We start from the raw sequence: 113627 nt of genomic DNA, 5'->3' as shown, positions 1-113627 counted from the left end.
GGCTGACCGGGTCATGGCCGTAGAAGAAGAAGATGCGCGCCACTTTCTGATGCGGATGCGCCTTGAGATGGGCGGCGTCGTAGACACGGCCGAAGCAGGCGTCGGCGCCGGTCGGGCTGAGTTCGGGAAGCTTGGGCGGTTGTTCGGCGCGCGCTACGCCGGCAAAAGCGACAAGGGCGGCGCAAAGCACCGCGCCCGCCATGGCCCTCCCCACAACGATCCTCGATGCCATATGATCCTCCTCCCGCCACAGGACTGGCTTCATGCTAGAGCAATTCCAGGAAAAGTGTGAGCAGTTTTCCGTTCGGAATTGCGTAAAAACAAGGAGATAGGGCGTTTCGCCGTTTCCGTGAAACGCAGTAATCTAGGAGCGCCCGGACCATGCAAAATTGAGCGAACGGGCAAGGCAAGGGAGGACAGGATGCTGCGCCGTGACATTTTTCGTGCCGGTCTCGCGGGCGCCGCGGGCCTGTTCGGCCTGAGCCGTGCAAATGCGGCAACGCCTGAGGGAAGGCTGAAAGTCGCCTATCACCTCAGCGACGCTGACAAGGTCAACTTCGTCCTCGGCAACATCAAGAACCACTATGAAGGCACCGGCGGCAATGTCGACATCGTGCTCGTGGTGCACGGTCCTGCTCTGGCCGCCTTCAAAGTCAAGGGCGCTTCCGGCGCTGTTTCCAGCCGCTTTGCCGGCCTTGTCCAGCAGGGACTTGTGCCGCAAGCCTGCGGCAACACCTTGCACGGCATGGATATCACGCTGACCGACTTGCTGGCGGGCTTCGAGCTTGCCGAGAAGGGCGGCGTCGTGAAGCTCGCCGAACTGCAGCACCAGGGCTATCTCTATCTCAGGCCCTGAATGCGCCCGCACTGAACGCCAACACTTGAAGGCCGGGCCGGCAATGGCCTACGAAGGATGGCAACTCGGAGACCAGCCGACATGACGACACTTGCCATCCCCGATCTTGCCGGCAAGGCGGTGCTGGTCACCGGCGCTTCGACCGGGATCGGCGCGGCACTTGCCCGTGCCTATGCGGCGCAGAAATGCCGCGTCACGCTGCATTTCAATGCAAGCCGCGCTCCCGCCGAAACCGTGGCCGGATCCATTCGCGACGGTGGCGGCGAGGTGTTCCTGGTCCAGGGCGACTTCTCGAAACCTGCCGACGTCGAGCGTGTGGTCGAAGAGAGCGCAAACCATTTCGGCCGGCTCGACGGCCTGGTCAACAATGCCGGCGGCATGCTTGGCCGCGTCGCCTATGCCGACCAGGACGAGGCGCATTACGACGCCGTGATGGACCTCAATGCGCGCTCTGTTCTGACCGCTTCGCGCAAGGCGATCCCCTGGCTGAAGCGCCAGGGTGGCTTCATCATCAACACCACCTCGATCGCCGCTCGCAACGGCGCCGGCGGCGGCGCCGGCCTCTACGGATCGTCCAAGGCCTTCGTTTCCAACGTGACGCGCGGCATGGCCAAGGAGCTGATCGGCTTCGGCATCCGCGTCAACGCCGTGGCGCCCGGTACGATCTTGACGCCCTTCCACGAACGCTATTCGAATGCCGAGCAGATCAAGGCCATGGTCGCCACCATTCCGCAAGGGCGCGCCGGAACGCCGGAGGATTGCGTCGGAGCTTACCTGTTCCTGTCGTCCGATCTGTTGAGCGGCTACATCATCGGCCAGGTGATCGACGTCAATGGTGGCCAGTTGATGCCGTGAGCGGTCGACTGCATACTCGATGCAGCGCACAACCTGGAGGAGATCAAGGGCATGTACGGACTGATCGGCAAGATGCGGGCGGCACGCGGCCAGCGCGATGCGGTCATGGACGTGCTGCGCGAAAGCACCGGCGCTCTCCCCGGCTGCCTGAGCTACATCATCGCCACCGATCCAGCCGACGCCGACGCCATCTGGGTCACCGAAGTGTGGACCGACCAGGCGAGCCATAAGGCATCGCTGCAGCTGCCGGAAGTCCAGGCGGCGATCGCCAGGGCGCGTCCCTTCATCGCCGGCTTCGAATTCCAGATCGAGACCCATCCCGTTGGCGGCTTCGGCCTTCCTATGCCCGAAAAGGCCGGGTGACATCGTCGCCGCGGCGCAGAACGTCGACATCTCTTTCGTCATGGCCTTGCAGACGGCGCGCTTCCTGGTCGTGCTGCTGATTGTGCCAAGCGTAGCCAGGCTGGTGGCGCGAAACGTCGGGGCTTGATCCGGGGTATCCAATGCCAAAGGAATTCCAGGAAAAGTGCTCGGCGGTTTTCCGTTCGGAATTGCGTAAAATCAGAAAGTTGGAGCAAGTCAGCAATCCATCAGGATGCTGAATTGCTCGACGCGAGCAAGGGAATTGCCAATGAACCGCCGTTTAAACGCCGTCGATCTTTCCGGCCGCGTCGCCGTAGTGACCGGCGGCGCGCAAGGCATCGGCCTTGCGGTCGCCCGGCGCCTGTTGTCGTCGGGCGCCGGCGTTGCCATCTGGGACGTCGACCAGGCCGCAATGACCCGGGCTGTCGCCGAGCTCGCTTCGCTCGGCCGCGTTGAAGCCATTCTCTGCGACCAGTCCCAGATCGAGGCCGTCGATCGCGCGGCCGCCGCGACTGAGCGCACGCTTGGCCCCGTCGATCTCCTGGTCAACAATGCCGGCATTGCCGGGCCGGCGGCGACCGTGGCGGACTACGACCCCGCCGCCTGGCGTCAGATCGTCGATATCGACCTCAACGGCGTCTTCTACTGCTGCCGGCGCCTGGTGCCCGGCATGGTCGCGCGCAATTACGGCCGCATCGTCAACATCTCCTCGGTGGCCGGCAAGGAAGGCAATCCGAATGCCGCCGCCTATTCGGCCGCCAAGGCCGGCGTGCTGGCGCTGACCAAGTCGCTCGGCAAGGAGCTCGCGGGACACGACATCGCCGTCAACGCGCTGACCCCCTCGCCCGCCCGTACCAGAATTCTCGAGCAGCTCACGGAAGCGCAGGTCGCTTATATGCTCGGCAAAGTGCCGCGCGGCCGCTTCGTCGAGGTGGAAGAGGCCGCCGCGATGATCGTCTTCATGCTGTCGGACGAGAACTCTTTCACCACCGGCGCGACCTTCGATCTCTCCGGCGGCCGCGCGACCTACTGACCATCCCCGCGGAGCTTCGTTTGGATTGCCGGGCCTATCGCCCCGCCGCAAGCCTCTGGGGAAGAAAATCGACGAAGACCCGGACCTTCGGCGAAAGATGGCGATTGGACGGCCACAGCATGCGGAACTGGCCGCGGCCGTCGACATGGTCGTCGAGCACGGCGCGCAGCCTGCCGTCATGCAGCGCCTCCCGCACCAGGAAGTCGGGCATGCAGGCGATGCCGAGACCGGCAATCGTCGCGCCCTTCAATGCCTCCATGTTGTTGCAGGTCAGCATCGAACGGATCTGCGGCTCGGCGCTCCCGGTGATGAACGGCCAGTTGAGCAGCCTGCCGCTGTTGAGAAAGCGGAAGTGTATCCCGAAATGTGCCGCTAGATCCGCCGGCGTGCCGGCATGCCATGGCGATCGAGATAGGAGGCGGCCGCGCACAATATCATGCGAAAGGGCGCGACCGGCCTCGACACCAATCGCGAATCGGGCAGCTCACCGCTGCGGATCGCGACGTCGATACCCTCGTCGATGACGTCGACGATGCGATCGTTGAAATCGATGTCGAGCTCGATTTCCGGGTATCGCGCCATGAATTCCGACAGCACCGGCAAAAGCAGATGATAGGTGACGATCGGCGTTGAGATGCGCAGCCGGCCATGCGGCGTTTCGCGTGTACGCGACAGCATCGCCTCCGCGTCTTCTATGTCGTCGAGGATGCGGCGCACCCGCTCGTTGAAAAGCTTGCCCTCCTCGGTCAGACCTATGCGCCGCGTGCTGCGCTGCAGGAGACGCACGCCGAGTTCCTGCTCGAGCCGGGCGACGCTCTTGCCGACGGCGGAGGCGGAAATGCCGAGCGCTTGTCCGGCGGCGACGAAACTGCCGAGCTCGGCGGTGCGGGCGAAAGCCAGAAGGCCGTTGAGACGATCCATGATGAACCTATTCGAGCGTTTTGCTCCGAGATGAACGGAGATTTAATACTATTTTGCCGGAAACGTCGCCGCCCTATCTTGTCGTTGCGATCGGCTGTGCCAGTCAGGACATGCCGGCAAATCCCGCCTCGGATAGGAAAATCCATGACTTTGATGACCAGAACCGGCCCGGCCGGCAGATGGCTCGTGCTGCTGTCAGTTTGCCTCGCAGCCATGACGATGCCGTTGAGTTTCACCGGTCCCGCCGTAGCGTTGTCCCGCATTGCCGCCGAGCTCGGCGGCAGTCCGATCGAGCTCAATTGGGTGACCAATGCCTTCATGCTGACCTTCGGCGCCGGCCTGATGGCGGCCGGGGCGCTGGCTGACACCCATGGCCGCAAGCGGATTTTCCTCGCCGGCCTCGCCGCCTATGTGCTTGCCGCGCTGGGCTGCATGCTGGCGCCAGACATCGTCTGGTTCGACCTGTTCAGGGCCCTGCAAGGCATAGGCGGCGCTGCCGCCTTCGCCGGCGGCGCCTCCGCGCTTGCCCAGGAATTCGACGGGCAATCGCGTTTGCGCGCATTCAGCTTCCTCGGCACCAGCTTCGGCATCGGCCTTGCCTTCGGCCCTGTTGCCTCCGGCCTGCTCATCGACGCGTTCGGCTGGCGCGCGATCTTTCTTCTGGTGGCGGTGCTTGGCGTTGCCGCCGCCGCGCTCGGCCTGCGCACCGTCGCCGAATCGCGCGACCCGGACGCAACCGGGCTCGACTGGGCGGGAGCCGCCACCTTCACCATCGCGCTTGCCGCGCTGACCTGCGGCGTGCTGCAGGCGCCCCAGAGCGGTTGGGCCAATCCCCTCGTTATCGCCCTTCTCGGCGTGGCAGCCATCTTCTTTGCCGCCTTCGTCATCGTCGAGCGGCGCGTGCGCCGGCCGATGCTGGACCTGACGCTGTTTCGCTTCCCGCATTTCGTCGGCGTGCAGTTCCTGGCCGCCGCACCTGCCTATGCCTTCGTCGTCCTGCTCGTGCTCCTGCCGATCCGCTTCATCGGCATTGAGGGGATGAGCGAGATCAAGGCGGGGCAATTGATGATCTGCCTCTCCGGGCCGCTGCTGATCTTGCCGCTGCTGGCCGGCCAGGCGGCACGCCGGATCGCCCCGGCCACCATCTGCGGTGTGGGCCTCCTCGTCGCCGCGGCCGGCCTGGTCTGGCTCAGTTGCGTGCCCGTGGCGGACAACGCGCTGCTGCTCCCGCTGGTCTTGGTCGGCATCGGCATCGCCTTGCCCTGGGGGCTGATGGACGGACTTGCCGTCAGTGTCGTGCCAAAGGAACGCGCCGGCATGGCGGTCGGCATATTCAACACCACCCGCGTCGCCAGCGAGGGCGTGGCCCTGGCGATCGTCATGGCGGCCTTGTCCGGTTTCACGGCCACGCAGCTTGGCGCTCAAGGATTGGCCTCGCCTGCCGAAGCGGCCGCGGCGGCACCGCTACTGGCAACCGGCAATATCAGCGAAACGGTGCAACATCTGCACTTGGCCGACGCCAGTGCCCTGGTCCAAGCCTATGAGACGGCTTTCGACCTGCTGCTCATCGTGCTGGCGACGATCACCGTGCTCACCGCCCTCGTCGTCTTCCTCGGCCTGCGTCGCGGATCGGCGTCGGAACAAGACGTCGCGCCTGTCCCGGCCTGCCAGGAAGGCTGACGCCATGTGACGCCGTCAAGTCCGCCGAGGTATCAAAAAATACTTGACTCTCTTACTCATATTTGAGAGCGCGGAAGCGCAACCAAAACATGAGAATTGGAGACAAGTTAATGCCGAAGCGGTCGAGGACGTGGCGCCGGGGATTATCATTGCTGGCGGGCAGCGCCATCCTCGGCCATGCCTGGCCGACAATTGCCCAGGAAGGCGGCGACGCCACCGTTCTCGACAGGATCGAGGTGACCGCCGAGAGCAACGAGATCCTGAAGCAGGACGGCTACGTCGCGAAGAAGGACCGCATCGGCACCAAGACCGACACGCCGATCGCCAGGATCCCGCAGGCGGTCTCGGTCGTCACGCAGAAGCAGATCGAGGACCAGAAGCCGCGTACACTGAACGACGCGCTGGGCTACACGGCCAGCGCCAATCCAAACAGCTTCGGTTTCGACACGCGCTACGACGCCTTCTTCCTGCGAGGCTTCCAGGCCTTCTACAACGGCATGTTCCGCGACGGGCTGCGCCAGTACAACGGCCCTTCCGCCTGGTTCAAGACAGAACCTTACGGCATCGAGGGCGTCACCATCCTGAAGGGACCGGCCTCCTCGCTTTATGGCGTCAGCGGTCCGGGCGGCATCGTCAATGTCGTCACCAAACGCCCCAAGGACGAGCCGTTCCATGAGATCGAGTTGCTGGCCGGCGAGCACAACCGCTTCCAGGCGGCGCTCGATACTTCCGGGCCGGTCAATCACGACGGCAGCATCCTCTATCGCTTCACCAGTCTCGGCCGTCTAAGCGGGACCGGCCTGCCCGACTATCCCGACGATAAACTCTATCTGGCGCCGGCCGTCACTTTCAAGCCGGACGAGGACACCAAGCTCACCATCCTCGGCGAATATTCGAAGTCCCTCACCGGCGGCACCGCGGCCTTCTACAACTCCGCCTATGGCGTGCTGTCGAACGTCTATGAAGGCGATCCGTCCTGGAATGATTTCACTCAGGATCAGGGGCGCATCGGCTACGAGTTCGAGCACCGCTTCAACGACTGGCTGACCGTGCGCCAGAACCTGCGCTACAACGCCGTTGACTCGGATATCGAATATAGCGGCCATTACTCGATCGGCGCCGATCAGCCGCTTGAGCGCTACTGGGGCCACTACACCGAGACGATGAAGAACTTCGTCGTCGACAACATGGCGCAGCTCGAATTCGACACGGGTCCGGCGCGGCACACCGTGATTGCCGGCATCGACTATGCCTGGTCGGACTATGACGCCGGCAGCGGGCTCTCCTATGTCTCGGTCGAGGATATCAAGGCTGCCCCCGTCCCCCATTCCGGCGGGCAGGAGATGAACCAGCTCGGCGTCTACCTGCACGACCAGATGGAGTGGAACGATTTCACCCTGTTCACCAGCGGCCGCTACGACTGGGTCGACACCACCTCCACCGCAGCGGATTTCAGTCAGTCGAAGCAGAAGGACAGCGCCTTCTCCGGCCGCGTTGGCCTGTCCTACCGGACCGAATGGAGCATCATCCCCTACGTCAACTATTCGACCTCGTTCTCTCCCAACATCGGCTTCGTCTATGACGACGTCTCGAGTTCCGTCAGCCGCGTCGCCCGCCCGACCATCGCCACGCAGAAGGAGATCGGCGTCAAATACGAGATCCCCGATCACAACGCGACCGTCAGCGCCGCGCTGTTCGACATCGACCAGAAGGACGGTGTCGTCTTCGACGCGTCCACCGGCATCAACAAGCAGCGCCAGCTCGACCTCAACTCGCGCGGCGTCGAGCTGGAAGCCAATGCCTCGCTCGATGATGGCTTCAGCCTCATCGCCTCCTACACCTATCTGCGCGTGAAGATCGAACGCGGCGCCGAAGGCACCGACGGCAAGGAACTGTCGGCGACGCCGAACCACATCCTGTCGCTCTGGGGCCATTACCAGTTCGAGAACGGCACGCTGGAAGGGCTTGGGCTCGGCGCTGGCGTGCGTTTCGCCGGCGCGAGCTACGGCGACGACACCAATACTTTCAAGAACGACGCGCGCGCCTTCGTCGATGCCTCGCTGTCCTACGATTTCGGCTATCGCAACCCGAAGCTCGAAGGCGTGAAGCTGCAGATCAACGCCAAGAACCTGTTCGACAACCAGAAGACAATTTGCTCGGCCGGTTATTGCTACCGCGACGAGGGCCGCTCGCTGTTCGGCAGCCTGCGCTATCGCTTCTGATGTCGGTCTCCGTCTCGAACCGGGCCGCCTCGTCGCCGGCCGCCATCGTCGCTGCGATCGGCGGCCTCTATGTGGCGCAGAGCGTGATCGGCGGCATCACCTGGACGGGTCTCCCGGCCGTGATGCGCGACCAGGGCCTGCCGCTCGACCGCATCGGCCTGCTCACCCTGATCGCCCTGCCATGGGCGCTGAAGTTCCTGTGGTCGCCGGCGGTGGAGCGCTACCGGCTTCCGCCAGCGGGCAGGAACCGCACCGGCGCGATCGTCCTCATCGGCGGCCTCATCTCCATCGCCGGACTGGTGGCCATCGCCCAGCTTGGTCCCGCCGCCTTCTGGCCGGTCGTCGCCTGCCTGACGGTGGTCGCCTTTGCCGCCTCGACGGTCGACATCGCCTGCGATGGCTTTGCGGTGCAGAACCTTGCCGGCAAAAATCTCGGCTGGGGCAATGCCGCCCAGGTCGGCGGCGCCTATCTCGGCTCGGCGATCGGCGCCGGTCTTTTCCTCTATCTGGCCGAAATCCACGGCTGGCGCGCGGCGGTGTCGGCGATGGCCTCGCTGCTGGTGCTGCTCGGTCTGCCCTTCCTGCTCGGCATCGCCGGCCGATCGCGCGAGGAAGTGCGCGAACACGTGCCCGCGCTCGGCACGGCGCTGCGGCGCCCGCAGATACGCCGCGGTCTGGCGGCGTCGGCGATCTACGTTCTGGCGCAGAAGGCGGCGCTGACCATGCTCGGCCCGTTTCTGATCGACGCCGGGCTCAGCCTTTCCACGATCGGCCTGGTCAACGGCGTCGGCAGCATGGTTCTCGGCGGCGCGGCCGCCCTTGCCGGCGGCGCTCTTGTCCGATGGCTGGGCACGCGCAGCGTGCTTGTGCTCGCGCTTATGCTGCAGGCCGGATCGCTGTTCATCCTCGCGGCCTTCGCGCTTTCCGGCGTTTTCCCGGCAGGCCCGCTGGCGGCCGTCGCGACGCTGAGTTCCTCGGGCATCATGGCGCTCGGCTTCGTGGCGCTCTATGCGCAGTTCATGCGCTGGTCGGATCCGAGGCAGGCAGGCGTCGATTTCACGCTTTTCCAGTGCATGGATGCCTTGGTCAGCATGGCGGGCGGCATCCTGGCCGGCTATGCGGCGCAGCATCTGGGCTATGGCGCATTGTTCGGCGGCGCGGGCGTCGTCGCGCTGCTGGCGATGCCGGCCATCGCCATGGTCAGCGATCGCAACTAAAAGATTGAACTATTCCTCGCCGGCACCGTCTCCGCCCGACGCGCCGCGGCGCCAATAGGCGGTGACAAGATGCCGGTTGCGCGACAGGGCCCATTCCTTGCGCACGATCCGGCGGATGTCGCGGAAGTCGGCGAACTCGCATCCGGCCCAGACAAAGAGATCGTCGGCCCCACGGCCGCGCTCACGCAGCGCTTCCGGCAGCAGGCCGGCCCGGCCTGCTTCGCGGCCATGCCGATAAAGCCAATGGACAGCGATGTTCTCGCCCGCCGCCAGCGTCACCCGGTCTTGCGGACCATCTACCTCGATGAAGGTCTCGGCACGGGCGGACGGCGCAAGCTCTTCCAGCATCCGGCCGATCGCCGGAAGCGCGGTATCGTCGCCCAGAAGAAGCAGGTTTGATGCCTCGGGCACATCGCCGCCGCCGGGGCCGATCATGCCGATGATGTCGCCGGCCCTCGCATTCTGCGCGAAACTCGCAGCCGGCGTCTCGGCGCCGGGATGCAGCACGAAGTCGATGTCGAGCCAACCCTCGGCCACGTCCAGCGCGCGGATCGTGTAGACGCGGATGGTGAGCGCATCCTCGCCCGACGGCCAGACGATCAGGCCGTCCGCGCCCATGGTCGGCCAAACCGCCTGCCGTCCGGCCGGCGGCAGCAGAAGCCGAACATGAAATCCGCCATGGGCGAAGCGTCCGAGGTCGCGGCCGGAGAAGCGCACGCGTTGCATATGCGGCGACAACCGCCTCGAGGACAGGACCGATATCTCGCGGAAGAATATCGGCGTGCCGGCATCCTTGCCATCTCCTTGCCAGCGCAGGCCTTCGGTGGTGCTGAGATGCGCGGCGATGTGGCCGGCGAAGATCATCTTCATGTAGGAGAGGCAGGTCTCGTCCTCCGCCGCGACACGGACCAGCACGCCGCGGTCGTCGAATGAGGCATTCAACGTGCCGTAATGCATACGGAATTCCCATTGGCCGGCAACGCCGGTGTCGTTTTCATAATCGCCGTGCTCGGCGCGCAGCCTGTCCATCACCGCGCGGATGTCGTCGTTTTGGATACGGGTTTGCGCGCTCAAGAGCTTCATCGCCGGGCCTTCCGATATCGACGAGATCGGCCGAAGCCCGATGTCGCCAAGCGCCGGCATGCCACAGCGCCGGCGGCATTGCCACAAAAACATGATTACGATGGTCATATTTTTGGACGATGCCGCACGAAGGTCGGCGACGCATCCGTTCTTCAGCTGATGACCAGGCTCGCGATCCGGTCGCCGTTGAGCGTGAAGGCCATGTCGCCCTCGCCGTTGAAGCCGTTGCCGGTCACGGCGACGCGGGCATGGTAGACGCCGTCGCGCTCCGCGATGCGAACGATGCGAAGGTTGGACTGCACGCCGATATTGTCCGACTGGTTCCACCGCGCGACGCTATCGCGGCCACGGAAATCGCGACCCCAGTCGCTGAGGAAAGCATCGTCTGTGAATGTGGCCAGAAAGGCTTCGGTATCGGCGGCGTTGGTTGCTTCGACAAAGCGACGGATCGGATCGGGTGTGGTCATTGGTCTGTACATTTTGAGGTGTGTTGAGATTCAGGTCAGGCCGAGACGAAAATGGTGGCTTCCGAGAACCGGCCTTCGCCGGCCGTAGCCTTCATCGGGCGGAAACACTTAAGAGGGCTTCGGCCGGCGAAGGCCGGAGCGGAGCGTACTTCATGTACGTGAGCACCGGAAGCGCAGGAAACCGCCATTTGCAGGCCGGCCTCACCTGAATATCAACGCACCTCAGTCCAACCTGTGCATGAGGTCGTCATCCAGCCAACGGCCGAAGAAATAGACGAGCTGCTTATGCCACCACGGCCAGTCATGGCTGACGTCGCCACCCCAATAGTCGACCCAGGCCGGGATCGATTTGTCGCGCAGCACCTGTTCCAGCTCGCGCGTTTCGACCAGCATGCGCTCTTCCCAGGCGCCCTGGCCGCAACAGAAGATCAGCCTGAGCGCCCTGAGCCGCCCGAGCAGCTTCTGGTCGACGATGCCGGGCAGATAATCGAGCGGCGAGTTGAAATAGATATTGCCTTCCAGAGCCCGGCCGAAAAAGTCGCGCGCCGAATAGACGCCGGACAGCGAGATCACCCCGCTCGCCAGCTCCGGGAAGCGGAACACGAAATTGGATGAGTGATAGCCGCCCATCGAGCAGCCGCAAAACAGCGGCTTCAAAACGCGGCCACCGTTGGACTTGGCGGCAACCGCCTGCAATTCCGGCAGCGCTTCTTCGCGCACATAGCGGAAATAGGCTTCGTGGCGGGCGATACGCTGCGCCGTGTCGGCATGCTTGTCGAAGAAGGATTCCGAATCTACGCCGTCGAGCGTGAAGAGCTGGATGCGGCCGGTGTCGATGAACTCGGCAAGCGCGCCGACCCCACCCGAATCCTCGAGCTGGTAGAACCGCCCTTGCGAGGTCGGGAACACCACCACCGGCCGCCCGGCATGGCCGTAGCGCTTGTATTCCATGTCCCGGCCGAGATTGCGGGCATGGCCCTTGTGATAGGAGACGTCCATCGGCTCAGGCCTTTTCCGCGTGGATGTAGTCGACCGCCTGGCGCAGCGCCTTCGGATCCTTCGAACGCATCTGGTAGGCGTAATTGCCCATGGCGCGGCTGAAGACCTCTTCGATGGCCTGATGATGGACGATCTTGTCGCCGTGGGCGGCTAGCACGTCCGCATGGCTGTGCAAATAGTCGATGTGGCGTTTGCGGCTGGCATAGGCGGTGAAATATTTGCCCTTGTAAGGGCCGCCGGCGGCATCCTTGACCACCATGTCGGCCCAGGCGGCATAGACGTCGATGTCGAATGTGTAGTTGATGGCGTCCGTCATCCAGGCGCCGGGCGGCCGCATGTTGACCTCGAGCGCGATGACGCGCTTGTCGCTGGTTTCGAACAGCTCGATATGGAAGAAGCGCTCGCGCACGTCGAACGCCTTGAGGATCTTGCGGCCCGCCTCCTCGACTTCCGGGCTGATCTCGGGAAAGCAGGTGTAGCTCATATGGCGATCCTTGTTGACCGCCTCCATGATGCTCTGATCGTAACGGTGGCTGGCCGCCAGCACCACCTCGCCGTCGCGGTTGACTAGCCCGTCGAAGGTCACCACCAGCCCCTCGATGAACTGCTCCATGACGAAGGTGACACCCTCCGGCTTGTCCTTGAAGAACTGGTCGAGTTCCTTGGCGTTGGAGATCTTGAAAGTGTTCGAGGCGCCGGAGCCCGAATCCGGCTTGACCACCACCGGAAAGCCGACGCGGCGGATGAAGGTCATGGCGCCGGCGCGGTCGGAGCATTTGCGCTGCGGGATGGTCTCCACGCCGCTCTTGCGGAAGAAAGCGCGCATACGGCTTTTCCGCTTCAAATTCTTCACGAAGTCGAGCTTGGTGCCGAAGATGTTGAAATCGGTGCGGATGTTGGCTTCGAGTTCGAGCCAATGCTCGTTGAGCGACTCGAAGCGATCGATGCGGCCCCATTTGTGGATGAAGTGCCCCATCGCCCGCAAAACGGCGTCGTAATCTTCCATGTCGGCGATGCGGTAATATTCCGAAAGCGCCGCCTTGAGCTTGGCGTTCAAGGTTTCATAAGGCGCATCGCCGATGCCGAGCACGGTGGCGCCCGCCTTTTTCAGCCGGTCGCAAAAATCGGTGCCGTTGGCCGGGAAATGCGGCGAGAAGAACACGAAATTCATGGACGAACTCCTCCCCGGAGCTTCGCTCGGTGCCAAGCCTTCGAAACCAAGTCTGGCGCATTTGCGAGGCGCGGGGAAGACTGTCCGCACCGGCGGCGCTATTAGGCAAGGGCGTTCATTCATGCGTCCCGCTTGCCTCCGACGGGCCGCTCCTGTAAGAGAGCCGGCATGACCACGCGCGTCCGCTCCGTCGCCTCCTCTCGCACCGGCTTTGCCGGCGAGACCGCGCGCGCGCTCGCCTCGACCCTGCTTCTTCTCGGCCTTATCGGCGATCGCCGGGTTCGCTGAAGGAGCGCCCGGCGGTCGAAACCGCCGCTCAAGGCGCATGCTCCTTGGCCAGACTTTGGCAAAGTCACATCAAGCGAACGAATTTTTGGTAGAGGCGACGCTCGCCACCCATCCGCCTGAAGCGGGCATGCGGGCCGCCGGGAGAAACGACGATGAACGCACGAGAAGAAATCCGCGCCAGCGAGGCTGAAGCCGGGAAGCGCGCGGCCGGCCACATGCCGGATGCGGCACGCAAATACCAATCCTACCCGACGGTCGGCCTGACCGACCGCACCTGGCCGAACAAGACCATCGACAAGGCGCCGATCTGGTGCTCGGTCGACCTGCGCGACGGCAACCAGGCGCTGATCGACCCGATGGGTCATGAGCGCAAGGCGCGCATGTTCGCGCTGCTCCTCGACATGGGCTTCAAGGAAATCGAAATCGGCTTCCCCTCGGCTTCGCAGACGGATTTCGACTTTGCCCGCTGGTGCATCGAGGAAGGCGGCGTCCCCCCCGACGTCTCACTCCAGGTGCTGGTGCAGTGCCGGCCCGAGCTGATCACGCGGACCTTCGAGGCGCTGAAGGGCGCGCACCGCCCGATCGTGCATTTCTACAATTCGACCAGCGAGCTGCAGCGCCGCGTCGTGTTCGAGAAGGATGTCGCCGGCATCAAGCGCATCGCCACCGACGCCGCCAAGATGATCACCGACATGGCCGCCAAGGCCGGCGGCGGCTACCGCTTCGAGTATTCACCGGAGAGCTTCACCGGCACCGAGCTCGAAGTCGCGCTGGAGATCTGCAACGCGGTCACCGAGATCGTGAAGCCGACGGCCGACAACAAGCTGATCATCAACCTGCCGTCGACGGTCGAGATGTCGACGCCCAACGTCTATGCAGATCGCATCGAATGGATGTGCCGCAACCTCGATGCCAGAGAGAACCTGATCGTCTCGCTGCATCCGCACAACGACCGCGGCACCGGCATCGCCACCACCGAGCTCGGCCTGATGGCTGGCGCCGACCGCGTCGAAGGCACGCTGTTCGGCAATGGCGAACGCACCGGCAATGTCGATATCGTCACGCTGGCGCTCAACATGTTCACCCAGGGCGTCGATCCGGAACTCGACTGCTCCGACATCAACCGGATGAAGGACGTCTACGAATATTCGAACCAGCTGAAGATCCCGGAACGTCACCCTTATGTCGGCGAGCTGGTCTACACGGCTTTCTCCGGCTCGCACCAGGACGCCATCAACAAGGGCATGAAAGCTCTGAAGAAGGCCAACACCCCAATCTGGGAAGTGCCCTATCTGCCGATTGATCCGGCCGATGTCGGCCGCACCTACGAGGCGATCATCCGCATCAACTCGCAGTCCGGCAAAGGCGGCATCGCATACGTGCTGCAGGCAGATTACGGCCTCAACTTGCCGCGCAATCTGCAGATCGAGTTCAGCCAGGCGATCCAGGCGATCACCGATGCGGAAGGCAAGGAAGTGCCAGCCAGGCGCATCCACGAACGCTTCCTCGAATCCTATGTCGACCAGCCCGGCGCGCGGCTGAAGTTCCTCGACCATCGCACCTATCCGGACACCGAGGTGAAGGGCCGGCGCATGGTCGAAGCGGATATTCTCGACAATGGCAAGGAAGTGACCATCACCGGCTCGGGCACCGGCCCGATCGACGGCTTTGTCGATGCGCTCTCGCGCCATGTCGGCGTCGACATGTCGGTGCTCGACTATTCCGAGCATTCCCTGCAGCGCGGCTCCAACGCCTCGGCGATCTCCTATGTCGAGATGGAGTATCCGGGCGGCAAGCTGTTCGGCGCCGGCATCAACACCAACATCGTCGCCGCCTCGCTGGAGGCTGTCGTTTCGGCCGCCAACCGGATCATCGGCGGCTAGAGCAAATTCCAGGAAAATTGTGAGGCGGTTAGGCTCGGCGGTTTCGCCGTAGCCTTCCGTCCGGAATTCCGGTCAAACAAAAAATTGAGCGGTTCACCGTTCCGTGAACGGTGAACGCTCTAGCCGGATGATCTGATTCAGCGGTTGAGCTGGCGCATTCCAGCTTGCGCCACGCTGCAGAAGCGGATGCGAACCTGCCATTCGTTAACCGCCGGAGGAATTTCCGGTGGCTTACGCGATCACATAATAGAAGCATCCTTGTGCGCCGGCGCGAGCGCTATATTATCGCTCCCTAACCTGTGCCGACTTCGAAAGGTTCGACACTTGGAGCATGCCCCGCCTGCCGCCCCCGCAGTGCGCGAGACATTGGAGCGACTGCTTGCCAGCGAAACGTTCGGACGATCCGAGCGTGCCCGCAGGCTATTACGCTATCTGGTCGAACGCGAGCAGGCCGGCGAGGCGGACAGGCTGAAAGGCGTTTCAATCGCCATGGACGTCTTCGGCAAGGACGGCGATTTCGACGCCTCCACCGATGCCGTGGTCAGGGTTCAGGCCGGTCGTCTGCGCGAACTTCTGGAGCAGTATTTCGCCAATGAAGGTGTCGCCGAGCCGGTGCGCATCGCGATCCCGCGCGGCGGTTATGTCCCGTCCTACGAGCCGAATGCGATCCGCCTGCCTGGCGACGCCAGGTCCGCCTCCAAAACCGTCGCGCAGCGGCCCGACGCTTCGGCCGAAGCCGCTCCAGCCGAACATCTCGACGCCTCTGCACCCGGCGAACCCGTAGCGCTGATGGCGCCCGCAGCACCCGCCCAGTCGCTCACGCGGCAATTGCGGTTCTTCTGGGCTGCCATGGCTTTGGTCATTGTCATGCTCGGCGTGCTCATCGTGCGTCAAGGCAATGCCTTCCTCAACGGCGGCGACACTGCCGCGACAGTCGAGACGGCGCGCCTGGCCGGCACCGCCCAGTCCGGATTCGAATCCCTGCCGCTGATCTACATCGCCGTCAAAGCCGATGGAGCGGAGGCGGCTCGCGTCGCGTCGTCGCTGCGCGCCGGGCTTGCGGGTTTTGACACCATCGATTTCATCGGGCGCGATGCGGATTCGACGCGTGATCGGTCCGCCGATCCGATCAGTTTCGTTTTCGAAATTGTTCCCGGGCCCGCTGCCGGCGACGTCACGGTGGAGTTGCAGAGCGTCGGGACCGGGCGGGTTCTCCTGTCGCGCAACCTTACATCAGCCGAGAGCGCCCCTGGCGCGGTTGAAGGCAACGTCGCCAGCCTTCTCACCTCGACGGTTCCCGCTTCGGGCGCGATCTACAGCTACATCGACCAGAGCGACATCCGGACCAGCCAGATCGGATGCCTGGTGCTCGACGACCGCTATTATCTCGACATGAGCGCCCAGACGCACGAAATTGCGTATCGCTGCCTGGAGAAGCTGGTCGGCGAGGGCACCAAATCGTCGCTTGTCTACGCGGAGCTGGCCGCGCTTCATGTGGAAGCCGTCACCGCGCACTATGCCTATCCGCCGGAAGCGACGCTCGAAAAGGCCATGTCGCTTGCCCACCGGGCCGTCCAGATGGGGCCGATGAGCCCGCACGCGCATCGCGCCTTTGGCTACGTCAACTCGCGTCTCGGCAACACGGACGAAGCGATCCGATTGATGCGAAAGGCTTACGAACTCAACCCGTACGACCTCGGCATGGCCGCCGCCTATGGCTACGGGCTGATCTTCGCCGGCAAATATGATGAGGGGACGCCGATCCTGGACCACGCGGTCGAAGCCTTCAGCGGCCATCCAACCTGGTGGGATTATGGCCTTTTCGTCGGAGCCTTCATGCAGGGCGATATGAAAAAGGCCGCGCTCGCCAGCGAGTCGCTGCGCACGACGGCATCAAAGTCGCATTATCTGGCCGCGCGCCTGATCGGCGCCAGGATTTCGGGACGCGACAAGCTGGCGGGTGAGCTTGCCAACGAGCTCACCGCGCAATTCCCGAAGTTCGCCGCCGACCCGCGCGCGACATTCGTCGATCGCAAATACCCCCCGGATCTCACCGATCGGCTGGTTCAATCCTTGCGGGCCGCTGGGATCGGCAACCCGAGCTAATCCAACTCTCCATACTCATTTGGGCCACGAATGCCGGAGCACCAAAGTATGACGCTGTGATCCGGCATATATTAGGACATTCTTGCGCATCGAGCGCCTGACGGGGCGCTGCGGTCGCGAAAATTTTACTGGCCATCAATCCGGTTCGGGAGCAATTCAGCCACAATTTGAAGCTCCTGCCTTGTTCACCGCCCCATTTTTTCATGCGTCCATTCCCTTATGCGGTCGAAAGCGGCGCCCGTCCGAGGACGATCGTGCTTCTGCACGGCTTCGGAGCATGTGGTGAGATCTGGCGTGACGTCGCGGCCTCGCTGGCGGCGCGGGCGAGAGTGTTGGCCTATGATCTGCCGGGCCATGGACAGTCCCTGGAAAGCGAAGGCCTGGGCGGCGCCAAGCCAGCCGCGCGAGCCATCCTCGCCGATCTGGCCGCCCGCCGGTTGGGCAAGGTCCATCTCGTCGGTCACTCAATGGGCGGCGCGGTCGCGACATCGATGGCGCTTGCCGACCCCGACAGGGTGGCCTCGCTTACGCTGTTGGCGCCCGGCGGTTTTGGCCCGGAAATCAACGCCGACTTGCTGCGCCGCTACGCCGCCGCGGCCGGCAGCAACCAGGTCCGCGCCAGCCTTGCCGCCATGTCGGGTCCGCGAAGCGTGCCGCCCGATCACGTGGTGGATGCACTCTGTCGGATGCGCACCCGACCGGGCCAGTTGCAGACCCTGATCGATATGGCGGCCGCGATGACGAAGGATGACCGGCAAGGCGTCATCCCCCGCGCGCAGTTGGATACGCTCGACATGCCGGTCTTGGTCGTTTGGGGAGCGGAGGATCCGCTGCTGCCGGTCGAGCAGGCCGAGGCGCTGCCGTCGCATTTCCATCTGCATCATGTCCTTGACGCTGGTCACATGCTGGTCGAGGAAGTTCCTGACCTGATCGCCGAAATCGTGCGTCGCAACGTGCGGCGGCGCGGCAGACGGCTGCGTCCACCGCTGGACGCTTCGGCAGGTTGATCTCTCCGGTACCGATCTCGAAACACCGTAACCCGCTTCCGCCGGACCGCGGCAGTCGCGCGGGTCGTCGTCGGCAGTGCATTTTGCCGGCGACTGTGGTAACTCGCTGTTAACCAACAGTGAGGCAGCCGCCATGACGGATGCAGGCGACAAAATCACCCCGATCGAACCGTCGCGAAAGCTCGCCGATGCCGTACGCGACGTCAAGAACGCCTTTGCCGACCGCGATGACGTGGTCGTCGACATGCGCGAGGCGCACCGCATGCGGCTCGATCTTCTGGCGAGCGAGCTTGCCCCGGTCTTTGCCGATGTCCCGGCCGACATGGACAGCTTCGACTTCGCCGTCTCGTCCGGCCTGCAGCCGCGGCTATGGATCGATGCGGTGAGCCATGTCGCCATGGGACGCGACCGCCGCACCTATCGCTTCCTCAGGGATACGCGCGTCGGCCGCGTGGTGCTGGCCGAATCGACCGAGATGAAAGCCGTTGCCGATGCGGTGATGCGCTACGTGGCCGAGCGTGTCGTCGAGCGGCAGCGCATGATGGAAGGGAGCGTGGAGAGCGCCGTTCGCGGCCTGCATCGCCCCGTGGTCCAGGAAGCGGAGCCGCCCATCCGATCCGAAAGCGGCCGCAATGGCTGGACGACCTTCTTCGCCGGCCTCGGCCTGATCGCCGCAGGCGCCCTTGTCGGCCTGGCGGTTTCGCTGGCGTTGTTTTGGGACCGCATCATGCAGATGAAGATCAGCTTCTGACGAGCTGGCGCGCCGTGCCGGCGGGCACATCGAGGTCGATGGCCTGCAGGTCGGCAGGCGGCAGGGCTGGTCCCGTCAGGCCGCGCCGGATCAGGCGAAGACGCCAGTCGCCCTTTTCACCGTCGATTTCGAAGATGTTGTATTGCGCCGGCGGGTGTTTGCCGCCGGGCGCCTGGCCCGCGGCGGCAACCCCGACCACGGGCACCTTGGCGCCCCGTGCGCCGATGGTGAACAGTGACGGCAGATGCGAATGCCCGTGCAGGACGAGTTCAGCGCCATGACGGCGAATGACCTTGTGAAAGCGAGTGATGCCGAACAGCCGCTTATGCTGCGGGACGGCACCGCGCACCGGAGGATGGTGGATCATGATGGCGCGGAACAGCCCTTGCTCCGCGGCATCGTCGAGGATCTTGGCGAGCCGCTCGGCCTGCCCTTCCATGAAGAAGCCGTTGGCCATGAAGGGCGCGGTGGCGCGCGCCGTGGTGACGCCGATCAGCGCTACATTGCCGCGCACACGCAGATACGGAAAGGAATTGCGGTCGACCGGGCTATTGACGCCGTCGCCCGTCATCCAGGGAGCCCACGACCGGCAGACCTTGTCGAAGGCGCCCGGCACATAGGCGTCGTGATTGCCGGGGACCACGGAAACGTCATTTGGCGATCCAAGCGTCTCCAGCCAGTGCTTGGCCATCTCGATCTCGCCATCGAGCGCCAGGTTGACGAGGTCGCCCGTGACGGCCAGGTGATCGGGCGCGCCGGCCTTGATGTCGGCGACGATGGTGTCGATCACCGAGTCATGCATATGGCGGCGGCGATTGCGCTGCCAGTTGACGTAGCCCAGCACGCGCTTGGAAGCGAGGTCGCGATAGGTTACATCGGGCAGCGGTCCCAGATGAGCATCGGAAATATGCGCGAGCCTGAACATGGCCCCTTCTTAAGCGACGCCGACGAGGCTTTCCACTCACCGTTTGCTGTTCGCCCAAGCAAGTTCCGCAAAAGTGTCCCACGGTTTTGCGGCCAGAACCTGCGAAAAACAAGGAAAGCCAGGCAGATGTTCGTGGGGCAACCCATCTGCTTGGGGATCGTTGAATGAACCGCCCGGCCGATCCTGACGCGGCATTCCGCCAGACCGGCTGGCCGGGGTTGCGGGCAAGGCTGTTCCATTTCTACTTCCTGCTGCGCCGCCCGATGACGCTTGGCGTGCGCGGGCTGGTCTATGACCGTGCCTCCAACTCAGTCTTCCTGATCCGCCACACCTATGTTCCCGGTTGGCAATTGCCGGGCGGCGGCGTCGAGGTGGGCGAGACCCTTGAGGAAGCGCTGGCGCGCGAACTGGCCGAGGAAGGCAACATCGCTCTGACTGCGCCGCCGGTGCTGAAGTCGATGCATTTCAACCATCGCCCCAGCAAGCGCGACCATGTCGGCCTTTATCTGATCGAAGCCTTCTACCAGACGGCGCCGAAACTGCCTGACCACGAGATCGCCGAAGCGGGTTTCTTTCCGCTCGACCGCCTGCCGGAGGGCACGACGCCGGCGACGCTGCAGCGGATAGCGGAGATTTTTGGCGGCGAGCGTAACTCGGCTTACTGGTAATCAAGCCGCCTTCCTGAACCTGTTCCGGTCATGCGGCGCGGCATAATCAAGCTCCGGCCCTGCCGGAATGATCCCCGTCGGGTTGATCGATCTGTGGCTGCCGTAATAATGCGCCTTGATGTGATGCAGGCTGACCGTGCCCGCGACGCCGGGCACCTGATAGAGATCGCGCAAATAGTTCGACAGGTTCGGATAGTCGGCGATGCGGCGCAAATTGCATTTGAAGTGGCCGACATAGACCGGATCGAAACGAACCAGCGTCGTGAACAGCCGCCAGTCGGCCTCGGTGATGCGTTCGCCGGTCAGAAAGCGCTGCTGCGAAAGCCGCTCTTCGATCGTATCAAGCGCTAAGAACAATTCGCCGAACGCTTCCTCATAGGCTTTCTGCGTGGTGGCGAAGCCGGCGCGATAGACGCCGTTGTTGATTGCCGGATAGACCAGCGCATTGATCCTGTCGATCTCCGCGCGTAGCGCCGCCGGATAGAAGTCGAGACCGGCGTCGCCCCATTCGTCGAAGGCGGAATTGAGCATGCGGATGATCTCGGAGGACTCATTGTTGACGATGGTCTCTTGCCTTTTGTCCCACAGCACCGGCACCGTCACGCGGCCTGAATATGCCGGATCGGCCTTGGCATAGACCTGGTGCAGAAAATCGAGGCCGTAGAGCGTGTCGCCCGTGGCGCCGTCCTCAGCTTTGAAGGTCCAGCCGTTCTCCCCCATGAAATGGTGCACCACGGAGACGGAGATGATGCCCTCCAGCTTCTTCAGGACGCGAAAGATCAGTGTGCGATGCGCCCATGGGCAGGCGAGCGACACATAGAGGTGATAACGGCCGGGTTCCGCCTTGAAGCCGCGCGTGCGCCCTTGCGCCGGCACGCCGTCGCGCGTGATCCAGTCGCGCCATTGCGATTCCGTTCGCACGAACCGGCCGCCGCTGTCGGTGTTGGGCGCGCGATCCTGCCATCTGCCTTCAATCAGCAATCCCATGCGAAAAATCTCCCTGCGGCTCGATATTATCTAGGTTGATGACCGGGCTGGCGAAGCCCTCAGCGGATGAACAGTTCGTCAAACGACGAACCAGTTCGTCAAATGACCAACCGCTCCGGGGACGGATAAGTTCGTCATGGACGCAAAGAAAGCCTGAAAGCACCGATTGCAGCGGCCCAAAATTGATGCTAGCGGAGGCGCCCATGTTCGACTTTGCCTCGATCCGGTTCGACCGACGACGAAAGGGCGCCCGCGCTTAAGAAGCGTTGACTGGCGAACGCTGCCGCTTTGCAGCAGACCTTCCTCGATACCGGAACGCAAAGACCATGAGCCTTGCCGACGTGAAATACCTGCCGGAGACTCCGGCGCATGACCCTGAAATCGAAGCCATCAACGACGAGGCCTTCGGTCCGGGTCGTTTCGTGCTTGCCGCCTACAAGATCCGCGAGTCGGGAGGACATGACCGCTCGATGTCCTTCGTCGCCGTCAAGGACGGCACGGTCATCGCTTCGGTGCGCATGACGCGCGTGGCAGCGGGCGCCGGACGCGCTATGATGCTCGGCCCGCTTGCGGTGCGCCCTGCCTACAAGAATCTCGGCATCGGCCGCAAGCTGGTCGCGATCGCGCTGGAGGCGGCCAGGACGGCCGGCGCGCCCGCCGTTATCCTGGTTGGCGACGAGCCATACTACGGACCGCTTGGCTTCAAGCGCTTTCCGCGCGGGCAGATCACCATGCCGCGCCCGGTCGATCTCGACCGGTTGCTGCATCACGAGATCAAGCCGGGCGCCGTCGCCCGCTTTACCGGCGAGGTCTGCCACGCCAACATGACAAGGGTTGCGGAACTTGTCCCGGCCCTGGCGCGGTCGGCCGCTACCGGGCAGGCATCTGTCGACCCGCCTGTTGCTGTTGCGCCTCCTTTGCGCGCTTCGTAGCATAATCCGGTCGCTGGGAGGCCTGCATGAACCCGAACGGCCAGATCGCGATCGTCACCGGCGGCGGGTCGGGCCTTGGCGAGGCGACGGCGCGCGCCTTGGCGGCCAGGGGCGCCCGCGTCGCCATCCTCGACGTGGGCATCGAGCGCGCGGCGAAAGTCGCGGCCGACATCGGCGGCGTTGCCGTCCAATGCGATGTCGGCAGTGGCGACAGCGCCACGGCCGCGATCGCCGAAGTGGCTGAAAAGCTTGGGCAGCCGCGCATCCTGGTCAATTGCGCCGGCATTGCCATCGGCATGAAGACGATCGGCAAGGAGGGACCGCATCCGCTCGACCAGTACCGCAAGGTGATCGAGATCAACCTCATCGGCACCTTCAACATGATCCGCCTCGTTGCCGACCGGGCGGCGAAACTCGACCCGCTCGCCGGCGGCGAGCGCGGCGTCATCGTCAATACCGCCTCCGTCGCCGCCTATGACGGCCAGATCGGGCAGGCCGCCTATGCGGCCTCCAAGGGCGGCGTCGTCGGCATGACGCTGCCTGTGGCCCGCGACCTGGCGCGATCCGGCATTCGCGTCTGCACCATCGCGCCCGGCATCTTCAAGACGCCGATGATGGCCGGCATGCCGCAGGAAGTGCAGGATTCGCTCGGCGCTTCCGTGCCCTTCCCGCCGCGGCTCGGCGAGCCGTCCGAATATGCGTCGCTTGCGCTCCACATCGTCGAGAACCAGATGCTGAACGGCGAGACCATCCGCCTCGACGGCGCTATCCGCATGGCGCCGAAATAAGCGGGGATGTCTGGCTCGCCGACAGGCGCCGGTGCTTCCACCGGAAAGACCGGGCCGCTCGCCGGCCTGAAAGTGATCGAAATGGCCGGGCTTGGTCCGGTGCCGCTTGCCGCCCTGATGCTGTCCGAAATGGGCGCCGAGGTGCTGCGCGTCGAACGTGCCGATGCCGGTCAGCCGCTTCTGAGCCTGCCCGAACAATACGATCTCGACCGCCACGGCCGTTCCATTCTCAAGCTCGACCTGAAGAGCCAGGCGGGCGCCGACCTGCTGCTGTGCCTTGTGGCAGGGGCCGACGTGCTTGTCGAAGGCTTTCGCCCCGGCGTGATGGAACGGCTCGGCCTCGGGCCGGATGCCGTTCTGCAGCGCAATCCGGCGCTGATCTATGGCCGCTTGACCGGATTCGGACAGGACGGGCCGCTGTCCGGGCGAGCCGGGCACGACATCACCTATCTCGCCTATGCGGGCCTCTTGCATGCGATCGGCAGGCAGGACGCGCCGCCGGTGCCACCGCTCAACCTCGTCGCGGATCAAGGCGGCGGCGCCATGATGCTGATCGCCGGCGTGCTCGCCGCTCTTTTCCAGCGCTCGCGCAGCGGAAAGGGCCAGGTGGTCGATGCCTCGATGATCGAGGGAGCCTCGATGCTCGCCGCACCCATCCACGCCTACATGGCGGCGGGTCTCTGGAGCGACAGGCGCGGCGACAACCTGCTCGATTCCGGCGCGCCTTTCTACGATACGTATGAGACGGCTGACGCAAGGCACATTGCCGTCGGCTGCCTCGAGCCGCGCTTCTTCGCCGAATTCGCCAGGCTGCTGTCTCTCGACGAGCATTTTGTCGGCAGCCAGTTCGACAAGTCGTCGTGGCCCGCAATGCGCGCCGCCATTGCCGGCCGGATCAAGCAGAAGACGCGCGACGAATGGGCCACGCTTTTCGCCGTGACCGACGCTTGCGTGGCGCCCGTGCTGTCCCTGGTCGAAGCCAGGAACCATCCGCACAACCGCGCCAGGAAAAGCTTTGTGAAGTCCGGCGAGCTCGACCGCCCGGCGCCGGCGCCGCGTTTCTCGCAAAACCCGCAGACGCTTGCCGCGGCGCCGGACGTCGCCGATCGCGACCCTGCGGACATATTGAGCCGTTTTGGGTTGAACGAAGACGAAATCGCAGCCCTTGCAAAGGCGGGTGTACTCGGCCGATAACCGGAGAACAGAAATCAACTTATCTCGGGTGAACCTGTGACCGAACCGAAAAAGGACGTCATTCGCGAGACCGACGCCGAGGCGATCAGGCTCGCGAAAACCCTGATCCGCGCAGCACGTTTCGGCGCGCTCGCGGTGATCGAGCCTGGCACCGGCGCGCCGCTGGCAAGCAGGGTTGGCGTCGCCACCGACATCGACGGCACGCCCCTGATCCTGATCTCGATGCTGTCCGCGCATACCGGTGCGTTGCTCGCGGATCCGCGCTGCTCGCTGCTGCTTGGCGAACCCGGCAAGGGCGATCCGCTGGCGCATCCGCGCATCAGCCTGGCATGCCGGGCCCTGCGGCTGGAACGGGGATCTGCCGATCAGATCCGAGCCGAACGCCGCTATCTCAACCGCAATCCGAAGGCGAAGCTCTATGCCGGGCTCGGCGACTTCTCGTTCTTCCGGCTCGAGCCCGAGCGCACCAGCCTGAATGGCGGCTTCGGCAAGGCCTTTCTTCTCGACCGTGATGATTTCATCACCGATCCCGCCCTTATCGAGGAGTTCGCCGGCAGCGAGCAGGCCGCACTCGATCACATGAATACCGACCATCGCGACGCGCTTGCCCTTTACGCCCGTCATTTCGGCCGCGCCGAAGGCGACGGCTGGATCGTCACCGGTTTCGACCCTGATGGCATGGATCTCGCCGCCCCCGATGCGACCTGCAGGATTTTCTTTCCCCAGCCTTTGCAAAGCGCGCGCGAATTGCGTTCGGTGCTTGTCGAGATGGCCAGGGCGGGACGCGCGGCCGAGCAAGAGCGATAGTTGATCGCGCGCCGGCAAAAGCAACGCTTGAGATTTAGATGAAATGATCTACCTTTGTAGTGGCGCTGATTCAGCAGCGCCTAGCGACATCTGAACATCGTGGAATCAGGCGCCATTGCCCCCTGGCGTCTGGATGAGCCAGGACCCTTGGGGGATCTATGATCTCAAATAAGCTAATCGCCAATGCGGAATCGGCGGCCGCCTTTCTCACGCTCATGGGCAACGAAAAGCGCTTGCTGATCATGGCTCACCTGATCGACGATGAAATGTCGGTCGGCGCCATCGCCGAGAAGGTGCAACTCAGCCAGTCCGCGCTGTCGCAGCATCTCGCTAAGCTGAGGGCGCTCGATCTCGTCGAGACCCGGCGCGACCGCCAGATGATTTACTATTCCTGCAAATCCGAGGCGGTGCGCGAATTGCTGCGCATGCTGGAAGGCATTTTCGGCGACGGCGACCTTTCACAGATGGCCTATCGGTTGCGCCGCGCCGGGGCTTGACCCGCGCCATCCAAAGCCCCTTATCTCGCTGGCAATTTTTGCCGGCGAGATTTGGATGAATCTCATCCCCATCGACGATCCTCGGGACCCGCGCGTCGCCGCCTATCTCGACATCCGCGAGCGCGACCTTGTCGGCCGGCATGGCCGCTTCGTCGCCGAAGGCAAGGTCGTGCTGGACCTTCTTCTGTCGAGCGGACGCTTCGCCGCCGAGTCTGCCCTCATCCTCGAAAACAGGCTGGCTGGCGTGCAGGACATCTTGCGCAAGGCGCCCGCGGGTTTTCCGGTCCATGTTGCCGCCGGCGAGGTCATGGACCGGATCGCCGGCTTCCACATGCACCGCGGCATCCTGGCGATCGGCTTGCGCGGCGATCCGGCGCCCGCCGAGATCCTGGTGGAAACCTTGCCCCGGCGCGCCTTGGTCGTCGTCCTGGTCGGCATATCCAATCACGATAATATGGGCGCGATCTTCCGCAATGCGGCGGCCTTCGGCGCCGACGCGGTGCTGCTCGACCAGACGTGCTGCGATCCGCTCTACCGCAAGGCAATCCGTGTTTCCGTCGGTGCGGCGCTGAAGGTTCCCTTTGCGTTATTCGGCGACACCGGAACATTCACCGCGACACTCGATCGGCTTGGCTTCGCCCAGTTCGCGCTATCGCCAAGCGGCATTACCGACATCCGGGCCGCGCCACATTCGGCCAGGCTGGCACTCTATCTCGGCACCGAAGGCGAAGGCCTGCCGCAAGACCTGCTTGCCCGGTTGCACACGGTGCGGATCGGCATGGCGGAAGGTTTCGACAGCCTGAACGTCGCCGCCGCGTCGGCAATAGCCCTGCATCACTTTTCAAACCGCTAGCGGTCCCGACCTGGGAGCCCGAACAGCTGCAACGCTTTGAGGTGTGTTGAGATTCAGGTCAGGCCGAGTCGAAAATGGTGGCTTCCGAGAACCGGAGCGGAGCGTACTTAAAGTACGTGAGCACCGGAAGCGCAGGAAGCCGGCATTTGCAGGCCGGCCTCACCTGAATACCAACACACCTCAGTTGGACGGGCCGGCCTTCTGCAACGCCCTCACGCGATCGGCAAGGCTGACGCCGCGCCCATTCTGCTGCCCCTCGCCCGCCAGGGCTTTGGCGATAGGCGAGTCCGGCCCATCGAGCTTCATCGTCAGATTGACCACCTCGGCTGCCAGCTCGTTCATTTGTTCGCGGAGGCCGGCACCGGAGCGTGCGTCGCCCGCCGATTCGGGCATTGCCGCCCCCGACGCGGCGGCAAGATCGGTCTTCAGCCGCTTGTTCTCACGCGCCAGCGCTGTCAGCCTCGCCTCCAGCCGTTCCCGATCGCCCTCGAGCCTGGCGATTGCCTTATCGACATCGTCGCCTTTCGCGTCCGTTCCGGCAGCCAGCCGCGCAACGCCGTTTGCAGCGCTCTCCTTCGAACGTTCGCGCATTCGGGCGAGGTCCTTCTCGCGCCGGTCGAGCTTTTCCTCGCGGTCGGCAAGCGTCGCGAGCAGCCGCCCGACCTTCTTGTCGAGCTCGGCCGTTTTCTTCTTCTCCGCCTTCAGCGCTTCTCGGGCGGCCTTGCTTTCCGACGCGACCTCCTGATTGCGTCGGTCCGCCTCCCTGCGCTGACCTTTGAGCAACGCGATGTCACTGGCCAGCTTTTCCAGCTCCGATTCGCGGGCAACCAGCTCGATCTGCCGGTTCGAGGACGAGAAGCTGGCGTCGTCATACATCTGCTCGAGCTTCTGCAGCTCCAGCGCGCGCTTCTCCAACGCCCGCTCCGTCTGCGCGTGCTTCTCCGCCAGGCGGTGCAACTCTTCCTCGCGCTGCCTGAGCTCCGCATTCTTGGCCTGCAGGTCGGAAAGCGCCTGATTCTTGTCCTTTCTTTCAACCGCGAGCCCCTTCAAAGCCTCGTTCGCGCGGCCGATCTCCACCAGTTGCTCAGCGACCTTTTCCTGAAGGTTCTTGACGGTTATCTCCAGCCGGCGCGTCGTCATGGCATATTCCGCCCGCACCCGGTCCTTGTCCGCCTGAATTTCGGCCGGCGTCAGCGGCAGCGAAGCCTCGAGGCGCCTGCGCGTCAGGACAACGGCCCGCCGCCAGACCGCCGGCGCGACCAGCGACGCCAGAAAAACGGCGCAAAGGAAACCGAGTACGAAGAACAGAACCGACTGGACCAAGGCGTGCTATCCACTTTACGGCGCGGCAATCGCTGGATCGTGCCAGCTTGGCATGGCGGAAATTCAACGCGGCGGCAAGAGCTTGCCGCGGCGCGATCAGCACTGTCCGAGCGATCGTAGCGAGCGCAATCCGATCAGAACGGGTTCCAGGTCGGCCTTTCGGTGAGCTTCAGATAGCCGAGATTGACTCCCAGACGCGCGCCGACGCCGGTGCGGATCGGCACGAGCAGCACCCGGTTGCTCTGCAGCACGTTGAAGCCGACGCCGGCGATGACATAGGCTGAGCCGGCAACGCCGCCGAAGCGGTTATAAAGGCTGCTGATATCGTCGAGGTTATAGACCAGCATCATCACCCGGGACCCCTCGCCACCGAAATCCCAGCCGAGCGAAGGGCCTTGCCAGAACACCTTATGGTCGCCGGCGTTCTTGGTGTAGAGCGTCCCCTCGCCATAGGTCAGGCCGCCGATCAGGGCGCCGGATCCTTCCTCGCCGAGCAGGTAGCCATTGGGCAGACCGTAGGAGGCGAAGATCTTCTCGACGACGGTGGCCAGACCGCCGGATGTCTCGCCGAAGAATTTATGACCGGAATCGACGATTTCCTGAGCGGTGTACTGCTGAGCCCGCGACGCCGAGGTCGAAAGGACCAAAGCCGCCAGGAGTGTGATGGTCATGGTGAGGACGCGGACGAACGTCCGGTCGTAGTATCGGGAAAACATGCTTCCAATCTCCGTCAGGGAGCACTTTCGCCGACGCCTCGCACCCCTGCGGCTCTTGCCGGCCGTTCGGGGTGGCTATCACGGGCAAATTATGCCGTAATCCTTTTTCAACCATTAAGCTCCCACACGAAGATGGCGGTTCGAAGGCTGCGCTTTTGCCGCTGCGGCGGGTTTCCCCCGCGAAACACACCATTTTCGCCGTCGATGATTTTGGATTTGTTGATGCGCGCTCGGGCCCTGTGTATTCAGAAAGCCTTGGAAAAGAGCGTGATTCGTGTGGGCAGGCGCGAAACCGTCGCTCGGCCATGAACAAATGACTTAAGCAGGGATTTCGCCGATGGCCGAGCTTTTCACCCTTTCCGCGCCAGATCTCGCCGCGCTGCTTTGCAGCCGTGTCTGCCACGACATCATTTCGCCGGTCGGCGCAATCAACAACGGCCTCGAGCTGCTCGACGAAGGCGGCGCCGACGAAGACGCCATGAAACTTATTCGCCAGAGCGCCAAGAACGCTTCGGCGCGATTGCAGTTTGCCCGCATCGCCTTCGGCGCCGCGGGTTCCGCCGGCATGATGATCGACACGGGCGATGCCGAGGCCGTGGCCATCGCCTTCTTGAAGAACGAAAAGCCGGAACTGCTGTGGAACGGCCCCCGTGCGCTGCTTCCTAAGAACAAGGTCAAGCTGCTGCTCAACCTCATTCTCGTCGCCAACGCAGCCATACCGCGGGGCGGCAAGTTGGTGGTCACGCTGGAAAGTCTCGAAACCGAGCCGCGTTTTTCGCTGTCGGCCAGTGGCCCGATGCTGCGCGTGCCGCCGAAATTCCTCGAGCTGCATTCCGGCCACAAGCCGGAGGAGCCGATCGACGCCCATTCGGTCCAGCCCTATTATACGCTGCTTCTGGCGCGCGAGGCCAATATGACGATCTCGATCCACGCGACCGCCGAGGAGATCGTGCTGACGGCAGCCTAAGAAAAACCGAAGTATCTTTTGTTGCTGATATTTTTGCTGGCGGCGCAGATTGAGCAATGCCAGCCGCGATCTATGTAATCGCGCTGCGGGGCCAAGGCCGCCCGATACCGTGTTTGGAAAAACTTTACCTAACGGCTTTTCGGCTTCTTTACCAGATTGGCCTATGGTGGTTTGCGGCCACCCCGAGATTGCGTTCGGCAGATGGCAAAGAGGACCCGGACATGAAGCGCTGCCTGTTCGTCGATGATTCGAGCGTCATCAGGAAGGTCGCAAAACGCATTCTTGGCGGCTCGGATATGATTGTCGTCGAGGCCTCGACCGGAGTCGAGGCGACCGACATTTGCGCCGGCGACATGCCCGATATCATCGTCATCGACGGTGGTCTTGCCGACGTCCCGGCCGTGGACCTTATTCGCCGCATCCGTGCTATCGAAGCGCCCATCAAGCCGCAGATTCTGGTCTCGCTGGTCGAGGTCGACGTCGCGGCGATCATGCGCGCCAAGCGCGCCGGCGCCCAAGGCTATCTGCTGAAGCCCTTCAACCGTGCGCAACTGCTCGAAAGCTTTCGCGTCCTGAAGATAGCCGCCTGATTCGCCGGAACCGTTTTCAAGCAAAAACCCGGCCTGAGCCGGGTTTTCGTTCGAATCACCTGGATCGCTTATGCGCTCAAGCAAAAACCCGGCCTGAGCCGGGTTTTTCGTTCGAATCGCTGAGATCGCTTATGCGCTGACGCGAATATCTTCCGGCTCGCGCAGCACATAGCCGCGGCCCCACACCGTTTCGATGTAGTTCTGACCGCCGGACGCCGCGTCGAGTTTCTTGCGCAGCTTACAGATGAAGACGTCGATGATCTTCAGCTCCGGCTCGTCCATACCGCCATAGAGATGGTTGAGGAACATTTCCTTGGTGAGCGTCGTGCCCTTGCGCAGCGAGAGCAGCTCCAGCATCTGATATTCCTTGCCGGTCAGGTGCACGCGCTGACCGCCGACCTCGACCGTCTTGGCGTCGAGATTGACCACAAGGTCGCCGGTGGTGATGACCGACTGGGCATGCCCCTTGGAGCGGCGCACGATCGCGTGGATGCGCGCCACCAGCTCGTCCTTATGGAAGGGCTTGGTCATATAGTCGTCGGCGCCGAAGCCCAGGCCGCGCACCTTGTCCTCGATGCCGGCCATGCCGGAGAGGATCAGGATCGGCGTCTTGACCTTGGAAAGGCGCAACGTGCGCAGGACTTCATAGCCCGACATATCGGGGAGATTGAGGTCCAGAAGGATGATGTCGTAGTCGTAGAGCTTGCCGAGATCGACGCCTTCTTCGCCGAGATCGGTCGTATAGACGTTGAAGCTCTCCGATTTCAGCATCAGTTCGATGCTCTGTGCGGTTGCACTGTCATCTTCAATCAGCAGAACACGCATTTCATTCCCCTTTTCTGCTGCCGGACCGTGTCACGACCCGTCCGGGACCCGGAGCAGTGATTGCCTGAACAGAAGGTGCCACCGACTGGTTAACAAATCCTAATTTCGTGCCATCCACGATACCAGATTTTTTAACCCCTTTCTACACCCACTTGAATCTAATAACGAATCACAGACCAAAACCGCTAATGCACCACATTAAAAAGTCAGCCTAAGTGACTCCAGGGACTCGCTGGCCCGGGCTTCCCGCCGCCGCCGGAATTTTTACCCGGCCTTAAGTCCTCGCCCGTATGATTAACAATGCCCGTAAACGAATGGTTACCGCCGGCGAAAATCTTTAGGGCTTTGTTTCCTATAGCCCAGGGAAAGCCGGGGGAAACGGGCAGCGCTTAGGTCTTTCCGGGCGGACTGGACGGTATTGCAGGTGTGCGTTTGCGGAGTATCGAGTCATGAAGTCACGTGAAAACCTCGTTCGACTGAAGCAGTTTCAGGTGAATGAGAAGCGGCGGCAGCTCTTGCAGCTGGACATGATGATCGCCGAGTTCGAGCGCATGGCCGTCGAGCTGGAGGCGCAGATCATCGCCGAAGAGAAAAAGGCCGGCATCACCGACATCAACCATTTCGCCTATCCGACCTTCGCCAAGGCGGCTCGCCTGCGCCGCGACAACCTCAGGAATTCACAAAGCGACCTCGCCCAGCAGCGAAGCACTGCCGAATCATTACTCGGCGAAGCTGAAGCGGAGCTGTCCAAGGCGGAGATGCTGGAATCGCGCGACACCAAGATCCGCGAGGCCGAAACGGGCGGCCGCAGCGCCATGATCGGCTGATCGCCGGGCATAGTCGAGTCATGCCGGAGACCTGCCGGCATCCTCAGAGCTGGCAATCGCCAAAAATCGGCCTCGCCGTCTTCACGGCATAGCGGCCTTCTCGCCGTGATCGGCCGATGCCCGGGTTCGGGCATCCTTGATTTCGGATGCATGCTCTTCCGCCCAGGAGCGTATCTGGCTGAGCAATCCCGCAAGGTTCCGCCCAAGCTCCGTCAGTTCGTACTCCACGCGCGGCGGGATCACCGCGAACACCTCGCGCCGCACGAGGCCGTCGCGCTCCAGCACGCGCAGCGTCTGCGTCAGCATTTTGGGAGTGATGCCCTCCAGCTTGCGCGCCAGCTCGCCATTGCGCAGCCGGCCGCTCCGCAGCGCGCAGACGGTGAGATAAACCCATTTGCTCGCGAGCATCTCGAGCACGGTATGCGATGGGCAGGAGCGCCGGAACGCGTCGTAGCCGAAGGGAGATCTGTCTTCGCTATCCATGAGGTGCCTATATATACAAAAGGTACATACTCGACAATCGAATACTACTATCCAAATGATAGCGGGCACATTCACTCGAACAGGAGACGTTCATGCGTGCCGTTATCCAGACTTCCGTCGGCGGACCCGAGGTCCTTTTCGTGGCCGAGCAGCCCGACCCCAAGCCCGGCCCCGGTGAAGTGCTCGTCCGCGTCAAGGCGGCGGGCCTCAACCCGGTCGACGGCGCCGTGCGCGGCGGGTTCTACCCGCTGCTCGGCGAACCGCCTTTCATCCTTGGCTGGGACATTTCCGGGACCGTCGCGGCGCTCGGAGGCGGCGTGACCGCCTTCAAGGTCGGCGACGAGGTGTTCGGCATGCCGCGCTTTCCCAAGCAGGCCGGCGCCTATGCCGAGCTCGCCGCGGCGCCGGTGGACGAGATCGTCGCGAAACCTGCCGCCATCGACCATGCCCATGCGGCTGCATTGCCGCTGGCCGGGCTGACGGCCTGGCAAGGCCTCGTCCGCCATGGCGGCCTGCAGGCAGCACAACGCGTGCTGGTTCACGCCGGCGCCGGCGGCGTCGGCCATCTGGCGGTGCAGATCGCCAAGCCGCGCGGCGCCTGGGTGGCATCGACCGCCAGTCCGGACAAAACCGACTATGTCCGCTCGATCGGCGCCGACGAGGTGATCGACTACACCAGGGACGATTTCACCGGGAAGGTCGGCAATGTCGATCTGGTGCTGGACCCGATCGGCGGCGACCACGCCGATAAGTCGCTGGAAGTGCTGCGTGACGGCGGCGTTCTGGTGTCGCTGCTCGACGTACACGACTCCACCAGGGCGAAGGCCAAGGAGCGGAACATCCGCGTTGAACGCATGTCTGTGGTGCCTGATCGCGAGGGCCTCGCCGAACTCGCCAGGCTGGTCGAGGCCAAAAAGCTGATGCCGCATGTGGCCAAAGCTTTCCCGCTCGACCAGGCGGCGGCCGCCCATGCCTTCCTCGCGACCCGACCCATCGGAAAGGTCGTGCTGACAGTTTGAATAGAAGGCCGCTGCAAAAGCGAAGGGCGCGGAGTCCCGCGCCCTTGCTCGTTTTCGGCCGGCAGCTTAATGCCGGTATTGCTGGATTCGCGTGGTGCGCAGCCCGGCAAGGCCGTATTCGTCGATCGATGCCTGCCAGGAGAGAAATTCTTCGGTGGTGAGCTTGTAGCGCTGGCAGGCTTCCTCAAGGCTGAGCAGGCCGCCGCGTACAGCGGCGACCACTTCCGCCTTGCGCCGGATAACCCAGCGCCGCGTGTTTGTCGGCGGCAGATCGGCGATGGTAAGAGGGCTGCCGTCGGGCCCAATAACATACTTGACTCTAGGTCTAACCAGATCGGTCATCGTACTCTCTACTAAAAACTCAAAGACCCAATCCCCGCCACAGTACCGTCACAGCTTTAAAAATTGCCTAAGCGAACCCTAATGACTAAGTAAGGATCGTGAACGCCCGGTTAGGATTTCGTTTAGAATTTGAAACACCGGCCTCCGGGCCTTGATTTTGCCGGTGAATTCGTCTTGGCCGCAAGCTGGCGCATGCGTGGCGCTTGACCTATATTCCGGCCATTGGCATTGAGCGCCGCACAGTGAAAGCATCATGAACAGCCTCGATCTCCCTCGCCGCCCCGAAGAAACCCGCGTCGTCGTCGCGATGTCGGGTGGTGTCGATTCCTCGGTGGTTGCCGGCATCCTCAAGCGCGAAGGCTATGATGTCGTCGGTGTGACGCTGCAGCTTTACGACCACGGCGCGGCCACCCATCGTGCCGGCTCCTGCTGTGCCGGACAGGATATCGATGACGCGCGTCGCGTCTCGGAGACGCTCGGCATCCCGCATTACGTGCTCGACTACGAGGAACGTTTCCGCAAGGCGGTCATCGATCCCTTTGCCGAAAGCTATGTCGCCGGCGAGACCCCCATCCCTTGCGTGTCCTGCAACCAGACTGTGAAGTTTGCCGATCTTTTGGCGACCGCCCAGGATCTCGGCGCCGACGCCTTGGCCACCGGCCATTACATTCGTTCGCGCGCCAATGGAGCGCATCGTGCGCTTTACCGGCCGGTCGACGCCGATCGCGACCAGAGCTATTTCCTGTTTGCCACCACGCAGGCGCAGATCGATTATCTGCGCTTTCCGCTCGGCGGCCTGTCGAAGCCGCAGGTCCGCGTCATTGCCGAGGAAATGGGCCTGACCGTCGCCGCCAAGCAGGACAGCCAGGACATCTGCTTCGTGCCGCAGGGCAAGTATTCCGACATCATCGCCAGGCTGAGGCCGGCCGCCGCCAATCCCGGCGACATCGTCCATATCGACGGCCGCGTGCTCGGCCGCCATGAAGGCATCCTGCGCTACACGATCGGCCAGCGCCGCGGCATCGGCATCGCCTCTGGCGAGCCGCTCTATGTTGTCCATCTTGACGCCGACCGCGCGCGCGTCATCGTCGGCCCGCGCGAAGCGCTGGAGACGCACAAGATCTATCTGCGCAACATGAACTGGCTGGGCGACGGACTGTTGTCGGATGTTCCGGCCGGCGGGATCGAGCTCTTCGCCAAGGTCCGCTCGACCAGGCCGCCGCGTCCGGCCGTGCTGCATCACCGCGACGGCGTGACCTCTGTCGAGCTGGCCGACGGCGAGTCGGGCATCGCGCCGGGGCAGGCCTGCGTGCTCTATTCCGACGACGGTAACGAGGCGCGTGTCTTCGGCGGCGGCTTCATCGAGCGCTCCGAGCGCGGCGCCGAGGCCGAGGCCATGCTGTCCCGGCTTGCCGCCAGGCCGGCGCAGATTCCCGCTGAGTAAATTCTCGATCTGATTGCTTTATGCAGACGAGCCGGTATGGATCACCGTGCCGGCGGTCAGGATGCGCAGCACCCTTATCGCTTCCTCGCCGTCGGTGCGCGGTTCGGCGCGCGTCTCGATGCATTGCATGAAATGAGCAAGCTCGCGCGTCAGCGGCATGCCCTCGCCGACGGCCACATAGGCAGGCTCGTTGGCGGTGAAGGCCCACTGGCCGCTGTCCTGCCACACCGCGTGGCGGTAGACGGCAAGCTTGCGCTCCCAGGGCTCGACGTCGTCGAACACCGCCATCGCCTTGGTGCCGACGACCGTCAGCCGCCGCTCGCGATAGGGATTGAGTCGCGAGGCGAAGAGATGGCTGCGCAATCCGTTCGGGAAGCGCATATGCAGATGCGCGAAGTCGCTGAGATTGTCGAGGAGTGCTGCCCCCTCGCCCCTCACTTCGATTGGCTCGGTGCCGGTGATGGCGAGGATCATCGACAAATCATGCGGCGCAAGGTCCCAGAGAGCGTCGTTCTCGGTATGAAACTTGCCGAGGCCGAGCCGGTGCGAATGGATGTAGCGCACCTCGCCGAGCTCGCCATTGTCGATCAGCGCCTTGAGCGTCTCGAATGCGGGATGAAAGCGCAACACATGGCCGACCATGAAGATGCGGCCATTGTCCTTTGCCGCCTTCACCGCGCGCTCGGCATCGGCGACCGTCAGCGCGATCGGCTTTTCCACCAGCACGTCCTTGCCGCTTTCGACGGCCCGCACCGCGGTGTCGGCATGGAATTGCGGCGGCAGCGCCATGACGATGGCGTCGATGTCGTTGCGCTCGAACAGCCTGTCCGGCTCGATTGCCAGGCAATCCTGCTCGCTGGCGAAACCTTCGGCGCGGGCGCGGTTGGCGTCGGAAACGGCATGGAGCGCGCCAAGCGCCTTGAGGGTGCGGATATGGTTGCTGCCCCAGTATCCGCAACCGAGGACGGCGATGCGCGGCTTCATTCGCTCAACTCTAGAATTTCTTGGCCGAGACATAACGACGTGCCCCGCCGAACTCAACCCCGGGGCAGGCCCTGAGTGTCTGTCCGGCAAAGCTTTTCTGGGATGAGATCATGACGGCCGGATTATGCCCACATGTCGGCCGCTTCGAAGCTTGACAGGCCCACCCTCCCAACCTTATATCCGCGCGACCTTGGCGAACGCCTTGAAACAACCCGTCCGTCCGGGACGGTTTTTCGGGCCATTTGCCACCCTGGCGGGGTAGCTCAGTTGGTTAGAGCACGGGAATCATAATCCTGGGGTCGGGGGTTCAAGTCCCTCTCCCGCTACCACCATTCCCCCCACTCCTTTGACGCCGTGGGGGTAGGCACGCTCGCCCAAGAGTGCCGTCAGCCGACCGGCGATTTCGACTTCAACCCCGCCAGTTCTCGACGGATCTCGAAACACCGTGACGGTTTCGACCAGGTCACGCATTGCCTCTGCGCATTCGAAATCGCCAGAAGCAATGCCCTTGGCAAGCCCGGACTGAAGTTGATTCAGTTGTTCCTCGTAGCGGGCGAGCACCGCAGGGTGCAGCGCGATCACTCCGGTCGCAGCGGGTACCTGATCCAACTCTCCCAAGATGCACTTGCGCTCTTCATTCAGTGTTGTCGATTGCGGTCCAAGTACAGCTGGGTCGGCGTGGCCTTTGGCGATGGCGTTGACCAGCCGCTCGATCTCCCGAGTTAGCCCTTCAAGCCGACGCTCCAAACGGGTGCGCCTGGCATCGGTATCGGCTGCCAAGCGCTTCCGTTCTTCGTGGTAGGTTTGGACGTATTGCGCAATCACTTCGGGATGGCGCAACTCGGCGGTAAGCCCGTTCAGAACTGCAGTTTCGACCGTATCCAAATAGAAGGTCTTCGGATCAGCGCATATTCCGCTTTCTGTCGCGGCCGAACAGCGGATGCGAATGCGCTTGGACTTGTCCATGCCTTTTGACGACATTCCCGCACCACAGGCACCGCACCTCAGGAGCCCAGTCAGCATATGCCGTGGTCGGCGTTGATGGCTTGGATGGGTGGTTGCACGCGCCTTCTTGCGTACTTGTGCTGCGTCGAACAGGTCGGACGAAACAATGGCGAGCTCCGGTACTGCGACTACTCGCCATTCACCCTTGGGATTTGGACGCGAGACACGTTTCCCTGTATCAGGATCCTTGATCATTCTGACCCTGTTCCAGATCAGGCGGCCAGCATAAAGTTCATTGTGAAGCAGCCCCGTCCCTCTCTGCACATTTCCGTTGATGGTAGATGCATTCCAGGTTCGGCCGCGGGGCGGTGGTATGCGGTCGCTATTGAGTTTGTGGGCGATGTCGCGCGGGGTCTGACCACCGACATATTCCCTGAAGATACGACGCACGATCTCCGCTTCGTCCTCGGCGATTAGCCGCTTTCCGGGGTCGCCGAGCACATAAGAGTAGCCATAGGTCAATCCACCGGCATGGAGTCCCTTGTTGACTCGGCCGGCCTGGCCCCGACGGACTTTGTGAGCGATGTCCTCCCGGTAGAGTTGGCCAACAAGACCGCGTAGGCCGACCAAGACCGTGTTCACTACGCCTTCGTGGACTGCACGAATCTCGATGCCGAGAAATGAAAGGCGCTTGTGAATGCCCGCGAGGTCTTCCATGTCGCGCGAAAGCCGATCAAGTGCCTCTACGACGAGCACGTCGAATTCATGCTCACGCGCTCTATCCATGAGCTGAAGCAAACCGTCACGGCCCAGGACGGAGCCGCCGGAGCGTGCTCGGTCGTCAAACGTTGCGACAACGTTCAATCCCTCGCGTTCTGCATAAGCTCGGCATAGCGCGAGTTGATCGTCTATCGATCGCTCATTCTGGAGGTCGGTTGAGAAGCGTGCGTAGATCGCGGTCCGATTCATGGTGAGTTTTCTCGGCCTGTTCTCGCGCATGGTCTTCGCGGGCCGCTTGGCGAGCGAGAGCGCATGCAAGGCGCAGAATCGCGCGGTCGGGTGCCTTACGCAAGACCCGCTTAAGGGACTTCACCACCATTGCAGGAACAGCTTGCGACGGGGCAAAAATAGCGGGGGGCGTCGTACCTCGGATGATAGCAGTCGGCAGGATGGTTGCCGGCTATCAAGCATCCCTAGAAAACGTAGCTCGTCCATGTCTCGCAAGATGCGCTCATGCGCGAGACAAGGTAATTCGCCGCAATAGGCGCTCGCAGAAATGGATAGGAAAACGCGCTATTGGGACATACTTCGCCCTGATCCCCTACCCTGGCTCAAGCCTATCGTAACGAAAAACTCCGGTTAGGACGGGGACAGAAGGACTCCTATCCTGAGCTGACGCCAACGACAGGCGCCTCCCCCAAGCACAGATTAGAGGCCCGCTTTTCCAGACCGACCAGATCGGTCGCCATCTCCTGATAGCGTCTACAGTCCGCGTGAACAACTGATCGATCAGGTCGTTCGAACGGCAGGCACCCAGCGATTTTCTTCAAGTCATCAAGCACCGAAGCAATATGCGGCCACGGAAAGTCTGTTGGATCGTCGATGTCGCGATCTGCGCCAGCGATGATTTCGAGCTTGGCGACGACGCCAAGGAGCGACCGCGCCTGCACGCGGGGTATTTTGTCTTGAAGCTTCAAGGCAGCAGTCGTGGCCTCGACTTCCGCCTGGCAGGCGATCGAATAGCCGACCTTCTTATCCATCGCGTCCTGGGCCGCGGCGTCGAGAACGCGGCTCTCTAGACGCTGTTGAAGTCGGCAAAGCACGTGCGAGACATGCTGCGCCCGCGCCCAATCTCGCAACAGTAGAATTGCGGGGTCTGCATCAGGCAACCGGTTCAACGTATTGGCAGCCTTGCCATTCGTGACGGGAGGCATAGTCGTGCTATGGTCGGAATCAGCCATGATCCGAGCTCCGCAAAGCTTAGGCGTGGTCAGACCTGCCGGACGTGGGTGCACCACTTCCAACGGTCGTTTCCTAAAACAAGCATATTTGCGCTTTTTGCGCAACAGGGCATTTGAACAATGAAGGTAAGTGCGGCCCAAGTTCGCGCGGCGCGTGGGCTTCTCGACATTTCTCAGCAGGGACTGGCGGATTTGTCCAAGGTAAGTTTGAGGACTATCGTGCAGTTCGAACGTGGTTCGAAGCCCGCATCGGAATCAATCCTGCAAGCACTGAAGCTATCGCTCGAAACTGCTGGGATAGAGTTTATTCCAGAGAATGGCGGCGGCCCTGGTGTTCGTCTGTCTCGCAGTCAGACCTGACGCTCCGTTCGCCATGCAGCCGGATTGCCCACCCATCTATTGATTTCCGATTCCCGCCAACCCGCCCCGTTTATGCTGATCTTGATCTGTGCCGGGAACGTGCCTTCGGCGATCTTGCGATAGATGGTCGAGCGGGACAGGCCGGTTCGGGCAAGGACGGTTCTGAGACGTACAATACGATCTGGCTCGGGCATAGCTTGCCTGCTCCTTGGTGGCATCTGCTGGAACCAGACAGGACGGCTAGCGAGGGAACGCAACAAGGTTCGTCGTCTCGTCCGTGGGTGGCGTATAAACGGCGGCGGATTGGCCAGGTGTCACAGCCCGATGCCCCGTCCCATGCTGATGCCGTGGTTGAACATCAGTTCCACACCCAGGCGCCGGCCGGATTCAACCTGAATGCCGAGCGCCTTCTTATGATTGGCGAGCAGGGATTCCAGTTGCGGATCGCGTTCGAGGCTCTTGGCCATGTCCGACATGGCCGTTCGCGTTGACTTGTAACCTGACATGTCGCCGGCCTGGTACTGGCTGCGGCTCGTGCGATCGAGCTGTTGCCAACGCTCCACGAAACGATCTGCGCGGCGGCTCGGATCGTTGTCCAGTCCGGTGCGGATCTCGGTTTCAACCTCAAGAGCAAGCACGATGCGATTGACCCTACCGGCCGCCGCCTCACGAGCCAGCTCGGGATTTTTGACGTAGGCCGCTTCGGCATCGCGCCAACCATACGGCCGCACCTTCTCGAACGCGCTGCGGGCATCTCTCAGTTCGCGCATCTGCCCGGGACTGCCCTGCCCCTCCGCATTTCCGCTGCGCGAGATCGCATCAATTGCACGCGCATGGCGCACAAGCGCCTTCGTGCGAGCGCTGCGCAACGCCGCTTCCGCGTCCACCGGCGCATCCGTCTCGCGCTGCGCTCCCCTGACGGAAGTATCTGTCCGTGGCGCAGCGCCGGCATCGGCGCTCAGCGCTCCAACATTCTCCCTTCCCGGCCTCCGCCCACTGTCGTGCTCGGGCTCGGCGTCTCCGGGCGAGCGCAATCCGTCCAACAGTCCGCCGATCCTGTCGCGCAGCTTCTCCGGAATGATCCGTCGCACGATCTCGACCACACGCTGCCGGAAGGTGATACCGCGCCGCTCGGCATAGCTTTGCGCCGGATCGGCTTGCTCATAATCCGACGCCATGTCCTTGGCACGGTCGCGCGACAGCGTGCGGAAGAGCCCGTCGCGTGTGGCAAAGTCGTCGCCGCCGTAATGCAAATCCATCCCGTCTCGATGTCGCGACAGGCCGACATAACTGCTATGCGCATCCATGCCTGGCGTCGCCAGCACATGGGTGCGGTCAACGGTCATGCCCTGAGCCTTGTGGAGGGTCGCGGCATAGCCGTGGTCGATGTGGGCATAGTCTTTCAGGTCGAACCGCACTGACCTGCCGTCGTCGGTGCGGGCCGTCATGCTCTGTGCGCTGACCTCCTCTACAATGCCGAGCGTTCCGTTCTTGACGCCGAGTCCGCGCTCGTTGCGCAGGAACATGACCCGGTCACCGGTGGCGAAGTTTCTCGGGCCGCGTTCCACATTCACCTGAACGTCGTCGTCGAGATCTCCGGCAGCGCGCATGCGCTCGCGCGCTGCCTGGTTGAGCGCGCGCACCTCGTCGTTTGTGTGGGTGAGGATGATCCGGCTTGCGTTTGGTTCTGCGTGCCGGTCGCGGTCCCAGCGCTCGACGAGCTCGCTGCGCGCCTCATCGCGCGACGCTGCCTGGTGCACCATCCCTCTGTCTTCGTAGGCGCTGATCGCAGCGCCGATCCTGCCGGTTGCAAGATCGCGTGTGGCGTCACGCTGCCAGTCCTCGCGCTGCCGGCGCACCTGGCCGATCTCGACGCCGCCGTGACGCTCATGCAGGGAGCGGAACGCAGCGCCGGCTTCGATCGCCTGCAGCTGCTGCGGATCACCAACCAACACAACTTTTGCGCCGACGTCCGCAGCATGGGAGAGCACGCGCTCCAACTGGCGCGTGCCGACCATGCCGGCTTCGTCGATTACCAGGACATCGCGCGCGGTGAGCAGATCGCGGCCCTGTCCCCAACCATGTTCCATGCTGGCGAGGGTGCGAGACGAAATCCCCGACCCGCTTTCGAGATTCTCGGCCGCGATGCCGGAGAGTGCCGCACCTCGAACCTCGTAGCCCGCTGCTGCCCATGCCTGGCGCGCAACGCTAAGCATGGCGCTCTTGCCGGTTCCGGCGAAGCCGACAACGACACCGAGACCGCGGCGATCGGTGATGTGATCCAGCGCATCGGTCTGCTCGCCTGACAGGACGAGCCCGCGTTGTTGTGCCCGGGCCAAAGCTGCCTCTCGATCCAGATCACTCACCGCATGGCGCTCCGCCCCTGCCATGCGTTCCGCCGCGCGATGCAGACGCTGTTCGGTCTCGATCATCTGCCGGGTGGTGAAGCGATCTTCGCCGCGTCCGTCCTTGCCCAGTTCGACCAGGTCGGGCGCGCTGCCGATGGCTGCCACGACCGCGTTGAACTGCTCCGCTCCGTCGCTGTGCCGATGCGAAAACTTCGCAATGTCTTTTCGGGTGAAGGTCGACTGCTGATGCGTGATGGCATCCAGCGCCAGGTTAGGATCCTCAATGATCCGCGCGCCGTTGTTGCGCGCGATCTCGCGGTGCAACTCGGCGCGATCTGCTTCAATACCGGCAGTGTCGAGGCCACTGTCCTCAATGCGTTGAGCCGGCCCACCGATCTGGGTTTGCGGCTCCAGGGAAATGCCCTGGGCTTCCAGACTGCGATGATCGATGCGGATGTCTATATCGAGTTCGGCAAGGCGCTTATTGGCCAGCTCCGCCCATCGCTCGCGCCAGCGCTCGACCATATGGGTCGCATTCCAGTCGCGCACCTTTGCGCCAAAACCCTTCTCATCGACCGACCGCATGGTGAGCATGACATGGGCATGCGGCTTTGGACTGCCATCCTCTCCCCTGTCCCAATGCACGTTGAGATCGGCGACCATGCCCTGGCTGACAAACTCGGCTTGCACAAAGTCGCGCGCCAGCTCGATGCCCTGTACCTGGCTCAGTTCGCGCGGCAGAGCAAACTCGACCTCGCGGGCAAGCTGGGCATCCTTCCTGACCTCGAACGCCTCGACATCGTTCCACAGCCGTTCGCGGTCGCGCCAGGCCTGCGGTGCATTCTCCGGCAACATCACTTCGGAATGGACGACACCTCGTTTGGCTGAAAAGTCATGGCTGCGTTCGATCCGCTCGTCGCGTAGCCGCGAGGCCGACCGGTAGGCGGCCGAGGCCACAGCACTGCTCCCAGCCTTGCGGCCAATGACTTTGACGTGAAGATGATAGATCGCCATCGCGACCAGATCATTTGCACGTCAAAGCGCACGTCGGCACGACGTATAAGCGCGCCCTCCCTCGGAAAAATCTCGGGATGGACCAGCCCGTCCCCGGCTGTCTCGGCAACCCTGAAGCCTTCCGGCGGACGCTCCCCTATCATCGTCGCATTGACAATCAATGGAGACAGCCATGCGTAAACCACGGGATTTTGACGCGGAACTGAAGGCACTGGACGACAAGACGCGGGAACTCAAAACGCGCAAGGTGCAGCAACTTGGCGAGCTGGTGATCGTCACCGGCGCCGATCAACTCAGCACCGACGAACTGGCCGGGGCGCTGGTCGCAATCGCCGAAACGAAAGAGACTGCAAAGCGTGAGGCATGGGCCGAGCGTGGGGTGATGTTTTTCGAGAGCCGGTCCCGGCGAACTGCTCCGGCATCTGGAAGCAACCGGCGCAGCGCTCCAGGGCACCAAGGCAGCCCGCAATCGCCGGCGGGCGGCACGGGCTCGGCATGACATGCGGACTTGGCAAGTCGAGCGCCGCAAGCGCACCCGACATCTGATTGAGCTCGGCGGTCTCGTCGTGAAGGCAGGCATCGTTGAGCTAACCAATGACGATCGTGCCGTCATCTATGGCGCGATGCTTTGGATCGCCGCCGAGCTAAATGGCCATCAACGTGAGCATGCGCAGGACGTCTGGTCCGCGAAGGGAAAGGACGCCTTCAATGCGGAACTGCGTGAAGACCAGAAGAGCCAGCGAACATGGCGGTAGTCGGCGAGCGGCGGCGATGCAAAATCGTACATTTGGTGACAACAAGCCGGCGGGGCTTTGCCAAGCCGAACAAGCCGTCGACTGGCTCTGCTTTGAGCATCAGACGGAGGGTGCGGCGCTTCTGTAGGCGGTCTGCTGAAGGAACCGGAGCAGTGGGACGGCTGTTCCTGTCGGTCGTCAACAGCAGCGACTATAGAAGCGACGAGGCCACCAAATGGACGCTAAATTGCCTTCATCCTCCGATGGCATTCTCCGAGGTTTTCACCGCGATGGTATGTGGCTGATCGTTTCGCTCTTCGGGGCTGGCAGTCTTCTCCTGAGCTTCGGTCTTCTCGCGGAGGAAGTCATTGAGGGCGACACAAGGGGCTTTGATCGGGCGGTGCTGCTGGCGTTCCGCAACGCCGGTGATCCCAGCAATCCGGTTGGGCCTCCGTGGCTCGAAGAAATGGGACGCGATGTCACCTCCCTCGGCAGCTTCGCGTTCCTGGCCTTCGTGTCGGTCGCTGCAGTGGGTTACCTGCTGATAACAAGGGAACGCTGGTACGCCGCGCTCGTGGCCCTCGCCGTGGTCGGAGGGGAAATCATCAGCACTCTCCTCAAGATCGCGTTTGACCGGCCAAGGCCGGATGTCATTCATTCCGTAAGGGTCTTCACGGCGAGCTTTCCAAGTGGCCACGCTATGCTTTCAGCAGTGACCTTCCTCACGCTCGGAACCCTACTCGCCAAAGCAAACCCCGATCGTCGGGTCAAAGCCTACTTTATCTCACTCGCCCTATTCCTGACGGTCATGGTTGGATTGAGCCGGGTGTATCTTGGCGTACACTACCCCACCGATGTCCTCGCCGGCTGGTGCGTTGGTTCCGCATGGGCAATTTTATGCTGGTGCTTCATCAGATGGGCTGAGGTGAGGCGAAGCAGATAGCTCGCTGATCATGCTGGCCTGTGCCGTCTCATCACGCTCCACTCGTGCCAGATCAGCACCACAACAACTGCGTCAAACACTGTCAGGATCAAGAGGCCGGCAGAGTGGGTGTAGGACCAGCGGTAGACTTGGTAGATCATAAATGCCCCGAGCGCCACGAGTGAAGCCGGGTACGACCATAACTTCCCCCTCAGAAGGCCGGCAACCAACAACAGCTTAATCAGGCCGTGGCTGAGGAGGTAGAAGGCATAGAACTCCTTGCTGGCGACCGAGAACTGACCCGCCATGTGCGACAGATGGCCCGCTATGAAATCGTTCGGGTCTTCGATCAACTCCTCCTGGGTGACGGCATTGACCCATGACGCAATCGCGCTCGTGGTGACGAAATAGAGTAGGACACCACCAAGGCATTCGATCAGGGCGTGAGCGCCCTTGAGCCAGACGCTGACTTCAAAAATCTGATGGATGCGGCGCTCGTCGACTTCTCTCACAATCACCTCGCGGTCCACAACAACGGAAGCAAGAACGAATGGATGCAACCCTCACTCACTGGATCAACGCGGCGGCCGGGCTTCACCCACTGCTCGACAGGGCAATGATCGGCATCTCGCAGATTGGCGTTTCCTTGATGGTGCTGGCCGTGGTGCTGCAATGGTGGGCGAAGGTCGACCGCTACCACGTCAGACACGCGGCGCTGTCTTCGGGACTGGCGTTCCTGCTCGGGCTTGCTATCAACCAGTTCATCCTCGTTTTCGTGCATCGGATGAGGCCATATGATGCTGGCGTGACACATTTGCTGATCGCCCCCAGCGCCGACTGGTCGTTCCCCTCGGATCACGCGACTGCGACCGTCGCTATTGTTGCGGCGTTTGCGATGCAAGCTCTGCCGCGCCGGACGCTTGCCTTCGCTGCTCTGGGGTTTGTGGTCTGCTGGTCGAGAATTTACATCGGAACCCACTACCTCACTGACGTAATCGGTGGTGCCGCCACGGGCATCATCAGCGCAGTCGCGGTGCGGTTGGCATACCGCGAGAACTCTCGGCTGGACAGGCTGGTGACCAATATCCTTTAGAGCCGACCTTACGGAACGGTATTATTGTCCGGTGGACCTTTCTCGAAAATGCGAGCGAATGAACCACTAAGCCAAGATTTTTCCTTGACGTTTCCGATGCTGAAGGACGTCTATCACGATCCACGCGGAACAAGCCTTCCTGGCCAATAGGCGGCCCAAATAAAGGGCTTCGCAATCGTCAGCACTCATGGCTCAAAATGGACGCACCGAGGGCGAGACGTAATCTGTACGAGCCGCGACATAACCGGTCACCAGATTCTGCGGATTGTTCTGGTATCTGAAATGCCAGTTGTCCGCGCCTAACTGAGGCGATTTCCCTCACTGGGTGGCTGGTTGCGATGCGGGCTAGGTCACCGGCGATCCGACGCTCATCAGCCCCCTTGAGGAGGGGCGGGGGATCGCGCTGCATCAACTGTCGAGTTCGACCCCTCGGATTTTTGGGCGAGTTTGAAACCGCTTGGAACCATCATGTACCCACCGCGTTGGCGCTTGGGGAACTCCAAGAAAGCGCGATCCAAATGCAGGGACAATCCGAAGCGGTGATCGCACGTGCCCTGCGCAAGCTCATCAGGACCGAGGCAAACCGGCGGGATATTAGAAAACTGCTGGGCTTAGAGGTGGACCCATCCCTTACCAAACAAGAGGTCTCCTTGCTTGACCAGTTAGAGCGGGCGGAGCAGGCCAAGTTCCCAGAATTAGGGCGGATAGCCTAGGCCTGGGCCATTTCCAGCTTGGACCGTATAGTCTCGATGGCCGTGAATATTGCCTCGGCGGCTTGCCGGTCCAACGCTATGTCCAGTAAGCCTTCCCTCGTCAGGATTGAGAGGATGCCAATGTGTCCCTCATCATCCTTAACGGTCCCGACATGGATTTCGGTAGGCACGAAGGCCGAGCCTTTTCCCTGCGGTTCATCGTTCACCTGTGTTAACGGGGGCGGATGACAATCGCGCAAACCGCCCATGTGTTCAAGCGGGATTAGGTTGTTGAGGTCGCGAGGCCCTCCGCCTCACGCTTGTCGCACTGCTAATGCAGACTGGTCGAAACTGGGAGTATCAGAGATGGATACAGCGGAGATGCAGGCAATCGCAGACACTCTTATGCGTGTCGTGACGCCGGACATGACACCCAAGCAGTTGATAAAGGCCGTCAAGGCTCAGCATCCGAAGGTCTCGAAAAAGGATGTAGTGAGAGCGGCCTTTTTCTCCATCATCGCAAACGCCGAAGGGGAACACGGCAAGGTGAAGAACCTACAAGCGTTCGCTATAGCCGAGCGCACCGCCGACGAGGCCGCCTGAGAACTAGCCAGATGAACGCCGCATCCTTGCCAGTGACCTGCCGCAGGGCCTTCAAGAGCGCCTCATGCAAATCCTGTAGGGACCTGTAGTGGTCGCACTGGGGCGAGATGCGCGGCCCCACGATGCTATGATGCTGCGCCTCGGCCGCCATCATGAATTGCTCCAGCTCCGCCTCGGATAGCTGCTTAGGCTTGTTGCGTCGAACCATTGCGACCTCCTGTTGAGCGTCGCCCATCTAGGACCGAAGCGCCCGCCGATCGCACAAGCCAATGCGCTTGCCGGACGGGAGCCTTGGTGACGGCACGAACGACCAGCCGCAGGAGGAGGATGCAGAATACCGTCACGCCGATGGAAATGTGTGTGGGAAGCCAGGTCATCGCGATCACGCCCGCCCCCTTCATAGGGCCGAGGACGACGACAGCCTGCCAGGCCAGAGCAGCCGCCATGAGCCAATGCAGCAACCTGATGGCGGGGTGCCAGCGCGCAGTCAGGTGCTTCTCTGTCATCGCGGTGCGCAGGCTCCTCCTGCCCGGACTGGAAGTAGGCGCCTGATGTCCTTCATCGCCCCCAAGCTCATAGAGATCTTTCTCCTTCCGTCCAACCTTATCGCTATCTTCGGATTGATCGGGCTGGCCGCGGCTCTGTTCGGCAGGCGCAAGCTCAGCCGGACGTGTCTCATCGGCTCGGCGCTGCTGCTGGCTATTTGCGGCTGGAGCCCTTTAGGTATGGCCACATTGATGGAATTGGAAAATCGTTTTCCAAACGCGTTATCGACGGGCCCGTGACTTGCATTGTCGTGCTCGGTGGGGCCGTCGACACCCATGTCAGCGTCGATCGCCAAACTCTGGCGATGAATGAGGCGGGAGAACGGCTAACCGAAGCCGTGGATCTCAGCCGGCGATATCCGGGTGCTCGCATGTTCCTGTCGGGCGGTGCCAATCGTCGGAATCCGGCCACTGGCCATTTTTCCATGCGCGAGTTGGCGCAGTATCTCACGCAGATCAACTCGTGACCGGCACTTCGTGCCTCAGACCACATACCGATCCCATGAGCCATAGTGTTCTTCGCTCTCTGTCCGCGCGGCAGGCCGAAGGCGATCACGAGGAGCCCGGCAACAACATCGTTCCAGGATGAGCCCGCGGTTGCGCCGGCGAGTAGCCATGACGCTCCGATCAGCCATAGTCCAAACGGCAGGTTGAGGAACCGGAGCGGCCGTGCCACTTCTGCCATGGCGCAGACTGCTATCGTGATGATCATGGCGCCGGCGAGGTGATCGCTGTTTGCGATGGCTCCTTCGGTGCCGAAAGCCAACCGCGACAGCATGAGCCAGGCACCGACAATGCAGCTCGCTAACAATGTCCAGGAAACCGTCACAACCGCGGACGGCGGCTGCAGATTGCGCGGCAAACGCGGCGGAGAAGCCCGGATCCTTCTTGTCCGCACCGCCGTTCGGCTCCGGTCCCCCTTGGAAGAAGGTGCGCCAGAACGGACGAGCCTCACGGGTGCTGCGCACGATATACTGGCCCATCGCCACCACTTCATCGAGCGTCAGCGGGATCATGATCAGCATCGCGAGCGCCGCGATCAGGCACAGTGTGGAGTATGTGCCGATCACGATCGGCTGAATGATGATGAAGAAGATCGAGACGCCGCCGAGCGGCACCACCAGGATGAAAAAGAATGTTACCATCCACGGCATGGTCGGCCAGCGGGTAGCCGTGCCCATGGCGCCCATCAGGGCTTCGATCGTGTAGGCGGCGGCGCCTAGTCCAGCATCCGGGATCGGCCAGGCGCGGAAGACATCGGAGGTGATGATGAATTCCGTGCCGTTCCTGCCATTCCCGCCGGAGAAGAACGGCTCCCAGACCGATCCGACTTGCCCGAGTTGGTAGGCGGTAAGATAGCGGGCGATAAGGAAACCAAAGAAGCTGAGTGCGATGATCGGCAGGCGCTGCAACCACGAAGACGGCGAGTAGCTCCAGCCGGGCGGCACCGTGCTCTCGTCCATCATGCCTTCATGACTTATGCCCGGCATCATCGGGACGAGCACCGAAAAGACGATCGCCAAAGCGCCGACGACCGTATCGTTGATCGTGGCGGCCGCGCTCGGCGTCCAGAAGAACAGGGGCGCGAACAGGAGCCAGAGACCGACGACAGTCGTTCCCCATTGCGCCCAGGCAAATCGCGGCGACAGGGCAAGGGAGCCGAAGAGCATCAGCAGCAAGCCGCAAGCGACGTCGCTCCAGCCAGTGAGCATATCGCGTAACGCTGGCTCCCATAGTCCACGCTCCTGTGTGACGTCATGGACGGCGCCGGCTCCGGCGGGATCGAAGAGCGCAAGCGGCAAGGGGCTTGTCAGAAGCCAGGCGCCGAGGACTATGACCAGGAAATGTGCCCAGAGCACTTGCTGGCCCATTCCGGCCATATCCATCATGTGCCCGGTCTTCATCTCTTCATGTTTCGAGTGGGCCGCATTGGCCCGCTCCCTCCGCCATCGCTGTTGCTAGCGCGTTGAATCGCCAGCAAGTTTTACAATTCAAATCATCTAAGCCCCCATTACGCCCCACATTTTGAAGTGGATGTAGCGGCTCGTCCCTGGATGTTATTGGACCGTTGAGCGCGCTATTCATGGGCTAAACCGCGTCGCCAAAACCGGGATTGAAGGTCGGTGAGGCATCGCGGGCGGCATCCTCTGCTCAATGTCCGTCTGCAGGCCCCGCATAGACATAGTTGCGATCATACCATCCTCGAATTGTGCGATCTGCCACCATAGCAACCAGTGCAATTGCCAAGCCTGATGTGAGACCGAGGCCAGCGCTGGCATTGCCCAGCGCAATATAAACTTGTTGGCCGAGATCTTTGGTACCGACCAGCGCCGCGACCACCAGCATGGACAAAGCGGCCATGATGGTCTGATTGAGACCAAGCATTACGTTAGGCATGGCCAGTGGAAGCTTCACCTGGAAAAGCAGTTGGGTGGGGGTGCAGCCACATTGTCGGCCCGCCTCGACGCAGTCGGCGCGTACGCCGCGAATCCCGTGCTCGGTGTATCGGATCGGGGGCACGATCGCGTAGAGCATGATCGCTACCAGCGCCGTGAGTTCGCCCACCTTGAAGAACATCAATACCGGAATCAGGAAGACGAACTGGGGCATCGTCTGCAGCGCGTCTTGGACAGGCCTCAGAACTCTAGAGACCGTGTCGCTGTGCGCCGCCCAAACGCCAACCATCCCGCCGATCGCGAAGCAAAACAGCACCGCGAGCCCGCAGAGATACGCCGATCGGATAAAGGGTTCCCAAAGACCCGTCGAGAGTATGAAGATGCAGACCGCGAGGGCAAACAGGCCGACTGAGCGGCCTGCACATCGCCAGGCCAACGTAACGATGAACGCGACCGTGGCTGGCCACGGGAACGTGGAAAATCCGAAGAAGAAGTAGAGCGCGGCAACCATAAGGGCAAAGGCCGGCCGCCAGCCAAAACGCAGTTCAAGTACAGCGGCTACAACCGCGACCGACACCGCGTATATGGCAACGATGGTCGGAGTAAGCGCAAACCCCCAGGACATTGGCGTGACAGCGCCCACCATCCCAACTCGAAGCGGCAGGATGAAATAGTAGAGGAGCCCGTTCTTGAACGCCTCGATCGGCCCGTCAAATCGACCTACCAGCTGCAGGACCCAACGATTGAGCACTTGGGGGTCAAAAAGGCCCCGGGGCGGCCAGACGGACGGCGTGACGCTTGCTCCGATGATGTGGGCTAGCAACGCGCCCATCAATGCAATGGCGATAACTGTCGACAAACAGCGCGCGGTTAGCCAGGTCGGGCGAGAGACTGCAGTACGAGTAGCGAGACCCAGGGTGATCCGGTCCATGAGCATGGCGAGCAGCGCGATCGCCAGGCCGGACAGCAAACTCTGGCCGAATGCAGCCGACCGCATCGAGGAAAGCACTTCCCAGCCGATGTCCGCAAAGCCGCCAATGATCGAGGCGATGATCATTATGCTGAATGCCGCCATTGTAGTCTGGTTGACACCGACGAGAAGTTGAGGCGCCGCCGTCGGAACCTCCACGAGCCAGAAGCGCTGTCGTTGGGTGCATCCGCTCATCAGACCAGCCTCAGATATCTCGGTTGGGACGCGTTCGAGGCCCAGTATCGTGTTCCGCACCATGAAAGGAATTGCGTACACGACGCTCGCAATTAGCCCGACCACCGGACCGAAACCAAACAGCAGCAGCAACGGAATAAGATAGGCGAAAGCAGGCATCGTCTGCATGACGTCGAGGGCAACGTTGATGGCGGCCTGCGCCCCCTTTACCCGATGCCCAAGTATGCCAACGGCGAATCCGACTATAACCGAGAAGGGGACGGCCAAGAGCACGAGCGCCAGCGTGTTCATACTCTGAGGCCAGTAGTTCGTCGCCAGAAGATATCCGAACGTGGCGGTCGAGAAGATGGCCAGGCGATAACCACCAGCGCGCAGCGACACCGCGCCCACGATGACGATCGTAGCTGGCCACGGCAGCCACTGGAGGGCGACCTGGAAAACCACCATCGGCCATTGGAGCAGTGCGGAGATGGCGCGAAAGGCCGGCTGAACCGCGTTTGTGATGACTGCGCTCCAGGCATCCACCCATTGGGCGATCGGAGCGACCCAGTTGACAGGATAGACGGCTAACCACGGCAGAGTTCCGCGCAACGCCAGGCAAGCAGCCGCAAAAAGGCCTGCGGCCACCCAAACAGGAAGGCCCGCATCCCAGTGCCGGAGCGACAGGACTGGCGAGAATTCTTTCAATGTCGCCGTTCCCTGTCTCGTTGAAGGATCTGCAGAACTGCCTGGGAAACGATTGCCCCCTGCGGCTTTCCTTCAGCACTGACTACTTGGAAGCCGGTGACGCCTTGGGCAACTCTCGCAATGAGCTCTTCCAGGCAAGCGGTGCCCAGCACGTTCTCCACACACGGTCCGCCATCGAGATCATTCTGAACCGCGATGTCGGCCGCGCGAAGCTCTCGTACTAGCGATATGTCCTCGACAAATTGCGCCACATAATTATCCGCGGGCGCTCGGAGAATATCCGCCGGCCGACCGATCTGTATGATCTCTCCATGCCGCATGATGGCAATCCGGTCCGCTAGGCGGAAGGCCTCCTGGATATCATGCGTGATAAAGACGATCGTTTTGCCAAGCTTCCTCTGGAGCCTGAGGAATTCGTCCTGCATCTGCTTTCGGATCAGCGGGTCAAGCGCCGAGAACGGTTCGTCGAGAAACCACAGACCCGGCCCGACCGCCAGCGATCGCGCGATCCCCACGCGCTGTTGCTGACCACCCGAGAGCTGATGCGGAAAAGACAGCTCGCGACCTTCGAGGCCTACCAGGGCTATCATCTCCTTGGCCTTCGCGTACCGCTCTCTCGCCGGCAAGCCTTGAACGCGGAGCGGAAAGGCAACGTTGTCGAGAACGCTCAGGTGGGGGAGCAATCCGAAATGCTGGAACACCATGCCCATTGCGCTCCGGCGCAGCTCGGTAAGCCGGCGCGGACTAGCGGCTAGCAGGTCCTCCCCGTCCAGGAGCACCTGGCCGTGGGTAGACTCGACGAGGCGCGAGAGGCAGCGAACCAGGGTGGATTTCCCCGAGCCGGACAGCCCCATGATGACGAAGATCTCGCCGACATGAACGTCAAAGCTGGCGGATACGACTGCAGGAACCTGTCCCTCCCGCCTGAGCCGACCGCTAACCGCAGCCTTGTCCCCCGAAAACAGTCCGGCTGCCTCATAGGAACGCTCAGCGCCCAGGCCGTATATCTTCCACAGGTTCCGGCAAGACAGCTTTACGGGATGCTGCGGTTCCGCCTCCATGGTAGCCGCAAAGCCATTAATGCCAGCGGCAAGTTCATTCCCTGTTCGTCGGTCGCCAGAGACCGACTGCTGTCCGGGCGGCTCCGCAGCCGCCCGCTGGCCTTGCAATTGTCGCATCAACGAGTGGCTTCCCGCACCCAAGGCTGCCAGACGTCCTTATTATGGTCGATCCAGCTGTCGACGACGGCGTCAATGCTCTGACCCTTCTTGTCGATCGCCAAGATCATTTGCTGCTGGACCTCGGCCTTCTCGCGGAAGGCTTTGAGGAATTCATAAGCGGCTGGCCATTTGTTCTTGAACCCGGACCAAACGACCTTGTGTACCTCTGGAGGATTGATGCAGTGGTCGTTGTCTTGAGACTTGCAAGGCGGAAGCTTCACCCAACCCATGTCGGCCTCCGCGAAGACGTAGTGCGGCGCCCAGAACATCATCAACAGGGGTTTCTTTGCCGCCAGGGCGGCTTCGAGCTCGGCGACCATCGCCCCCTCCGAGCCGCCCGGAACGGTGGTTAGGGGCAGATTGTTGTCCTTGATTATTTGACCGGAGCGCGAGCCCCAGTCGGCCGGGTAGTCCAGCACGCGCCCGTTCGGAAAAGTGTCTGGCGTGGTCAGTGCCTGTACACAGCCGGGCTTGGTAAGAGCGGTCCAATCCGGCAAGCCCGGGCAGACGTCTGTCATGTACTTGGGATAGACCCAGCCTTCTTTCGTCTCGAGGCCGAGCTGGCCGATATCCTCGACCTTTCCTTCCTTCAGTACTATTGGGAAGATGTCGCCAACGTTGTTCATCCATATTTCGAGCGTCACGTCGAGTGTGCCGTCCGCCAGGCCAGTGAACTGCGGATAGCCCCCTGCCGTCACATACTCGACTTTGTAGCCCATATGCTCGAGCAGCTTTCCTGCGATGCGGGTGGTCACGTGCTGTCCGGTCCACTCGGCCATGACGATCTTGATAGGTTCGTCTTTGGCGCCCATCTCGGCGGCTCGGGCCGAGTTTGCCCCCAGGGCGACGAGGATCACCGTAAGTGAGGCTGACGCGAACTGCAAAAACGCTGACTTAAACATGCTCTTTTTCCTTTTTATTGCTGTTCCCATCCATCGTTCGGCCCGAACGGACGTCAGTGCGACGTCAGCCCGCCGTCGATGTTTATTGATTGTCCAGTCACGCTAGGGGCCAAGGCCAGGTAGATAGCCAGTCCTCCAACCTCCTCAGGGGTCTGGGGACGCCCCTGAGGCACGAACTCCAGTATGTGCCGCAGCCAGGACTCTTCGGGAGTTTCTCCCTGCTCCTTTAATTCTTCCGAGAGCGTGTCCCACATCTGGGTTTTGACCACCCCCGGGCAGATCGCGTTCACGGTGATGCCGTCGCGAGCGAGCTCTTTTGCAAGAGAATTGGTGAATCCAAGCACGGCGTATTTCGAGGCGCTGTAAGCAGCCAGTTTCGGATAGCCGTCTTTGCCGGAGACGGAGGAGATGTTGATGATCCGGCCGAAGGCATTGCGTCTCATGGCAGGGATCGCGGCTTTGCATGACAGGAAGACGCCCTTGACGTTGACGTCCATCACCCGGTCCCACTCGGCTTCCTCCACGTCTTCCACCGAGGCGACGCTGATGACGCCGGCGCAATTGACCGCAATGTCCAGCTGGCCGTACTGGCGCTCGACTTGCTCGACCATGCCGACGAGATCGCCGTAGTTTCTGACATCGATGACACAGGGCTCGGCTCGACCGCCCGCCTCGCGGATTTCCGCGGCAACGGCCTCGGCACTGGCCGCCTCGGTATCGGCCACGACCACTGCGGCGCCCTCGCCTGCGAGCGCCAGAGCGATCCCGCGACCAATGCCCCGGCTACCGCCGGTTACGTAGGCGGCGCGTCCTGCTAGCCGACCTGTCATGATTCGTCTCCAATGTGAGCGCTGATTATTGCGTTGAACTCCTTCGTGGCTTCCAAATGCGGCATGTGGCCGATCCCCGGCAGGAGATGTACGGCAACCGAGTTAGGGAGTTGGGTCGCCGGGTCGGCGGCAACAACGGCGTCCGCGTGTCCCCAGATCACGGCGACGGGAATCGTCGGGTTGTTCGCTGTCCAGGCCTCGAAATCATGCAGGAAATTCCGCGCTTGGCGCCCATTCGGAAAGCAAGCCGCGACAATCTTTGAAAGGGCAGGTTCGGCTCCGTCCATCCGCTTGTTGCGCGCGACCAGCTCTGCGAACTCGCGGCTGACCAGCGACTGATCGGCGAACAGCTTTCCAAGGCAATTCTGCAAGTCGCGCGCCTTCTTGGCGGCAACAAATTCCCGAGGGAATGCAGGATCGATATCTTCGGCAAGGCCTACAGGCGCTATGAGTGCGAGCGAGGCTATCCGCGCTGGATTCGCTAACGCGAGCTGAAGTGCGATGCCTCCGCCGAGCGAATGCCCGATAAGATGGGCGCGGCCGATCCCGAGAGCCTCAATGCCTTGTTCGAGGATCTGTGCGAGTTCAGGTAGATCCCCGGTCTGAATCTCTTTCGTCGACTCGCCATGCCCTGGCAGGTCGAAAGCATAGACTGCACGATCCGCAGCCAGCGTCGCCTGTGTCGTCTGCCAGGAGTCCAGGTCGCCACCAAAGCCGTGGATCAGCACGGCTGGAGTTCCGCCTTCACCAATTCGGAGGTATCGAAGACGCCGCCCGTCGGGCAGGTCTATTTGTCGAGGTCCCGGCAGCTGCTTGGAAGTGGTCGTACTCCCCTCGCTCTCTTGATGGCGAGCGACGAATGCGTCGACTTCGGCATCTTCCACGGTTTCGTCTGCAAGGACAGCGATCAGGGCACCGCATTCACGGGTTTCCCCGGGCGCGACTACGTGCCGACGGAGAATGCCGCTCTCCTGCGCCTCTAACACGTTGGTCACCTTTGCCGTTTCGATCTCGGCAATCTCCATCCCTGCCTCGACCCGCGCGCCCTCCGGCACAAGCCACTCAACCAGCGTCCCTTCCTCCATGGTGAGGCCCCAGGTCGGCATCGAAATGCCGGTGATTTGCATCTTCGTTGCTTCCCGTCGTTCAATTGTTCAGAAGTTGCCGGACGGCGGCTTCAACTTGGCCAGCGCTCGGGATGTAAGCTTCTTCCAGCACCGGGGCGAAGGGCACCGGCGTGTGAGGAGCAGTGACGCGGCGAATGGGAGACCTCAGCGCGGAAAAGGCCTTGTCCGCTACGATTGCTGAAATCTCGCTGGCAACGCTGCAGCGGGGATTGGATTCGTCCACGACTACGAGGCGGCCGGTTTCGTCGACGCTCTCCAAAATGGTCTCTTCATCGATTGGCGACGTGGTTCGCGGATCGATGACGGTCGCCTGTATGCCCGACGACGCAAGTCGGTCAGCCGCCTCGAGTGCGACATTCACCATCCGAGCGAGCGCGACGATCGTGACGTCCCGCCCCCGGCGCAGCACGGATGCCTCGCCAAACGGAACCGTGTAAGGATCGTCGGGTACCGACCCCTCGAGGTCGTAGAGCTTCGTATGCTCCAGGAAGATGACCGGATCGTCGTCGCGGATGGCTTCGATCAGAAGTCCCTTCGCGTCGTAAGGCGACGAAGGGATGACGACCTTCAAGCCCGGAATGTGGGTGAAGAAGGAATAGAGACATTGCGAATGCTGGGCTCCGGCACTGAACCCGGCGCCGAACATAGCCCGTATGACTAGCGGCGTCTTCGCCTTCCCACCAAACATGTACCGAAACTTGGCGGCCTGGTTGTATATCTGATCGAAACAGACCCCGATGAAATCAACGAACATCAGCTCTGCAACGGGTCGCAAGCCGGTGAGGGCGGCGCCTGCGGCCATGCCCATGATGGCGCTTTCGGTAATGGGCGTATCGATCACGCGCCCGCGGCCGAAGGCACCCACCAGCCCGCGGGTGACTCCCATGACACCGCCATAGGCATCGTCTACCCCCGTGCCGCCCGCGCCGCCTGCTACATCTTCCCCGATCACGACCACGCGCGGATCGCGGCGCATCTCGGCATGAAGGGCTTCGTTTATCGCTTGCCTGAAAGACTTTCTTGACATGCAGCGGTCCGATCAATAGCTGACGTAGACATCGGTCAGCAGGGCTGAAGGCGATGGATCGGCAGCCGCCCCCGCCTTCAATACGGCGGTCGCAATTTTCTCCTCGACCTCCACATCGATCGCATCGAGCTCCGTTTCCTCCAGGAGCGCCGAGGCGCTGACGCGAGCACGGAAGCGCAGCAAGGGGTCACCCTCCGAACGCGCCGCGTCCAATTCTTCCTTCGATCGATAGCTTTGCGGATCGCCGCAATAGTGGCCGTGGTGGCGTACGCAGCGCGCTTCGATGAAACTAGGTCCTTCACTGCGCGCGCGCTCTATGGCCTCTCCCATCGCCTCATGCACGGCAAAGAAATCAAGTCCATCAACGCAGGCAGCCGGCATGCCAAACGCAGCTGCGCGGGATGCGATGCTGCGGGAGCCCACGGCATACTCGACGCCGGTTCCCTCCGCATAGCCGTTGTTCTCGACAACGAAGATCACCGGGAGGCCAAGGACGACAGCCATGTTCATGGCCTCGAACATCGTCCCCTGGTTGGAGCCTCCATCTCCAGAGAAGGCTACGGCCACCTGCCCGGTTCCGAGCGTCTTGGCGGTCAGCGCCGCGCCAATCGCAAGGGGTGGGCTACCCCCTACGATCGCATTGGCACCGAGCATACCACGCTCGATGTCAGCGATGTGCATGGAGCCCCCTTTGCCACCGCAAAGACCTCCTGCTTTGCCGAAAATCTCCAGCATCATGCCGTCGACATCGCAGCCCTTGGCGATGCAATGGCCATGTCCGCGATGAGTCGAGCCGATGTAGTCTTTGTCATCGAGATGCATGCAGACACCGACGGCGCAAGCCTCTTGGCCGCTGTACAGGTGGACGAAGCCAGGAATCTCCCCGCTCGAGAAAGCGCGGTTCACCGCATCTTCGAAAGCCCGGATGGTTCGCATCTGGCGGTATGCGAACCGCAAAGCGTCTCGGCTCATCTGCATGGGCGGCAACCAATGGCTTGAACTACCTGGCGACCGGCGAAGTCGCTCAACTGGCCGAAAGGGCTGACGCTTGCGGCATTGCCGCGACCACGCCAACGCGTACCTATCCAGACACATTCAGTCGCCGCGGGTGACCCGCCTGCTCTCTCGTCGACCGGATGTGTGAACGTTCGCATCAAGCCCTCCCGTGCCTTTAGGTTCGGGCACGCTAGAGGCGACGGAGCGGGCGGTCAATGAAAAATTGGCATGAGTGCCAATTTTTTGGCACAGGTGCCAAGATGATCGTATCCGACGCGCTTCAATCGCGCCTATCGGGCATATTGGGCCGCACCACCGACACTCCGATTGCAGCGCGATCAGCTTCTTCTGATTTGGCTACATGAGCCGTTCGGGCCGCTATCGCACTGGAATCACGGAGCATTTCAGAATGACGATTTGCCGGACGACGCCGTTTCGTGCTACGAACAAACCGTTTCAACGTGCCGCGTGGTTGCGGGCAGCTCGAAATTCGACACGCCCCCCGGGGATCTGATGAAGACTCGAATTCGCGACATACGGCGCAAGGATTTGCAACGAGTCGCATTTGATATTTTGGCAGAGGAAGGCTTTCACGGCTTAACCCTCGGTAAAGTCGCTGAACGCCTCGGAATGTCCCGTGGCTTGGTCCATCATTATTTCAGGGACAAGGACGAGCTGCTGGAGGCGGCCGTTCGTTACGGAAACCGACTTATTTCAGAACAGATTGGCGCGAGTCTGCGCCGCTGCAAAACACCGAGGGAGCGGCTCGCAGTTATCTGCGAAGGCAACTTCGACCAGCGTATGTATATCGCAAGCCGTGCCCAATATTGGATTTCCTATTGTGCCCAAGCCACGTTTTCCGCGCGGTTTGCAAGGCTTCTGAATATCCAGAACTCACGCATGCAAAGCAACCTGTTGCACGAACTCAGGATCCTCTTAGCTCCTGCAGAAGCCGAGCGCGCCGCCGAGGTCATCAGCATGTTAATGGACGGCATCTGGCTGCGTCTTGCCGTAACCAAAGCGGAACCCACGCGTGAGGCAGCGATCGACATGCTTGCGAACTTGCTGGGTCAGTTGCTCGGCTCGGACCGCGACCCACCGACGCAGACCATCAGCGATTGAAACCGCAAAGCCGAACTCGGCCATATGCAAAACCAGCGGCTAACTGAGTTCAGGCTGGCAGCTTTATCGAGCCAACCGGGATCAATCTGTGCTTCGAGACGGTGAGGCGCGCCGGCTCGGTTCGCATGTCGGTTTCTGGCCTCGCCACAATGGCTTCGCGCCTTCAGGATAACCCGATGTTCGGTTATCGATCGCAGATGTTCTGATCGTGTCGGCGGTTGGGAACAGTCGCTCGTCTGGGTATCCTTTTCAGAGCGCATCATGCTGTCCTCGCGCTGTCCCAAAAATTGCAGGCCATCGAGTCTGATTAGGCCTACTCTCCCCGGCTGGCCCGGGGTCATGCTTCAGGGATGTTGCCCGTCTTTGAGACAGTCGCGCGCATGATACGATCGGAAATCATGGCGACGAACGCGATTGACAGACCTGCAACCATACCCTGCCCCGCGTCTGCCTTGCTGAGCGCGATGTACACCTGCTGTCCAAGATCCTTGGTGCCGACCAGCGCGGCGACGGGCAGCATCGACAAGGCGGCCATGATCGTCTGATTGACACCCAGAACGACGACGGGCTTGGCAACAGGAAGCTCGACGTGGATCAGACGTTGCCAGGCTGTGCAACCGATCTGCCGGGACGTCTCCACCAAGTCCCTCGGGACGCCCCTAATTCCATGCTCCACATAGCGGATCGGCGGCACTATTGCATAAAGCACGATCGCGATCAGGCCCGTCAGTTCACCCACTTGGAAAAACATCAAAGCTGGGATGAGGAAAATGAATTGCGGCATCGTCTGGAGCGTGTCGCAGATGGGTTTCATCAAGGCCGAAACCCGGTCGCTCTTGGCCGCCGCTATCCCCAGAAGCCCGCCAATCAACATGCAGATCAGCACGGCCAGGAGGCAAAGGTATAGGGACTGGCCGAGAGGGATGTAGAGGCCGGTGGCGACTACGAAATAGGTGCCAACGACGGACAGAAGCGCCAATCGCCAACCACCAATCGACCAACCAAGAGCCGTCACCACCAGAATGAAGGCAAGCCAGGGAAGCCCGTTGAAGCCGAAGAGAAGCAGGGCCGACGTGACCAGCAGTCCGATGGCGAGCTGCCATCGCCCACTGAGCCAAAGCCAAGCTGAACCCGCCAGCGCCAACACGCAGTAGGCCGCATTGATCTGAGGCGTCCACGCAAAGCCCCAGGTGAAAGGCGTCACGGCGCTGATCAGGCCGATCCGAAGCGGCAACATGAAGTGATATAGGACGAACACCTTGAAGTTATCCAGCGGCACCGAAAAATCATGCACAAGCCCCAGGACTACGCGATTCAGAATGTCTGGATTTATGATGCCCTGCACCTTGTCGATACATGCCATCGCCGAAGGCGAGGCGTGCAACAGCGCGCCGAACAGGAAGGGCACAATTGTAAGCATCAAGGTTCGCACCATGGCTTGTAACCGAGTGGAACGCACCTCGCTACGCCCCTGAGCCAAGCCGAAGGTGATCCGGTCGACGACCATCGCCAGCACCGCGATCACGAGGCCGGACAGGAGGCTTTGGCCGAACTCCGCCTTGCGCATAGCATTGAGCACTTCCCAGCCCACGTCGTTGAAGCCGCCGATGACGGCCGCCATGATCACCATGCTGAAGCTGGCCATCGTGGTCTGGTTGATCCCCGTCAGAATCTCGCGCTTGGCGGTCGGCAGCACGACATGCCAGAAGCGCTGACTCCTCGAGCAACCTGCCATGCTGCCCACTTCCAGGAGTGCGGTCGGAACGTGGCCAAGACCGAGCATCGTGCAGTGGACCATCGGCGCGACTGCGTAGACGACGCATGCGATCAACCCTACGATCGGACCAAAGCCGAAAAGCAGCAAAAGCGGGATCAGAAACGCGAAGGCCGGGACAGTCTGCAACAGGTCGAGCATGACCATCGTAACGCTGCGCACGAACTTTGACGAATGGGCTGCCACTCCAAGTAGGAAGCCGAGGGTGACGGCGATCGGCACGGCCAGAACGACCATGGACAGGGTATTCATTCCCTGCTGCCAGTAGCCAGCAGCGACAATGTAGCCGAGCGCGGCCGCGGTAAACAGCGCAAGCCGCCACCCTCGCGCCAGCCAACCGAACAATGCGAAGAGCGCGAGCATGGCCGGCCATGGCATCCACCGCAAAGCAGAGCTGCAGACATTCAGGGCTGCCCCGAGAACTGCGGCCAACGATCTGCAGATCGGTGTCAAAATCGGAACGACCACATCAAACAGGCCGTTCACCAGGGATGCGACTGGCAACAACCAGCCAGTTGGATAATTCAAGACCCAAGGGAAAGCCTCCCTCGAGGCAAGGCTAAGCGCCGCCAAGCCGAGAACGCAAAGCCACACCCACTGCCTGAACTTCATGGGCAGGCTTTCGAAAGGCGCAAGCACGACCTCCTGAACGCTCACGTTGCTCCTCGCTCGACCGTGTCGTTTGCCAGAACTTTTGCGATGACCTCGGATGTAAGCAGGCCTACAGGCCCCTTGCCCTCACGGGTAACTACGAACGATCGAATACCCGCAATGCTCCGCGGTAACAGAGCTTCGATCGGCATCCATTCGTCCACCTCGTGCGTCCCCTCATTGGAACTCCAGTTGCCCGGAATTGCCTCCATGACGGAGCCCGCGGTCACGACCTTTGCAAGGGAAACCTCTCCGGTAAAGCTCGCGACGTAGGAATCGACCGGGTGCAGCATGATCTGAGCCGGCGTTCCGATTTGTATTATCCGCCCTTCTCGCATGATGGCGATCCTGTCAGCTAGGCGGAAAGCCTCCTGGATGTCGTGCGTGATGAACACAATGGTCTTCTGGAGCAGGCGCTGCAACCGTAGGAACTCGTCCTGCATCTGGCGTCGGATCAGGGGATCCAGCGCGGAGAACGGTTCGTCCAGGAACCAGAGTTCTGGACCGACGGCCAGCGAACGGGCAATGCCGACGCGTTGCTGTTGCCCTCCGGAAAGCTCGTGCGGCATGCTGCGCTCGCGGCCTTGAAGGCCAACCAGCGCCATCATTTCCTGGCCCTTCTTGAACCTTTCGGCCAGGGACATTCCCTGCATGCGCAGCGGAAAGGTAACATTGTCGAGCGCGTTGAGATGCGGCAGCAGCCCGAAACTTTGGAAGACCATGCCCATCACTTTGCGGCGGACCTCAACCATCCGGCGCTCGCTGGCGGCCAAAAGATTTTCCTCGCCGAGCCAGACCTCTCCGTTCGTTGGCTCCACGAGACGCGACAGACATCGTACGAGCGTCGACTTGCCCGAACCGGACAAACCCATGACGACGAAAATCTCGCCTTGCTGGACCTCGAAGCTCACATCGGCCAAAGCAAGGAAGTGCCCGCTTGCCTCCAGCCTGCGCTTCAATACGGGAGCTGGTTCGGCCGACGAGAGGGCCGTGCCAAGCGCTTTCGCCGGGCGAGGGCCGTAGATCTTCCACAGGTTGCGGCATCGAAGCTTGGCGCTTGCCTTGGCGGCGGTGCCTGCTCGATCAACAGAATTGGTCATCTCGAACTTGTCTTTAGACTAGCTGGTTTTGGGAAGCGGTGAACCGAGGGTCCATTCCCAGGCTCACCGCGAGATTGCGTCGGCTCAGTCCTGCGCCGCCTTCAACCAAGCTTGCCAATCGCCTTGATGCTGGTCCAGCCAGTCATCGACAGCCTGGTCGAGGTTCTTGCCCTGCTTGTCGACGGCGTAGATCATCTTCTGCTGGTCATCCGCATGGAGCTGGAGCGATTTCATCATCTCGTATCCTGCAGGCCATTTCTGAGCGAACCCGGCCCACACTACCTTGATCACGGGTGGCGCGACAATGCATTCGGCGAGGTCCTTCGCGTCGCAAGGTGGCATTTTCAGCCATTCGACAGGCGTCTCGGCCAGCACCCAATGCGGAGACCAGAAGCGCATCAGAAGCGGCTTGTGAGCTGCGACAGCAGCCTGCAATTCCGCGACGAGCGCCCCCTCGGATCCGGCGGGAACAGGCGTGAAGGGGATATCGAACTTCTTCAGTTCCGCGCCGCTAACAGATCCCCAATCGGCGGGGTAGTCCAGCAGTCTGCCGTTTGGGAACGTCTCCGGCGTAGCGAGCGCCTGCACGCATGCTGGATCTTTTAACGCTGACCAGTCCGGCAATTCAGGACAAGCGGCCTTCGTGTCGGCCGTATATACCCAACCGTCCCGGCTTTGCAGGCCGAGCTCGCCGATTTCCTCGAGCTTGCCCTCGGCCTTTGCCTTGGGATAGACATCCCCCAGATTGCTTGGCCAAACCTCCGGAGATACGGCCAACGTGCCGTTTGCGATGCCGGTGAATTGCGGCAGCGTGCCCGCCGTGACGTATTCGACCTTGTAGCCCAGTTTCTCCAGCAGCTTTCCAGCAATGTGCGCCGTCAGGTTCTGGCCGGTCCACTCGTTGATCGCGATCTTAATCGCAGTGTCTTTGTCGCCCAACGGCTTCGCTACCGCCAGAGGGGAGCTCATGAGGGTGAGCGCCACGGGAATCGTCCAAAGAGTGAGCTTGCGACTGTTCATTTTATTCTCCCATTGTAATCGTTCTTATTGAGATCGTCCTTCCAGGCGGGACGCGTTAGCCGTTCAGATGGGGCGGGGCGCGCTCATCGGAGCGAAGATTCCTGCCAGCATGCCGCCGTCGACCGGCAGTTCCGCTCCGGTGACCAAACGCGCCGCATCCGAAGCCAGGAACAAAATCGCCTCGGCGATATCCAAGGGCACTGGCAACTTGCGCATCGGCACCGCGCCGCTCAACCCTGCGACCGCCGCCTCACGCCCGCCAACTTCCCGGGCGAAGCTGTCCAGCATCTCCGAGTCGACATAGGTCGGATGAACCGAATTGCAGCGGATAGGTAGGGAGTTCGCCGCGCAATACAGCGCTACGCCTTTGGTGAGCATCCGCACCGCCCCCTTGCTGGCGGCATAGGCAACCGCGTCGTCAGCGGCGATGTTGCCGTAGATCGAGGAAATGTTGACGATCGAGCCCGTGTTGCCTTTGCCCTTCATGGCCCCGACGGCGGCTCGGCACCCAAGGAACGTCCCGGTCGCATTGACCTCCATCGTCCGCCGCCAGTCCGCCAGCGAGTACTCGATGAAATCGCCACCGCTCCAGATTCCCGCGCAGTTGACCAGAATGTCGATCTTTGCGGCGCTTTGGACGACAGTCTCGATCGCGCGCGACCAGGAAGTCTCGTCGGTCACATCGAGCGGCAGAAAGAAAGCCGACTCTCCAATCCCGGCAGCAGCTTCGTTGCCCCGGTCCCCGTTGATGTCGCCAAGGAACACGGTCGCACCTTCGCGGGCGAAGAGCCGCGCTGTCTCCCGGCCGATCCCAGAAGCCGCCCCGGAAATCAGTGCAACTTTTCCGGATAGCCGCTCAGCCATGAGATCGCTCCTTCGGTTCAAGTCCGCAGAGCCTATTCAGTTTACGGTAGCCAACAATGGTGCCAATGGTCACCATAGCAGTCGAGCCGGGCCTCTCTTTCAAAGGCCAAAGCAGTTCAGCCCAATTGCCAGCGTGAACCAGTCCGCGCCAGGTGTTGGTCCCACGGGACATTCGGAATCCGGTGCGCAAGGTAGTCAGCCAATTGCGCCAGTGCCTCAAGAGCAGTGAGTTCGCCGGGCCGCAGCCCCAGCCGCAGCCAAAGCCCATCGATCAACGTCGTTACGCCTAGCGCTACCGTTTCACACTGGTCAGCCGGAACTATCGCCGTCAAAGCGCTGATTAAGTTCGAATGCATCCGGGCGTGTACGATGCGCTGGATTCGAGCCAGCTGCGGCTCCCGGGGTACTTCAGCGCATAGTGCGAGCCACGCATGGCAGATGCCCGGGGTGAAGAACGCGGCGCTAAAGTTGCCGTCGATTATCGCCCAGAGCCTCTCTTCAGGGCTCCGCGCCAAGCGCATCAAACGGATAACTTCGTCCCGCAACAGGGAATTCGAGTGCCGCATGGCGTGCTCGAACAACTCCTGCTTGGTCTTGAAGTAGTGATGGACGATGCCCTTGGAGGCTCCGGCTTTCTGGGCGACCTTTTCTACGGTCGCTCCGGCCATGCCTTCCTTCTGCAGGACCTCATAAGCCGCATGGCGCAGTTCCCGTCGACGGATATCGCTTATTTTTGTCAGACTCATTTGCCGACATTGACATGTTTGGCCAAAAGGATCAAGAATTGGCCATCTGACCAATTTTCGGGCCAAAGGGCCAAGGAGGAGAGATGAACGTTCATTCTCCCGTAAGAGCAAAAGGGTTCGAAGTTCCGTACAGCATGGCCAGATTTGGCTTTTGCGATGCCATCGGGCGTGCGAGCTCTTCGATCGGCGACGAGAATTTCTATGACCATCTCCTTGAAGTGCTAAGCTCGCTTGTCGACTCCGACCTCCTTTCCCTGGTTCGGTACTCCAGCTTCGGCGCTCCCGACTTGATTATCCCTCGCGAAATCCGAAGCGAGGTGGCAGCCCCCTACGACTCCGGCCTCTATGCCCTGGACCCGTTTCATCACTATTGGCGCACCGTTGGAGTGCCTGCCGTTTGCTCGCTACGCCGGTTGGCGCCAATGGACATGTGGAAGAGCCGCTACGCTTTGGAGTTTTTGCGTGCAGCGCGCATCAGCGACGAGATCGCGGTGTTCCTCCCGCCTATTGGCGGTGCCAGCCCAACCCTCATTGTCGACCGGGCCGAAGGGGAGTTCACCGAAGCGGAGCTAGCCCGCATCGAGAAAGCCTTCCCTCTCCTGGCCGGGCTGCATAACGCCCACCTGAAGGCCATAATAAACCATGGCCTGATAGCCGACGCCGCGGAGAAGCCGTTGAGGCTCCTTGATCGCAGCGGCCAGGAACTCGCCGCCAACGGCGCCTGGAGACGATTGGCGACGGACCCCGTTGCCGGGTTGGCCGACGCTTTGGCCGACTTGGACAGTTCCGGCCGAATGCAAGTATCGCTTCCCGACGGCCGGCTTGTCGTCAGATCGCCGCTAGGAACTGACTTTGGCGCCGCGCCCGGCGGCCTCTGCGACCAGGTCGAGGTCACCGCCGTGCATGCGCCAACCGGACCCCGCAACGGCTGGCTAGAGGGTCTCACCCATAGAGAGAGACAGATCGTTGAGCTCACGCTCGAGGGCCATCCAATCGTCAGCATAGCAAATCGCCTTGGGGTCAAGCGCGGAACCATCAAGAACCACCGACTGCGCCTCTATCAGAAGTTGGACATCACCACCGAGCGTGAACTCTTCCTAGCCTACGTCCAGCATTTGCGAGCCGCAGGATCCTAGGCCGAGCCTCTCACTCGGCAGCGGACGAAAAGTCAAGCTCGGCGAGCCTCGGAACGGGCAGCCGGGTCCGCCCGAAGCCAAGGCTGCGCGCGCGCTTTCGACCGCGCCGGAGCTCGTTTTCCAGCTCGGCGAAATAGATGTCCTGATCGAGCTGCATCGTGTGGCGCGCCGATGCGTAGTAGCGGCTCATGTGCTTCTTCTCGTCGGCGACGATCGTGCGCTTCTGCTCTTCCTCGTCAGGCAACGCGTATTCGCCCGCCAGATAGGCGGCGATCCATTTTGCCTGGCGATCCGCGAGCGCGAAGAGCGTGATGCTGGGCTGCGCGAGCGCAATAAAGAACAGGTTGGGGATGCCGGGCTTGAGAACCCGCTTGAACAGAGGCAGCCGATTGCTGGGAGCCGAGATGAAGGCGGGGTCGAAGAACGGAAAGCTCACCTTGTAGCCGGTGGCCCAGACGATGATATCGATCTTCTCGCGGCGACCGCCTTCGAAGACCACGCTGTCCCCGTCAAGCTCCCTGATCCCCGGCCGGATCTCGATGTCGCCCGATGCGACAAGGGTCGGGAAGGTATCCGAAACGGAGACATGCGCCTCGAAAACGCGGTGATCTGGCTTCGGCAGGCCGAAGTCTTCCATATAGCCGACGGCGAAATGGAATATCCGGCGCCCGACCCAGCGCTGGAGCGAAAGCGGGAGCCAGGGGTAGAGCTTGCCCTTGTCCGCGGGCTTGCCGAGAAGGAAGCGCGGAAAGATGTGGGCTCCGCGGCGCGTGCTCACGAACAGCTTTTTCGTGATGTGGCGCGGGCTAAGCTCGTTGGCGATGTCCATCGCCGAATTCCCCATGCCCACGACGAGGACTTTTTTGCCCCTGAAGTCGACCGGAGTGAACGGGTCGCGGTAGGAATGGGAATGGATCTGCAGCCCATCGAAGTTTCCAGGATAGGCCGGCTCAGGCCACCGGGAATCCCAGTGATGTCCGTTGCAAACGAAGAGTGCATCGTACGAGCGCAGCTGGCCGTTTCTGAGGCGGACCTGCCAAACGCCTTGTCCGTCGCGCTCGGCCTTGATGACCTCGGTGTTTAGCTTCACCTTGTCGGAAAGCCCGAAATGCTTGACGTAGGATTCAAGATACTTGAGCACCTGGGTGTGGTGCAGATAGTGCGGCGTGTCCTTGGGCATCGGAAAGTCCGAGAGCTGCAGCTGCTCCTTCGACGTATCGATGTGCAACGAGCGGTAGGCGGCCGATTTCCCATTGGGATTTTCATACGCCCACTGGCCGCCGATGCGGTCGCTCATCTCGAACCAGTCGAAAGGAATGCCGCGCTCAGCGAGCGCCTTGGCGGTGACGATTCCGCTGCAACCTGCTCCGATGATGCAGCACTTGGGTAGCGTGTCAGGCTTCATAGTAGGGCTCCTGGCAAAGCGATCTTCGATATGTGCCGGAAGCTATTTCAACTGTTGTCGATCCAACAATGGTGCCGACGGTCACCATGATCGTCGGCGGCGATCCGCGCTTGACCTCTTCAGCATCTGGCCAGCCGTTCGCCCGATTTCCAAGAGCTCCTTGCTCCCCCATCATGGTGACCATCGGCACCATTGTTGGCGCGACTATGGGTGCCTAGCTTGCCGAATCCACGATGGTCTTTTCCGGAGCCTTTCAATGACACTTGATCCCTCACCTCACGGTGCGCAGCCTGAATTTCAGGTGCCTCAGCTCCTCGCCGGAAGGCGCGCCATCGTAACCGGCTCAGCTCGAGGTATCGGAAACGCAATCGCCGATACGTTCGAGCGGGCCGGCGCGACCGTCGTTCGCCTCGATATCAGGTCCTCCGACGTGGTCCGGGAATGCGACGTCTCCGATGAGGCATCCGTGGCACGCGCCTTCTCGGACGCCGCCAGCGCGGGCCCGATCGACGATGTCGTCCACGCCGCCGCAATTGCTGCCATCTCCAGCATCGCTGAGATGTCCGTCACCGATTTTCGCCGCGTCCTCGACGTCAATCTGACGGGTGCGTTTTTGATTGCACGGGAAGCGACGCGTCACCTGGGCCGCGGAGGCAATCTCGTCCTCGTTGCGTCGCAATATGGCCTCAAGGGCTGGCCGCTGTGGGGAGCCTATTGCGCTTCCAAGGCCGGCGTATTGCGACTGTCCGATAGTCTAGTAGGCGAACTTGCTCCACGCGGCATTCGCGTCAATACGATCTCGCCCGGTAGCGTCGACACCGAGATGGTGGCGGTCACCACAGCCGATGTTGCCCGGCAAGAAGGCACCAGCGCCGATGAAATCAGACGTCAGTATGAAGCGGCCATCCCAATGGGAAGATTTGCACGGCCAGAGGAGATCGCCTTCGCTGCGGTCACGATCTGCTCTGGGCTGTTCTCCTACGTAAACGGCTCCAACATTGTCGTCGACGGCGGCGAACTTTCTCGGTGAAGACGCGCCGGAAAGTCTGCCACTCTACCCCATCAGTTATCCGCAGGTTGGCCCTGCGTCCCTGCCCCGAGCGGTGCAGCGAGCTGTAATCACGAGGAGAAGAAATGGCTCAGCGCGTCATGATCACCGCCGGTGCTTCGGGCATCGGCTTGGCAATCGCAAAGGCCTTCGCGAATAACGGTGCGAAGGTCAGCGTCTGCGATTTCGACGAACGGGCGCTTGGCGAAGTTGCGCAGTTCCATCCGCAAATTTCTGCAGCGCATGTCGACGTGTCCAATGAGAAAGCCGTCGATCAGTGGTTCGACAAAACCATGGGCGATTTGGGCGGGATCGATGTGCTGGTAAACAATGCCGGAGCCAAAGGACCGACCGGGAATGTGGAAGACATCGCGCTGGACGATTGGCGACAGTGCGTAAGTGTTTGCCTTGACTCCCATTTTCTCTGCGCCAGGCGAGCCGCTCGCCCGATGAAGGAGCAGAAATCAGGCAACATCATCAACATCTCGTCGACCGCTGGCCTCTACGGCTATGGCCTGAGGACTCCCTATGCCGCCGCCAAATGGGCTGTCATCGGCCTCACCAAATCCCTGGCAATTGAGCTGGGGCCGTATGATGTTCGTGCCAATGCTATCTGTCCGGGCTCGGTGGAAGGTCCGCGGATGCAGCGCGTCATAAAGGCCGAAGCTGACGGTCGCGGCATCTCCGCCGATGTCGTCGCAAAGGAGTACACGCAGTCGCAATCGATAAAGCGCTTCGTGACGCCGGAGGAGATCGCCGACATGTGCGTCTTCCTGGCATCGCCCGCGGCCAAGATGGTCACCGGACAGGCGATCGCGGTCGACGGCCATACCGAGACGTTCCACATCGGCAGCTAAGGCCGATCTGATCGACGCTCCGCAATCTACCGGCAGCGCCGTTATTGGCGGGCCGCGATCGGGAAATTAAGAACTCAAGGAAAGAAACGATGCCGCGCGGCAGTTCGGATTGGCAGGTCTTCGCTCAAGCCCAGGACAAATTGGGGGAGAGCATACTGTGGCATCCGGAAGAGAACTCACTCTACTGGATCGACTTCTACGGCCCAACCGTACGCCGCCAAAAGTGGGGCAGCCGCTTAGTCGAGAGTTGGCACCTCAAGATTGGCGAGACGATCGGCTCGCTCGTGCTTGCCGATAACGGGCGGCTTCTCCTTGCCATCGATCACGGGCTTCATGTCTTCGACCCTGCTACGGGCTCAACGCGCTTCTTTGCGGATCCCAAAAGCGGTCAGATGAACCTAGTCTACAATGACGGCAAGGTTGATCGCGCCGGGCGGTACTGGGTCGGAACCTATGACGTTTCCGAGAGGCACCCCAACGGGATTTTTTATCTTCTCGGTGAGGAAGGCCGCGCCACGATAGCCGACAGAGGTTTCGTTATCTGCAACGGCCCCGCTTTCTCGCCCGACAACGGAGCGCTCTACTTCAGCGACACAGTAGGACGGCGGATTTTGTCGTACGAGATCGGCGCCGACGGATCGCTGTCGAACCGCCGGATCTTCTTCACGTTTTCGATCGACGACGGGATGCCGGACGGGCTTGCCGTCGACAGCGCCGGAAACGTCTGGTGCGCCCTTTATGGCGGAGGCAAAGTAGTGTGCCTGGACCAGAGAGGAACTCTTCGAAAGTCGCTGTATTTGCCTGCTGCCCTTGTCACCAGCGTGTGCTTCGGGGGTCCGGATTTGAAAACCCTCTTTGCCACGACTGGACGGCGCACCGACTGGACGACTGTTCTTGATCCGGACGAGAGCGGAGGTTCCGTATTCATGCGTCCAGTGGACGTGGCAGGTCTATTGGAGCCAATCCTCGCCCTATAGTGTCCCTTAACTTCGCTGCAGGTTGTGCGACGATGGTCCGCTTCCAGGTCACAGCCCAATACGATTCGGCGGCCGAAATGAGGCGGAAAGCAGCCATTGGCTCACGCCAGGTGCCCGAGCCCAAGTGTCACTTCAAAGTTTAGGGCTGACGCTACCGTGTCACAAATGGTTGGCGACGACCTGGATGTTACGCATTGCGGTGCTGGCTAGGTTACGTCACGCAGGGGTATACCCCGAGGTGCGCTAATGACCGCTAGCACCTCAAGCCCAGGGTCTCAACTTGCCTTTGCTGATGATGCGAGCGCCGCGCCTCGAGCCAAACTGGAAGTAGGATTTCTTGGTCCCATCGTATTACTCAACATGCTCATAGAGTGAGCGGATCCCGTCCACGTCTCCCAACCCCCACCAAATATCGCTGAAGCCTCCTATCGCGAACACCATTGGGGCATGGGATCGGTTGATCAGTTTCCTCCAAGTGCGCCTGTCTAGCCAGGACGGGCTCGGAGATGCTTCCGGGTGAGTATGCCATTCTCCGATATAAGTGTCGGTTCCCGTGCTCTGTTGCCAAGTTCTTAGCGCGCTCGATTGATGCAGCGGATCGATACGATCGAACAGCGCGAAGGATCGCCGATCCTGTGGGTAAGGCGTAGTAAAGCCGGACACCTCTATGTGGTCACCTCGGTACGATCCTAGCAGTATCCCACCAGCTTCTCTCGACGGATGACCCCGTTCCACACTGCTTTCGATCAGGCCGATGATCTCAGCATGTATAAGTATAAAACGTCCGTCTCCGGGCGTCATTACTACCGGCGACTGTTGCATGCCGGACACGTAGAGAGCGCAAGCGGGCTCGTGTTCGAAACGTGATACGCTTGCTTGCTGTCGAAAGTTTGTGACCGGAAGCGCGGCGACGTGTTGCCATTTACCCAATCCAATGCGAGCTCAAGAACTTGGGCTGCCGCGGATATCGAACGGGAAACGGGAAAAGGAGTAAACTCTGCATCCCCACAAGCAGCGATCGACCCGATCTCGACATGGGCGTCAGGCTTAAGCGTCCGAAATCTGGGCTGACCGCCCAGTTCTGGCTTTAGGCATTTAAAGCAGGCCTTATCCACGTCTGAATCGACCAAGATGCACTGGGCAATAGCTCCGTTGCCAACAAGCCAACCGAAAATGTGCGCACAAACGTCAGGACGACTATCAATCGCCTTCTGATTAAGAGCGATGGAAAGCGTCTCCTCCCCGGTGACGTCGATGACTAGAGCGAACCGCTCTGTCGGGATTGTGAGGCCATCCGACTTTTCCGCTTCCACATTGATGTCTGGGAGCATTGTCTTTATAAATGCGGCCGTGGCCTCTGCTTTATTGCAATGGAGATAGGGCACCCCCAACAAGTGCCTGCCCAGATTAGCCGTACGCAGATCGTCTGTGTCTGCTAGCACTAGCCGACCACCTGCCGTGCCTGCCCCTGACTGCGCGAGTTGGTGAGCCAGAAATCCCCCGATCGTTCCGCAGCCGATAACAAGTATGGCCTTGCCACCGAAATTGCGGCGTGACCCAATGTTCCGACCATAGATGTACTGAGGGTCGGCGGCGTCTGCACGGATCCGTTCCACTGGAACATTTGCTGCCATCCTGTCCATAACTTTGGGCAAGCTGCTTCGCCGCTGCTTTAAAAACTCGGTCGTCTGAAGGTGCCTTGGAACATCCAGACGCAGTGCGAAAAGCCCGTTCGTTGCACGGACCGCCAATATGGCACCCGCTCGATTGCTTTTGATAAGCGCTTCGTCGAGTTTGCTTGTTAAACCGGGCGCGACCCATCGCAGCCACCGCTTAAGCTGGAGCAGATTCTCTGGAGGCCAATCAACAGTCGGATCAAGGCTAAGCGGCTCATTGACCGTAACAATCAATGCGGCCTCTGCACCGTTCTTGGACGCGGGATCACGCTCCGTCACCCAAGATGATTTCTTTATCAGGACCGGTGTTGGCACTTTGTCGGAGCGCAGATGCGGGTAAACGACCGATCCCAGCCCGCTGTAATCGCGAGGCAAATCGTAAAGCATCCAGCTTGTTGCCCAATAGGATGCAAATTCTGCGGCGAAATCACCGTCAAGGCGACCACTTAAGGCATCTGTTAGAACCTTCTCCGCTTTCGCTAAGCACCGCACGATCGTTCCACCTGGATCGTACCTATCCAGTATTGCGGCGCCGAAGCCGTAGTAGCACACGATCCCGTCCGGCCCGAGGATATGCGGCAGTTTCCTGCTCTTGGAGATTGAGGGGTCCAAAATCCGGATAACCGGATACTGCACGAAATCAAAGTCCTGAACGATGACCTCGACAGGGACAGTCGTCGGGTTTATCTGCCAACGACCGCGATAAGTGTCGAGCTTCGACAAAGGTAATCGCTCGAACCCTAGTTGTATGAGCGCATCATGTACGAGCAGGCGGCTTTCCCGGCGCCGTTCAACCACTTGTCGAACGGCCGACTTCAGGCGCTGGATTAACCTTCTTCGGTTGGCTGGTTACGGTGACCGCCGCCGGCGGCAAGATCGCGACCAGATCAGTGCGATAGGGAACTCTAGCGCCAAAAATGTCCCGCATCTCCTCAACCGCCTCTCGCTGGTCTGAGCAATGCCGGACGACGTCACTCAGCCGCGATGCTAGGCCCTCAACCAAATGAGCTACCTTCTGACGATGCTCCTGCGGAATGCGGTTGAGGTCCTCCTCTCCACATGCCGGGATGAAAACCGAACCTCGAAGCATTCGAGGAAGGTGCTCAACCACTCTCAACAGGCGTTCGTCTTCACGGTCGGGCAGGAAAGGCCCACGAATGGTTTCGTAAGCATTCCAGATGCAGGCCATCAAAAGGATGGACGAAACCTTATACTTGTCGAGTTCGTGATGGTCTCTCCAACCCTTCATATATCGGCTGTCGCGACGAAGCCTTTCGCCGTAAAGGTCGACCGCATCAACGAACCACTTATGGATCTGCCGCGGGTCTGAAATCTTCCAATCCTCATCTCGGTGAGCCAGAAGAACAGCGTCCGCCGGCAGCTCACTCCAATCTACATATTTCGCGTCACGAGCCGTCACCACAGACTTTGCAATGCGACTTTGCATGGCTGCAAATTCCCTATCCGGGATCGCATAAAGTGGAATGTCGACGTGCGCGTCGTTGTTGATTTCAACGCGACAACAGGTGGGTTTGGTCTCCTGCCGCCACCCTTCCTTCTCCGCCAACACCTTAAGCGACGCATCCACGAACTCGAAAAAAAGCTTGGCTGCGCGAGATGGCTTTTCCCCTTTCACAAACGACAGGGGAAGGTAGCACCCGTCATCGAGGTCCATCTGCTGCTCGGGTGGCCACGCTGGATCATTAAGAGTTCCGTAAGCTGAACTTCCTTGCGTGAAAAATCGAGGGGTGATCGCCTCGCCAAAAAAATCCGTGCTAGTTCGCAAAAATGCGTCCCGAAGGTGCTTCCGGATCTTGGTGCGCGCCTCCTTGAGGAGCGAATCCTCAGGCGCAAGGTTGACCAGGAAAGTCTCGGGATCGGAGGTTGTATGCAGTAGTTTTGCGACATTCGCCATGGATGCCCAACTCCAAGGGTCTAACGACTCGACCGACTCACGCGTGGCCGTGATGATAGCCGAATCGCGCCCAAGAACATACAACGAACGACGACTGGAGGTGACGCATGACATTTCAGATTTTGAGCCTTAGCGGAGGAGGGTTCCTCGGCCTCTATACCGCGTCGGTTCTAAGCAAACTTGAGGAGCAAACGGGAAAGCCAATTATCGATTCTTTCGATCTCGTGGCAGGAACCTCTGTCGGAGGCATTATCGCATTGGGCCTGAGCGCTGGCCGAAGCGCGAGCGAGATCAAGCAGGCATTCTTGGACGACGGGCATCACGTTTTCTCCGGTGCCCGACCGCCAAAGAACTTTATTTCGTCGACGTGGAAGCTCCTGACGGGCATTCCGGCGTCTCGATATAATCCGGGCAGACTTCGCGAGATCATCGAGCGGATCGTCGGTGTTGACTCCCTAATGCGGGACTTGCGACGTCCAACCGTCATTCCCGCAGTCAATCTTACGAAAGGGGGGCCAAAAGTTTTCAAGACGGGCCACCATCGGAGCCTCTATCTAGACTGGAAGTTGAAGCTCGTTGACGTTGCGCTCGCAACATCAGCGGCGCCAACATATTTCCCACTTCACCAGATCGGTGACGAATTGTTTGCCGACGGCGGTCTGTTTGCAAATTCGCCGGATCTCATCGCGGTTCATGAGGCCGAAAGGTTCTTGGGCATCGCTCAGAAGGACATCAAGGTGCTGAGCATTGGCACTACAACCACCGCCTTTGCCTTTTCTTCGCGAGCGGGAAAAGCACTTGGCTCGTTTGGCTGGTTGAAGCGCGAACGACTTCCGAAGGTGATGATCGGCTCTCAACAGGCGCTGGCGGACGATATGATGAAGCACATGCTTGCCGAGCGATACGTGAGAATTGACCGAGCACAGCCGGCCGCTCAGCAGGAAGAGCTTGCTCTAGATTGCGCAAGTGAAATCGCCAAGCGCGACTTGCAATCTGCAGCGGCGAGTTCCGTGGCTGAGATTTCATCAAACGATATGCTACTGGAAATGTTGAGGCACAAGGCGTCCCCAACAAACTTCTTGAACGCCACTTTCGTTGGCTAGCGCCGAACTGATTGCGACTTTTCCCGCTGAGGGACACTGCCGTGCAATCCGGGGCGTGTTCTTTCAATCACGGTTCGAGCACTTGCGATTAGACAGGTTTTTGAGGACAATAAGCCACCATGACCGCACGGATCCTTATTGCCAACACTACCATTATCAATGCGCAGTTGCTCGAAGTTAGACTTTTGGCGGAGTATTTTGAAGTTCTTACGGCCTCTACCGGGTTCATCGCCATCGAGACCTGCAAAAGCGACAAGGTTGATCTGGTGCTGCTCGATGTGATGATGCCCGACATGGATGGGTTCGAGGTCTGCAAGCGCCTGAAGAGCGATCCGGCGACCTCGCATATCCCTGTCGTCATGATCACAGCGCTCGACCAGGTGTCGGACCGGGTACGCGGCCTCGAGGCGGGCGCTGACGATTTCCTGACCAAGCCCGTCAACGACCTGCAGTTGATGACACGCGTCAAGAGCCTGGTCAGGCTGAAGTCGCTGACCGACGAGCTCAGGCTGCGCGCCTCGACCACCCGCAACATCGGCATCGAGGAACTTCTGAGCCGCGATTTCGCGACCGAAGACGCAAAGCCGCGGGTGCTGCTCATCGACGAGCGCAAAACTTCCGTCGAACGCATCCAGAAGATGCTGCGCAACACCGCCGAGCTCGATGTCGCGACCGACCCGAATGCGGGGTTCTTCCAGGCGGCCGAGACGGCGTACGAATGCGTGCTGATCTCGACTGCCTTCTCCGACTTCGATGCGCTGAGGCTCTGTTCGCAATTGCGTTCGCTCGACCGCACCCGATCCCTGCCGATCATGCTGCTCGCCGATGAGGGCGAGGAGGGCCGCATCCTGCGCGGCCTGGAGCTCGGCATCAACGACTATCTGGTCCGACCGATCGACCAGCACGAGCTGACGGCGCGCCTGCGCACGCAGGTCCGGCGCAAGCGCTATAACGACCAGTTGCGCGCCAGCGTCGCCCAAACGATCGAGCTGGCGGTGGTCGATGGCCTAACAGGGTTGCACAATAGACCTTACTTAGACAGCCATCTGCAGACGCTGTTCGACCGCGCCGTCGCGCGGCGGCGGCCGCTCTCGATGATGATCACTGATGTCGACCTTCTCAAGTCGATCAACGACTCTTACGGGCATCATGCAGGTAGTTACGTGCTTCGCGAGTGCGCGCGTCGCCTGCGCAAAAATGTGCGCGGTATCGACCTTGCATGCGTTTACGGGGTCGACGAATTCGTGGTCGTGATGCCGGACACGGACAGCACGGTCGCCAAAAAATTAGCCGAACGAATTCGCATCGATATCGAACAGTTACCGTTTTCCGTCAGTCATGATGGCGAGCCGATCGCAGTTACCGTCAGCATTGGGGTGTCTGAGATACTCAAGGGCGCAGATACCATCGCAGCCTTGATGAAGCGCGCCGATGTCGCGCTCTATAGAGCCAAAAACGACGGCCGCAATAGGGTGGTCGTTGATGTCGCTTGTTTGATTCCCGACTCTGACGAGAGGCGCTAGCCGACGCAAAGCGCTTGCCTACCAGATTGACCGCGATCGCTCCCTCCGCGAAAAACTAAGCCGTAAAATACTGGAACGGCAAAGTTGAAAGCCTGACTACATTGCGCCATAGTCCCTGCCTCTCGGGGGACAATGTGGCTAAACGTGGATTCACAGCGGCCGAACGCTGGGCTGTCTATCTGGTGCATGGGGAACGCTGCTATTTATGCACTCGCCCGATCGACTTCCAAACGATGGAAGTTGATCACATTATTCCCGAGACGCTACTTGATAGGCCGGCCGACCTGGCAAGAATTATGACCGCGTTCGGGTTGAAGGGTACGTTCAATCTTAACCGCTTCGAAAGCTGGATGCCCGCGTGCTGCCGGCGATGGAACGCCCACTCGGCAAACTAGCTCTTCCAACAGATAAAGAATGACGGTGAAGCTAAGTCTGCTATTGGAGAAATACGGAGTTCACCTCGACGGCAGATATAAGGCGCAAAGCTGCCGTTCACATCGTGGATCGCCTTCGGGTTAGATTCTGCTATTGCCTACCGAGCTTTTGCAACACGAGAGAGGCCTGTCACGCCCGACATTGTAGAAAATATCGCGGAGTGTCTGAGCGGGGGGAAAGGCGGTAGCGCTCTCCCGCTACCATTGCTCCCCCTGTACGGCCGAAATGCTTAGAGGAATGCTGATCGCGGTGGCGACCCTCGCAGCCGATCCGGCCGACGGGCGTGGCGAAGTCGCCATCTGCATTCGCGAGGACCGTAAGCATCTCGGCGTCGGCTGGGAATTTCTCGGCTATATCGCGCACTATGCCGACGACCATGGCATCGAGACGCTCGAGTCGATCGAAAGCCGCGAGAACCGAGCGGCGATCGAGCTTGAGCGCGAGATGGGCTTCACTGTCGCGACGGATCCTGACGATCCGACGCGTGTCCTGGTCCAGCGGAAGCTCGGCGCCACGTTGGCGAATTAAGATCCTGCCATTTCCAGCCGTATGGGAGCCGCTACCAGGATCGTCGAGATCGGTAGCGGGCGCAAATGGCTGCCTTCGAGGCATCGGCCATCCACCTCAATCGACAGCTCAGGCATGCGAGGGGCGTTCCGCCAATAAGCGGGAGACTGTTCCGCTCAAGCCGTTTCGACGCCGAGCAGTTCTGCCGCCACCGCGCGTTCTTCGTCGGCCGGAATGACAAGCACATCGACACGGGAATTCGCGGCACTCACAAGGTCTTCGCCGCTGCTATTCAAACCGTCATCCATAGCGACGCCCAACCATGCAGCAGCCTCGCATATCCGCCGCCGGATCGCCGGCGCATGCTCGCCGATGCCCGCGGTGAACACCAGCGTGTCGAGCCCGCCCAGCGCAGCCGCCAGTGATCCGATCTCTCGCCCGACCCGATAGACGAACAGATCGACAGCGCGCATTGCCGCCGGGTCCTTCGACGCCAGCAGCGTCTGCATGTTTCCCGAGATGCCAGATACGCCGAGAAGCCCGGACTTCTCGTAAAGCAAGGTGGACAGTTCGTCGGCGGACAACTTCCTGTCTTGCAGAAGGTGCAGGAGGACGCCCGGATCGATCGCGCCGCAACGCGTGCTCATGACCAGGCCGTCGAGCGTCGAGAAACCCATGGTGGTGGCCTGGCTTACCCCTGCCTTCATCGCGCAAAGGCTTGCGCCGCTGCCAAGATGGGCGACGACGGCGCTGCCACCCGCGCCGGCGCCGTAGCGCCTGCGGAGCTCGTTGGCGATATGGCTGTAGGAGAGCCCGTGGAACCCAAAGGACACGATGCCCTGCTCCGACATCTCGTGCGGCAGGCCATAAAGTCTTGCGATCTGAGGCTGCGTGGCGTGAAAGGCGGTATCGAAGCAGCCGACCTGCATGGCGCCGGGCAAAAGACGGTGGGCCAGATCGACGAGCTCCAGGTTGATCGCCTGATGAATCGGAGCGAGCGGCTCGAGCTTGTGCAAGGCATCGAGCGTGGCCTGGTCAAGCAGCGTTGCGCGGGCAAACTCCCGACCGCCATGGACGATGCGATGCCCGACCCTGCTCACGCGGCGCAACAGGCCGCGGTCCGTCAGATAGGACGCAACGGCTTCGAATGCCTCGCCGACGGAGATCGCTCGTTCGCCGAGGCTCCTGTCGAACGGCGGCGTCGTTGCAGTCGGCGCGACATGGAGTCTGGGCCGCTCGCCGATCGACGAGACGCTGCCCCGCATCAGCAGGTTAAGCTCGCGGCGTCTTTGAAAGGCGGCGAACTTCAGGCTCGATGAGCCGCCATTGAGGACAAGGATGACATCAGTCATGTCCGACCGTTCCAGCCACTTTTGCGGGTCGATCCTGTCGGCCTGGCGCTTCGGCATCGGCTACCGCTCCCATTTCCAGCCGAGGATCTCCGGCATGTCCTGCCCGTGCTCGCGGATATAGGCCCGGTGCTCGATCAGCTTGCCTTCCATGGCCTGTTTCAGCTGGATATGCGCACCGGCCGGCTCGGGAATGCGGTCGAGCACGCCGAGCACCAGATGATAGCGGTCGAGCCCATTAAGCACGGTCATGTCGAAGGGCGTCGTCGTCGTCCCCTCCTCATTGTAGCCGCGCACGTGGATGTTGTCGTGATTGGTCCGCCGGTAGGTCAGGCGATGGATGGTCCAGGGATAGCCGTGATAGGCGAAGATGACGGGCTTGTCGCTGGTGAACAAAGCATCGAATTCGCGATCCGACAGCCCGTGCGGATGGTGTTCCCTTGGCTGCAGGGTCATCAGGTCGACGATGTTGACCACACGCACCTTGAGGTCGGGAATGTGGCGCCTCAGGATTTGAACGGCGGCCAGCGTCTCGAGCGTCGGCACGTCTCCGGCGCAGGCCATCACCACATCCGGCTCGGCCCCGCCGTCGGTCGACGCCCAACCCCATATGCCGATGCCGGCGTTGCAATGGACTTTCGCCTCGTTGATGGGCAGCCACTGCCAGGAATTGGCTTTGCCGGCGACGATGATGTTGATGCGGTTCCATGTCCGCAGCACATGATCGCTCACGCAGAGCAGGCTGTTAGCATCCGCCGGCAGATAGACGCGCACGACATCCGCCTTCTTGTTCAACGCCACGTCGATGAAGCCCGGATCCTGGTGGCTGAAGCCGTTGTGCTCCTGCTGCCAGACATGGCTAGACAACAGATAGTTCAGCGAGGCGATCGGCCGCCGCCAGGCAAGCTTGCGGCAGGCATCGAGCCATTTCGCATGCTGGTTGAACATGGAATCGACGATGTGCGTGAAAGCCTCGTAACAGGAAAAGAAACCGTGGCGCCCTGTGAGCAGGTAACCTTCCAGCCAGCCCTGGCAGGTATGCTCGGATAGAATTTCCAGAACCCTGCCTTCTCGACCGAGATGCACGTCCTCGGGCAGGATCTCTTCCATCCAGGCACGCTCCGTCACCTCGAAGACATCCTGCAGCCGGTTCGATGCCGTTTCATCGGGCCCGACGATGCGGAAGTTCCTGGTGCCTTGATTCAATGCCATGACGTCACGCAGGAAACGGCCCATCACACGGGTCGACTCCGCCTTGACGCCACCGGGCCGCTCGACCGGGACGGCGTGCTCTTGCAGGGCGGGCAGTTCCAGAGACCGGCGCAGCAGGCCGCCATTGGCATGCGGGTTGGCGCTCATGCGCCTTTCACCTTTTGGCGCGGTAGCGCGGACCGCAGCCACCGGCGCGCCGGCGGCATCGAAAAGTTCTTCGGGCCGGTAGCTTCTCATCCATTCCTCGAGCATCCTCAGATGCGCGGGGTTATCGGCGAGGCCGGAAAGCGGGACTTGGTGGGCGCGCCAGAATCCTTCGGTCTTCAGTCCGTCGACCTCCTTGGGACCGGTCCAGCCCTTCGGGCTTCGCAGCACGATCATCGGCCAGTTCGGCCGCGGCTGCGCGGTCTTCGCGCCGCTACGAGCCGTATCTGAATAGCCTTGATGCGGTCGAGCGCATCGTCGAGCACGAGCGCCATTCGCTCATGCATCCATGCCGGATCGTCGCCCTCGACGAACAGCGGCTCGTAACCATAGCCGACGAACAAGTCACGCAGCTCTTCTTCGGGAATGCGGGCGAGAATGGTGGGATTGGCGATCTTGTAGCCGTTGAGATGGAGGATCGGCAGCACCGCGCCGTCAAGCGCCGGGTTGAGGAACTTGTTGGAGTGCCAAGACGTGGCAAGCGGTCCGGTTTCCGCCTCGCCATCGCCAACGACACAGGCGACGACAAGGTCCGGGTTGTCGAAAGCCGCGCCATAGGCATGCGAGAGCGCGTAGCCAAGCTCGCCGCCTTCATGGATCGAGCCGGGCACGTCGGGAGCGGCATGGCTTGGGATGCCGCCCGGAAAGGAGAATTGCCGGAAAAGCTTCTTCATTCCAGCCTCGCCCGGCGCGACGTCCGGATTGATCTCGCTGTAGGTGCCTTCGAGGTAGCTGTTGGCAACCATCGCGGGTCCGCCATGACCCGGACCGCAGACATAGATGACATTGGCGTCGCGTTGCCGGATCACTCGGTTCAAATGCGCATAGATGAAACTGAGGCCCGGCGACGTGCCCCAATGGCCGAGCAGCCGCGGCTTGACGTGCTCCAGCCGAAGCGGCTCGCGAAGCAGCGGATTGTCGAGCAGATAAATCTGCCCGATGGTCAGATAATTGGCGGCACGCCAGTAGGCATCGATGTCGTGCAGTTCCTGCGCGGACAAGCGATTGGTGCTGGGACGCTCGGTCATTTTCCGACTCCTTCGCTGGTACCAGACCCACCCGGCTGAAGCTGAACGCTTAAAGGCCGCCACCGGTTCATCACTGGTCGGTGTCAACAACGGGCGAGCTTTGATCCATCGCAGATGCCGGTCGTGTGCGACCAGAATTCCAAAGCCCGGTTGTGTGGCAAGACAGCGCCGTCTTGGTTTCAGAGCCGCTGGCGGGCGATTTCGTCTTCGTGCTTTTTGCCGCCGGCATACTGGGTGTAGGATTGATCGGCGTGCCCGTCGTGGCGGGCTCGGCGGCTTACGCGCTGGCGGAGGCCATGGGGTGGCAGGAGGGACTTGAGCGCAAGGCGGGCGATGCGCGTGGCTTCTATGGCGTCATCGCGGTAAGCATCCTGGCGGCGCTGGCCATCCAATATCTGCCCATCAGCCCGATGAAGGCGCTGTTCTGGAGCGCCGTCATAAACGGCGTCGTCGCGGTGCCGCTCATGATAATGGTCATATTGCTGGCCTCAAGCCGATCGGTTGCGCGGACAACCCGTTCAGGACAGCGTGGAGAGCGGCCCTATTTTGCGGGTCCCTCTGGTTACCGGCCAGTCCCTCGTGTTTCTGGGTTCCCATTTCATCCTGTTATGAGCTGAGTATCGAGGCGTCCCTGTATTTTGACTTTCGCGCTCGCGGTCATGCCTTGCGTTCCTGCAGGATGTTGCCGCCGTCCACGACGAGAACGGCGCCGTTGACATAACTGGCTCCGTCGGACGCCAGGAACAGCACGGCCGCCGCGACTTCCTCGGGACTGCCGGCACGGCCAAGCGGTGTGTTGCGGGCAGCGACAAGTTCCTCGGGCGTCGAGGCGCCCGTCGCGATCCATCCCGGCGCCACGGCATTGACCGTGACGCCGCTGCGGCCGACCTCCAGGGCAAGCGCATGCGTCAGCCCGATCATGCCGGCCTTGGCCGCGGAGTAGGCGGCCTCGCCTTCATTGGATACGTAAGGCCCCGTCACCGATGCCATGTTGACGACGCGTCCATGGCCGCGCTGCACCATGCCGGCCAGAAAGCCGCGCGTGCTCAAAAAGGCGGTCTTCAGGCTGACATCGATGCCGCGGTCCCAGTCGCTTTCGCTGAGGTCAAGAAATCGCCGCTGCAGCGCCGGCTGGGCGATGGTGCCCATCCCGGCATTGTTGACGAGGACGTCGATCTCGCCGGTCTCGGAGCGTAAACGATCGACGTCGCCCGAGAGCGTCAGGTCGGCCGCGAAAGCGCGGACATCGAGCCCCTCGCCCCGCAGTTCCGCCGCTCGTTGCTCGACGCGTGCGGATGAAGCGGTGATGGTGACCGAAACACCGGCCTCGGCCAACGCACGCGCGATCGCCACGCCGATGCCGTCGGCGGCGCCCGCGCCGGTCACCAGTGCCTTGCGGGATTTGCGGAACACGACCATTTTCCCTCCAGGATGCAGGCGCCGACATGCCGGCGCGGCCAATCACGGCCGCGACGAACCGAACCGGCTCAATAGCCGGCGCTGACGCCGAAATCGATCGAAAGCGCGGCCCCGGTGATCGGCGCCGCGCCCGGCTGGCACAGATAGTGGATGAAGGAAGCAATCTCCTCCACCTGGATGAACCTTGCTTTGTCCCCTTGCGGATAGTGCCCCAGGAGCCGGCGCTTGTAGCCGTCGGGGTCGTCCGCACCATAGGTCTTGGCCTGATATTCGATCATCGGCGTTGCCGTGTCGCCAGGACAGACGGCGTTGACCCTGATGCCTTGCGGGGCGAGTTCCAGCGCGAGAGCCTTGGTCAAGAGCACCAGTCCGCCCTTCGAGGCGCAATAGACGGAAGCCCCGTTGTTGCCGACGATGCCGGCGTCGGATGCAATGTTGACGATCACGCCCTGCGCCGCCGACAGATGCGGTATGGCTGCCGAGATCAGGAAGAAGGCTCCCTTGAGATTGACGTCCAGCACCAGGTCCCACTGATCTTCCTCGACCTCGTGTGCCGGTCCCTCGAGCCAGACCCCGGCGGCGTTGACGAGAATGTCGATCGCACCGCCCCACTCCCTGGCCTTGCCCACCACGTCGCGGCAGGCAGCGACGGAGCGGATATCGAGCGGCAAGCCGATCGCGCCCGCCCCGGCCGCGGCAATCTTGGCAACGGCGCCGTCGAGCTTGGGGCCGGGAAGATCCGCGAGCACGATCCGCTCGCCGTCGGCGGCGAAACGGAGTCCGGTCGCCAGACCCATTCCGCCGGCGCCGCCGGCGATCAGAACCGTCCTTCCAGCCATTCGATAATCTCCGAAACGCAGCTCGGCAAAGGCAATCACGTCATGGAGCCATGTCGCATGGACCAGCCAGGCAAAACAATGATCTCAGCACGCGATCATCCCAGCTCGAGCGTCGTGACGCCGAAAACCGTCGACTGGTCGTTGCCCGACTTGCCGCCCTTGTACATGCGTGTCGTCGTGAAGCCCGGAACCATGCCGGCGGCCTGCAGCATGGCGGTGAATTGAACCTGGCCGGCCGGCACGTCGATATGCATTGCCTCATTGCCGATCCTGCTTGAAAGGTCCGCCAGCATTGCCAAGGCCAGGTCCGTCCGATCTGCGAACAGCGGCCCGACCTTGAAACCCTGCCTGCAGCGGCGCGCCACGCCGTAGCCGGTAATGCCGTCCGATCCGGCTGAGAGCCGCGCAATCCGCGGCGGCCGCAGCCACTCGCCAAGGAAGGTTTCGCGCAGTGCTGGAAAGCACTTGCGATCGTAGGCGAAAATCTCGACCATGTCGCCGGCCGCCACGGGTCTTGTCTTGTCGCCCTCGGGCAAGCCGGCGGGGCGGCCGCTGTGGCGGACGGTCTCATAGGCAGGCACGAAGCCCATACGCCGGTAGTTCGCCTGCTGCTCGGCCACCCCGTCGAGACCGATGATGCGGTTGCCCAGACGCGCCATGCCCGCGTCCCAGACCGCCTTGCCGTGACCTTCGCCACGCCGGTCGGGCCGGCAGATGTAGAGGCCGATAAAGCCAAAGCCCGAGCCGTATGCGACGGCCGAAATGCCGGCCACCATCTCGCCGCCGACAAAGGCGCCGATGAACCCTTGCGGATCGACCGCCCGAAACGCCGCGGCATCGCCGGTGCCCGGATTCCAGCCCTCCTCCGCTGCCCAGCCAACAAGCGTTTCCACCTCGCTGGCGGTCAGCGTCCTGATTGTTCTCGGCATCGTTTCACTCAGGGTCGGCCATCACCGACCAGGATAGGCCGCCCTCCTCAGGCTGCAAAGTGCTGCGCGGATTCCTCGTCACCCATACGTTATCGTTCGGCGCCGACCGGCGCGGCCGACGCCAAGGCGCATGTATTGGAGACCGTCGCGCTGGCCCGACAGAACGCGGCATCCTCGAAGCGCGGATCCTGCAGGATTGTCTGCGAATCGGCACCAGGGACGGAGCCCGGCCCCGGGAAGCACTCCCCGCAGCCCCGATGGCGCGGAACCTATGCTCGCCTGGCGGGACTCGTCAATTCAACGCAGGAGCTGCGGGCCCGACGGCTTTCCCGAACCGATGCAAAGAGTTAGCAGCGAATTCACCGCCTGATCGTTCGTTGTTCCAATGGGCAACTGGACACGACCGGCGAAGACTGGGAATCTTCATTTGTCGTTGCTTGGAATCGCATGGAGTGCCGTAGGAAATGCCGCTGAGTGCCGCAGAAATCGCCCGTCATCCGGCAGCGCTTCGCGGTGTCCAGGAGCAGTCCAAAGCGCTCATCCATATTTATCAAACGAGCCCGCGGCTGGCTGCCGTGTTTGCCACCCAGCAGCGCTGGCTGCTCGCTCATGTCGGCTTGGCTCTGCATTTCCGGCGCGATCCCAACGACCGCCGCACCGACATGACGATGGCGCGTTTCATCGAGGTCGTGCGCCGCAATTCCGTGGCCAGCCGCAACACCGCCGAGGCCTTCGTCAAGGAGATGCTGCGCTACAACATCGCCGAATATATTTCGGCCAGCGGTGATGGCCGCGCCCATCCGTTGCGGGTCACGGCGGGCACCATAGAGACCTTCACCGGCTGGATTTACGCGCATCTGAGAACGCTCGACCGCATAGATGGCGCGAACCGGCTGGAAAACTTCCTCGAGCGACCCGAGATGCTGCCCATCCTGCAGCCTCTGATCGCCGATGGATTGCTGGCCAGCGGCGCAGTGCGGGAGCCTGGGCAGACTTTTTCATTGTTTATCTGGCTAAACAACGGCGGCATCGTCATGGACTGGCTGATGTCCGGTATCGATCCTGAGGATGTCCATCTCGACAGGATACCGACCGGCGTCATCTCGGTCAGGGAATTCGCCCACTGGCTGAAGCTCTCACGCACCCATCTGGCGCGCAAACTGTATGATGCCGAGGCGCTCGGCAGCATCGGCTGGATCGGCCAGCGCGGCCATTCCGTGATGTGGGTTTCGAGGGCTTTCTTCGACGAATACATGGCCGTCCAGGCAGCCAAGCTCGCCGTCGTCGACGAGGCCTTCGAAGCCTGTATCTCGGCTCTGAAGAATCGCTGACCGTCAAGACTCCGCCCGGCGCCGCCCAAGACCGGTACCCGCGCTGGCGGGCGCCGCGCAGGCGGTCAAGCTCGCCATCATCGACGCGGCTTCGCAGCCAGCACGACGCAGGCGACGGGCTGACCGCTTCTATCCAGCCTTCAGGATCGCGGAAAAGCGCGGATCGAAGGCCCGGCTGATCGGCTCTGCCGCGGCGCCGACCGCGATCGCCCAGGGGTCGGTGGTGCCCAGTTGCAGCCGTGGCAGGCGCCGGACCGGTCGATCTGCGATCGACGGCAGCAGCGGATGCATGGCCCGAAGCAGGAGCCGGGCGAGCGCCTCTGGCGCGCTGGAGGTGAGGATGACGGTTTGCGGATCGAAGATCGTTTCGATCAGATGCACGCCCCAGCGCAGGTCGGACGCGGCTCTTTCGACCCAGCCCATGACCCGCGGATCCTGCGCAAGCGCCAGTGCGCCGAGCGTCTCGTAAAGCCCCCTCTCGGTGGGGTCGACGCCGAGATGCTGATAGAGCGAGGCCAGCGATGCACGGTGTTCGAGCGGCGTGGAACTGGGGCCGGCCGGCGAAAGCAGCGCCATGCCGACCTCGCCCGCATTGCCGTTGCCGCCGCTGTAGAGTTCGCCATTGAGGATCAGTCCGGCGGCTATGCCGTAACCGACATAAAGGCAGACGGCGTGATCGACGCCGTGCGCCGCGCCGACGATCCGCTCCGCCGTCGCGCAGGCCGCCGCATCGTTCTGCAAGCCGACATCGAGCCCGGTGCCGGCCGCAAGCGCCTCCACCAGCGGAAATTGCTGCCAGGCAGGCATCATCCATTTGTTGTCGGGGTTCTTCAGCCCGAAGGGTCCCGGCATGGCGACGCCCAGTCCGACCAGTCGCCGCTCGGACTGGGCAAACAAGGAAGCCAGCTCGCGCCTGACGCGGTCGACCAAGCCGAGGATGATCCTGACGCCCGCCGAAGGCTCGTCGAACGGCAGTCCCGCCTCGGCGCGCGCGATCACCTTGCCGACGAGGTCGACCACCACCACGCGCGTCAGATGCCGGTCGATCTGCAGCCCGATGGCGAAGGCCCCTTCGGGAACCAGCCGGTAGGGCGTGAAAGGCTGTCCCCTGCCCTTGCGCACCGCATCCAGCGCCACGACCAGGCCATCGCGCTCGAGATCCTCGATGATGTTGGAGACCGCCTGCTTGGTCAGCTGCGTCGCCCGTGCCAGGTCGGCGCGTGAAAGCGCGCCGTTGAGCCGCAGCGCCTCGATCATGACGCGGCGGTTATGGGCGCTCGTTCCCTCCTGGTTGGTGCCGCTTTTGGCGCGGATTGGGCTGATATCGTGCACCGTCGTTTCCCCTCTTGACTCCATTAAAGGATTGATCGACTAATTAAGTCAAGCGAATTGACTTAATAGGTGAGACCTCCGCGGTTCTAAAAAAGACGGCAAAAGCTTTCGAGCTCCGCCGCGCGCCGTTGGGGATGGATCCGGTCAGACGCGATGCGAATTCGAGAAAGCGGCACAGCCTTGGCCGCCCACTCGCAGCCGTCGAAAATGGGAGAAAGACAAATGCTGAAATCGATCGGTAAGACACTTCTGGGCGCGTTGTTCGTTGGCGGGCTGCTCGTCCCCCACGCCTTTGCTGAAACCACCTTGAACGCGCTCTTCATGGCGCAGGCCGCCTATAGCGAGGCTGACGTGCGCTCGATGACGGAGGCCTTCACCAAGGCTAATCCAGACATCAAGGTCAATCTCGAATTCGTTCCTTATGAAGGCCTGCACGACAAGACCGTGCTCGCCCAAGGATCCGGCGGCGGCTATGACGTGGTGCTGTTCGACGTCATCTGGCCGGCCGAATATGCGACCAACAAGGTGCTGGTCGATGTGTCGTCGAAGATCACCGATGACATGAAGAAGGGCGTTCTGCCCGGTGCCTGGACCACCGTCCAGTATGACGGCAAGTACTATGGCATGCCATGGATCCTCGACACCAAATACCTGTTCTACAACAAGGAAATCCTGGAAAAGGCCGGTATCAAGGCGCCGCCGAAGACCTGGGAAGAACTCGGCCAGCAGGCCAAGATCATTCAGGACAAGGGCTTGCTGAAGACGCCGATCGCCTGGAGCTGGTCGCAGGCCGAAGCCGCCATCTGCGACTACACCACGCTGGTCAGCGCCTATGGCGGCGACTTCCTCAAGGACGGCAAGCCCGACTTCCAGAACGGCGGCGGTCTCTCGGCGCTGAAATACATGGTCGACAGCTACAAGTCGGGCCTGACCAATCCGAACTCCAAGGAATTCCTGGAAGAGGATGTGCGCAAGGTGTTCGAGAACGGCGATGCCGCTTTCGCGCTGAACTGGACCTACATGTACAACATGGCCAACGATCCGAAGGACTCCAAGGTCGCGGGCAAGGTTGGCGTCGTGCCGGCGCCGGGCGTTGCCGGCACCAGCGAGGTCTCGGCCGTCAACGGCTCGATGGGCCTTGGCGTCACGGCGGTGTCGAAGCACCCGGACGAAGCCTGGAAATATATCGAGTTCATGACCTCGCAGGCGACGCAGAACCAGTATGCCAAGCTGTCGCTGCCGATCTGGGCCTCGTCCTATGACGATCCGGCCGTCACCAAGGGCCAGGAAGAGCTGATCGCCGCCGCCAAGCTCGGTCTTGCCGCGATGTATCCGCGCCCGACCACGCCGAAATACCAGCAGCTGTCGACGGCGCTGCAGCAGGCGATCCAGGAATCGCTGCTCGGCCAGGCGACACCGGAAGACGCGCTCAAGACCGCTGCCGAAAACAGCGGCCTCTGATCTGGCGTTCCTCCACGCGGGCGGCCTCATCCACGAGCGCCGCCCGTGCTATTTCTAGAGCAATTCCAGGAAAAGTGTGAAGCGGTTTTCCGTCCGGAATTGCGTCAAAACAAAGAGATAGAGCGGTTCGCCGTTTCCGTGAAACGGTGAACCGCTCTAGCCGGATGACAGGAGAGAGGCGCTCTGATGTCGGGCACCTGGATGACGACGCGCGCGTGGCTGTTGATGCTGCCGCTTCTGATGATCATGGTGGCCGTCATCGGCTGGCCGTTGGTCGATACCGTCAGGCTTTCCTTCACCGACGCCCAGCTGATCGGCACGGCGGGCAACTACGTCGGCTTCGACAACTATACCAAGATGCTGACCAGCTCGAACTTCACCCGCACGCTCTCGACCACCACCTGGTTCGCGGTTATCTCGGTCGCCGCCGAGATGGTGATCGGCGTGCTTGCGGCCCTTCTGCTCAATCAGGAATTCCGCGGCCGCGCCGTGCTGCGCGGGCTGATGATCCTGCCTTGGGCGCTGCCAACCGTCGTCAACGCGACGCTCTGGCGGCTGATCTACAATCCCGAATATGGCGCGCTGAACGCGGCGCTGACGCAGCTCCATATCATAGATGATTACCGCTCCTGGCTAGGCGAGCCGGGAACGGCCCTGGCGGCGCTGATCGTCGCCGACTGCTGGAAGAATTTCCCGCTGGTCGCGCTGATTGCGCTCGCCGCCCTGCAGGCGGTGCCGCGCGACATCACCGCCGCGGCACTTGTCGACGGCGCCGGCCCGCTCAACCGCTTCCGATTCGTCATCCTGCCCTATCTTGCAGGCCCGCTGATGGTGGCGCTGGTGCTGCGCACCATCGAGGCCTTCAAGGTCTTCGACATCATCTGGGTCATGACGCGCGGCGGCCCGGCCAACAGCACGCGCTCGCTGTCGATCCTCGTCTACCAGGAAGCCTTCTCCTTCCAGCGCGCCGGCTCCGGCGCCTCGCTGGCGCTGATCGTCACCCTGCTCGTCACCGTGCTCGCCGTCGCCTATGCGACGCTGGTCAAGAAGACCGCGGGGAGCGCGGCCTGATGGAACGCAAGAGCCCTGTCTTCACCGCTTTCGTCTATGCCTGCGCCATCCTGCTCGCCGCGGTGGTCCTGGCGCCGCTCGCCTGGCTCTTCGTCATGAGCATATCGCCGGCCGCCGACCTCGCCGCCAAGCCGCTGCGCTGGTGGCCGCAGGCGGCCGACTTCTCTCGTTACACGCAGCTTCTATCGAGGGTCGAGAACAGTGCCGGCGCCGCCTTCACCGCATCGCTGCGCAACAGCCTGGAGGTCGCCGGCATGGCGACGCTCGCCGCTGTTGTCCTTGCCGTGCCAGCCGGCTGGGCCGTTTCGCGAACGCCTTCGGTCGGCTGGTCGCTTTCGATGGTGATCGCCACCTACATGCTGCCGCCGGTGGCCCTCTCCGTATCGCTTTACATGGGCCTGTCCTATCTCGGCCTACTCAACAACGTCTTCGGCCTGGCGCTGATCTATCTGACGATCCTCGCGCCCTTCACCACCTGGCTGATGAAATCGGGTTTCGATTCCATCCCGCGCGAGATCGAGGCGGCGGCCATGATCGACGGAGCGGGGCTGCTCCAGACCTGGCGCATCATCACCTTGCCTCTGGCTGCGCCCGTGGTGGCGACATCGGCGCTGTTTGCCGTGCTGCTTGCCTGGGACGAGTTCTTCTACGCCCTGCTCTTCACCTCGGACCAGCGGGCAAAGACGCTGACCGTCGCCATCGCCGATCTCGCCGGCGGCCGCATCTCCGACTACGGACTGATCGCCACCGCCGGCGTGCTTGCGGCCTTGCCGCCGGTGCTGATCGGCCTCGTCATGCAACGCGCGCTGATCTCGGGCCTCACCAGCGGCGGAGTGAAAGGATAATCATGACTGCTCAAGAGAAACGCCCGGCAGGGCTCGTCGCGATCGACCGCGAGATGGCGCGCCAGCATGAGGATGCGCTTGCCTCGTTCGACAGCAATCGAGAAGTAGCTGCCGAGATCGCTGCCTCGATCAACAAGAACGGCAGGCTCCTCCTGCTCGGCATGGGCGCCTCGCATGCCGTCGCCCGCGCTGTCGAGCCGCTCTATCGCGCGCATGGCATCGACGCCATCGCGCTGCCGCTGTCGGAGCAGCTTGGCCAGCCGCTGCCGCTGACCGGCAAGACGGTGATCGTCACCTCTCAATCCGGCGAAAGCGCCGAGGTGCTGCGCTGGTTTGCCGAGACCGGCGATCGCACGGAGACCTTCGGCCTGACGCTCGAGGCCGGCTCGTTCCTTGGCCGCACAGTGCCTTGCCTCGTCGGCGCCGGCGGTAGCGAGCTCGCCTTTGCCGCAACCCGCAGCCTGACCGTGACCTTCGCCCTGCATCTCGCCATCCTGGCTGCGCTAGGCGATGATCCCGCCGGCGCGCTCGCCGGGCTCAAGGCGCCCCAGACGGTCGAGATCGATGCCGCGCTCGCGGCGCTCAGGATGGTCACGACCATCGTCACGTCCGGCCGCAAGCTTCAAGGCGTGGCTGAAGCCCTTGCGCTCGGCTTCACCGAACTGTCGCGCCTGCCTTGTTTCTCGCTCGAAGGGGGTCAGTTGCGCCACGGGCCGATGGAGATGCTGGGTCCAAGCATTGGCGTCGTGCTCTTCCGCGGCAACGACCCGACCGCCGACCTCGTCACCGCCATGGCCACTTCAGTGGTCGAGACCGGGGCCCCGCTGATCGTCTTCGACGCTTCGGGCAAACCGCCGGTCGCAGGCGCCGTCACATTGAGGTTCAAGCCCGCGTCCGGGCTGGCGGCGATCTTTGCCATGCTGCCGGTGGCGCAAAGCCTGATGATCGCCTTCGCCGATTCCCGCGTCGAGAATGCCGGAACGCCGGTGCGCACCACCAAGATCACCAGGAGCGAGTGATGCGGCCGCTCGCGGTGATCGGCAACGTCAACGTCGACCTGATCGTCGGGCCGGTCGCGCCTTGGCCGAAGGCGGGCACGGAGACCGTCGTCGACCACGACGACCTGCGTGTCGGCGGCCAGGCCGGTAACACGGCGCTTGCCTGGCAGGCGCTGGGCATCGATTTCGAGATTGCCGCCAATCTTGGCGACGACCAGTTCGGGCGCTGGCTGCGCGAAGCATTCGGGGGCCGCGCCGCGAGATGGCCGGTCCACACGGAGGGCACGACGCTGTCGGTCGGCATGACCCATCCGGACGGCGAACGCACCTTCTTCACCACCCGCGGTCACCTGCCGCGCTTCAATCTCGACGACGTGCTTTCGGTTCTGGACGGCAAGCGGCTTTCGGGCGGCTACGCGCTGCTTTGCGGCTCCTTCCTGACCGACGACCTCACGCGCCAGTACGATGCTTTTTTCGATTGGGCGGAGGCACACCGCATCGCCGTCGCGCTCGACACCGGCTGGCCGATGGATGGCTGGACGGCGCAAAATTGTGCCGCGGCGCGCGCCTGGCTGTCGCGTTGCGAGCTTGCGCTCTTCAACGAGGTCGAGACGACGACGCTGGCGGGGTTGAAGAATCCCACGGACGCGGCACGCAAGATCCGCGACGGCATGAAAAAAGCCGCGACCGTGGTCGTCAAGCGCGGACCCGAGGGCGCGATCGCTATCGGCCCGGACGGCCAGATCATCGATGCGACCGCGCCACGCGTCAACGTCGTCGACACTATCGGCGCCGGCGATGTCTTCAACGGCGCCTTTCTGGCGGCGCTTGCTCGGGAGCACGCTCTGGCACGTTGCCTTGCAGCGGCTGTTCAGGTGGCATCGCGGGCCATTTCCACCCTGCCCCGCGATTATGGCGGGCCGATTTTCTTCGAGGAAGCCATCCATGAGCGCGCTTGAAATCCGCGATATCCGCAAGAATTACGGCAGCGTCGAAACGCTGAAAGGCATCGACATCGCGCTCGAGAACGGCGAGTTCCTGGTGCTGCTGGGCTCCTCCGGCTGTGGCAAGTCGACCTTGCTCAACATCATCGCTGGTCTTGCCGAGGCGACCAGCGGCGACGTGTTGATCGGCGGCCGGTCCGTGCTTGGCGTGCATCCGAAGAACCGCGACATCGCCATGGTCTTCCAGTCCTACGCGCTCTACCCGAACCTGACGGTGAGCCGCAACATCGGCTTCGGGCTGGAGATGCGCAAGGTTCCCGTCGCCGAGCGCGACAAGGCGGTGCGCGAGGCGGCGAAGCTTTTGCAAATCGAGAACCTGCTCGACCGCAAGCCCGGGCAGCTCTCCGGCGGCCAGCGCCAGCGCGTCGCCATCGGCCGGGCGTTGGTGCGCAAGCCGCAGGTCTTCCTGTTCGACGAACCGCTCTCCAACCTCGACGCCAAGCTGCGGCTCGAGATGCGCACCGAACTGAAGCGCCTGCATGAGATGCTGCGCACCACGGTCGTCTACGTCACCCACGACCAGATCGAGGCGATGACGCTGGCGACCCGCATCGCCGTCATGCGCGACGGTCGTGTCGAGCAGCTCGGCACGCCGGAAGAGATCTACAACCATCCGGCGACGCTCTATGTGGCAGGCTTCGTCGGCGCGCCTGCGATGAACATGCTGGAAGCTTTTGTCGAGGACGGCAAGCTCGCCATTGCCGGCACCGATGCGCGACTGGCACTGCCGGCGCGCTACGCCAACGCAGGCCGCGACGGTGCTCAGGTCATTGTCGGGGTGAGGCCGGAAGCGCTCCGGCTGGGGCCGGGCAGCGGCGCCGATCTGTCACTGCCGGTCGAGATCGACGTCGTCGAACTGACCGGTCCCGAACAGGTCACCACGGCCCGGATCGGTGCGCAGAACTTGACGGCGACCTTGCCGCCGCGCGCCCGCGTCGCCAAGGGTCAGCCATGCGCGTTCGTCTTCGATGCGGACGCGCTCCGCCTCTTCGATCCGGCTACCGGCAAGGCTTTCTGAGCAATCGACCGCCTTCCGCCGGCGTGGCCCGATCGATAGTCGAGCCGGGTCAGCTCGCGGGTGAGGGCTGACCCGTCGCTTCGTCCCTCAATCGATGTCGAACGACACGCCTTGCGCGAGCGGCAGCGCCTTGGAATAGTTCACCGTGTTGGTGGCGCGGCGCATATAAGCCTTCCAGGCGTCCGAGCCGCTCTCGCGGCCGCCGCCGGTCTCCTTCTCGCCGCCGAACGCGCCGCCGATCTCGGCGCCCGAGGTGCCGATATTGACGTTGGCGATGCCGCAATCCGAACCGTCGACGCCAAGGAAACGCTCCGATTCCTGCAGGTCGCGCGTGAAGATCGATGATGACAGGCCGGCGCCCACGGCATTGTGCTGTTCCAGCGCCTCGTCGAAATCGGAGTATTTCATCACGTAGAGGATCGGCGCGAAGGTCTCTTCCGTGACCGGCGAGACCTGGGCAGGCATTTCGACCAGTGCCGGATGCACGTAATAGGCGTCCGGATGGCCGTTCTCGACGCGCGCGCCGCCGGTCACCTTGCCGCCATGCGCTTCAGCCTCCTTCAATGCCTTCTGCATGTTGTCGAAGGCCGCCTTGTCGATCAGCGGACCGACCAGCGCCTTGCCCTCCAGCGGATTGCCGACCGAGACGGTTTCATAAGCCTTCTTCAGCCGCGGCAAGAGCGCATCATAGACGCTGTCATGCACGAACAGGCGCCTCAGCGTGGTACAACGCTGGCCGGCCGTGCCCATGGCGCCGAAGGCAATCGCCCGCAGCGCCATGTCGAGATCGGCGGTGGGCGTGACGATGCCGGCATTGTTGCCGCCGAGCTCAAGCACGGCGCGCGCAAAACGCCTGGCGAGCCTGGGGCCGACCTCGCGGCCCATGCGGGTCGAGCCGGTGGCCGAGACCAGCGGCACCTTCGGATGATCCACCAGCACCTCGCCGGCGGCACGGTCGCCGATCAACACCTGCAGCAGCCCTGCCGGCGCATCAGTGCCGAAACGCTTGGCGGCGCGCTTGAAGATCGCCTCGCAGGCAAGCGCCGTCAGCGGCGTCTTTTCCGACGGTTTCCACACCACCGCGTCGCCGCAGACGAAGGCCAGCGCCGAGTTCCAAGACCAAACGGCAACCGGGAAATTGAAGGCCGAGATCACCCCGACGACGCCGAGCGGATGCCAGGTCTCCATCATGCGGTGTCCGGGGCGCTCGGTGGCGATGGTGAGGCCATAGAGTTGCCGGGAAAGGCCGACGGCGAAATCGCAGATGTCGATCATCTCCTGGACTTCGCCCAGCCCCTCGGACGGGATCTTGCCGACCTCGATCGACACCAGCCGGCCAAGCTCGTCCTTATGCGCGCGCAGCTCCTCGCCGAGCAGGCGCACCAGCTCGCCGCGCTTTGGCCCCGGCACCAGCCGCCAGGCCTGGAAGGCCTTGTGCGCGGCATCGATGGCCTTGCCGGCGTCGGCGGCCGAGATCGACTTCAGCGCCGCGATCTGTTCGCCCGTCACCGGGCTGCGCACGATCAGGTCGCCCCCCGAAAGCGCATCTTTGGCGACGCCCAGTTTCTCAAGAAGTGAAGCGGTTTCCTTCGCTAACGTCATTTTTGTCCCTTTCATATCCCGCCGCTCATGGGACGGGCGTGGAAGCCATGCGCCATGTCCGTGCCGTCGGGCACAGCCGGGCGCTTTCATGGCGTGGCATTACGCGTTTCGGGGGAAAACCGCTACCCCGGCATGGTCCAAGGCCGGATTGCGAAATTGGGCCAGACGGCGAAGCCGGATCAGCGCGCTTTTTGGAAGGAAGACTTCTCAGTGCTTTCCTTGATCAGCCGGTCGATATGCATGCGGATATGCGCCGCCTCGGCCGCGGTGTTGGCCAGGGCGATGGCGCGGTCGAAGGCGATGCGCGCCTCGTCGTTGCGCCCAAGCTGCATCAGCAGCCCGCCCCTCAGCCCAAAGAAGTGGAAATAGCCCGACAGCCGCTCTTCCAGCGGCTCGATCATGGCAAGTGCGGCTTCCGGGCCGCGCACCTTGCTGACCGCGACGGCGCGGTTGAGCGTTACCACCGGCGACGGCTGCATCTGCTCCAGCAGACCATAGAGCAGGTCGATTTCGGTCCAGTCGGTATCCTCGGCCGTCGCCGCCCGCGCATGCAGCGCCGCGATCGCCGCCTGCACCTGATAAGGGCCGGGCTTGCGGTGGCGCAGCGCCTTGTCGACCAGCGCCAAGCCCTCGTCGATCATCTTGCGGCTCCAGAGCGAGCGGTCCTGGTCCTCGAGCAGCACGATCTCGCCGCCTTCGTCGAAACGCGCCGGTGCCCGCGCATGCTGGAGAAGCAGCAGCGCCGTCAGCCCCATGATTTCAGGTTCCTGCTGGAACAGCCTGAGCAGCAGCCGGGCGAGCCGGATCGCCTCCTCGCACAGCGGCACGCGAGCCGGCGCCTCGCCGCCATTGCTCGAATAGCCCTCGTTGAAGATCAGATAGACCATTGCGGAGACTGCGGCGAGCCGCTCCGAGCGCTCAACCGCGCCCGGCGTCTCGAACGGCACGCCGGCATCGGCAATGCGCGCCTTGGCGCGGGTGATGCGCTGTTCCATGGCGCTCTCGCCGACGAGAAAGGCGCGCGCGATCTGCTTGACGGTGAGGCCGGACACGATGCGCAGCGCCACCGCGATCTGCTGCGTCGCCGGCAAATCCGGATGGCAGCAGATGAACAGAAGCCGCAGGATATCGTCGCGATAATGCGCACCGTCCAGCCGCTCGGCCATATCGCCTTCGGCATCCTCGAGATCGGAAATCTGGTCCTCTTCCGGCATCGGCGCCTGCTTGGCGCGCTTGCGCACGGCGTCGATGCCGCTGTTGCGTCCAACGAAGATCAGCCAAGCCGCGGGATCGCGTGGCGGCCCGTTCTTCGGCCAGTTGTTGAGCGCCCTCAGGCACGCGTCCTGGAAAGCCTCTTCCGCGGCGTCGAGGTCGCGGAAGTAGCGCAGCAGCGCGCCCATCGCCTGCGGGCGGGCATTGCTGATCGCGGCGTTTATCCAGGCGAGTTCCGTCATACCGCGACCTTTGTCGGATTGAAGACCGAAACCGGCCGGATCTCGTAGGAACCGCCGCTCGGATTGACTTCGGAAAGCTCGCGCGCGAATTCGACGGCTTCGTCGAGATCGTTGCATTCGAGCGTGTAGAAGCCGAGGAATTGTTCCTTGGTCTCGGCGAACGGACCGTCGAGCACGATCGATTCCCCTTTGACCTTTCGCAGCGTCGTGGCCGCCGTCGTCGGCAACAGGCGCGCCACCGGCCCCAGCCGGCCCGCCTTGGCGTATTTGTCCTGCACGTTGAGGAGCTTTGCCATGACCTCGTCGTCCTGTTCCTTGCTCCAGGAGCAAACGACGTCTTCGGAGGCGTAGCAGAGGATGGCGTAAAGCATGGCAGGTCCTTTCCGTATCAAAGGACGCGACACTAGGACCCTTCCCGACACCAGGTCGATAAAAAAATTTATCGAGGGATCACTGACTTGACGATCTCCGCAACCGCCTGTCAGGCGCCGCGCGCCTGCAGCCATCTGAGCACCAGCGTTTCTTCCTCGTCGAGGCCGGGTATGACGCGCTTGCGCTTATTGGCTTCGGCCATTTCGTCGAGCAGGCGCCCGTTGCTCCACGCCTCGAACACCAGCGGGTGGATGTAGCATTTGCGACAGACGGCACGGGTGTTGCCCAACCGCTCGGCGACCTTGTCGACGATGCTGTTCATCACCCGGTTTTGCTGCGTTTTGCTTTCCGGCAGTTCGGTCTGCGCAAACAGCGAAGCGGCGTGGATGGTGCCGCCCCAGGTGCGGAAATGCCTCGAGCTGAATTCGGCGCCGGAGGCCTCGCGAATATAGCGGTTGACGTCCTCCGAACGCACCGGCCGCCGGTCACCATCCTCATCGAGATATTGGAACAGCTTCTGCCCGGGCAGGTCCTGGGCGCCGCGCACGATCTTGGCGATGCGGCGATCGGCCAGCTTCAGCTTCCATTCCTTGCCCGACTTGCCCTTGAAGGCGAAGCGCAGACTGGAGCCCGTGATCTCGACATGGCGGTCGCGCAGCGTGGTCAGTCCGAAACTCTTGTTGTCGCGCGCATAGGCTGCGTTGCCGATCCGGATCATGGTGTTGTCGAGCAACCAGACCACCGAGGCGACGACGCGCTCCATCGGCAGCCCGTGGCGGCGCAGATCGGCATCGATCTGCCGCCTGAGGGCAGGCAGGCTTTGCGCGAAGGCGACGAGGCTGGAATATTTGACGCCGTCGCGTTCCTCGGTCCATTGCGGGTGATAGCGGTACTGCTTGCGGCCCCGCTGATCCCGGCCTGTTGCCTGGATGTGGCCGCCCGGATCGGGTGATATCCATACATCCGTCCAGGCCGGCGGAATGACGATCGCCTTGATGCGGGCAAGTGTCTCCGCGCTGACCTTGCGCCCGTTCGGACCGACATAGGAAAATCCCTTGCCTTTTCTCAATCGTCGGACGCCGGGATCGGTGTCACTGACATAGCTGAGAGACGCGCGCTCGGCCGAATCCTGCGCACCGTCTTTCCGGCTTCGGTCCTCGCCTGCCGGCCGGTCGACGCAGGATCGCGATTGTTGCAGCATGATGGCTCCACGGAAGTTCCCGTAGATAAGGCGCGTAACCGGTGGCTGGTTCCGAAACAGCTTTCAGTCCCGCCGCTTGGCGGAGAGATCCGCCATCCAGAGCCCGCCGTCGTCGGCATGAGCGGGAACGTACTCTCGCCCGGCCGGCACGGCCTCGAGAACCATTCCCGACTCGTCCGCCAGATAGTCGTAGCCGATCTGCTGCAGCCGGCGATCCGGATCGAGGCGATTGTAGAGGTCGCGACGTGCCGCCCGCCGCTTTGGCTCGATCATCTTCAAATGATAAAGATTGAGACCGCTATCCTCGAGCCTGAAGCCGATATCGTCGGGAAACCAGGCGCCGTGCAGATCTTTCGATCGATAACGGTCAGGGGGATAGGCGGCAAAAAGCCTGTGCTGCATCTTCTGGCCCCAGCGGCCGTCGATCCTGTAGCTGGCCGGCGTATACAGTTCCCGACAGCGGAACCCCCAGGCGATGCGCCTGGACCCGCTGGTCAGCCGGCCGATCCGGCCGGCAACGGCTTGTTCCAGCCTTTCATCAGGATCCATGGCCAGAACCCAATCGGCGCCGGCTTCATGGGCCGCGGCGATAAGCGCACGCCGCCTCTGCGGCTCGCTGCTGAAAAGCCCCTCCGAGGCGCGGTCGTCATAGGCGATCCAGCCGTCGACGACGGGGGCGAGGTTGGCGATAAGGTCGGGCACGAGATGCTGATCGTAGCGATAGCTGAAGACGGCGACGATTTTGCGCTGTGACCAAAACCATCGGCCGCGCCGCCGACGCGGCGGCTTCATCTCGATGGTGATCATCGCCGGTCCTCCGTCGTGTCGCCATGCCGGGCGCCGGCGGACGCCCCCAGCGATTTGGCGAACAATGCCAGCCACACGATCGGCAGCGACAGCCTTGCGAAGGTCCTGTCCTTGCCGGACAACCCCTCCTTGATCAGCTTGCCGACATTGCGCCGATCGCGGAACACCTTTCGGAACGGACGCATGGGTTTTCCGGTGTCGAGGGACCGGAGATAGGCGCCATAGCGGCGCCCGCGGCGATACTGGTCGGCAAGCAAGCCGGACAAGCTCATCTCGTTGCGGTGAACGGTCAGGACCCTCGGTTCCCAGACCGGCCGCAGAGCCTCCGGCAGTCTGGCCATGAATTCGGTATCTTCTCCGGACTTCAGCCCCTCGTCGAACGCTCCATATCGCTCGAACAACTTCCGGTCGAACGAAACGCCGTAGCACTGCGCCTTCCCGGCCGGGAGACCGGGCAGGCGTCGCATATAGGTGACGAGATGCGCTGCACAGGCGACCAGATTGCGCGGATGGCTGTTGAGGACGGCGCTCGCCACAGCCGCGGCGCCCTCCCGGTGACGCTGCAGCCGGATTTCGGCCCATTGCGGACAGGCCAGGCAGTCATCCGCGAGAAAGGCGATGAACGGAGCCTGCGTTGCAGCGATGCCGCGATTTCGCGCGGCCCCGGCAAACAACCGCTCCTCGACATCGATGACAGTTACGCCGATGCCGCAATCGGCAAGCAGCGCCATGGCGTTGCCGCCGCCGGAATTCACCACCACGATCTCGAGCGGAACATTCTGGTCGAGCACCGACCTTACCGCAGCCGCCAGTGAGGCGGGTGCCCGCAAACCAATCACCACGACCGCGAGATCCGGCCTTGCGGCCATCAGGCGCGTTGCAATTGGGCGGCCGGCGCCGAGAACCGGCGCCGCAACGCGATCTTCAGCCGATAGCGCATGCACCGCCAGACAGCCGCGCCCGTCCGTGGCGCAGCTTCGGCCACGCTGAGGAATCTTCCCGCCACGTCGAAATCGCCGCGCGCATAATGAACGCGCGCGATCTTCAAGGCGACGAGGCCTTCCCTGGTCTTGAGCGACCGCTCCGCGATGCCGCAGGACCGGAGCCGGCGCAGCGCCAGGCGCCATTCGAGAAAGCAAGCGGCGGGCCTGATCGTGAAACGATCGTCGGAACGCTCCGCCGAGACGAAATAGATGAAGATCGGTCGTGTCAGGACCGCAAGCGAGGCTTTGGCCATCAGGCGCGCCCAAAACAGCGTGTCCTCGTCATAGGCGAGCCCGGTGGGGAACTTCGTGTCGCCGACAATCCGCCGCGACACCAGCGCGCTGCCGACTGCGATCGACCGTATCCGCCCTTCGAGATAGGCGCAGGCATTGGCCGGTCCGCTCGTCGTGTAGCCGCCCGGCAGCTTGGTCGACCGCTCCTCGCCGCCGACCTGTCGGCGATAGGCGCCGACCACCATGTCCGCTCCTCGATCCCCTGCGGCCTTGGCCAGCAGTGCGCGCAGGCCGCCTTCCAGATGAATATCGTCGGCATCGATCAGATAGATCCAGGGAAAGCGGGCCTGCTCCAGAGCCAGATTCCTGGAGCCGCCGGCGTCACGGCAGCTCGAATTGACGACGCGCAACGGCAACCCGCACCGTAACGACAAATCCGAGGCGACGGCCGCGGTGGCGTCGGACGACGAATCGTCAACCAGCAGCACCTCGCCGATAACTTCTTTTTCCGAAACCAGTGAAGCGAGCGTCCGGGCAATCGTCCGAGCCGCATCATGTGCTGGTATGATGACGCTTACCGCTTCCAAATCCGTCTCCGCGCGCCATGCCCACGCAGGCGCGCGCCCCCGTCAATCCCGTGCCCAGGATACCGACGGCAGGCGTATTTGAGAAGCGCCCACGGGCAATCGGGTTGTCGTTACACCTTTTCGACGACGACCGGAATGACGTCGACCGCTTGCTCGCCGACCTGGCCGCCGGTGGTCTTCAACACGCCGACGATCGGCGCGACGTCGGAATAGTCGCGGCCGTAGCCGACCGTGATATGGTCGTTGCTCGCCCTTATGCCGTTGGTCGGGTCGAACTCCTGCCAGCCGGCATCGCGTCCGCACCAGGCCTTGACCCAGGCATGCATGGCATCGGCGCCCTCGAGCCGAGGCTTGCCCTTGGGCGGGATCGTGCGCAAAAAGCCGCTGACATAACCGGCGGGAATGCCAAGCCCGCGCAGGCCGGCGATCATGATATGCGAGAAATCCTGGCAGACGCCGCGTTTCAGCGCGAAGGCGTCGCTTGCCCGCGTCTGCACCGTGGTTGCCTTGCCGTCATAGGTGAAATCGCGATGGATGCGGTTGCAGAGATCGGCCGCCGTTGCCACCGCCGAGCCGGCCAGGCTTTCCCGCGCATAGGCCGTGATCGCCGCTTCGATGCCGGCATGGTCGCTGGCGGCGAGGAAATGATGCGGCGCGGACGGCAATAGCGAGCGTACCAGATCGAGCTCCGACCTCAGCCCGCTTATATCGGGCGAGACATCGAGACCTGGCTCGGGCCGCGAGACAGACACGCGCGCGCTCATGCGGATGTCGAGCGTCTCATGCGCGTCGCGAAAAGCGATCGAGGTGACGTTGTTCCCGAAGAAATCGGAAAAATCGGCACGCTCGGCCGGCGACGGCTGGAACGACAGCGAGGCGGCGATCACGCGCTGCACTCCGGCGATCGTCTGCGGCATGACGCGCACCTGGTGCCGTCCGCCACCGGCGGCAGCGGCGTAATCGTAATGCAAATGGAGTTTGATGTCGTAGAGCATTAGGGCAATTCCAGCAAAAAGGCGCAGCGGTTGGGCTCGGCGGCTTCGCCGTAGCCTTGCGTCCGGAATTGCGCAAAAACAGAGAGATAGAGCATTGAAGGCGATCCCTTTCGCTGGAAACGCTCTAACCGAAATAGGCCTTGGAGAGGCTGTTGTAGAGATCGCCTATCTGGCCGGCGAGGTCGTCGAGCGCCTTGGCGCTCATGTCCGACGGCTCCATGACGGCTATTGCCGTGTTGAGCCGCAGTATCTCCTTGGCGGCGGGTGACATGTGCCCCTCGCCGCCGATCGAAGGCAGCATGCCGATCTCGGCCTTCAGCCGCTCGAGCTGGAACAGGATCGAGCGAGGATTGAGCGGGTCGAGCGCAAGCAGGTCGATCACCGTGCGCCGCCCGGCCTGCACCGGATATTGCCGGCGATGGGTCATGACGCTGTCGCCGATCTCCAGCATCATGTCCAGCGCCCCTTCCGGCGCCTCATTCCTTGTCAGCTGGCTGAGCGTGCGCGCGATCTGGATGCCGCGTTCCAGCCTGCGGCCGATCTCCAGGAAGCGCCAACCGGTGAAGCGGTACATGTTCTCGTGCAGCAGGCCGGAAAAGCCGGCAAGCTTGCGCAGCATCACCGTCATCGCACGCGTCGCGTCGTCTCCGGGCGCGACCGTCTCCGCGAATTTGTGGATGGTCTTGGACAGATCCTTCAGCGCCAGCCAGCCATCGGGAGAGAAGCGGTCGCGAATCTGGCCGGCGCTGTAGACCGCGCTGTCCAAAGTGCCGATCAACCCCGGTGGTATCGCCGTTTCGACGTCGATGCCGAACGGTTCCAGATAGTCCCTGATATCGGCAAGCAGCGGCATATCCGGATCGGACGTCTCGGCAAGCCGCACGTGATAGGCGCGCAGCACGCGCACCGTGTCTTCGGAGCGCTCGATATAACGTCCGAGCCAGGTCAGGTTCTCGGCCGCGCGGCTGGGCAGGCTGCCCGGCATGGTGCGAGTGAAGCCGTCGTGCTCCTGCGGCAACAATGTCTCGCGCTCGACCGGCCTGTCGCTGACCACCCAGACATCCGCCGCCTGGCCGCCGCGCTGCATGGCAATCGCCGTCGGGTCGAGCGAAAAGCCGACACGGGCGAAGCCGCCGGGCATCACCGTCCAGCCTTCCGGCGTGCGCGCCAGATAGACGCGCAGGCTGGCAGGCCGCGGCTCCAGCAAGCCGTCGACGAACACCGGCGTGGTCGACAGCGTCACGGCTTCCTGGCCGACGAAGCCGGCGCCGTCCGCCTCGATCCGCGCGATGAGTTCGGCCCGCTCGCCGGCCGAAAGGGACGATCCGAGCCGGGTCGCGCCATCGTCCTCGAAGGCAAGCCGGGTCGAGAGCGCCGGGCCGACCACCATGCGGTCGATATTGGCCAGCACATGCGCGCGCTCCGCCTCTTGCCCGCACCACCAGGTGGCGATGCTCGGCAGCTTGAGATCGTCACCTTGCAGTTCTCGCGCGATCTTGGGCAGGAACGACAGCAATGCCCGCGTCTCCATCAGGCCCGAACCCAGCGCATTGACGGCCGAAACGGAGCCGCGCCGGATTGCCTCGACCAATCCCGGTGTGCCGATCTGCGAGTCCGGCCTGAGCTCCAGCGGATCGGCGAAAGCGGCATCGAGCCTCCGCCACAGGACGCCGATCGGCATCAGGCCGGAAACGGTTCGCACCATCAGCCTGCCGCCGGAAACGGTCAGGTCCTCGCCCTCGAGCAGCATGATGCCCAGATAGCGGGCGATATAGGCGTGCTCGTAATAGGTTTCGTTGAGCGGTCCCGGCGTCAGGATAGCGACGCGGCCGCCCGACTCCCTTGCCATAGCGTTCAGCGCGTCGCGGAAGCGGCGGAAAAAGCCGGCAAGCCGATGCACATGCATCTCGCCATAGATATCCGACAGCGCGCGCGTTGTGGCGACGCGGTTCTCCAGCGCGAAGCCTGCGCCCGACGGCGCCTGGGTGCGATCGCCCAGCACCCACCAGCGGCCGTCCGGGCCACGGCCGAGCTCGAAGGCGACCATATGCAGAAAATGCCCGTTGGCCGGCCGGACGCCGGCTATCGGGCGCAGATATTCCGGGCTGGCTGCAATCAGGCCGGCCGGCAGAATGCCTTTCTCGACCAACCGGTTCGGCCCGTAAATGTCGGACAGGATCGCCTCGAACAGGTCGGCGCGCTGGACGAGGCCGGCGCTGATCTCGGCCCATTCCTTCTCGTCGATCAGCAGCGGGACATGCGCGAGCGGCCACTCCCGCTCATTGGCGCCAGCCTGCTCATAGACACGGTAATAGACGCCGGCATCGCGCAGATACTGGTCGGCGCGGGCAAACCGTTGCCCGAGCCGATCCGCCCCGAGATCGTCGAGCGCGTCGATAAAGGAGCGCCAGGCCGGGCGCGGGCTGCCGGCCGCGTCGACCATCTCGTCGACGACGCCTTCGATCGGTCGGTAGCGTTCCAGCAGGCTCGGCGCCCGCGGCCTGCCGCCCGCCCGTCTCTGATTCCCCTTGGCCATTGTCGATCAGAATCTCGCCGGCTGCCTGAGGTCAAGGGTCATGGGGAACTCTTCAGCAGCTTCTTCGTCACGCAGCACATAGCCGCCCGGCGTGTGGCCGCGCGGTTCGAACCGGGCAAGCCGTCGCGCCTCGGCCTCGTTGCCGTTGACTGGGAAGGTGTCGTAGTTGCGGCCACCCGGATGCGCGACATGGTAGACGCAGCCGCCGACCGAGCGGCCCGACCAGCGGTCATAGATGTCGAAGACCAGCGGCGTGTTGACCGGCAGCGCCGGATGCAGGCCCGACGCCGGCTGCCAGGCCTTGAAGCGAACGCCGGCCACCGCGACCTCGCGATTGTCGGTGACCTTCATCGGCACGAGGCGGCCGTTGCAGACGATGGCGTGACGCTCCGGATTGAGGCCTTCGGTTCGCACCTGCAGCCGCTCGACCGAGGAATCGACGAAGCGGACCGTGCCGCCGATAGCGCCCTGCTCGCCCATCACATGCCACGGCTCTAGCGCCTGCCTCAACTCCAGCTTGACGCCGGCATGTTGGACCTCGCCGCAGAACGGGAAACGGAATTCGAGCTGGGCCGCGAACCATTCGGGGCGGAAATCGAAGCCGTCGAGCTTCAGATCCTCCAGCACGTCGAGGAAATCCGCCCAGACGTAGTGCGGCAGCATGAAACGGTCGTGCAGCGAGGTGCCCCAGCGCACGAAGCGTCCGTCGAGCGGGTTCCTCCAGGCGCGGGCGACGATCGCGCGGACCAGCAATTGCTGTGCGAGGCTCATGCGCGCATTGGGCGGCATCTCGAAGCCGCGGAACTCAACCAGCCCGAGCCGGCCGGTCGGGCCATCCGGCGAGAACAGTTTGTCGATGCAGATTTCGGAACGGTGCGTATTGCCGGTCACGTCGGTCAAGAGATTGCGGAACAGCCGGTCGACCAGCCACGGCAAGGGCGCCTCGCCCTTCTCGGGATGCGGCACCTGCGCCAGCGCGATCTCGAGCTCATAGAGCGAATCGTGCCGCGCCTCGTCGATGCGCGGCGCCTGGCTGGTCGGGCCGATGAACAGGCCCGAAAACAGGTAGGACAGGGACGGATGCCGCTGCCATTGCAGCACCAGGCTCTTCAGAAGGTCTGGCCGGCGCAGGAACGGGCTGTCATTGGGCGTCGCGCCACCGACCACGACATGATTGCCGCCGCCGGTGCCGGTGTGGCGGCCGTCGATCATGAACTTGTCGGTGCCGAGCCGCGATTGCCGCGCTTCCTCGTAGATAGCCGTGGTGGTGGCAACGCATTCCTGCCAGTTGGCGGCCGGATGGATGTTCACCTCGATGACGCCGGGATCGGGCGCGACGCGGATGACGTTGAGGCGCGGGTCGTGCGGCGGAGCATAGCCCTCGATATGCACCGGCAACCCGATGGCCTTGGCAGCATTTTCCGCCGCCGCCACCAGTTCGAGATAATCCTCCAGCGCCTCGACCGGCGGCATGAACACGCAGAGCCTGCCGTCGCGCGGCTCGACGGTGAGTGCGGTCCGCACCGCGCCGCCGATCTCGGTCAGTCGCTGCTCGACCCGGTCCTGCTGGGCCGTGGCGGCAGTGAAGGAGGCCTCAGCCTGCTGACGCGCCATCTCGTTCGCACCGCCGGCCGGAGCTTCCGGCAGGATTTCGGCGCGCGCAGGCAGCGGGCCACGTGGCACTGAGGGGTCGACAGGCACGATGTAAGGGAATTGCGCCGGCGGAACATAGGGCAACGTACCGAGCGGCAAGCGGTAGCCGACTGGAGAGTCGCCCGGCACTAGAAACAGGCGCCCGCGCCTGGTCTTCCATTTTTCCGAGCGCCAGCGCTGTCCAGCGGCCTGGCTGTTCCAGCGCTGCACCGGCAGCACATAGCCTGACGGCTTGGTCAGGCCGCGCTCGAAGACGCGCGCCATGCGGCTGCGCTCTTCCGGGTCCTCCAGCTTCGAATTGGACGGATCGACATTGTCCGGCAGCTTGCCTTCCTTGAGCAGCCACTCGCCCGGATCCTCATAGGCCTCGCCGACCATCGCCTTGTCGATGCCGAGCTCGCCGGCGATCGCCGTGAGCAGGCTTTCGGCCTGTTCGGGTCCGATGGCGGCGCTGCTCGTCTCGCGCGCGATCAGCGACGGATCGCGCCAGATCGGCTCGCCATCGGTGCGCCAGTAGAGCGAAAAGGTCCAGCGTGGCAGGCTCTCGCCCGGATACCACTTGCCCTGGCCGTAATGCAGGAAGCCGCCCGGCGCAAAGCGCTCGCGCAGCCGGCGGATGAGCTGGTCCGCCTTGTCGCGTTTGGTCGGACCGACGGCCGCCGTGTTCCATTCCGCGGATTCGAAATCGTCGATCGACACGAACGTCGGCTCGCCGCCCATGGTGAGCCGCACGTCGCCGTCTTTCAGCACCGCGTCGACCTTTTCGCCCAGTCGATCGAGCGCCTCCCAGCTTTCGTCCGAAAATGGCTTGGTGATGCGCGGATGCTCGGCGATGCGGTCGACCCGCATGTCGAAGTTGAAATCGACATTGGCGAAGCTCGCCATGCCTGAGATCGGCGCGGCATTGCGGAAATGCGGCGTCGCGGCAAGCGGCACATGGCTTTCGCCGGTGAGCAGGCCGGAGGTCGGGTCGAAGCCGATCCAGCCGGCGCCCGGAATATAGACCTCGCACCAGGCATGCAGGTCGGTGAAGTCGACAGCGGTCCCCGGCGGTCCGTCGAGCGAGACGAGATCCGGCTTCAACTGGATCAGATAGCCGGAGACGAAGCGCGCGGCTACGCCCAGATTGCGCAGGATCTGCACCAAGAGCCAGCTCGAATCCCGGCACGAGCCCTTGCCGGCGGCCAATGTCTCCTCGGGCGAATAAACACCCGTCTCCATGCGCACGATATAGGCGATCTCGCGCTGCAGCCTTGCATTGAGGCCGACCAGGAAATTGACGGTATTTGTCGGGCTGCGGTCGATCGTCCGAAGGAATGCCGTCAACAGCGGCCCGGCCGGCTCCGGCGCGCGGTAGATGGCGAGGTCTTCCCTGATCTCCTCCGGATAGTCGAAAGGGAAAATCTCGGCGCTTTCCTCAACGAAGAAGTCGAATGGGTTATAGACCGTCATGTCGGCGACGAGGTCGACCTCGATCTTCAATTCCGTCACCGGCTCCGGGAAGACGAAGCGGGCGAGGAAGTTGCCGTAGGGATCCTGCTGCAGGTTGACGAAGTGGTTTGCCGGCTCGACCTTCAGCGAATGGCTGAGCACCTTGGTGCGCGAGTGCGGCGCTGGCTGCAGCCTGATCACCTGGGGACCGAGTACCACCGGCCGGTCATATTTGTAATGGGTCAGGTGATGAACGGCTGCCTGAATTGCCATGGTGCCCCGGAGTTCGGCGTTTCAATTCGCCGAACCCTGACATAGATGCTGGCCATTCTCCAAGCAGAGATGTTGCGCTGCACCTAATTTAAGCAGCCTTACCGGCTTAGAAAAACGCCTGGATCCCCGTCTGCGCCCTTCCGAGGATCAGCGCATGCACATCATGCGTGCCTTCGTAGGTGTTGACCGTCTCCAGGTTCTGCGCGTGGCGCATCACGTGATAGCCGATCTGGATGCCGTTGCCGCCATGCATGTCGCGGGCCTGGCGGGCGATGTCGAGCGCCTTGCCGCAATTGTTGCGCTTGACGATCGAGATCATCTCCGGCGCCATCTTGCCTTCGTCCATCAGCCGGCCGACGCGCAGCGAGCCCTGCAGTCCGAGCGCGATCTCGGTCTGCATGTCGGCGAGCTTCTTCTGGAACAATTGCGTGCCGGCGAGCGGCTTGCCAAACTGTTTTCTGTCGAGGCCGTATTGCCGCGCCCGGTGCCAGCAATCCTCGGCCGCGCCCATCGCTCCCCATGAGATGCCGTAGCGCGCCCGGTTGAGGCAGCCGAACGGACCGCCGAGGCCCTTGGCGTTGGGCAGCAACGCGTCTTCGCCGACCTCGACGCCTTCCAGCACCACCTCGCCGGTGATTGACGCCCGCAACGACAACTTGCCGTCGATCTTAGGCGCAGACAGTCCCTTCATGCCCTTTTCCACCACAAAGCCGCGGATCTCGTCCTTGCCGCTGTCGCCCTTCAGCTTCGCCCACACGACGAAGACGTCGGCGATCGGCGCGTTCGAAATCCACATCTTGGAGCCGGAGAGCTTGTAGCCGTTCGCCGTCTTCTCGGCGCGCGTCTTCATGCCGCCTGGATCGGAGCCGGCGTCCGGCTCGGTGAGGCCGAAGCAGCCGATCCATTCGCCCGACGCCAGCTTCGGCAGGTATTTCTTGCGCTGCGCTTCCGAGCCATAGGCATGGATCGGATACATGACCAGCGAGGATTGCACGCTCATCATCGAGCGGTAGCCTGAGTCGATGCGCTCGACTTCGCGCGCCACCAGGCCGTAAGTCACATAGTTGGCGCCAAGCCCGCCATATTCTTCCGGAATGGTGATGCCGAGCAGGCCCGCTTCGCCCATCTCGCGGAAGATCGACGGGTCGGTCTTCTCGTCGGCATAGGCTTCCTCGATGCGCGGCGCCAGCTTGTCGGCGGCGAAGGCGGCAGCGCCGTCGCGCACCATGCGCTCGTCCTCGGAAAGCTGGTCTTCGATCAGGAAAGGATCGTTCCACACGAAGGCGTTCTTCTCGGCGGCCATGGCCTCGATCTCCCGACATATTGTTGAGGTGGCCGGCTTATCGGACTCCGCGTGCAAAAAATCAAACGAAATTGCATCACGGATCAATGAGCATTAGTAATGGATCATGAATGTCCAGCGCCGCCTTCTACCCAACACCGCCGCCCTCGCCGCCTTTGAAGCGGTTGCGCGTCTCGGCTCCTTCACCGCCGCCGCGCGTGAGCTCGACCTGACTCAAGGCGCCGTCAGCCGGCAGATCGGCCTCTTAGAGGAGCAGTTCGGTCGCCGACTGTTCGAACGCGACAGCCGCAACGTCCGGCTGTCGCCGCCCGGCGAGATCTATGCCGAAGCGGTGCGCTCGGCACTTGGCCAATTGCGCGACGCAGCACTTGGATTGATGAGCAATCGGCATAGCGGCGTTCTCAACCTGGCTATCCTGCCGACCTTCGGCACACGCTGGCTGATGCCGCTGATCCCGGATTTCGTCGCCCGCCATCCCGATATCACCATCAACTTCGCCACCCGCATCGGACGCTTCGACTTCGCCCGCGAGCGGCTGGATGCCGCCATCCATCACGGCATGCCCGACTGGCCGGAGGCCGACTGCACGCTCTTGATGCGCGAGACCGTCATGCCGGTGGTTTCGCCCGAACTCCTCGCCACCCGCGCCATCGTGACGCCGGCCGATATCAGCCGTCTGCCGCTGCTGCACATGGCGACCCGCCCCGGCGCCTGGAGCGAATGGTTCGAGCATCAGGGGCTTGAGGCCCCGACCGGGCCCGGCATGCAGTTCGAGCAGTTCGGCACGGTCGCGCAGGCTTGCATGGCCGGCCTCGGCGTGGCGCTGCTGCCGGAAATCCTGATTGCCGGCGAATTGCAGCGCGGCCAACTGGTGCCGGCGCCGGGCACGCCGATGCAAAGCCGCAGCGCCTATTACCTCGTCGTGCCGCACGACAAGCGCGGCCACCCGCCGGTCGCCAGCTTTCGCGACTGGCTGCTGGGCCAGATCGGCAAGGAGCCGGCAGTGCTCGCGTGGTAGCTATTTGCGCTTCATCGCCTCGGCGAGCGCCGCACCGAGCGCGCCCTGCGACGGCCGCTCCGGCTGGCGCTGCGGCGCTGGCGAGCGCGGCGCCGGCTTGCTGCCGCCGTGATCGCGGTGGCCGCCACGGGGCGCCCCGCCCTCGCCGCCATCCTTGCGCATCGACAGGCCGATGCGCTTGCGCTTGATGTCGACATCGACGACCCGCACCTTCACGACATCGCCGGCCTTCACCACTTCATGCGCGTCCTTGATGAAGCGGTCGGCCAGTTGCGAGACATGCACCAGCCCATCCTGGTGCACGCCAATATCGACGAAAGCGCCGAAGGCGGCGACATTGGTGACGGTGCCTTCGAGCAGCATGCCCGGCTTCAAATCCTTGATGTCGTCGACACCCTCGGCAAAGGTCGCCGTCTTGAAGCCGGGGCGCGGGTCGCGTCCGGGTTTTTCCAGCTCGGCGATGATGTCGCGCACAGTCGGCAGGCCGAAACGCTCGTCGACGAAGACGCGCGGGTCGAGCGCCTTCAGCGCGGCGCTGTCGCCCATCAGCGCGCGCACATCGCGGCCGCAAGCGGCGACGATCTTCTTCGCCACGCCATAGGCTTCCGGATGCACCGATGACGCATCGAGCGGCTCTGTCCCGTTCGGTATGCGCAGGAACCCGGCACTTTGCTCGAACGCGCGCGGCCCGAGCCGCGCAACCTTGAGCAGGTCCTTGCGGGTGGCAAACGGCCCGGCCGCGTCGCGATGCGCAACGATCGCCTCGGCGAGCGACGGCCCAAGTCCCGACACGCGCGCCAAAAGCGGCGCCGACGCCGTGTTGAGGTCGACACCGACGGCGTTCACCGCATCCTCGACCACTGCCTCCAGCGAACGGCCGAGCCGGTACTGGTCGACATCATGCTGGTATTGCCCGACGCCGATCGATTTCGGCTCGATCTTGACCAGCTCGGCCAGTGGATCCTGCAGGCGCCGTGCTATCGACACCGCGCCGCGCAGCGAGACATCGAGGCCCGGGAATTCCGCCGCTGCCGTCGCCGAGGCCGAATAGACTGAGGCACCAGCCTCGCTGACGATCACCTTGAGCGGCTTCGGCCCGGCACCTGCCGGCAGGTCCGAAAGCATGTCGGCAACCAGCTTCTCGGTCTCTCGGCTGCCGGTACCGTTGCCGATCGAGATCAGCTCGACCTTGTGCTGGCGGATGAGGGCGGCGAGCTCGGCCTGCGTGCCGCGCACGTCGTTCTTCGGCGGGAACGGATAGACGGTGGTGGTCGCCACAAGCTTGCCGGTGCCGTCGACCACCGCCACCTTGACGCCGGTGCGGATGCCTGGATCGAGGCCCATGGTCGGCCGCGAGCCGGCGGGCGCGGCCAGCAGCAGGTCCTTCAGGTTGCGGGCAAAGACATGGATCGCTTCTTCCTCGGCGCGCTCGCGCAGGTCGCGCATCAAATCGAGCGTCAGATGCAGCGACAGTTTGATCCGCCAGGTCCAACCGGCTACCTCCATCAGCCATTTATCCCCGGGCAGCGTCGCGCCGATCGCATAGGCGTTGGCGATCATGCGCTCGACCGGCTTCACCGGCGATTGATCGTCCGCATCGACCTCGATGTCGAGCGACAGCACCTCTTCATTGCGGCCGCGCAACATGGCCAAGGCACGGTGGCTGGGCACGCCAGACCAGCGCTCGACATGGTCGAAATAGTCGGAGAATTTCGCGCCGGCCTCCTGCTTGCCGTCGACGACTTTTGCGCGCAGGAAGGCGCGTTCCTTCATATAGGCGCGCAGCTTGCCGACCAAATCCGCATTTTCGGCGAACTGCTCCGACAGGATGTCTCGCGCGCCTTCAAGCGCCGCCTTGGCGTCGGCCACCTCTTCCGTGACATAGGCGAGCGCAAGCTCGGCCGGAATTTTCGAGCGATCGGCGAGGATCGCCTCTGCGAGCGGCCCGAGCCCGCGCTCCCTGGCGATTTCGGCCTTGGTGCGCCGCTTCGGCTTATAGGGCAGATAGATGTCCTCGAGCTCCGCCTTTGTGCCGGCCGCGGCGATCTTGGCTTCCAGCTCCTCGGTCAGCTTGCCCTGCTCTCGGATCGAGCTGACGATCGTCTCGCGCCGTGCGTCGAGCTCGCGCAGATAGCCGAGCCGCTCGGAAAGGTCGCGCAATTGCGTGTCGTCAAGCCCGCCGGTGACTTCCTTGCGGTAACGCGCCACGAAGGGGACTGTCGCGCCTTCGTCGAGCAGCCCGATTGCCGCCGCGGCCTGCTCCGGCCGCGCGCCGATCTCGGCCGCGATGATCGCTGCGATGCGTTTGATGTCCGATGCCATGCTGGTCCCTGCGGAAAAGAGCGGCGACCATAGGCCGGGATGCCGGCTGCGCCAACCGCAATGGTTTCATCACGCGCCGAAGGTCCACAGAAAACAGCTGTTGGAACCAGCCTCTGACCGGCTCAAACCATGCCGCTCAACGCTTCGAAGAACGCCACGAGCTCCCCATCCAGCTTATCGTCCACGGGCTCCGGTTGGGACGACATCTTGGCGATGACCATTTCCGTCTTCGGATTGACGTAAAGCCACTGGCCGTGAATGCCGATGCCGCAGAAGGCACCGCTGTCGTGGCCGGTCTGGTACCATTTGTTGCGATAGCGTCCCTTCGGGAACAGGAACGCCATCGTGCCGCGTTGCCAGGCTTCATGACTGCCGCCGGTGGCCACCGTGTCGCGCACCCAGGCTTCGGGCACGATGCGGCGGCCATTGGCCGTGCCGCCCTGCCGCATCATCTCGCCGATACGGGCAAGGTCGCGCGGCGTCATCGACATGCCGCCGGCGGTGCGCGCCGTGCCTTCCATGTCGACCGTCACCGACATCTCGCTCGCGGCTCCCAGCGGCAGCCAAAGCTTCTCGCTGAGCAATTGGCTGACGCGCATGCCAGAAGCCCGTTCGATCAGGATGCCGAGCACGTCTGAATTGGGCGAACGGTAGCGATAGGTCTGGCCATGCGGCTCGGCAAGCCGCTGGATGGTCATCAGGAACGCGGCGAGGCTCTCGGACCCGCCGCCGGGATTCCACAGCGTCGAGCGGCGGTAGCGGGCGAAGGCGCTTTCCGGATCGAGATAGGCTTCCTCGAAATCGAGGCTCACCGTCATGTCGAGCACGTTGCGCACGCTCGCGTCGCCATAGGCTGAGCCCTTGGCTTCGGGGATGTAGTGCGTTACCGGCGCGTTGGGATCGAACAACCCCTCGCCTTCCAGTATGCCTGCGAGGATCGCCGTCACCGACTTGCTGATCGAAAAGATGATGTGGCGCGCTCCGAACGGCATATGCGGCGCCGACCAGTCGCCGACAGGCTTGCCGGCCTTCAGGATCGTCAGCCCGTCCGTATCGGAACGCTTCAGAAAGCTCTCGACGGTCTCGCTGCCACCGGCGAGCGATATCTTTTCCTCAAGCAATGCGCCGAGCGATTTCGCTTGGCTCTCGCCGGCGGGCGCCGCCGCGATATGCGCGCTCGGCACCAGCTCGCCGACATTCTGGAACGACCATCGGTTGAACGGCGAAAGCCGCCAGTTGTCGAGCCGCACATCCTTGCGGGCAAAGCCGTATCTGGCCTCGAACGCGGTCTTGCCGCTCATGATGCTCTCCCGGATC

The 113627-nt window shown here is 62.5% G+C and carries 102 protein-coding genes, 1 tRNA gene and 6 pseudogenes (1 of these 109 cut by a window edge); 50 read left to right on the top strand and 59 right to left on the bottom strand.

Translation table 11 applies throughout. The annotated features are described in order from the left end of the window. On the bottom strand, positions 1 to 232 hold the 5' end (the start) of the coding sequence (locus LB552_RS09280; protein WP_224604291.1) for a hypothetical protein. It extends 869 nt beyond the left edge of the window; only the first 232 of its 1101 coding nucleotides appear in the window; the start codon lies at positions 230 to 232; its stop codon lies beyond the left edge, outside the window. Positions 233 to 421: 189 nt separating this feature from the next. Between LB552_RS09280 and LB552_RS09275 the strand changes: the two genes are divergently transcribed. From LB552_RS09275 to LB552_RS09255, 5 genes and pseudogenes are all read left to right on the top strand, one after another. Further along, on the top strand, positions 422 to 856 hold the full coding sequence (locus tag LB552_RS09275) for a DsrE family protein (RefSeq protein WP_224604264.1): 435 nt from the start codon (positions 422 to 424) through the stop codon (positions 854 to 856). A gap of 81 nt (positions 857 to 937) precedes the next feature. Next, positions 938 to 1711 (top strand): SDR family NAD(P)-dependent oxidoreductase, encoded by a 774-nt coding sequence (locus LB552_RS09270; protein ID WP_224604260.1) that lies wholly within the window; start codon positions 938 to 940, stop codon positions 1709 to 1711. A gap of 51 nt (positions 1712 to 1762) precedes the next feature. Further along, positions 1763 to 2074, top strand: a complete 312-nt coding sequence (locus tag LB552_RS09265; RefSeq protein WP_224604257.1) for a putative quinol monooxygenase — start codon at positions 1763 to 1765, stop codon at positions 2072 to 2074. A gap of 1 nt (position 2075) precedes the next feature. Next, positions 2076 to 2201 (top strand): annotated as a pseudogene (locus LB552_RS09260) (AbrB family transcriptional regulator); the annotation flags it as partial. Between the two features lie 141 nt (positions 2202 to 2342). Further along, positions 2343 to 3107 (top strand): SDR family NAD(P)-dependent oxidoreductase, encoded by a 765-nt coding sequence (locus tag LB552_RS09255; protein ID WP_224604254.1) that lies wholly within the window; start codon positions 2343 to 2345, stop codon positions 3105 to 3107. 34 nt (positions 3108 to 3141) lie between these two features. Here the strand turns inward: LB552_RS09255 and LB552_RS09250 are convergent. Continuing rightward, positions 3142 to 4028 (bottom strand): annotated as a pseudogene (locus tag LB552_RS09250) (LysR family transcriptional regulator). 144 nt (positions 4029 to 4172) lie between these two features. Between LB552_RS09250 and LB552_RS09245 the strand changes: the two are divergent. The 3 genes from LB552_RS09245 to LB552_RS09235 all read left to right on the top strand — a co-directional run bounded on the left by LB552_RS09245 (position 4173) and on the right by LB552_RS09235 (position 9147). Beyond that, positions 4173 to 5708: an MFS transporter gene (locus LB552_RS09245; protein ID WP_224604250.1), complete on the top strand. Its 1536-nt coding sequence runs from the start codon at positions 4173 to 4175 to the stop codon at positions 5706 to 5708. Between the two features lie 149 nt (positions 5709 to 5857). Then, a complete protein-coding gene (locus LB552_RS09240; protein WP_263481526.1) occupies positions 5858 to 7930 on the top strand; it encodes a TonB-dependent siderophore receptor in 2073 nt (690 codons plus the stop codon). Beyond that, on the top strand, positions 7930 to 9147 hold the full coding sequence (locus LB552_RS09235) for an MFS transporter (RefSeq protein ID WP_224604247.1): 1218 nt from the start codon (positions 7930 to 7932) through the stop codon (positions 9145 to 9147). The genes LB552_RS09240 and LB552_RS09235 overlap by 1 nt, the downstream gene beginning before the upstream one ends. 9 nt (positions 9148 to 9156) lie before the next feature. Here the strand turns inward: LB552_RS09235 and LB552_RS09230 are convergent, their stop codons facing one another. The 4 genes from LB552_RS09230 to LB552_RS09215 all read right to left on the bottom strand — a co-directional run bounded on the left by LB552_RS09230 (position 9157) and on the right by LB552_RS09215 (position 12867). After that, complete coding sequence (locus LB552_RS09230; RefSeq protein ID WP_224604245.1) at positions 9157 to 10290, bottom strand: siderophore-interacting protein; 1134 nt, start codon at positions 10288 to 10290, stop codon at positions 9157 to 9159. Between the two features lie 92 nt (positions 10291 to 10382). Further along, positions 10383 to 10697, bottom strand: coding sequence for a nuclear transport factor 2 family protein (locus LB552_RS09225; protein ID WP_140838796.1), 315 nt, complete (start codon positions 10695 to 10697; stop codon positions 10383 to 10385). 222 nt (positions 10698 to 10919) lie between these two features. Further along, a complete protein-coding gene (locus tag LB552_RS09220; protein WP_224604243.1) occupies positions 10920 to 11696 on the bottom strand; it encodes an esterase family protein in 777 nt (258 codons plus the stop codon). Between the two features lie 4 nt (positions 11697 to 11700). Further along, positions 11701 to 12867: an ATP-grasp domain-containing protein gene (locus LB552_RS09215; RefSeq protein WP_224604241.1), complete on the bottom strand. Its 1167-nt coding sequence runs from the start codon at positions 12865 to 12867 to the stop codon at positions 11701 to 11703. A 440-nt stretch (positions 12868 to 13307) separates the two neighbouring features. Here LB552_RS09215 and leuA point away from each other — a divergent pair, with 440 nt between their 5' ends. The 4 genes from leuA to LB552_RS09195 all read left to right on the top strand — a co-directional run bounded on the left by leuA (position 13308) and on the right by LB552_RS09195 (position 18902). After that, positions 13308 to 15038 carry a 2-isopropylmalate synthase gene (leuA, locus tag LB552_RS09210; RefSeq protein WP_224604238.1) on the top strand — a complete coding sequence of 577 codons (1731 nt, stop codon included), beginning with the start codon at positions 13308 to 13310 and terminating at the stop codon, positions 15036 to 15038. A 324-nt stretch (positions 15039 to 15362) separates the two neighbouring features. Continuing rightward, on the top strand, positions 15363 to 17144 hold the full coding sequence (locus LB552_RS09205; protein ID WP_224604234.1) for a tetratricopeptide repeat protein: 1782 nt from the start codon (positions 15363 to 15365) through the stop codon (positions 17142 to 17144). Positions 17145 to 17347: 203 nt separating this feature from the next. Then, entirely contained in the window at positions 17348 to 18151 is an 804-nt protein-coding gene (locus LB552_RS09200) for an alpha/beta fold hydrolase (protein WP_224604724.1), read from the top strand. A 133-nt stretch (positions 18152 to 18284) separates the two neighbouring features. After that, positions 18285 to 18902 (top strand): hypothetical protein, encoded by a 618-nt coding sequence (locus tag LB552_RS09195; protein WP_095766446.1) that lies wholly within the window; start codon positions 18285 to 18287, stop codon positions 18900 to 18902. Here the strand turns inward: LB552_RS09195 and LB552_RS09190 are convergent. Continuing rightward, positions 18892 to 19827, bottom strand: coding sequence for a metallophosphoesterase family protein (locus tag LB552_RS09190; RefSeq protein ID WP_224603604.1), 936 nt, complete (start codon positions 19825 to 19827; stop codon positions 18892 to 18894). The genes LB552_RS09195 and LB552_RS09190 overlap by 11 nt on opposite strands. A 164-nt stretch (positions 19828 to 19991) precedes the next feature. Here LB552_RS09190 and LB552_RS09185 point away from each other — a divergent pair, with 164 nt between their 5' ends. Continuing rightward, complete coding sequence (locus LB552_RS09185; RefSeq protein ID WP_095766444.1) at positions 19992 to 20495, top strand: NUDIX domain-containing protein; 504 nt, start codon at positions 19992 to 19994, stop codon at positions 20493 to 20495. Here the strand turns inward: LB552_RS09185 and LB552_RS09180 are convergent, their stop codons facing one another. Continuing rightward, positions 20496 to 21482 carry a glutathione S-transferase family protein gene (locus LB552_RS09180; RefSeq protein WP_224603602.1) on the bottom strand — a complete coding sequence of 329 codons (987 nt, stop codon included), beginning with the start codon at positions 21480 to 21482 and terminating at the stop codon, positions 20496 to 20498. Then, complete coding sequence (locus LB552_RS09175) at positions 21466 to 21687, bottom strand: hypothetical protein (protein ID WP_181174696.1); 222 nt, start codon at positions 21685 to 21687, stop codon at positions 21466 to 21468. The genes LB552_RS09180 and LB552_RS09175 overlap by 17 nt, the downstream gene beginning before the upstream one ends. A gap of 121 nt (positions 21688 to 21808) precedes the next feature. Here LB552_RS09175 and LB552_RS09170 point away from each other — a divergent pair, with 121 nt between their 5' ends. The 6 genes from LB552_RS09170 to LB552_RS09145 all read left to right on the top strand — a co-directional run bounded on the left by LB552_RS09170 (position 21809) and on the right by LB552_RS09145 (position 26553). Beyond that, positions 21809 to 22414 carry a GNAT family N-acetyltransferase gene (locus LB552_RS09170; RefSeq protein ID WP_224604230.1) on the top strand — a complete coding sequence of 202 codons (606 nt, stop codon included), beginning with the start codon at positions 21809 to 21811 and terminating at the stop codon, positions 22412 to 22414. Between the two features lie 26 nt (positions 22415 to 22440). Further along, a complete protein-coding gene (locus LB552_RS09165; protein WP_224604227.1) occupies positions 22441 to 23202 on the top strand; it encodes a 3-hydroxyacyl-CoA dehydrogenase in 762 nt (253 codons plus the stop codon). A gap of 6 nt (positions 23203 to 23208) precedes the next feature. After that, positions 23209 to 24396 carry a CaiB/BaiF CoA transferase family protein gene (locus LB552_RS09160; RefSeq protein WP_224604224.1) on the top strand — a complete coding sequence of 396 codons (1188 nt, stop codon included), beginning with the start codon at positions 23209 to 23211 and terminating at the stop codon, positions 24394 to 24396. Between the two features lie 36 nt (positions 24397 to 24432). Then, positions 24433 to 25203 (top strand): HugZ family protein, encoded by a 771-nt coding sequence (locus LB552_RS09155; RefSeq protein ID WP_224604221.1) that lies wholly within the window; start codon positions 24433 to 24435, stop codon positions 25201 to 25203. A gap of 158 nt (positions 25204 to 25361) precedes the next feature. Continuing rightward, entirely contained in the window at positions 25362 to 25700 is a 339-nt protein-coding gene (locus LB552_RS09150; RefSeq protein ID WP_095766438.1) for an ArsR/SmtB family transcription factor, read from the top strand. A 55-nt stretch (positions 25701 to 25755) separates the two neighbouring features. Continuing rightward, complete coding sequence (locus LB552_RS09145; RefSeq protein ID WP_224604218.1) at positions 25756 to 26553, top strand: TrmH family RNA methyltransferase; 798 nt, start codon at positions 25756 to 25758, stop codon at positions 26551 to 26553. A gap of 180 nt (positions 26554 to 26733) precedes the next feature. Here LB552_RS09145 and LB552_RS09140 read toward each other — a convergent pair whose 3' ends face one another. Both LB552_RS09140 and LB552_RS09135 read right to left on the bottom strand, forming a co-directional pair. After that, the gene (locus LB552_RS09140; protein WP_224604216.1) at positions 26734 to 27876 is read right to left on the bottom strand and encodes a hypothetical protein; all 1143 of its coding nucleotides are present in this window, start codon (positions 27874 to 27876) and stop codon (positions 26734 to 26736) included. 134 nt (positions 27877 to 28010) lie between these two features. Next, entirely contained in the window at positions 28011 to 28547 is a 537-nt protein-coding gene (locus LB552_RS09135) for a DUF1134 domain-containing protein (RefSeq protein WP_224514585.1), read from the bottom strand. Between the two features lie 382 nt (positions 28548 to 28929). Here LB552_RS09135 and chpT point away from each other — a divergent pair, with 382 nt between their 5' ends. Together chpT and LB552_RS09125 are read left to right on the top strand one after the other, a co-directional pair. Then, entirely contained in the window at positions 28930 to 29559 is a 630-nt protein-coding gene (chpT, locus tag LB552_RS09130) for a histidine phosphotransferase ChpT (protein ID WP_095766435.1), read from the top strand. Between the two features lie 221 nt (positions 29560 to 29780). Beyond that, on the top strand, positions 29781 to 30149 hold the full coding sequence (locus LB552_RS09125; protein WP_224524466.1) for a response regulator: 369 nt from the start codon (positions 29781 to 29783) through the stop codon (positions 30147 to 30149). 129 nt (positions 30150 to 30278) lie between these two features. On the opposite strand, the gene ctrA is transcribed toward LB552_RS09125, so the two are convergent. Next, a complete protein-coding gene (gene ctrA, locus LB552_RS09120) occupies positions 30279 to 30974 on the bottom strand; it encodes a response regulator transcription factor CtrA (protein WP_006203583.1) in 696 nt (231 codons plus the stop codon). 449 nt (positions 30975 to 31423) lie between these two features. Between ctrA and LB552_RS09115 the strand changes: the two genes are divergently transcribed. Then, positions 31424 to 31801 carry a flagellar export protein FliJ gene (locus tag LB552_RS09115; protein WP_040989842.1) on the top strand — a complete coding sequence of 126 codons (378 nt, stop codon included), beginning with the start codon at positions 31424 to 31426 and terminating at the stop codon, positions 31799 to 31801. 81 nt (positions 31802 to 31882) lie between these two features. Here LB552_RS09115 and LB552_RS09110 read toward each other — a convergent pair whose 3' ends face one another. Continuing rightward, positions 31883 to 32284 (bottom strand): winged helix-turn-helix transcriptional regulator, encoded by a 402-nt coding sequence (locus LB552_RS09110; RefSeq protein WP_140838824.1) that lies wholly within the window; start codon positions 32282 to 32284, stop codon positions 31883 to 31885. Positions 32285 to 32376: 92 nt separating this feature from the next. Here LB552_RS09110 and LB552_RS09105 point away from each other — a divergent pair, with 92 nt between their 5' ends. After that, a complete protein-coding gene (locus tag LB552_RS09105; RefSeq protein ID WP_224604215.1) occupies positions 32377 to 33303 on the top strand; it encodes an NADP-dependent oxidoreductase in 927 nt (308 codons plus the stop codon). Positions 33304 to 33369: 66 nt separating this feature from the next. Here LB552_RS09105 and LB552_RS09100 read toward each other — a convergent pair whose 3' ends face one another. Continuing rightward, positions 33370 to 33645: a DUF1153 domain-containing protein gene (locus tag LB552_RS09100; RefSeq protein WP_006203587.1), complete on the bottom strand. Its 276-nt coding sequence runs from the start codon at positions 33643 to 33645 to the stop codon at positions 33370 to 33372. 253 nt (positions 33646 to 33898) lie between these two features. Here LB552_RS09100 and mnmA point away from each other — a divergent pair, with 253 nt between their 5' ends. After that, positions 33899 to 35089 (top strand): tRNA 2-thiouridine(34) synthase MnmA, encoded by a 1191-nt coding sequence (mnmA, locus tag LB552_RS09095; RefSeq protein WP_224604212.1) that lies wholly within the window; start codon positions 33899 to 33901, stop codon positions 35087 to 35089. Between the two features lie 18 nt (positions 35090 to 35107). Here mnmA and LB552_RS09090 read toward each other — a convergent pair whose 3' ends face one another. Then, positions 35108 to 36073: a Gfo/Idh/MocA family protein gene (locus LB552_RS09090; RefSeq protein WP_224524457.1), complete on the bottom strand. Its 966-nt coding sequence runs from the start codon at positions 36071 to 36073 to the stop codon at positions 35108 to 35110. 252 nt (positions 36074 to 36325) lie between these two features. Here LB552_RS09090 and LB552_RS09085 point away from each other — a divergent pair. Next, a tRNA-Met gene (locus tag LB552_RS09085) sits at positions 36326 to 36402 on the top strand. Here the strand turns inward: LB552_RS09085 and LB552_RS09080 are convergent. Both LB552_RS09080 and LB552_RS09075 read right to left on the bottom strand, forming a co-directional pair. Then, a complete protein-coding gene (locus LB552_RS09080; protein WP_224604722.1) occupies positions 36359 to 37987 on the bottom strand; it encodes a recombinase family protein in 1629 nt (542 codons plus the stop codon). The two genes, LB552_RS09085 and LB552_RS09080, sit on opposite strands and share 44 nt — an antisense overlap. Positions 37988 to 38400: 413 nt before the next feature. Next, the gene (locus LB552_RS09075; protein ID WP_224604187.1) at positions 38401 to 38979 is read right to left on the bottom strand and encodes a hypothetical protein; all 579 of its coding nucleotides are present in this window, start codon (positions 38977 to 38979) and stop codon (positions 38401 to 38403) included. A 120-nt stretch (positions 38980 to 39099) separates the two neighbouring features. Here LB552_RS09075 and LB552_RS09070 point away from each other — a divergent pair, with 120 nt between their 5' ends. After that, positions 39100 to 39339: a helix-turn-helix domain-containing protein gene (locus tag LB552_RS09070; RefSeq protein ID WP_224604184.1), complete on the top strand. Its 240-nt coding sequence runs from the start codon at positions 39100 to 39102 to the stop codon at positions 39337 to 39339. Here LB552_RS09070 and LB552_RS09065 read toward each other — a convergent pair. Both LB552_RS09065 and traA read right to left on the bottom strand, forming a co-directional pair. Beyond that, positions 39330 to 39533, bottom strand: a complete 204-nt coding sequence (locus LB552_RS09065) for a helix-turn-helix transcriptional regulator (RefSeq protein ID WP_224604181.1) — start codon at positions 39531 to 39533, stop codon at positions 39330 to 39332. The two genes, LB552_RS09070 and LB552_RS09065, sit on opposite strands and share 10 nt — an antisense overlap. Before the next feature lie 120 nt (positions 39534 to 39653). Then, complete coding sequence (gene traA, locus LB552_RS09060) at positions 39654 to 42701, bottom strand: Ti-type conjugative transfer relaxase TraA (protein ID WP_224604178.1); 3048 nt, start codon at positions 42699 to 42701, stop codon at positions 39654 to 39656. A gap of 172 nt (positions 42702 to 42873) precedes the next feature. Between traA and LB552_RS09055 the strand changes: the two genes are divergently transcribed. From LB552_RS09055 to LB552_RS09045, 3 genes are all read left to right on the top strand, one after another. Next, on the top strand, positions 42874 to 43200 hold the full coding sequence (locus LB552_RS09055; RefSeq protein ID WP_224604175.1) for a conjugal transfer protein TraD: 327 nt from the start codon (positions 42874 to 42876) through the stop codon (positions 43198 to 43200). A gap of 1 nt (position 43201) precedes the next feature. Beyond that, complete coding sequence (locus tag LB552_RS09050) at positions 43202 to 43456, top strand: conjugal transfer protein TraD (protein ID WP_224604172.1); 255 nt, start codon at positions 43202 to 43204, stop codon at positions 43454 to 43456. Positions 43457 to 43670: 214 nt separating this feature from the next. Further along, positions 43671 to 44378, top strand: coding sequence for a phosphatase PAP2 family protein (locus LB552_RS09045; protein WP_224604171.1), 708 nt, complete (start codon positions 43671 to 43673; stop codon positions 44376 to 44378). A gap of 8 nt (positions 44379 to 44386) precedes the next feature. Here LB552_RS09045 and LB552_RS09040 read toward each other — a convergent pair whose 3' ends face one another. Then, on the bottom strand, positions 44387 to 44917 hold the full coding sequence (locus LB552_RS09040; RefSeq protein ID WP_224604168.1) for a DUF2127 domain-containing protein: 531 nt from the start codon (positions 44915 to 44917) through the stop codon (positions 44387 to 44389). Here LB552_RS09040 and LB552_RS09035 point away from each other — a divergent pair. Beyond that, entirely contained in the window at positions 44908 to 45450 is a 543-nt protein-coding gene (locus tag LB552_RS09035; RefSeq protein ID WP_224604165.1) for a phosphatase PAP2 family protein, read from the top strand. The two genes, LB552_RS09040 and LB552_RS09035, sit on opposite strands and share 10 nt — an antisense overlap. A gap of 1058 nt (positions 45451 to 46508) precedes the next feature. Continuing rightward, a complete protein-coding gene (locus LB552_RS09030; RefSeq protein ID WP_224604162.1) occupies positions 46509 to 46745 on the top strand; it encodes a hypothetical protein in 237 nt (78 codons plus the stop codon). 185 nt (positions 46746 to 46930) lie between these two features. On the opposite strand, the gene LB552_RS29845 is transcribed toward LB552_RS09030, so the two are convergent. Next, complete coding sequence (locus LB552_RS29845; protein WP_411965751.1) at positions 46931 to 47251, bottom strand: cytochrome b/b6 domain-containing protein; 321 nt, start codon at positions 47249 to 47251, stop codon at positions 46931 to 46933. A 45-nt stretch (positions 47252 to 47296) separates the two neighbouring features. Between LB552_RS29845 and LB552_RS09020 the strand changes: the two genes are divergently transcribed. Together LB552_RS09020 and LB552_RS29765 are read left to right on the top strand one after the other, a co-directional pair. Then, the gene (locus LB552_RS09020) at positions 47297 to 47530 is read left to right on the top strand and encodes a hypothetical protein (RefSeq protein WP_224604746.1); all 234 of its coding nucleotides are present in this window, start codon (positions 47297 to 47299) and stop codon (positions 47528 to 47530) included. Continuing rightward, positions 47527 to 47757, top strand: a complete 231-nt coding sequence (locus LB552_RS29765) for a hypothetical protein (RefSeq protein WP_224604744.1) — start codon at positions 47527 to 47529, stop codon at positions 47755 to 47757. Before LB552_RS09020 ends, LB552_RS29765 begins: the two co-directional genes overlap by 4 nt. 125 nt (positions 47758 to 47882) lie before the next feature. Here the strand turns inward: LB552_RS29765 and LB552_RS29760 are convergent. The 9 genes and pseudogenes from LB552_RS29760 to LB552_RS08970 all read right to left on the bottom strand — a co-directional run. Next, positions 47883 to 47975, bottom strand: a pseudogene (locus LB552_RS29760) (hypothetical protein); the annotation flags it as partial. 328 nt (positions 47976 to 48303) lie between these two features. Then, positions 48304 to 48753: pseudogene (locus tag LB552_RS09005) on the bottom strand (vitamin K epoxide reductase family protein); the annotation flags it as partial. 688 nt (positions 48754 to 49441) lie between these two features. Next, complete coding sequence (locus LB552_RS09000; protein WP_224604131.1) at positions 49442 to 51538, bottom strand: ABC transporter permease; 2097 nt, start codon at positions 51536 to 51538, stop codon at positions 49442 to 49444. Then, complete coding sequence (locus LB552_RS08995; RefSeq protein ID WP_411965749.1) at positions 51535 to 52716, bottom strand: quaternary amine ABC transporter ATP-binding protein; 1182 nt, start codon at positions 52714 to 52716, stop codon at positions 51535 to 51537. Before LB552_RS08995 ends, LB552_RS09000 begins: the two co-directional genes overlap by 4 nt. Continuing rightward, positions 52716 to 53660, bottom strand: a complete 945-nt coding sequence (locus LB552_RS08990; protein WP_224604129.1) for an ABC transporter substrate-binding protein — start codon at positions 53658 to 53660, stop codon at positions 52716 to 52718. Before LB552_RS08990 ends, LB552_RS08995 begins: the two co-directional genes overlap by 1 nt. Positions 53661 to 53713: 53 nt before the next feature. Further along, entirely contained in the window at positions 53714 to 54490 is a 777-nt protein-coding gene (locus LB552_RS08985) for an SDR family NAD(P)-dependent oxidoreductase (protein ID WP_224604126.1), read from the bottom strand. Beyond that, a complete protein-coding gene (locus LB552_RS08980; RefSeq protein ID WP_224604124.1) occupies positions 54487 to 55617 on the bottom strand; it encodes an acetoin dehydrogenase dihydrolipoyllysine-residue acetyltransferase subunit in 1131 nt (376 codons plus the stop codon). The genes LB552_RS08985 and LB552_RS08980 overlap by 4 nt, the downstream gene beginning before the upstream one ends. A gap of 19 nt (positions 55618 to 55636) precedes the next feature. Then, a complete protein-coding gene (locus LB552_RS08975; protein ID WP_224604121.1) occupies positions 55637 to 56644 on the bottom strand; it encodes an alpha-ketoacid dehydrogenase subunit beta in 1008 nt (335 codons plus the stop codon). A gap of 12 nt (positions 56645 to 56656) precedes the next feature. After that, positions 56657 to 57622, bottom strand: a complete 966-nt coding sequence (locus tag LB552_RS08970; RefSeq protein ID WP_224604119.1) for a thiamine pyrophosphate-dependent dehydrogenase E1 component subunit alpha — start codon at positions 57620 to 57622, stop codon at positions 56657 to 56659. 345 nt (positions 57623 to 57967) lie between these two features. On the opposite strand from LB552_RS08970, the gene betI (LB552_RS08965) reads away from it, so the two are divergent. Beyond that, entirely contained in the window at positions 57968 to 58762 is a 795-nt protein-coding gene (gene betI / locus LB552_RS08965) for a transcriptional regulator BetI (RefSeq protein WP_224604116.1), read from the top strand. Between the two features lie 337 nt (positions 58763 to 59099). Here the strand turns inward: betI (LB552_RS08965) and LB552_RS08960 are convergent, their stop codons facing one another. The 5 genes from LB552_RS08960 to betI (LB552_RS08940) all read right to left on the bottom strand — a co-directional run bounded on the left by LB552_RS08960 (position 59100) and on the right by betI (LB552_RS08940) (position 64917). Continuing rightward, complete coding sequence (locus LB552_RS08960; RefSeq protein WP_224604113.1) at positions 59100 to 61193, bottom strand: ABC transporter permease; 2094 nt, start codon at positions 61191 to 61193, stop codon at positions 59100 to 59102. Beyond that, entirely contained in the window at positions 61190 to 62287 is a 1098-nt protein-coding gene (locus LB552_RS08955) for a glycine betaine/L-proline ABC transporter ATP-binding protein (RefSeq protein WP_224604111.1), read from the bottom strand. The genes LB552_RS08960 and LB552_RS08955 overlap by 4 nt, the downstream gene beginning before the upstream one ends. Positions 62288 to 62371: 84 nt before the next feature. Continuing rightward, a complete protein-coding gene (locus LB552_RS08950) occupies positions 62372 to 63307 on the bottom strand; it encodes an ABC transporter substrate-binding protein (protein WP_224604097.1) in 936 nt (311 codons plus the stop codon). Positions 63308 to 63370: 63 nt separating this feature from the next. Continuing rightward, positions 63371 to 64171, bottom strand: coding sequence for an SDR family oxidoreductase (locus tag LB552_RS08945; protein WP_224604095.1), 801 nt, complete (start codon positions 64169 to 64171; stop codon positions 63371 to 63373). A 116-nt stretch (positions 64172 to 64287) separates the two neighbouring features. Beyond that, a complete protein-coding gene (gene betI / locus LB552_RS08940) occupies positions 64288 to 64917 on the bottom strand; it encodes a choline-responsive transcriptional repressor BetI (RefSeq protein WP_224604092.1) in 630 nt (209 codons plus the stop codon). Positions 64918 to 65000: 83 nt separating this feature from the next. Between betI (LB552_RS08940) and LB552_RS08935 the strand changes: the two genes are divergently transcribed. Next, positions 65001 to 66053: a helix-turn-helix transcriptional regulator gene (locus tag LB552_RS08935; protein WP_224604088.1), complete on the top strand. Its 1053-nt coding sequence runs from the start codon at positions 65001 to 65003 to the stop codon at positions 66051 to 66053. 10 nt (positions 66054 to 66063) lie between these two features. Here the strand turns inward: LB552_RS08935 and LB552_RS08930 are convergent, their stop codons facing one another. Then, positions 66064 to 67458 carry a flavin-containing monooxygenase gene (locus LB552_RS08930; RefSeq protein WP_224604085.1) on the bottom strand — a complete coding sequence of 465 codons (1395 nt, stop codon included), beginning with the start codon at positions 67456 to 67458 and terminating at the stop codon, positions 66064 to 66066. Beyond that, positions 67448 to 67651 (bottom strand): hypothetical protein, encoded by a 204-nt coding sequence (locus tag LB552_RS08925; protein ID WP_224604082.1) that lies wholly within the window; start codon positions 67649 to 67651, stop codon positions 67448 to 67450. Before LB552_RS08925 ends, LB552_RS08930 begins: the two co-directional genes overlap by 11 nt. A 63-nt stretch (positions 67652 to 67714) precedes the next feature. Between LB552_RS08925 and LB552_RS08920 the strand changes: the two genes are divergently transcribed. From LB552_RS08920 to LB552_RS08910, 3 genes are all read left to right on the top strand, one after another. Further along, entirely contained in the window at positions 67715 to 68488 is a 774-nt protein-coding gene (locus LB552_RS08920) for an SDR family NAD(P)-dependent oxidoreductase (RefSeq protein WP_224604078.1), read from the top strand. Positions 68489 to 68592: 104 nt separating this feature from the next. Further along, positions 68593 to 69363: an SDR family oxidoreductase gene (locus LB552_RS08915; protein ID WP_224604075.1), complete on the top strand. Its 771-nt coding sequence runs from the start codon at positions 68593 to 68595 to the stop codon at positions 69361 to 69363. A gap of 89 nt (positions 69364 to 69452) precedes the next feature. Further along, the gene (locus LB552_RS08910; protein WP_224604072.1) at positions 69453 to 70340 is read left to right on the top strand and encodes an SMP-30/gluconolactonase/LRE family protein; all 888 of its coding nucleotides are present in this window, start codon (positions 69453 to 69455) and stop codon (positions 70338 to 70340) included. Between the two features lie 351 nt (positions 70341 to 70691). Here the strand turns inward: LB552_RS08910 and LB552_RS29840 are convergent, their stop codons facing one another. The 3 genes from LB552_RS29840 to LB552_RS08895 form a co-directional block, all read right to left on the bottom strand. Continuing rightward, on the bottom strand, positions 70692 to 71141 hold the full coding sequence (locus LB552_RS29840) for a Mov34/MPN/PAD-1 family protein (RefSeq protein WP_224604707.1): 450 nt from the start codon (positions 71139 to 71141) through the stop codon (positions 70692 to 70694). 2 nt (positions 71142 to 71143) lie between these two features. Continuing rightward, positions 71144 to 72739 carry an E2/UBC family protein gene (locus LB552_RS08900; protein WP_224604070.1) on the bottom strand — a complete coding sequence of 532 codons (1596 nt, stop codon included), beginning with the start codon at positions 72737 to 72739 and terminating at the stop codon, positions 71144 to 71146. 67 nt (positions 72740 to 72806) lie between these two features. Then, positions 72807 to 73931: a CBASS cGAMP synthase gene (locus LB552_RS08895; protein ID WP_224604056.1), complete on the bottom strand. Its 1125-nt coding sequence runs from the start codon at positions 73929 to 73931 to the stop codon at positions 72807 to 72809. Positions 73932 to 74038: 107 nt separating this feature from the next. On the opposite strand from LB552_RS08895, the gene LB552_RS08890 reads away from it, so the two are divergent. From LB552_RS08890 to LB552_RS08880, 3 genes and pseudogenes are all read left to right on the top strand, one after another. Beyond that, positions 74039 to 75034: a CBASS cGAMP-activated phospholipase gene (locus LB552_RS08890; RefSeq protein ID WP_224604055.1), complete on the top strand. Its 996-nt coding sequence runs from the start codon at positions 74039 to 74041 to the stop codon at positions 75032 to 75034. Positions 75035 to 75153: 119 nt separating this feature from the next. Then, a complete protein-coding gene (locus LB552_RS08885; protein WP_224604052.1) occupies positions 75154 to 76557 on the top strand; it encodes a PleD family two-component system response regulator in 1404 nt (467 codons plus the stop codon). A 672-nt stretch (positions 76558 to 77229) separates the two neighbouring features. After that, positions 77230 to 77520: pseudogene (locus tag LB552_RS08880) on the top strand (GNAT family N-acetyltransferase); the annotation flags it as partial. Positions 77521 to 77675: 155 nt separating this feature from the next. On the opposite strand, the gene LB552_RS08875 reads toward LB552_RS08880, so the two are convergent. After that, positions 77676 to 78908 (bottom strand): acetate/propionate family kinase, encoded by a 1233-nt coding sequence (locus LB552_RS08875; protein WP_224604049.1) that lies wholly within the window; start codon positions 78906 to 78908, stop codon positions 77676 to 77678. Between the two features lie 3 nt (positions 78909 to 78911). Beyond that, a pseudogene (locus LB552_RS08870) lies at positions 78912 to 81292 on the bottom strand (phosphoketolase). Positions 81293 to 81465: 173 nt separating this feature from the next. Between LB552_RS08870 and LB552_RS08865 the strand changes: the two are divergent. Further along, the gene (locus tag LB552_RS08865; RefSeq protein WP_224604035.1) at positions 81466 to 81909 is read left to right on the top strand and encodes a divalent metal cation transporter; all 444 of its coding nucleotides are present in this window, start codon (positions 81466 to 81468) and stop codon (positions 81907 to 81909) included. A gap of 40 nt (positions 81910 to 81949) precedes the next feature. On the opposite strand, the gene LB552_RS08860 is transcribed toward LB552_RS08865, so the two are convergent. The 3 genes from LB552_RS08860 to LB552_RS08850 form a co-directional block, all read right to left on the bottom strand. Continuing rightward, positions 81950 to 82705, bottom strand: a complete 756-nt coding sequence (locus LB552_RS08860; RefSeq protein ID WP_224604033.1) for an SDR family NAD(P)-dependent oxidoreductase — start codon at positions 82703 to 82705, stop codon at positions 81950 to 81952. Between the two features lie 74 nt (positions 82706 to 82779). Continuing rightward, complete coding sequence (locus LB552_RS08855; RefSeq protein WP_224604031.1) at positions 82780 to 83550, bottom strand: SDR family NAD(P)-dependent oxidoreductase; 771 nt, start codon at positions 83548 to 83550, stop codon at positions 82780 to 82782. A 95-nt stretch (positions 83551 to 83645) separates the two neighbouring features. Then, entirely contained in the window at positions 83646 to 84479 is an 834-nt protein-coding gene (locus LB552_RS08850) for a GNAT family N-acetyltransferase (protein WP_224604028.1), read from the bottom strand. 464 nt (positions 84480 to 84943) lie between these two features. Between LB552_RS08850 and LB552_RS08845 the strand changes: the two genes are divergently transcribed. After that, positions 84944 to 85810, top strand: a complete 867-nt coding sequence (locus LB552_RS08845) for a hypothetical protein (protein WP_224604026.1) — start codon at positions 84944 to 84946, stop codon at positions 85808 to 85810. A 129-nt stretch (positions 85811 to 85939) separates the two neighbouring features. Here the strand turns inward: LB552_RS08845 and LB552_RS08840 are convergent, their stop codons facing one another. After that, on the bottom strand, positions 85940 to 87142 hold the full coding sequence (locus tag LB552_RS08840) for an ROK family transcriptional regulator (protein WP_224604023.1): 1203 nt from the start codon (positions 87140 to 87142) through the stop codon (positions 85940 to 85942). A 222-nt stretch (positions 87143 to 87364) separates the two neighbouring features. On the opposite strand from LB552_RS08840, the gene LB552_RS08835 reads away from it, so the two are divergent. The 6 genes from LB552_RS08835 (at position 87365) to LB552_RS08810 (ending at position 93539) form a co-directional block, all read left to right on the top strand. Next, the gene (locus LB552_RS08835) at positions 87365 to 88603 is read left to right on the top strand and encodes an extracellular solute-binding protein (RefSeq protein WP_224604020.1); all 1239 of its coding nucleotides are present in this window, start codon (positions 87365 to 87367) and stop codon (positions 88601 to 88603) included. Between the two features lie 186 nt (positions 88604 to 88789). Further along, the gene (locus LB552_RS08830) at positions 88790 to 89674 is read left to right on the top strand and encodes a carbohydrate ABC transporter permease (protein ID WP_224604017.1); all 885 of its coding nucleotides are present in this window, start codon (positions 88790 to 88792) and stop codon (positions 89672 to 89674) included. Next, positions 89674 to 90519: a carbohydrate ABC transporter permease gene (locus LB552_RS08825; protein ID WP_224604014.1), complete on the top strand. Its 846-nt coding sequence runs from the start codon at positions 89674 to 89676 to the stop codon at positions 90517 to 90519. The genes LB552_RS08830 and LB552_RS08825 overlap by 1 nt, the downstream gene beginning before the upstream one ends. Further along, positions 90516 to 91538, top strand: coding sequence for an SIS domain-containing protein (locus LB552_RS08820; protein ID WP_224604706.1), 1023 nt, complete (start codon positions 90516 to 90518; stop codon positions 91536 to 91538). The genes LB552_RS08825 and LB552_RS08820 overlap by 4 nt, the downstream gene beginning before the upstream one ends. Next, positions 91538 to 92476 carry a PfkB family carbohydrate kinase gene (locus LB552_RS08815; RefSeq protein ID WP_095766418.1) on the top strand — a complete coding sequence of 313 codons (939 nt, stop codon included), beginning with the start codon at positions 91538 to 91540 and terminating at the stop codon, positions 92474 to 92476. Before LB552_RS08820 ends, LB552_RS08815 begins: the two co-directional genes overlap by 1 nt. Then, entirely contained in the window at positions 92463 to 93539 is a 1077-nt protein-coding gene (locus LB552_RS08810; protein WP_224604013.1) for an ABC transporter ATP-binding protein, read from the top strand. Before LB552_RS08815 ends, LB552_RS08810 begins: the two co-directional genes overlap by 14 nt. 87 nt (positions 93540 to 93626) lie before the next feature. Here the strand turns inward: LB552_RS08810 and LB552_RS08805 are convergent, their stop codons facing one another. The 11 genes from LB552_RS08805 to LB552_RS08755 all read right to left on the bottom strand — a co-directional run bounded on the left by LB552_RS08805 (position 93627) and on the right by LB552_RS08755 (position 108970). Beyond that, positions 93627 to 95141 carry an aldehyde dehydrogenase family protein gene (locus tag LB552_RS08805; RefSeq protein WP_224604011.1) on the bottom strand — a complete coding sequence of 505 codons (1515 nt, stop codon included), beginning with the start codon at positions 95139 to 95141 and terminating at the stop codon, positions 93627 to 93629. A gap of 179 nt (positions 95142 to 95320) precedes the next feature. After that, positions 95321 to 96595, bottom strand: a complete 1275-nt coding sequence (locus LB552_RS08800) for an RNA polymerase sigma factor (RefSeq protein WP_224604009.1) — start codon at positions 96593 to 96595, stop codon at positions 95321 to 95323. Beyond that, positions 96592 to 96966, bottom strand: a complete 375-nt coding sequence (locus LB552_RS08795; RefSeq protein ID WP_095766415.1) for a YciI family protein — start codon at positions 96964 to 96966, stop codon at positions 96592 to 96594. The genes LB552_RS08800 and LB552_RS08795 overlap by 4 nt, the downstream gene beginning before the upstream one ends. 110 nt (positions 96967 to 97076) lie before the next feature. Continuing rightward, on the bottom strand, positions 97077 to 98168 hold the full coding sequence (locus LB552_RS08790; protein WP_224604006.1) for a DNA topoisomerase IB: 1092 nt from the start codon (positions 98166 to 98168) through the stop codon (positions 97077 to 97079). Positions 98169 to 98231: 63 nt separating this feature from the next. Then, positions 98232 to 98975, bottom strand: a complete 744-nt coding sequence (locus LB552_RS08785) for a hypothetical protein (RefSeq protein ID WP_224604003.1) — start codon at positions 98973 to 98975, stop codon at positions 98232 to 98234. Then, positions 98972 to 99844: a glycosyltransferase family 2 protein gene (locus LB552_RS08780; RefSeq protein ID WP_224603988.1), complete on the bottom strand. Its 873-nt coding sequence runs from the start codon at positions 99842 to 99844 to the stop codon at positions 98972 to 98974. Before LB552_RS08780 ends, LB552_RS08785 begins: the two co-directional genes overlap by 4 nt. After that, complete coding sequence (locus LB552_RS08775) at positions 99844 to 100779, bottom strand: glycosyltransferase family 2 protein (protein WP_140842015.1); 936 nt, start codon at positions 100777 to 100779, stop codon at positions 99844 to 99846. The genes LB552_RS08780 and LB552_RS08775 overlap by 1 nt, the downstream gene beginning before the upstream one ends. Before the next feature lie 110 nt (positions 100780 to 100889). After that, positions 100890 to 101774 carry a transglutaminase N-terminal domain-containing protein gene (locus LB552_RS08770; protein WP_224603986.1) on the bottom strand — a complete coding sequence of 295 codons (885 nt, stop codon included), beginning with the start codon at positions 101772 to 101774 and terminating at the stop codon, positions 100890 to 100892. Positions 101775 to 101898: 124 nt separating this feature from the next. Further along, the gene (locus tag LB552_RS08765; RefSeq protein WP_224603984.1) at positions 101899 to 104310 is read right to left on the bottom strand and encodes a circularly permuted type 2 ATP-grasp protein; all 2412 of its coding nucleotides are present in this window, start codon (positions 104308 to 104310) and stop codon (positions 101899 to 101901) included. 6 nt (positions 104311 to 104316) lie between these two features. Next, positions 104317 to 107667 (bottom strand): DUF2126 domain-containing protein, encoded by a 3351-nt coding sequence (locus LB552_RS08760; RefSeq protein WP_224603982.1) that lies wholly within the window; start codon positions 107665 to 107667, stop codon positions 104317 to 104319. A 106-nt stretch (positions 107668 to 107773) separates the two neighbouring features. After that, positions 107774 to 108970, bottom strand: a complete 1197-nt coding sequence (locus LB552_RS08755; protein ID WP_224603979.1) for an acyl-CoA dehydrogenase — start codon at positions 108968 to 108970, stop codon at positions 107774 to 107776. 106 nt (positions 108971 to 109076) lie between these two features. Here LB552_RS08755 and LB552_RS08750 point away from each other — a divergent pair, with 106 nt between their 5' ends. Continuing rightward, entirely contained in the window at positions 109077 to 109988 is a 912-nt protein-coding gene (locus LB552_RS08750) for a LysR family transcriptional regulator (RefSeq protein WP_224603976.1), read from the top strand. On the opposite strand, the gene LB552_RS08745 is transcribed toward LB552_RS08750, so the two are convergent. Then, a complete protein-coding gene (locus LB552_RS08745; RefSeq protein WP_224603973.1) occupies positions 109989 to 112310 on the bottom strand; it encodes a Tex family protein in 2322 nt (773 codons plus the stop codon). It abuts the gene before it with no gap. A 122-nt stretch (positions 112311 to 112432) separates the two neighbouring features. Continuing rightward, positions 112433 to 113611: a serine hydrolase domain-containing protein gene (locus LB552_RS08740; protein WP_224603960.1), complete on the bottom strand. Its 1179-nt coding sequence runs from the start codon at positions 113609 to 113611 to the stop codon at positions 112433 to 112435. Positions 113612 to 113627 lie beyond the last annotated feature (16 nt).

The sequence above is a fragment of the Mesorhizobium sp. CA7 genome, assembly GCF_020165015.1.
GTDB lineage: Bacteria > Pseudomonadota > Alphaproteobacteria > Rhizobiales > Rhizobiaceae > Mesorhizobium.
This window is presented reverse-complemented; position numbering and strand designations above follow the sequence as displayed.

Excerpts from the sequence above, each read along its gene's own strand:
- LB552_RS09275 (WP_224604264.1), top strand. The coding sequence starts at position 422 with ATGCTGCGCCGTGACATTTTTCGTGCCGGTCTCGCGGGCGCCGCGGGC.
- LB552_RS09270 (WP_224604260.1), top strand. The coding sequence starts at position 938 with ATGACGACACTTGCCATCCCCGATCTTGCCGGCAAGGCGGTGCTGGTC.
- LB552_RS09265 (WP_224604257.1), top strand. The coding sequence starts at position 1,763 with ATGTACGGACTGATCGGCAAGATGCGGGCGGCACGCGGCCAGCGCGAT.
- LB552_RS09255 (WP_224604254.1), top strand. The coding sequence starts at position 2,343 with ATGAACCGCCGTTTAAACGCCGTCGATCTTTCCGGCCGCGTCGCCGTA.
- LB552_RS09245 (WP_224604250.1), top strand. The coding sequence starts at position 4,173 with ATGACTTTGATGACCAGAACCGGCCCGGCCGGCAGATGGCTCGTGCTG.
- LB552_RS09235 (WP_224604247.1), top strand. The coding sequence starts at position 7,930 with ATGTCGGTCTCCGTCTCGAACCGGGCCGCCTCGTCGCCGGCCGCCATC.
- LB552_RS09230 (WP_224604245.1), bottom strand. The coding sequence starts at position 10,290 with ATGCCGGCGCTTGGCGACATCGGGCTTCGGCCGATCTCGTCGATATCG.
- LB552_RS09225 (WP_140838796.1), bottom strand. The coding sequence starts at position 10,697 with ATGACCACACCCGATCCGATCCGTCGCTTTGTCGAAGCAACCAACGCC.
- LB552_RS09220 (WP_224604243.1), bottom strand. The coding sequence starts at position 11,696 with ATGGACGTCTCCTATCACAAGGGCCATGCCCGCAATCTCGGCCGGGAC.
- LB552_RS09215 (WP_224604241.1), bottom strand. The coding sequence starts at position 12,867 with ATGAATTTCGTGTTCTTCTCGCCGCATTTCCCGGCCAACGGCACCGAT.
- leuA (WP_224604238.1), top strand. The coding sequence starts at position 13,308 with ATGAACGCACGAGAAGAAATCCGCGCCAGCGAGGCTGAAGCCGGGAAG.
- LB552_RS09200 (WP_224604724.1), top strand. The coding sequence starts at position 17,348 with ATGCGTCCATTCCCTTATGCGGTCGAAAGCGGCGCCCGTCCGAGGACG.
- LB552_RS09195 (WP_095766446.1), top strand. The coding sequence starts at position 18,285 with ATGACGGATGCAGGCGACAAAATCACCCCGATCGAACCGTCGCGAAAG.
- LB552_RS09190 (WP_224603604.1), bottom strand. The coding sequence starts at position 19,827 with ATGTTCAGGCTCGCGCATATTTCCGATGCTCATCTGGGACCGCTGCCC.
- LB552_RS09185 (WP_095766444.1), top strand. The coding sequence starts at position 19,992 with ATGAACCGCCCGGCCGATCCTGACGCGGCATTCCGCCAGACCGGCTGG.
- LB552_RS09180 (WP_224603602.1), bottom strand. The coding sequence starts at position 21,482 with ATGGGATTGCTGATTGAAGGCAGATGGCAGGATCGCGCGCCCAACACC.
- LB552_RS09175 (WP_181174696.1), bottom strand. The coding sequence starts at position 21,687 with ATGGGCGCCTCCGCTAGCATCAATTTTGGGCCGCTGCAATCGGTGCTT.
- LB552_RS09170 (WP_224604230.1), top strand. The coding sequence starts at position 21,809 with ATGAGCCTTGCCGACGTGAAATACCTGCCGGAGACTCCGGCGCATGAC.
- LB552_RS09165 (WP_224604227.1), top strand. The coding sequence starts at position 22,441 with ATGAACCCGAACGGCCAGATCGCGATCGTCACCGGCGGCGGGTCGGGC.
- LB552_RS09160 (WP_224604224.1), top strand. The coding sequence starts at position 23,209 with ATGTCTGGCTCGCCGACAGGCGCCGGTGCTTCCACCGGAAAGACCGGG.
- LB552_RS09150 (WP_095766438.1), top strand. The coding sequence starts at position 25,362 with ATGATCTCAAATAAGCTAATCGCCAATGCGGAATCGGCGGCCGCCTTT.
- LB552_RS09145 (WP_224604218.1), top strand. The coding sequence starts at position 25,756 with ATGAATCTCATCCCCATCGACGATCCTCGGGACCCGCGCGTCGCCGCC.
- LB552_RS09135 (WP_224514585.1), bottom strand. The coding sequence starts at position 28,547 with ATGACCATCACACTCCTGGCGGCTTTGGTCCTTTCGACCTCGGCGTCG.
- chpT (WP_095766435.1), top strand. The coding sequence starts at position 28,930 with ATGGCCGAGCTTTTCACCCTTTCCGCGCCAGATCTCGCCGCGCTGCTT.
- LB552_RS09125 (WP_224524466.1), top strand. The coding sequence starts at position 29,781 with ATGAAGCGCTGCCTGTTCGTCGATGATTCGAGCGTCATCAGGAAGGTC.
- ctrA (WP_006203583.1), bottom strand. The coding sequence starts at position 30,974 with ATGCGTGTTCTGCTGATTGAAGATGACAGTGCAACCGCACAGAGCATC.
- LB552_RS09115 (WP_040989842.1), top strand. The coding sequence starts at position 31,424 with ATGAAGTCACGTGAAAACCTCGTTCGACTGAAGCAGTTTCAGGTGAAT.
- LB552_RS09110 (WP_140838824.1), bottom strand. The coding sequence starts at position 32,284 with ATGGATAGCGAAGACAGATCTCCCTTCGGCTACGACGCGTTCCGGCGC.
- LB552_RS09105 (WP_224604215.1), top strand. The coding sequence starts at position 32,377 with ATGCGTGCCGTTATCCAGACTTCCGTCGGCGGACCCGAGGTCCTTTTC.
- LB552_RS09100 (WP_006203587.1), bottom strand. The coding sequence starts at position 33,645 with ATGACCGATCTGGTTAGACCTAGAGTCAAGTATGTTATTGGGCCCGAC.
- mnmA (WP_224604212.1), top strand. The coding sequence starts at position 33,899 with ATGAACAGCCTCGATCTCCCTCGCCGCCCCGAAGAAACCCGCGTCGTC.
- LB552_RS09090 (WP_224524457.1), bottom strand. The coding sequence starts at position 36,073 with ATGAAGCCGCGCATCGCCGTCCTCGGTTGCGGATACTGGGGCAGCAAC.
- LB552_RS09080 (WP_224604722.1), bottom strand. The coding sequence starts at position 37,987 with ATGAATCGGACCGCGATCTACGCACGCTTCTCAACCGACCTCCAGAAT.
- LB552_RS09075 (WP_224604187.1), bottom strand. The coding sequence starts at position 38,979 with ATGGCTGATTCCGACCATAGCACGACTATGCCTCCCGTCACGAATGGC.
- LB552_RS09070 (WP_224604184.1), top strand. The coding sequence starts at position 39,100 with ATGAAGGTAAGTGCGGCCCAAGTTCGCGCGGCGCGTGGGCTTCTCGAC.
- LB552_RS09065 (WP_224604181.1), bottom strand. The coding sequence starts at position 39,533 with ATGCCCGAGCCAGATCGTATTGTACGTCTCAGAACCGTCCTTGCCCGA.
- traA (WP_224604178.1), bottom strand. The coding sequence starts at position 42,701 with ATGGCGATCTATCATCTTCACGTCAAAGTCATTGGCCGCAAGGCTGGG.
- LB552_RS09055 (WP_224604175.1), top strand. The coding sequence starts at position 42,874 with ATGCGTAAACCACGGGATTTTGACGCGGAACTGAAGGCACTGGACGAC.
- LB552_RS09050 (WP_224604172.1), top strand. The coding sequence starts at position 43,202 with ATGCGGACTTGGCAAGTCGAGCGCCGCAAGCGCACCCGACATCTGATT.
- LB552_RS09045 (WP_224604171.1), top strand. The coding sequence starts at position 43,671 with ATGGACGCTAAATTGCCTTCATCCTCCGATGGCATTCTCCGAGGTTTT.
- LB552_RS09035 (WP_224604165.1), top strand. The coding sequence starts at position 44,908 with ATGGATGCAACCCTCACTCACTGGATCAACGCGGCGGCCGGGCTTCAC.
- LB552_RS09030 (WP_224604162.1), top strand. The coding sequence starts at position 46,509 with ATGGATACAGCGGAGATGCAGGCAATCGCAGACACTCTTATGCGTGTC.
- LB552_RS29845 (WP_411965751.1), bottom strand. The coding sequence starts at position 47,251 with ATGACAGAGAAGCACCTGACTGCGCGCTGGCACCCCGCCATCAGGTTG.
- LB552_RS09020 (WP_224604746.1), top strand. The coding sequence starts at position 47,297 with ATGTCCTTCATCGCCCCCAAGCTCATAGAGATCTTTCTCCTTCCGTCC.
- LB552_RS08995 (WP_411965749.1), bottom strand. The coding sequence starts at position 52,716 with ATGCGACAATTGCAAGGCCAGCGGGCGGCTGCGGAGCCGCCCGGACAG.
- LB552_RS08990 (WP_224604129.1), bottom strand. The coding sequence starts at position 53,660 with ATGTTTAAGTCAGCGTTTTTGCAGTTCGCGTCAGCCTCACTTACGGTG.
- LB552_RS08985 (WP_224604126.1), bottom strand. The coding sequence starts at position 54,490 with ATGACAGGTCGGCTAGCAGGACGCGCCGCCTACGTAACCGGCGGTAGC.
- LB552_RS08980 (WP_224604124.1), bottom strand. The coding sequence starts at position 55,617 with ATGCAAATCACCGGCATTTCGATGCCGACCTGGGGCCTCACCATGGAG.
- LB552_RS08975 (WP_224604121.1), bottom strand. The coding sequence starts at position 56,644 with ATGTCAAGAAAGTCTTTCAGGCAAGCGATAAACGAAGCCCTTCATGCC.
- LB552_RS08970 (WP_224604119.1), bottom strand. The coding sequence starts at position 57,622 with ATGCAGATGAGCCGAGACGCTTTGCGGTTCGCATACCGCCAGATGCGA.
- LB552_RS08955 (WP_224604111.1), bottom strand. The coding sequence starts at position 62,287 with ATGACCAATTCTGTTGATCGAGCAGGCACCGCCGCCAAGGCAAGCGCC.
- LB552_RS08950 (WP_224604097.1), bottom strand. The coding sequence starts at position 63,307 with ATGAACAGTCGCAAGCTCACTCTTTGGACGATTCCCGTGGCGCTCACC.
- LB552_RS08945 (WP_224604095.1), bottom strand. The coding sequence starts at position 64,171 with ATGGCTGAGCGGCTATCCGGAAAAGTTGCACTGATTTCCGGGGCGGCT.
- betI (WP_224604092.1), bottom strand. The coding sequence starts at position 64,917 with ATGAGTCTGACAAAAATAAGCGATATCCGTCGACGGGAACTGCGCCAT.
- LB552_RS08935 (WP_224604088.1), top strand. The coding sequence starts at position 65,001 with ATGAACGTTCATTCTCCCGTAAGAGCAAAAGGGTTCGAAGTTCCGTAC.
- LB552_RS08930 (WP_224604085.1), bottom strand. The coding sequence starts at position 67,458 with ATGAAGCCTGACACGCTACCCAAGTGCTGCATCATCGGAGCAGGTTGC.
- LB552_RS08925 (WP_224604082.1), bottom strand. The coding sequence starts at position 67,651 with ATGGTGCCGATGGTCACCATGATGGGGGAGCAAGGAGCTCTTGGAAAT.
- LB552_RS08920 (WP_224604078.1), top strand. The coding sequence starts at position 67,715 with ATGACACTTGATCCCTCACCTCACGGTGCGCAGCCTGAATTTCAGGTG.
- LB552_RS08915 (WP_224604075.1), top strand. The coding sequence starts at position 68,593 with ATGGCTCAGCGCGTCATGATCACCGCCGGTGCTTCGGGCATCGGCTTG.
- LB552_RS08910 (WP_224604072.1), top strand. The coding sequence starts at position 69,453 with ATGCCGCGCGGCAGTTCGGATTGGCAGGTCTTCGCTCAAGCCCAGGAC.
- LB552_RS29840 (WP_224604707.1), bottom strand. The coding sequence starts at position 71,141 with ATGACGCCCGGAGACGGACGTTTTATACTTATACATGCTGAGATCATC.
- LB552_RS08895 (WP_224604056.1), bottom strand. The coding sequence starts at position 73,931 with ATGGCGAATGTCGCAAAACTACTGCATACAACCTCCGATCCCGAGACT.
- LB552_RS08890 (WP_224604055.1), top strand. The coding sequence starts at position 74,039 with ATGACATTTCAGATTTTGAGCCTTAGCGGAGGAGGGTTCCTCGGCCTC.
- LB552_RS08885 (WP_224604052.1), top strand. The coding sequence starts at position 75,154 with ATGACCGCACGGATCCTTATTGCCAACACTACCATTATCAATGCGCAG.
- LB552_RS08875 (WP_224604049.1), bottom strand. The coding sequence starts at position 78,908 with ATGCCGAAGCGCCAGGCCGACAGGATCGACCCGCAAAAGTGGCTGGAA.
- LB552_RS08855 (WP_224604031.1), bottom strand. The coding sequence starts at position 83,550 with ATGGCTGGAAGGACGGTTCTGATCGCCGGCGGCGCCGGCGGAATGGGT.
- LB552_RS08850 (WP_224604028.1), bottom strand. The coding sequence starts at position 84,479 with ATGCCGAGAACAATCAGGACGCTGACCGCCAGCGAGGTGGAAACGCTT.
- LB552_RS08845 (WP_224604026.1), top strand. The coding sequence starts at position 84,944 with ATGCCGCTGAGTGCCGCAGAAATCGCCCGTCATCCGGCAGCGCTTCGC.
- LB552_RS08835 (WP_224604020.1), top strand. The coding sequence starts at position 87,365 with ATGCTGAAATCGATCGGTAAGACACTTCTGGGCGCGTTGTTCGTTGGC.
- LB552_RS08830 (WP_224604017.1), top strand. The coding sequence starts at position 88,790 with ATGTCGGGCACCTGGATGACGACGCGCGCGTGGCTGTTGATGCTGCCG.
- LB552_RS08825 (WP_224604014.1), top strand. The coding sequence starts at position 89,674 with ATGGAACGCAAGAGCCCTGTCTTCACCGCTTTCGTCTATGCCTGCGCC.
- LB552_RS08815 (WP_095766418.1), top strand. The coding sequence starts at position 91,538 with ATGCGGCCGCTCGCGGTGATCGGCAACGTCAACGTCGACCTGATCGTC.
- LB552_RS08810 (WP_224604013.1), top strand. The coding sequence starts at position 92,463 with ATGAGCGCGCTTGAAATCCGCGATATCCGCAAGAATTACGGCAGCGTC.
- LB552_RS08805 (WP_224604011.1), bottom strand. The coding sequence starts at position 95,141 with ATGACGTTAGCGAAGGAAACCGCTTCACTTCTTGAGAAACTGGGCGTC.
- LB552_RS08800 (WP_224604009.1), bottom strand. The coding sequence starts at position 96,595 with ATGACGGAACTCGCCTGGATAAACGCCGCGATCAGCAATGCCCGCCCG.
- LB552_RS08795 (WP_095766415.1), bottom strand. The coding sequence starts at position 96,966 with ATGCTTTACGCCATCCTCTGCTACGCCTCCGAAGACGTCGTTTGCTCC.
- LB552_RS08790 (WP_224604006.1), bottom strand. The coding sequence starts at position 98,168 with ATGCTGCAACAATCGCGATCCTGCGTCGACCGGCCGGCAGGCGAGGAC.
- LB552_RS08785 (WP_224604003.1), bottom strand. The coding sequence starts at position 98,975 with ATGATCACCATCGAGATGAAGCCGCCGCGTCGGCGGCGCGGCCGATGG.
- LB552_RS08780 (WP_224603988.1), bottom strand. The coding sequence starts at position 99,844 with ATGGCCGCAAGGCCGGATCTCGCGGTCGTGGTGATTGGTTTGCGGGCA.
- LB552_RS08770 (WP_224603986.1), bottom strand. The coding sequence starts at position 101,774 with ATGCTCTACGACATCAAACTCCATTTGCATTACGATTACGCCGCTGCC.
- LB552_RS08765 (WP_224603984.1), bottom strand. The coding sequence starts at position 104,310 with ATGGCCAAGGGGAATCAGAGACGGGCGGGCGGCAGGCCGCGGGCGCCG.
- LB552_RS08760 (WP_224603982.1), bottom strand. The coding sequence starts at position 107,667 with ATGGCAATTCAGGCAGCCGTTCATCACCTGACCCATTACAAATATGAC.
- LB552_RS08755 (WP_224603979.1), bottom strand. The coding sequence starts at position 108,970 with ATGGCCGCCGAGAAGAACGCCTTCGTGTGGAACGATCCTTTCCTGATC.
- LB552_RS08750 (WP_224603976.1), top strand. The coding sequence starts at position 109,077 with ATGAATGTCCAGCGCCGCCTTCTACCCAACACCGCCGCCCTCGCCGCC.
- LB552_RS08745 (WP_224603973.1), bottom strand. The coding sequence starts at position 112,310 with ATGGCATCGGACATCAAACGCATCGCAGCGATCATCGCGGCCGAGATC.
- LB552_RS08740 (WP_224603960.1), bottom strand. The coding sequence starts at position 113,611 with ATGAGCGGCAAGACCGCGTTCGAGGCCAGATACGGCTTTGCCCGCAAG.